The sequence below is a fragment of the Gemmatimonadota bacterium genome (assembly GCA_041390105.1).
Classification (GTDB): domain Bacteria; phylum Gemmatimonadota; class Gemmatimonadetes; order Longimicrobiales; family Gaopeijiaceae; genus JAGQIF01.
The window spans coordinates 288,357-402,224 of record JAWKQO010000003.1; the positions used below are offsets into that span (position 1 = coordinate 288,357).

The following is a 113,868-nucleotide window of genomic DNA, read 5'->3' on the forward strand; positions in this document are numbered from 1 at the left end:
CCACACCGAGTGCGTTTGACAGCAGTGCTGCTGCTCCCAGTGCCAAACCGGCGGCGGCAGCCATCGGAACCGGCGCGCCAACCGCTGAGAAGAATCCTGAGTTGAGGGCGGCGGCCACGCCGATGAGAGCAATCGCAGCCAGCATGAGTGCTTCCGCGGCGGCCAACTGAGCTGCCAGAGACCCGATAGAACACATCTCGACCTCCCGGTTGCGGAGCTCACCTGCGCGATCGCGAGCGACGCAAACTGATAGGCGGAGTCCAGCGCCCAAACCGGACAGCACTCGGCCTGTCGTGGGGGTGCCCACCGAGGTGTGGACCATTCGTGTGCGCGAGGTCCCCCCTTCTGATTGGCCCGGGAGGGGCGGACATGCGCGGCTCAGCGTGCCAGCCGGATCCGAACGGAGGGCGCTTACCCTGCGGACGTTCGGTCCCGCGGCCGGCGCCCTAGGCCTCGGGCGCCAGCGCCACCGCCGCAATCAGTTCGGCCAGCCGGCCCAGGTCCACCAGATCCAGCACCTCTCCGGGCGCATGGCTGTAGCGGCCCGGCCAGGAGAGTCCCGCGTTGGGCGCTCCCCAGAACGTGAAGGTCGTTCCGTCCGTGCCCCCCTGGGTCAGTCCCACCTGCACGGGGAGCCCCGCCGCTTCCGCGATGCGCAGGACCCGCGCGCGCTCGGCCGGGGGCGAGACGCTCGAGTTCTCGATGCTGCGCAGAACGGGTCCGGCACCCAGCGGCGCGTACGCGAAATGGGAGGACTCCAGCGGCGTGTCCGACGAGACGAACGTGTCGATGCTGAAGATCCGGCGAGCCGAGGCACCGTAGCGGCGCGCCATGACGCCAGCACCGCGCAGCCCGCCTTCCTCCGCCACCGACCACGTAAACAACACCTTGTGGGTCAGCCGCTCCGGGTCGATGGAACGCAAGGCCAGCAGCAACGCCGTGCTTCCCGCGCGGTCGTCCAACGCGCGCGCCGTGAAACGAGTCGGTCCCAGCCGCAGGCCTTCCTTGTGGCTGGTCACACCGGCACCCACGCGTACCCCACGCGTGGCGAGCCCCTCGGCATCGAGGCCGAACCACGCCTGCATCTCGCTCGGCCGTTTACGGGTGGCCACATCGCGCGTCAGGAACACCCCTCTCAGCGGCGGCGCTGCTTCCGTCTGCAGGGCCGCGAGCGCTCGCTCGCGGGTCGGCGGTCCGCCTTCGCCGCTGGCCACGCTGGGCATGCCCGGCGGGTCGATGTGGACCAACGCCGTCTGCCCTTCCCACGCGGAGGAGACCGCACCTCCGCGAGTGCCCAACGTGACGACGCCGTTGGGGGCGATCGACTCGATCTCGTAGCCGACCTCGTCCATGTGCGCCATGAAGACGGTGGTGTCGCGATCGGGTCCCGCTTCGACGATGACGTTGCCCACGTCGTCGACCAGAGCGCGCTCGCGCGCCCATTGTGGCATCGCCTCCAGGACGGCCCGGCGCACCGCCCACTCGTGTCCGGGCACGGCATGCAGCTCCACCAGGGTGCGGAGCAGGTCGGCCGCCGGCACCAGGCGGGCGGGGGTGGGAGGCACGTGCAAAGCCGCCCGGGCGGGCGGAGCCAGCCAGGGCGCGTTCGCCGAGAGCGACACCCCGGCCGCGTCGGCAACGGCGGTGCGCAGCGCGGCCGCATCCTCGGCTTGGACGCGCTCGGAGAGGGCACCTGGAGCCTCCACGCGAGGAGCGATCCAGGTCACCTGCGATAACCCGAGCGCACCCAGGACGCCTCCCAGATTGCCCATCCGCTCGGCGGACCGTGTCCCGCGCGTGAACGCCGCTTCACCCGGCCCCACGAGAATCACGTCGGCCACCGGAGCGGAGCGCGCCAGAAGTGCGCTCAGGCCGACCCAGCCGAACACCTCCTGCGCGCTCAGTACGAACCAGGACTCGCCAGCCGGAGCGCCCCCGGCACGGGCGCGCTCACCCACGGTGGCCACAGCCGCGCAGCCTACCCGCCGACCCGCGTCCGGAGCCGCCACGCCTCCCGCGTAGCTCCAGGCCGGCCAATGGCGGGTGACCGGGTCCAGCAACTCGATGCCGAGCGCGCGCACCTCGCTCGCATCCCGTGCTCCGACATCCACCCACAGTTGATCGGCGCTCACCACCGCCGAGTCGGCAGCATGCTGCTGCGCGAAGTGCCCGTTCGGACTCGCCACGACGCCCGCGACGGGTCCGGCGGCAGTGAGGATGCGCACCTGCTGCGCCTCGTGCGCCTGGTCCCACAGCGGGTGGCGCGATCCCCGACCGATGCGATGCACCCGTAGGTATCCATCCGCGCGGATCTCGCTGACGGCCAGCGCCGGACGATCCAGCGCGCAGGCCACTACGCGTCGAGGGGTCCCCGAGCCTGTACGCAGGACCACGTTGCCCCAGGCGTCCGCGCTCCAACCGGGGCCGAGCGCACGGGCCAGCGCCTCCGCGCTGCGGGTCTCGTACCCCGTGGCCACGTCCAGCACCGTCCACTGCGCCAGCGCATCGAGCCCGGCCTGCGGCGACTGCGCCGCTCCGGTTCCTGGGGAGGCCAGGACGCCGATCGTGCAGAGGCCGGCCACCGCTGTATAGCGCTTCAGCAAGGGATACCCGTCCATCAATCCTCCTCGTTCAGGATCCCGCCCTACCGCCGTGAGCACGGATCTCGATCTGGGCCCGCCCTCCGGTTCGCTCGCGCAGGTCGTCCACCAAACCACGCACGTCGGACTCCGGGATTGCGAACACGAGCTCGATCTCCGCTCCGTACCTGGACGCGCTCGGTTCCAGCCCGTGTGCAGACAGGAAACCGCTGACTGCGCCGGACTCCGGATAGTCGAATCGCACGACGACGTCCCGCCGATCGATCAGCGGCTCCAACTCGGCCTCGGCGAGCACCGCCGCTGCGGCCGCGCCGTAGGCACGGATCAGCCCGCCCACGCCCAGCTTGGTTCCGCCGAAATAGCGCGTGACCACCAGCACCGCATCCGTGACCGCCCCACCCTCCAGGTGCTGCAGGATGGGGCGCCCGGCCGTACCCGACGGCTCCCCGTCGTCACTGTACCGGAAGGTGTCGCCGCCACGTCCCACTCGCCAAGCGAAGCAGTGATGGCGGGCATCAGGGAACTCCTCGCGCACGCGGGCCACGAACCTGTCCGCGTCGGCCGCCGAGCCGGCCTGCGACAGATCTGCGATGAATCGGGAGCCCTTGATCTTGGGGATCTCCACGCGGACCGGGCGCGTCACGGTTACCGGGCCCGGCTCCACGCCGCTATCCCCAGAGCCGCTCTTCTCGCAGGAACGCTGCGAACCCCTCCGGATCGGAGAAAGCGCGCTCCATGCGTGCGACGCCTTCCTGGATGTCCTCCATGCTGTTGGCGATGGAGAGGCGCAGGAAGTGTTCGCCCTCGGAGCCGATCTTCCCGAAGGATGCGCGGTCCATGGTGGCGATGCCGTAGCGGTACAGAAGATACATCTGCAGCATCCCGGCGGGCGTGGTGCGGGAGCGCGCGGAGTCGGGCAGCGCAGCGTGCGCTTCGAACACGCCAAGACGCGTACAGACGCCTTCGACGTTGGGAAAGACGTAGAAGGCACCTTTGGGCATCTGGCAGGTTACGCCGTCGATCGCGTTGAGGGCCGGGACCACCCAGTTCCGCCTCTCCTCGAACTGCCGCACCATGTCGGACACCGTATCGGCGGAGCGCGGGTCCTCGTAGGCCGCCCGTCCGCCTTCCTGGAGGAAGGGGGGCACACAGGAGATGGTGTTGATGTTGAGCTGCTTGAAGACGGCGGCCTCTTCCTTGGTGGGCAGCACGGCCCACCCCAGCCGCCAGCCCATGAGCGCGTAGCCCTTCGAAAGCCCGCTCGCCAGGACCGTACGCTCCGCCATGCCCGGCTGGGAAAGGATGCTGTGGTGGCGCTCGCCGTCGAAGAGGATGTGCTCGTAGATCTCGTCGGCGAACACGCGCACGTCGGGGTGGCAGCGCGTGCGAATCACGTCGGCCACCTCGGACAGCGCAGCCTCCGACAAGACACCGCCGGTCGGATTGGAAGGGGAACAGAGGATGACCAGCTTCGTGCGCTCGCTCACACGAGCAGCCAGGTCGTCTGCCGTGAAGGCGAAGCCCCGCTCCTCGGCCAACCGCAGTGGCCGGGGCGTCGCACCCACGAACGTGACCCACGACTCGTAGATCGGGAACCCGGGGCTGGGATAGACCACCTCGTCCCCCGCGTTCACGTAGGTCTGGAACGTGTAGCCGATGGGCGGCTTGCCCCCGGCGGTGACCACCACACGCTCCGGCCCCACCTCCACACCACGGGTTCGCGTGACGTGCGCGGCGATCGCCTTCCGGAAGGAGGGCAGCCCCTGGGGATCGCAATAGGTCGCGTTGCCGGCCTGCAGCTCGGCGATGGCCACGTCGTTGAGGTAGGGGGCGCTGCGGAAGTCGGGCGCACCCAGGTTGAAGCGGATCACGTCCATGCCCCGCTCGACGCACCGCTGGATGTCCTCGCCCAGCTTGAACGCGTTTTCCGTGCCCAGGGCCTTCAATCGCTCCGCCAACACCGCCATCGATCGCTGCTCCGCTCGTGCGTGGACGCGCGGCCCCCGGGAGGGCCCAGCGGGCCGGGAACTTCGACCTGCAACCGTCTCGGTGGCAAGCGTGCCCCCACCCGCTCCCCTTCCCCCCCCGTGGCCTGGGCCGGTCGCCTACCAACGCCTTGCCATCGCGGATGGACCAGCCCAACCTCCGATCCCGGCACTCTGCCGCCCCCCCTCCTGAGGAGTGCAGCGTATGATCACCGCCATCCGCAGTGCAGAGATTCACGACGGGCAGGTCGACAAGGCGTTCGAGTGGGGCGTGAAGGTGGCACGCTACATCGACGCGAACATCGAAGGCGTCTCCGTCGAGGTCCTGCGTTCCATCGGCGGAAGCGTCTTTCAGATCCACTGGATGAGTCGTTACCAATCGCTTGCGGCTTTCGAACAGGTCTGGAGCCGCCTGGAGACCGATTCCGGGTATCGCACGCTGATCGCCGAGGCACGCGACCAGGGGCTGCTCATCGGTGCCAGCATCGAGGACAACCTCTTCCAGAGCGTCGGCTGAGCCGGACCGGGCGCAGTCGCACGGAAGGTGCACCCTCGTGACCGTCCTGGAGACAGAACGCCTGCGCGTCGCCCGCCTCACCGAGGATGATGCACCGTTCATTCTGGCGTTGCTGAACGAGCCCTCCTTCCTGGAGAACATCGGCGACAAGGGCGTCCGCTCCCTGGACGATGCCCGCGAGTACCTGCGGGGTGGTCCGCTGAGCAGCTACGAAGCAAACGGATTCGGTCTGTACCGGGTGGAGTTGCGAGACGAGGGAATCCCCATTGGGATCTGCGGCCTGCTGAGACGCCCCGAGCTCGAAGACGTCGATGTGGGGTTCGCCTTGTTTCCCGCTTTCTGGTCGAGGGGATACGCCTACGAGGCCGCTCGGGCCGTGCTCGACCATGGCCGCTGCGACCACGGCCTGGATCGAATCGTGGCCATCACGTCCTTGGGCAACGAGGCCTCGGCGCGCCTTCTGTCGAGGTTGGGGTTCCAGGACGAGGGCCGGATCCCCTTCGGAGGGCACGAGGTGCGCCTGTTCGCATCGAACGGAGCGGGCCCCGCGGCAGACGCCCCCCTCTGACACCAGACGGCCCGGCCACGGGAGTCGACACAGCCGATCCACGGCGCATCTGGCCCGGGCGCCCTTCGTGTGGGAGGATTCCCGACGGCAGGGCGACCCCTGCGGGTGGTATTCTGCCTGAAAAGAGGACCTCTAGGGGAGGAAATGGCGATGTCCGGATGGGCCTCAGACCGGGTCGGCAGTGCCGCGGCGTTGGCGCTGGCGGTGAGCAGCGTCCTGGCGGTGGCGTGTGCCACAGCCCCGGGGGGCGGACCGGCCGCCACACCCGCAGAGCCGCCCGTGCAGGCCGTCTCGACTCAGGCCCCCCGCGCGCGGCGTGTCCCACCGCCCGTGCAGATCACTGAAGGGGACCCGGACAGTCCCATCGATCCCATTGCGCGGCTGCAGAAGCGTCTGGACGCCGGCGAGCTGACGCTCGAATACGACTCGATCCGGGGATACCTGCCCTCGGTCCTGGCGGCGCTCGACGTGCCCCTCGAGTCCCAGGGGCTGGTCTTCTCGCGGACCAGCCTGCAAACCGACCGCATCGCACCCTGGACACCACGGGCGCTCTACTTCAACGACGACGTCTACATCGGGTGGGTGCAGGAGAGCCCGATCCTCGAGATCGCCTCCGTCGATCCAGACGAGGGCGGCTACTTCTACACGCTCCCACAGAATCCCGAAGGGGCTCCGCGCTTCAAGCGCGAGACCACTGCTTGCCTGATGTGCCACGAGTCGAAAACCGTGACCGGGGGCGTGCCCGGGTTCATCCTCCTCTCGGTGCTCACCGACCGCCACGGCTACGTGATCACGAACGTGCACGAAGGGCCGACCACCGAGCGCACGCCCATCGCGGAGCGCTGGGGAGGGTGGTACGTAACGGGGAGCGCCGCGGCTACGGACCATTCGGGCAACACCATGGCGCCCGTGCTCAGCCATGAGGTTTCGGATCGGGCTCGCTATCTGGCCGAGTTCGATATGACGGCCGACGCCCACGCCACCGACCTGGAGGGGCGCTTCGACACCTCGCCCTACCTCACCCCGCACAGCGACATCGTCGCCTTGCTGGTGCTGGCCCACCAGGCGCGTGTGCACAACCTCATCACCCTGGCCGCCCAGGAAGCGGGCGCCGCCCTCCGGGAGCAGGAGTTCGTGTTGCGCAGCTCTGGGCAGGAGCCGCCCGCCGATGGCTTCTTGCCGATCACCCGCGTGCGGATCGACGGGGTGGTGGAGCGTCTGGTGCGCGGCATGCTCTTCGTGGGCGAGGTGGACGTGGGCGGCCCCGTCACCGGCACCTCGGGCTTCGCCGAGCAGTTCCAGACGCGGGGTCCCCGCGACGCGCGCGGCCGCTCGCTGCGCGACTTCGACCTGGAGCACCGCGTCTTCCGATATCCTCTCAGCTTCCTGATCTACTCTGACGCGTTCAAGGCACTGCCCGAGCTGGTGCGACGCACGGTGTACGACCGCCTCGACGCCATCCTCTCGGGTCGGGACACCGACCCCGACTTCGCACACCTGAGCGCCGAGGACCGCGCGGCCATCCAGGAGATCCTCACCGAGACACAGCCTGAGTTCCTGACGCTGAGGACGCAGTGACCCGACGCCTGGGCACGGCGCTGGCGCTTGGTCCGCTCCTCGCTCTCGCAGCGCCTTTGCGAGCGCAGGAGCGCGCCGAGGTCGGCGTGCAGGCCGGGATCGCCCAGTCCAGGCAACTCTGGGACGCGCCCTATCAGACAGATCGGATCTCCGGCCTGGTCATGGGCGCCTTCGCGGACGTGCGCCTGCCCGCTCCCTCGCTGTCGCTCCTCGGCGGGATGGCCCTGGTGCGGCGGGGCACGGAGGTCTGGAACGCGCAGACCGACCCCGACCGCACGGGAAGCGGTACGCTGGAAGTGGACTACCTGAGTGTGTCTCTCCACTTCAAGGCGCGGGTCCAGGTCGGCCCGGCGAGCGCCTTCCTCCTGGCAGGTCCCACGCTCGAGCAGTTCCTGCGGGCCAACCGCACCGCGACGCTCAACACGCTCCTGGAACGGGAGACGGGAACCGTGCTCGCCGCGACCGCCGGCACCGGCCTGGCCTTCGAGGTGGGCCGCTCCACTCGCGTCGGGCTGGAGGCCCGCGTCACCGAGGGACTCAACAGCGCGTTCGACGGGGTGGCTGGCTCGGTGACCAACCGGTCCTGGGAGGTCCTTCTGCGCGTGGGCCGCATCGTCCGCTGACGTAGGGCTCCCTGCCCGTGGCCGTCCTTCCATTGCCTTCTTACTATAAGCCGCTTATAGTAAGCGGAACACTCCACTGCCCCACCAGCCCGGGCCCCGAGCGATGACCGGTATCGAAGCGTCGACCCTCTACGGAACGCTGAACCTCCTGCTGCTCAAAACGCTCGAGGATGAGGCGCTGCATGGCCTCGAGATCCAGCGCCGCATCGACCGACTGACCGGGTCCTCGCTCCAGATCGACGAAGGGGCGCTCTATCCCGCCCTGCGTCGCCTGGAGCGGGACGGACTCCTCGAGTCCGAGTGGGGCATCTCCGAGGCGCGCCGCCGTGCCCGTTTCTACCGGCTGACCGCGAGGGGCCAGAAACGGCTGGCACGAGAGCAGGCGGGCTGGCTGGACTACGTGAAGGCCGTGGCGCGCGTGCTGAAAGTGAGTCCGGAGCAGCAAGGATGAAGAAGCCCCGCCGGCTGGACCGCCCCCCACGAGACGCAGCGGGCCGCACCCCCGATCCGGCGCTGCGCGAAATCGACGAAGAACTGCGCTTCCACCTGGAAGGCCGCGTCCGCGACTTGATGCGGCAAGGGCACGCGGAGGACGACGCGCGCCGTATGGCCCAAGCCGCCTTCGGGGACCTGAACCAGGTGCGACGGGAGATGCACGACGCGGAGCGCCAACGACGCCAGCGACAGAGCCGCCGGGATCTGCTACGTGACTTGGGACGCGACCTACGTCAGGGCATGCGCCGGCTGCGGCGCAGCCCCAGCTACACCGCGGTCGCCATCTGCACCCTCGCTCTCGGCATCGGTGCCAGCGTGGCCATGTTCACGGTGCTCGACGCCGTGGTGCTGCGGCCGCTCCCCTACACGCAGTCGGAGCGGTTGGTGCAGCTGTTTCCACAGGCCAATCAGAACATCTGGCTGTCACGCACTCTGGGCGCGGGTACCCCTTCCGTCGAGTCATCCACCGGCCTTTCGCGGTGGGCCTTGACCCTCACCGGGCAGGGCGAAGCCACTGTGCTGACCGTGCTCGCGGTCGACGCGGGCTACTTCGATGTCTTCGACGTGCGGCCCGCCCTGGGCCGCGCCTTCCGACCGGAAGACACCGACCCGGCGCAGTCGGACGTAGTCCTGCTTTCGTACGGCCTGTGGCGCTCGCGCTTCGGGGGTGCTGAGGTGCTGGGCCGGCGCATTCGCCTGGACGGCTACCTGCACGAGACCCGTGAGATCGTCGGCGTGATGCCGGAGGGCTTCCAGCCGCTGGGGGCTCCGGTCGACGCGTGGATTCCGCTGCACATCCCACCGGGACGCGACTTCGCCGCCGACTCTTCGTGGTACGTGAACTCGGTCGTGGGTCGAATGACGCCGGGGGCTACGCTGGAGCAGGTCACCGCGGAACTGAAGGGTGTGGTATCGGACGTGGCCGCAGCGAATCCCGGACGCATGGACGCCGAGCAGGTGGCGTCGGCCAGCGCGGTGAGTCTGCTGGACGCGGTGGTGGGAGACGTGCGCCGCACGCTCTGGACCCTGTTGGGCGCGGTGGTGCTGGTGCTCCTGATCGCGTGCGCCAATGTGGCCAATCTGCTGCTTTCCAGGGCCGTGGGACAGCGTCAGGACCTGGCCGTGCGCTCGGCGCTCGGTGCCAATCGTTTCCGACTGGCGCGTGAGCAGCTCGCGGAGAGCTCGCTCCTCGCGGCCGCCGGCGGAGGGTTGGGAGCGTTGCTGGCGCACGCCAGCCTCATCGGACTGCGCGTGGCGGATGCGTCGGGGCTCCCCCGCGTCGCTGCGCTGCATGGGGGTGTCGACGGACGGGCCCTCGCCTTCGCACTCGCGGCGAGCGTTGGATCCGTCCTGCTCTTCGGTGTGTTTCCCGCGTGGCGCACCGCACGCGACGCACCCCATACCGGGCTGCACGATTCGTCCCGGGGCGGTTCGCGGGGGCGCCGTTCACACTCCATCAACCGCGGACTCGTGGTGCTGGAGATGGCGCTCGCCATGATTCTGGTCACGGGCGCCGGCCTGATGTTGGCAAGTTTCGCCGCGCTGCGCTCGGTCGACGCCGGTCTCGATGCCCGCGATGTCCTGAGCGTGCGTTTGGCCCCCTCCGAGGGGCGCTACGCCGGGGAGCGGGCGCGTCAGCTCTGGCAGGACCTGGAGTCCAGGGTGGCGGCCCTGCCCGGAGTAACCGGCGTGGGCAGCATACAGCTGGAGCCGTTCACCCTCGGGAACTGGTCCTTCCCGTATCTGGCCGAGGGGGTCCCGCCAGCAGCGGACGGACATCTGGAAACCGCCAACATCCGCATGGTCACGCCGGGCTATTTCTCCGCGGTGGACATGCCGGTGCTGAGCGGTCGCCCCCTCACCGCCGAGGACCGCCAGGGCGCGCCGCGCTCCCTGCTGATCAACCACGCCATGGCCGAGGAGCTCTGGCCCGGCGAGGATCCGCTGGGACGTGAGATCCGCATCTTCGGTAGCCTGAGCTACCGGATTGTCGGAGTGGTGGGCGACGTGCACCAACACGCCCTGGACCTGGAGCCGCTGCCGGAGATGTACGTCCCGCATGCGCAGTGGGGGCCGCCGCCGGTGAGCATGGTCCTGATGGTCGAGGGACCGGAGCTCTCCGCGCTCACCTCCGCCATCCGGGATATCGTGCGCTCGCTCGATCCCGACATCCCGATTCCCAGCGCCCAGCCGCTGTCGGAGCTCCTGGACGCGTCCATGGACCGCAGACGCTTCTTCGCCGGGTTGTTGGGCGCCTTCGGTGGGATCGCACTGCTGCTGGGCGGGCTTGGCGTCTATGGTGTGATGTCGCACCTCGTGGGCACGCGCCTCCCGGACTTTGGGGTGCGCCTGGCACTCGGAGCGGGCCCTCGAGACGTGCAGCGCGAAGCCCTGCTCAGCGGCCTGCGGCCCGCCGCGTTGGGACTCGCGCTGGGAAGCGTGGGGGCGATGGCCACGGCGCAGCTCCTCAGAGCCGCGCTCTACGGCGTCCCCCCCGTGCATGTCCCCACCTTCGTCGGGGTCGGGTTGGTCCTGGGGGCCGTCGCGGTGCTGGCAACCTGGATGCCGGCGCGGCGCGCAGCGCGGGTCGACCCGCTCAGCGTGATCCGCGTCGACTGAGACGCCGTGGGCGCCTGCGCCAGGGAGCGGCTACGCCGTACCCGGCAACAGGACGATGTCGAACCAGAAGGACAGGATCGCCGACAGCACGCGTTTCAGCTCGCTGAGGCCGATCGGCTTGACGACATAACAGTTGGCGTGCAGCGCGTAGCAGGTGTGTACGTCCTTCCCGGCGTCCGACGTGGTCATCACCACCACCGGGATCTCGCGTAGCGCCTCGGACGCCTTGATGCGGGCCAGTACCTGGCGGCCGTCTATGCCGGGAAGGTTCAGATCCAGCAGCACCAGGTCCGGCCGCGGCGCTTCTTCGTGTCCGCCGCGCCGTTCCAGGAACTCCAGGGCTTCGTCCCCATCCTCGACCGCGTGCAGGTTCACGGCGCGAGGGGCATCCCGCAGTGCCTCCCGCACCAGCCGCACGTCGGCGGGATTGTCCTCGACCAACAGCCAGTCGATGCTGCCGTCCAGCTTCATGATCGTCCCTCCGACGCTCGCGGGATGGTGAAGCGAAACACCGAGCCCCCGGACACGCCGGCCTCGACCCAGATGCGTCCGCCGTGGTCCTCCACGATGCGGCGGCAGATGGCGAGTCCGATGCCCGTGCCCGGGAATCGCTTGCGTGAGTGCAGGCGCTTGAATACCTCGAACACCTTCTCCCTGTGCTCGGCAGGGATGCCAACTCCGTTGTCCGCCACGGAGATCTCCCAACCGTCCTCCTGCTCGCGCGCCTGCACACGCACATGAGGCGGTCGCTTGCTGTGGAACTTGATGGCATTTCCGATCAGGTTCTGCATCACCAGTCCCAGCTGGGTCGCGTCACCCTCGATGACCGGTAGCGGTCCCACCTCGACGACCGCGCCCGCCTCCCGGATGGCGGTGTCGAGGTCGTTGAGGATGTTGGCCAGCATGCGGCCGCCGTCGACCGGCTGGCGCTTGGCTCCCTGCCGGCCCAAGCGGGCGTAGGAAAGCAGGTCCTGCACGAGCAGCCGCATGCGGTCCGCGGCATCCGTCAAGTAATGCAGGAACTCGTCCCCGTCTCCATCCAGTCGGCCTCGATAGCGTTCGTCGAGGAGGCGTGCATAGCTGCTCACCGTGCGCAGCGGCTCCTGCAGGTCGTGCGAGGCAGCGAAGGCGAACTGCTCCAGAGCGCTGTTGCTCCGCTCCAGGTGCTCGGCGTACTGCTGAAGGGCCGCCTGAGCTTCGCGTTGCTGCGTCACGTCGCGGGCCAGCGCGTGGATGCGTCCCGCCCCATCCGGTCGTGCGGACCAGGAGAGCCACACGTAGTGCCCGTCCTTGTGCAGGTGCCGGTTCTCGAAGCGCAGGGTCATCTCCCCGTTGGCCAAGCGACGCAGCTGCTCGACCGTGGGGTTGATGTCGGCGGGATGGATGAACTTGAGAAAAGGCCGCCGGAGCAACGTCTCCTCGGAGAAGCCCAAAGTTTCGGTGAAGGCAGGATTGACGCGCAGGTAGCGTCCCTCGAAGCCGCCGATGCAGAGCATGTCCAGGGACATCGTGAAGAAGCTGTTCAGCTCCTCCTGGGTGCGCCTGAGCGCCTCCGTCGCCTCCCGGATGGAGGTCACGTCGTGGAAGGTCGTCAGCACCGTCACGGCACCCGTGGCGGCGTCCTGGATGAGCTCCGCGTTGAGTGCGATCCACACCCGGGAACGGTCCGCGCGTGCGAGGCCCAGGAGTACCTCCCGCACCGGCCGACCGGTCTCGAGAACCCGCTCGACCGGACCCCCACCGTTCGTGAAGGGACGGCCGTCGTGCTGCACGGTCCGCCAATCGGGGTCCGAGAAGGCGCGCCCCACCAGACCTGCGGGGTCGACCCCCAGGATCCGCCCGGCCGCCGCATTGCAGGCCGCGATCCTGCCGCGGTCGTCGTGCACCGCCACGCCTTCGGCCATGACCCCCATGAGGGTCCCGTACAACGCGTCCGTCGCCTCGGCGTCGCCCAACGAGGTGGAGGGCGCGGAAGTGGCGGGGCCGGCGCGCACCGGCACCACGTCGGCGGCAGCGCGTGGCGTCACACCGACTCTCCAGCCGGCGCAGCCGGCGCGTCCGCGGGAAGCGTGAACCAGAAGCGAGTGCCGTGCTCCTCGGCGGGCGCGATCCCGATGCGTCCACCATGGCGCTCCACGATGCGTCGGCACAACGCCAGCCCGAGCCCCGTTCCAGCATACTGCTCCCGCCCATGCAAGCGCTGGAAGATCTGGAACACGCGCTCGTAGGCTTCGGGCGGAATGCCGATGCCGTTGTCCTCTACCTCGAAGCGCCAGTGCTCGTCCTCGCGCGTCGCGCAGGTGCGGATCCGAGGCGCAACCCCCTCCCTCCTGAACTTCACCGCATTGGCAACCAGGTTCTGGAAGAGGGTGAACAGCTGCGACTCCGTTCCCGGCACCGTCGGGAGCTCGCCGATCTCGAGCTCTGCGCCGGCCTCCTCCAAGGAGAGGCGCAGCGCAGCACGGGCCGCCTGCGCCACCGCCAGCGTATCGACTGCCTGCAGGACCCGCTCTCCCTGCCCCAGACGTGAGTAGTCGAGAAGCCCCTTCACCATCGCCTGCATGCGGTGGGCGCCTTCCACGGCGAAGGCCAGCAGCTCGAGGCCGGCCTCGTCCAATCGCTCTCCGTAGCGGTCCGCGATGATCTGCGTGTACGACGACACCATGCGCAGTGGCTCGGAAAGGTCGTGGGAAGCGATATGTGCGAACTGCTCCAGGTCGCGATTGGAGCGCTGCAGCGCTTCAACCTGCCGGCGCAGCGCGTCTTCACGGGTGCGCCGCTCCGTGATGTCGAGCGACACGCAGGTGAGGGTCGTCGGGTGCGCGAGCGGTTCATCCGGCGGACTCATGTGGTCCAGTACCCAGCGCCAGGTCCCGTCGGCGTGTTGGATCCGGTACTCCACCGAGCTCGTCTCGCCTTCGAGGGCGGACTGCGCGGCGCGCAGCGCTCTCCCACGATCCTGATCGTGGATCCTGGCTTCCCAGACACCCTGACGACCCACGACCTCCGCGGCGGGAAGCCCCAGCAGGGCGCCTACGCTGTCCGAGACGTGTCGAACCTCCCACTCGGCCCCCACGTCCTGGACGCGTACCACCAGCGCACCAGAGCGCACCGCCACGCCTGCGTCCATCGGTTCAGGCGGCCTGTCCGGTCAGCTGGGCGGCGACGCGCAGCAGCTCCTCGGGATTGAAGGGCTTGGTGAGATAGCGATCCACCTGCAGCTCCATCGCGCGCTGTGCATCGCTGATCCCCGTGCGCGCCGTGAGCATGATAATCGGGATCATCTGCGTGGTCGCGGTGGCCCGCAGGCGCTCTGCGACCACAAACCCATCCCCGCCCGGCATGCCGATGTCCAGCACGATCAGATCGGGTCGCTCGCGGCGCGCGATGGCAGTGGCCTGCACGCCGTCCGACGCGAAGCACACCTGGTATCCGTTGGCTTCGAAGCGCATCTTGAGCGCCCGCAGCACGTCATGCTCGTCGTCGACGATCAGGACCTTCATGGTTCGGTTCTCCGTTGGTTTCAGTGCGCGACGACCTGGGCGCCCTCCTCTTCAGCGCTCCAGGTGCGTCCCTCACAGATATTCCCGAGCGCGGAGAGCAACTCGGACCTGCTGTTGGGTTCCAGCCACAGCGACTCGCTTCCCTCCAGGGGCAGCTCGACCCGCTCCCTCGGAGCCAGGACGATCACGCGGCAATCGGGCTGGTGCCGACGGATGCGCCGGATGATCTGGTCCGGCGCACAGCCCGGCAGGGAGGCATCCACGACGACGGCGTCGGGCCGCACGCGACCGAGCGCGGCCATTCCGTCGAAGACGTCGGTCGCGGTCGTCACCGCCAGTGCCAGCTCCGACGTGGCCAGCACTTCCGATGTGCCGTGCCCCGCGCCCTGGACGTTCTCCAGGACCAGCACACGGGTCGGCAGATGCCGAGCGGGCGCGAACTCCAGGCGCTCGAGCGCGAAGGAGATCTCGTCATCCGGCCCGACCTCTCCGGAGGCGAACTCCACGGGCAGGGTGCGGCCCAGATGCTCGAGCACCGTGGCCTCGATGCGTTGCAGCAGGCCCTGCGAGCCGGGGCGCTCGGTCTCGCCCACGGCGAGCACCAGCGCTTCGTCGCGGGACAGGGCCACCGAATCGTCGCGCCTGCGCAAGGTGCCCGCTACGGCCGTATGCAACTCGTCCAGCAAGGTGGGCGACTTCTCCATCGCCTCGCGCCGCAGGCGGACCGCCACGTATCCGACGCGCTTGCCGTCCTGTGCCGCGGCTTGCACGTGATCGTGCAGCAGCGCCGTCAGCTCCTTGCGCGCAGAGTGGATCGGCAACGTCAGCGTGAACGTGGCCCCTTGGCCGAGCGCGCTGCTCACAGAGAGGGCACCCTCATGCAACTCGGCGATGCGGGCGGCGATCGCGAGGCCGAGGCCCGTGCCCTGGGCGCCGGGCGCATCCCGCCGGTCCACCTGGGCGAAAGGCTCGAAGATGTGGTTCTGGTCGTCCGGGCGGATGCCCACCCCCGTGTCCTCCACCGATACCGACACGGCGTCCAGGCCGCTCTCCGCTGTGACTCGGATCCGACCGCCTTCCGGGGTGAACTTGCCGGCGTTTCCGAGCAGGTTGACCATGATCTGGATGATCTGCTGCGGATCGGCCAGGACCATGGGCAGATCGGCGGGAAGATCGACGACCAGGGTCTGCCGCTTGCGCTCAGCCTGCAGGGCGAAGTCACGCGTACAGGAGTCCACGAGTGACCAGAGGTCGGTCCGCTCGCGTCGGATGGCCGTGGTGCCGCTGTCCAACCGCTGCAGGTCCAGCGTATCGTTGATCAGGGCCGCCAGACGATCGCAATTGCGGAGCGCACTCTCCAGACAGTCCTTCTGCGTGTCGTTGATGGGACCGGGTACCCCGTCCCGCACCAGGGCCACGTACTCCCGGATGATCGCGAGCGGTGTGCGTAGCTCGTGGGACGTGGTGGCGATCAGATTGGCCTTGAAGGTCTCGAGTTCGGCCAACTTGCGTTTGTAGGTGGTGCGCTCGAGGGCGTTGCTGATCGTGCGGTGCAGCACCTCCGCGGACAGGTCGCTCTTGCTCAGGTAGTCGGCGGCCCCCTGCTTGAGCGCCTGGACCGCCAGCTTCTCGCTTCCCCGACCGGTCACCAGGATCACGGGCGTGTCGCCCACCTGGGCCTGGATGGGCGTCAGGTTGTCGACTCCCATGCCGTCAGGAAGGGAGAGGTCCAGGAGAACCACGTGGAAGGGGTTCTCCTCGGCGGCTCGAACGCCCTCGCTCAGCGTGCGGGCATGGGTCAGGCGATATCGACACGACGAGTTGCTCAGGTCGTCCAGCATGAGCTCGACGAGCTTGGCATCCCCGGGATTGTCCTCGACCAGCAGGACATTGCACTGTCGCGACATCGGCGGCCCCCATGGCGGTCCCGCCAATCCAGCGGGTACGCCCTTGAGGATCGGGTCGACAGAGGGGTGAGTTGAGGCCGGATCTGCCCGAATCGGAGCCGTTCCGGGCGCCCGGCCCCGGGGTTCCGGGGCCCGGGGCCAGGGGCGCTCCGGAACCGTGCGCTCCGCCGCCGGGCACCCCGGGCGCACCGCCCCCGCTGCTTGCCGCTGCCGCCGCTGGCCGAGCATCTTGACCGCCATGCCCCGCACCCTACCGCTCGTCCTCGTCGCGCTGGCCGCCGCGCCGGCCGTCGGGGCCCAGGAGACCCCCATCGTCCACCGCCTGGACGCGACCCCGCGGACGGTCGCCTGGGGGTACTACTGGGCCGAGGCCGCCCCCGTCCTCCGGATCCAGTCAGGGGACATCGTCGACGTCTCCACCATGCTGACCTCCACTCCTGAGCGTCTGGAGGCGGCCGGAGTGCCACCCGAGGAGGTCCAGCTCAACCTTCGGGACATCACCGAGGTGGTCACCGACCGAGGGCCCGGCGGGCATATCCTCACGGGCCCCGTCTACGTGGAGGGTGCCGAGCCGGGGGATGTGCTGGAGGTGCGAATCCTTTCGGTGGATCTCCCCATCCCCTATGGCTACAACGGCTGCAGCGGCTTCATGCGGGACCTCTGCCCCGAGCAACGCACCCGCATCTTCCGTCTGGACCGGGAGCGCATGCTGGCCGAGTTCTCCCCCGGCATCCAGATCCCGCTTCGCCCCTTCTTCGGGAGCATGGGTGTGGCTCCGCCACCGGACGCCGGCCGCTGGAGCTCCGTGCCGCCCTGGGTCCATGCCGGCAACATCGACAACCGCGAGTTGGTGGCGGGCACGTCGCTCTTCATCCCCGTACACGTGCCGGGCGCTCTTTTCGAGATCGGCGACGGGCATGCGGCCCAGGGAGACGGCGAGGTGGACCAGACCGCCATCGAGACCTCCCTGCGCGGACTCATCCAGCTCATCGTGCACAAAGGCCGGAGCATCGAATGGCCCCGAGGCGAGACCCAGACGCACTGGATCGCCATGGGTGCGGACGAGGACCTCGCGGAGGCCACGCGCATCGCGATCCGCCAGGCGACGCTGCTGATGCACGACCTCTATGGGCTCGACACGGGCGAGGCGTACCGATTGGTGAGCCTGGCCTGCGATCTACGCATCACACAGCTCGTGGACCAGAAGGTCGGCGTCCACGTCATGATTCCGAAATCCATCTTCAGCGCAGGAACCTGAACATGATCTCTCGTCGCTCTTTCCTGGGCGTCTCTTCCGCGGCGCTGGCCGGAACCGCCTGCCAGGGCGCCGTCTCGCAGACCACCGAGCGCTCCTCCTCGTTGCCCCCGGCGATCGCCGCCCTCACGTCCGTCCGCGACCAGGCCCGGCCCATCACCCGCGAAGAGCGGGCGGGGCGCATCGAGCGAGCGCGCGGGCTCATGACCGACAACCGCATCGATGCCCTCATGCTCACGGGCGGGACGTCGTTGATGTACTTCTCCGGCATCCAGTGGGGGCTGTCCGAGCGGCTCCTGGCTCTGATCGTCCCGCGCACGGGTAGTCCCTTCGTCGTCTGTCCGTCGTTCGAAGAGGACCGCGCCCGCGAGCAGCTGGCCGACGGGCCTTTCGACGATGCCAGTGACGTCATGACCTGGCACGAGGACCAAAGTCCCTACGCCCTGATCGCCCAGGGCCTGCGCGCACGGGGGATCGCCGCGGGCCGGGTCGGCATCGAGGAGACTGTGCGCTTCGTGTTCTCGGACGGCGTGGCCCAAGCAGCGCCCGCGCTGGAGATCACCAGCGGCACCCCGGTGACTGCTGGCTGCCGGATCGTGAAGGACGCGCACGAGCTGGAGCTGATGACCCTGGCCAACCACGCGACGTTGCGCGCGTACGAGGCCGCCTACAAGTCGCTGGAGGAGGGGATGACCCAGGGCGACTTCGGCCGCCTGGTGTCGCAGGCGCACGAGCAGCAGGGCTTCAGCGGCGGGGCGAGCGTGCAGACCGGCGAGTTCTCTGCTCTGCCCCATGGGTCGCGCACCCCCCAGGTCATCCGCGAAGGCACGATCCTGCTGATCGACGGCGGTTGCGGGGTGGAGGGCTACCGCTCGGACATGAGTCGCACCTTCGTGCTGGGGGAGCCCACCCAGAAGATGAAGGATGTCTTCGAGATCGAGTTCGCCGCCCAGTCGGCGGCACTCGCAGCGGCCCAGGTCGGCGTCCCCTGCGAGCAGGTGGACGCGGCAGCCCGCAAGGTGATCTCGGATGCCGGCTACGGGCCGGACTACACCTACTTCACCCACCGCGTGGGCCATGGCATCGGCATGGACGGCCACGAGTGGCCCTACCTCGTGCGCGGCAACACGCTGCCACTCGCGCCCGGGATGACCTTCAGCGATGAGCCCGGCATCTACATCACCGGGGAGTTCGGCGTGCGGCTGGAGGACTGCATGTACATCACCGAGGAAGGCGCCAAGCTCTTCACGCCCCAGTCGCCGTCGTTGACCGATCCCTTCGGGAGCGTGGCATGAACCGCGGGCGGGGAGTCGCCGCGGTCTTGTGCCTTCTGAGCGCCTGCACCGCCGAACAGGGCACCCTCCAGGACCCGGACTTCCCGCCCAGCTTCGAGTCGGTGCAACCGGAGCTGTTCTCGGCCACGGGGGCGCAACCCAACGCGTTCATCGACTTCGACAACGATGGAGACCTCGACCTGTTCGTGGGATTCCGCAACCGGCCGGACCGTCTGTATCGCAACGACGGCGGAACCTTCACCGACGTGGCCGAGCAGGTCGGCCTGGCCAGCCCGGAAGACACCCGGGTGGCGGCCTGGGGTGACTACGACGCGGACGGCAACCTGGATGTCTACATCGGGTTCCCCGCGGGCAGCGTTCCCGACCGTATCTACCGCAACGACGGGGACGGAGCGCACTTCACGGACGTGACTGCGTCGCTGGGCATCCATGTGGAAGGCACCACGCGACAGACGTCCTGGATCGACGTCGACCGCGACGGGGACGTAGACCTGTTCGTGGCGCTGCGCGACGGACCGAATCGTCTCTACCGGAACGACGCCGGTACCTTCGTGGACATCACCGAGGCGAGCGGGATCGGAGATCCCCGCCGCACCGTTGGCGTGGCCTGGTTCGATTTCGACCAGGACGGTGATCTGGACGCGTTCGTGGCGAATCAGAACGGGGACGCGGACGGCTTCTACCGCAACGACGGAGGCCATTTCGCGGACGTGGCTGCCGCCATGGGCATGGACGGCGGCATGCGGACCGAGGAGATCGGCGGCGTGGGCCCCGACGTGACCGACTACGACAACGACGGGGACCTCGATCTGTTCGTGGCCAACTACGGCCCGGACGCGCTGTGGCGCAACAACGGGGACGGCAGCTTCACGGAAGTGGCCCAAGGCACCGAGATGGCCGCGGACCACCACTCCACCACCTCCGCCTGGGGCGACTACGACAACGACGGTTGGCCGGACCTGTTCGTGGCGGCCTTCTTGAGCGCCGAGCCGGAGGCTCCCGACCACCTGTTCCGCAACGTCGGAGGCAGCTTCAGCGACGTGACGCCGGCGCTCGTGCTGCGAAAGGGTGCCAGCCACGGCGTTCGCTGGGCGGACTACGACCAGGACGGCGATCTCGACCTGGCGTTGGCCAACAACGACCCGGAGGTAGGGACCCACCCGCTGCTCAAGAACACGCTTCCCACGGAGCGCGCCGGGCGTTCCATCCAGGTCCGGGTGCTGGATGCACGCGGGCACCACACGCGCGCAGGCTCGGAGGTGCGCGTCTACGAGTCCGGAACAGACCGGCTCCTCGGGGCGCGTCTGGTGGACACGGGCGGTGGGTATTGCTCCCAGGGGACGGCGCCCGTGCACCTCGGTCTGCCCGCCGGCATTGTCGCCGTGGATGTCGAGGTGATTCTGCTCACGCCCCAGGGCCGTGTGAGCGAATGGGCACGAGGGGTCGACTTCCGCACCCTGCCAGGGCGAGTGCTGACGGTTCAGCGGTAGCGACACCGCCCCGACGTCGATCCAGTTGACCACCTGGGCCGAATGTCCTATTATTATTCCAAAATCAACACTATTTGGAATGACTGCGCCGCCCATGGCCTCCCGTTCCCGCTCGCCCAAGAGCACCCCTCTTTCCACCCTCGCCTCGCCCGCTCGCATCGAGCTGGTCTCGGCATTGGGAGAGGGCCCGGCGTCCGCCCGTGAGCTGGCCGATCGTCTGGGCCGCTCGGTGCAGTCGCTCTACTACCACCTCGCCCAGCTCGAGAAGGCCGGATTGGTGCGCGTCGCCGAGGAGCGCGGGGAGGGTCGGGAGCGCGAACGCGTCTTCGCGGTCGTTCCCGAGCGACTCGCGGTGCCCGCCCGCGCTACGGCTCCGAGCGAGGTGGAGGCGGCCGGCCGCGCCATTCGGGCCATGCTGCGCCTCACCGGCCGGGAGACGTCGGAGGCGCTCGCCGCCGGAGACGCGTGCACGGCCGGGTGCGAGCGCGAGCTCGTGGCGCTGCGCGGAAAGGCCCGCCTGAGCGCCCGCCAACTCGAGCGCGCCAACGCCTTGATCGAGCAGCTGGTGTCGCTGTTCCGGACTGCGAAGGCGACGCCGAGCTCCGAGCGGCTCTACGCCATCACTCTCGTGCTGACCCCGGCTCGGGACGCCAGCCCCTCCCAGAGGAGCAGAGACCCATGAGGCCCGTCCTGCTGGACTACCTGATCACGGCCTTGCTGCTCGTGGTCGCCCCGCTGTATGCGCGTTGGAGCTATCGGCGTTTCCAGGAGCGCGTGCGCAGCGGAGGTCCCGCCGCACGGCGGAGACAGTACCTGGGTGGCATGCTGCGCCAGTGGCTCCTCACCGCGTTGGTGATGGTCTGGTGGTTCGCAGCCGGTCGGACCCGGGAGTTGCTCGGACTGACCCTGCCCCTGGATCTCCGGTCGGTCCTCGGCATCGGCGTGACACTGGCCGGAATACTCTTCCTCTTTGCGCAGTGGCGCGCAGTGTCGGGGCTCGATCGAGCCACCTTGGCGGGGCTGGCCGGCCATACAGACGGCGTGGCGGATCTACTCCCGCACACGCAGCCGGAGGCCTCCACGTTTCGGTGGCTCTCCTTGACGGCCGGCGTCTGCGAGGAGGTCCTGTATCGCGGCTACCTGATCGCGGTGTTGGCCGTCTTCACCGGCCTTTGGACTGCCGCGCTGCTCGCAGGCGTGGCGTTCGGGCTGGCGCATGCCTACCAGGGTCGCGCCGGCGTTCTGAAGACAGGCATCATCGGCCTGGGGGCCGCCCTTCTGTTCGTCGCCACGGGTTCGCTGCTCTGGCCGATGGCGTTGCACACGGCCATCGACCTGCACGGTGGCGCCGTGGGTCGGAAGATCCTCGAAGCCGTTGCGGCCGAGGGGGCAGCCGCCTCTGCTGCCTCCGCGGCCTCGGAGTCGCAGGTCGCCGGATAAGCGCCGCCGGACGCCGGCTCTTCGTCCGAGGGCACGCCACCACCCCTCGGACCCCTCAGAAACAAGCCGTCGCCGCCCTACCCAATCCGTCCCATCCAGCCATGGACATATCGGCCGCGGCGGGCTCAGGTTACCAGCACAAGTCGGCCAAATCACACATCCTCGCGCACCTGGTGCCGCGTGAGCTTGTCGGACGTCGCCCTTGGGCGCGGCGTCCCACTCACGGCCGCTCCACCTGGGGGCGGCGCCAGCACGAGGAGGCACGATGCTTCGACGGTCACTCCTTCTGGCACTTCTGGCTGCGATGACACTGACGTTCCACCGCCCACAACCGCTGCGCGCGGACCCGACCCGGTGCGCGGACTACATCTCGGGCGGTTCGAGCTGGGCCGCCTTCGGCACGCTGATCGGAGAGTCCCTCGTCAAGAAGACGATCACGGTCAGCGCCGGCGGCTCCCTCTCGAAGTTCGGGGGAAGCGTGAGCAGCACCACCGAGGTGCAGTACTACGAGGGGACGTATTCGATGCTCGGAGGAGGCTACACGAAGGTGAACTGCGGCACCTACCAGCTGATCTGACACGGACCGGAGCGCGCCCGGCCCACGCTGGGCGCGCTCCTCAACGATCGAGGAGCGCTCCATGAACGCAGCTCACCGGGTAGTCGCCCGCTTCGCGCTGATTCCCGCGCTCCTCACCGGCGCCTGTTCCCACGACCCGGAGGCTCCTCCCGAGGCCTTGGCACTGAGCGAGGACATCGAGGTCGTGGAAACGATCGCCCACCGGGTCGAGATCCTAGAGGATACCCTCGGCTTGACCTCGCCCGTCCATATCCGCTCCACGCCCGGAGGCTACCTGGTCACCGACCCCAGGGTCTCGGAACTCGTGGACATCACGCCCGATCTCCGCGTACGGGCACGGCTGACGCAGCGCGGGCAGGGGCCCGGGGAAGCGCAGAGCCCCTACCTGCTCTCGCGCTCCGGACCTTGGATCGGCGTCTACGACCTCGAGGCAGCCCGCATCCTCGTGTTCGGGGCCGAGAGCCGAGAGTACCACGGGGTCATCAACCTGCTCACTGGGGATGGCGGACTGCACGACGTGGCACTTCTCTCGGACCGCGCCGCCCTGCTTCTGATGCCGGACTCCGCTGCACTCCTGACGGAAGTCGAGGGGATGCGTGTCAGGCGCTTCGGACACCTACCGTCCGATCTGGACTCGCTGCGCTCGGCCGACGGCGCCGCACTGGAAATGCTCGACCTGCTCGGCGTGGCCGATTCCAGGGTGCTCGTGTTCGAACCCCGCAGTGGCACGGTGCTCACCTACTCGCTCGACAGCGGCGACCTCCTGGAACGGGCCTCCCTCCCCGAACGCCTGTGGCATCCCCTTGTGGAGGAGCTGGACCTGAGGACCGCGGACCTCCCCTGGGAGACGACCGCCAGCCGTAGTCTCGCCAAGGACGCCGAAGCACAAGATGAGGCCTCGGTGCTGCTGTTGACGCGGGGTCCCGACTTTTTCGGGCTCTGGGTCGACCTCGAGCAGCGGACCGTACGCAAGCTCGTCAGTCGTGATCCCACCACGGCAGCACTGCTCGCGAGCGCAAACAGCGCCACCCTCAAGGGGGACACGCTTACCGCCATCACCGACTTCGAGATCGTTCAGGTCCGCCTCGCCCTGAACTGAAATCGGCCACCTCCGGCCGCAGCTTCCCCAGGGACGCTCCGCACCAGTGGGGCAGGGCTGCCTAGACGTCCAGATTGCGCACGAACTTCGCGTTCTTCTCGATGAACTCGCGCCTGGGCTCGACGTCGTCTCCCATGAGGCGAGAGAAGATCATGTCCGCCTCGGCGGCACTCTCCATGGTGACCTGCAGGATGGTGCGGCTCTCCGGGTCCATCGTGGTCTTCCAGAGCTGCTCGGGGTTCATCTCCCCGAGACCCTTGTAGCGCTGGATGTTGACCCTCCCGTCCTTGGCGCCCTTGTCGAGCCGCTTGACCATGTCGTCCCGCTCCTGGTCGGAGTAGGCGTAGAGCTCGGACTTGCCCTTCTGCACCCGGTAGAGCGGGGGCTGCGCGATGTACACGTAGCCCTCCTCGATCAGCTCACGCATCTGACGGAAGAAGAAGGTCAGCAGAAGGGTACGAATGTGGGCACCGTCGACGTCGGCATCCGTCATGATGATCACTTTGTGGTACCGGGCGTTGCCGATGTCGAAGTCGTCCCGGATGCCGGCACCGATCGCGGTGATGATGGCGCGGATCTCGTCGTTGGACAGCACCTTGTCGATCCGGGCCCGCTCCACGTTCAGGATCTTTCCTTTCAGGGGCAGGATCGCCTGATACTGACGGTCACGACCCATCTTGGCGGAGCCACCGGCGGAATCACCCTCGACCAGGTAGATCTCGCAGAGCGAGGGATCCGTGAGTGAGCAGTCGGCCAGCTTACCCGGAAGCACACCGCCCTCCAGGGCACTCTTCTTCCGGGCCAGATCCCGCGCCTTGCGCGCGGCTTCGCGGGCGCGCGCAGCCTGCAGGGACTTGTCGATGATGGCACGGGCGGCCTTGGGATTCTCGTCCAGGAAGATCCCCAGATGCTCGTTGACGGCCGCCTCCACCGCGCCCCGTACCTCGGAGTTGCCCAGCTTGGTCTTCGTCTGCCCCTCGAATTGGGGCTCCATGACGCGGACGCTGAGCACGCAGGTCAGGCCCTCGCGCACATCGTCGCCCGAGAGGCTCTCGTCGTCCTTCTTGAAGAGCTTGTTGCGGCGGGCGTAGTCGTTGATGGTGCGGGTGAGCGCCGCCTTGAAGCCGGTCAGGTGGGATCCACCCTCGTGCGTATTGATGTTGTTGACGAAGGTGTGCGTGTTTTCGGAGTATCCGTCGTCATACTGAAGGGCCAGCTCGATCTCCGCTTCCGGCTTGGACCCCTCGAAATAGACGACCTTGTCGTGGAGCGGTGAGCGCGTCCCACGCAGGAACTCGACGAAGCTGGCCAGCCCGCCCTCGTACTGATACGTCTCCTCGAGCTTGGGCTTCTCTCGCTCGTCTTCGAGGACGATGCGCAGTCCCTTGTTCAGAAACGCGAGCTCGCGCAGACGATTGGAGAGGGTGTCGAAGTTGTAGCGCAGTTCGGTGAAGATCTGGGCGTCCGGCTTGAAGGTGACCGTGGTGCCGGTCTCCTTGGACTTGCCCACCTCCTTCAGATCGTGCTCTTTGACACCACGCCGATAGCGTTGCTTGTAGACCTTCCCGTCTCGGCGGATCTCCACCTCGAGCATCTCGGACAGGGCGTTGACCACGCTGACGCCCACGCCGTGTAGACCGCCGGAGACCTTGTAGGTGCTCTTGTCGAACTTGCCGCCCGCATGGAGCGTGGTCATGGCCAGCTCGACGCCGGGCACCTTCTCCGTCGGGTGGATGTCGACCGGAATGCCGCGCCCGTCATCCGCGACCGTCACCGAGTCGTCGGGGTGGATGGTCACCCGGACCTCGGTGCAGTATCCCGCCATGGCCTCGTCGATCGAGTTGTCGACGACTTCGTAGACCAGATGGTGCAGCCCGCGGGCGGATGTGGAGCCGATGTACATGCCGGGGCGTTTCCGCACTGCCTCCAGGCCTTTGAGCACCTGGATCTGCCCAGCGGTGTAGTCACTTCCCTTGCTCTTCTTGTCGGCCGCCATGCTCCCTTACCCGGCGTGAGGGGACGGGGACGTCGGGGTCGCGGCCTGAACGAAGACGATCTTCTCGATCGGGCCTTTTCCCTGCCCCTGGTTCAGTCGCGCGAGGATATCGCGCTTCATCATCTCGAGCTCCATCAACCAGGCGCTCGAGCGCACTTCCACGAATAGCGTTCCTTCGGAAAAGGAACGGACCGAAGAGACGGCGGCGATCTTCTCGCCGACGCGTTCGTCCCACTCGGCCACCACCTGGGCCCGAGCCATGCCGGCTTGCAACCGAGGGCTCTTCAGCACGTTGCCCAGCAGCTCCGACAGCGGGGCGGGCGTCTTGGCGCTCATGTCGAGATCACCCCGTCGTCGATGGTCCAACGAGCCAGAGCGTCGCCTTTGACCCGCACATCTCCCTCCTTGGGCGCCGTCAGCACCACCTGGCCGACCCAGTCGTCTTCGAACAAGCGCATCACGCGCTCGGAGCGCGACTCGTCCAGCTCGGCGAAGACATCGTCCAGGAGGACCATGGGGCGCTGGCCCCGACTCTCTCGGATGGTCTCCGCCTCGATCAGGCGAAGGGCCAAGGCCGCGGTGCGTCGCTGGCCACCCGACCCGTAGTCCCGCGCGGCGGCTTTACCGCCTTCGCGCTCCAGGTGGATGGACAGGTCGTCCCGGTGGGGGCCGGTCCCGGTGTTGCCCATCCGTCGATCCCGTTCCCACCCTGCTTCCAAGCTCGCCCGATAGGCGTCCGACCAGGTTTCGCCATCCTCACGCGAGAGCTGAGGATCGTAGTCGATCCAGGCGTCCTCACCGCCGGACACCGCCGTGTACAAGGCGCTGAACCGCTCCCGCCAGTGACCTACCCAGGCCGACCGGCCCTCCATCAACTCGCTCCCTGCGGCAACCAGGGGGTCGTCCCATACGCGTACCGCGCTCGCGGGGGCTCCGGTGCGGAGCGCCGCGTTGCGCTGAGCGAGCGCGTGACGGAAGCGCTGGGCGGCCGCGAGGTAGCCCGGGTTGTTGAGCGAGAGGACCACATCCATGTGCCGCCGCCGCTCCACCGGGCCACCGCTGACCAAGGCGGCGTCCGCGGGAGAAAAGATGACCGCCGCCAGGTGACCGAGGCCGTCCGCAAGCCGTTCGACCTCGGACCCGTCCACGGTGACCTTCTTGCGCTTCTGACTTCGCTCGAAGGCAGCCGCCAGTTGCACCGACCTGTCCGTGGCCTCCTCCTGTACGTCCGCCACGATGCGAAAGTGGTCCGCACCGAAGCGCACGAGTTGCGCGTCCTGCGCCCCCCGGAAGGAACGCAGGGTCTCCAGGTAGTAGATCGCTTCGAGCAGGTTCGACTTCCCCTGCGCGTTCCGCCCGATCACCGCCACCCCTTCCGGAGGAAACTCGAGCCGTTGGGCGGCCAGATTGCGGAAGTTTTGGAGCGACAGACGGGTCAGGCGCACGGACGCTCGCGCGCAGGCTCCGGGGACCGATGCGGCATGGGGAAATCTAACACAGGAGGGGCCGCTCTCCAACCTGGAGACGGCCTCGGAAGATCTAGTGAAACAACAACTTAGAGAAAGGGGCCCGGAAGACCTTTCCGCGGGCCCCCGCCGGCTGGGTCAGCGTCCCTTGAAGTCGGGTTTCCGCTTCTCGAGGAACGCGCCCATGCCTTCCTTCATGTCTTCTGTCGACGCCAGGAGGCCAAACAGCGAGGACTCGAACTCGAGGGCGTCCTCCGGGCTGGCATCGAGGGCATGGAACACCGACTCCAAGGCCATCCGCACCGCCACGGGCCCATTCTTGGTGATGGAACGGAGGAAGGAGCGGGCACCCTCGTGCAGCTCCTCGGGCGGGAAGACCTTGTTGACCAGCCCGATCTCCATGGCCCGGGCGGCGCCGACCATCTCTCCGGTGAGCGTCATCTCGAGTGCGCGGCCCAGCCCCACCAGGCGGGCCAGTCGCAAGGTGCCTCCGTAGCCGGGGATGATCCCCAGTCCCACTTCCGGAAGCCCGAAGCGGGCCTTTTCCGACGCCACGCGCAGGTGGCAGGCCAACGCCAGCTCACACCCGCCGCCGAGTGCGTACCCCGGGATCACTGCAACCACGGGCTTGGGAAACCGCTCGATCCGCCGGAACACCTGCTGGCCCTGCCGGCTCACCTCGACACCGGTCAACGGCCCCATGGTCGCGAGTACGCCGATGTCGGCTCCGGCCACGAATGCCTTGTCCCCGGCCCCGGTGAGGAGCACGCCGCGCACGTCCTCGTCGTCGTACAGGCTCGCGAACGCGGCACCGATCTCGTCGATGACCTGGGGGTTCAAGGCGTTCAGCTTCTCGGCCCGGTCGATGACGACCGTGGCGATTCCATCTTCGCGCTCGACGCGTACAAACTCGGCTTTGCTCATGGCGGCCAAGCTACCCCGACGCAGGCCACGATCGCCAGACGGCTGGACGCCCGTCGTGTCCGCACACCCGCCGACCCGTTCGCCCGTGCATGGCGATGACCCGATGGTGCTGGTAGTTTTCGCTCCCCTCGCCCGCCGCGAGTCCCGGCGGCGGCGCGTACGTCCACACCACGGGACCTCTCATCCGCACAACTGGAGCGCCTGGAGCGATGGCTCGGTCACTGAACAAGGCCCAATTGATCGGCAACGTCGGCAACGATCCCGAGATCCGGATGACACCCTCCGGCTCGAAGGTCGCCAAGCTGTCGGTGGCCACGAACCGCCAGTTCCAGGACCGCTCGGGTCAGCAGCAGGAGCGCACCGACTGGCACCGGGTCACCTTCTTCGGAAAGATGGCCGACATCGTCGAACAGTGGGTCCACAAGGGGGACCGCATCTACGTCGAGGGCCGGATCGAGTACTCCCAGACCCAGGACGACCAGGGCGGCACCCGCTATTGGACCGATATCGTGGCCAACGACATGGTCATGCTCGGTTCGGGCGGTGGGGCTGGTGGAGAAAGCGCCGGGGGCGGCGGCCGCTCGAGCTACGGCGGGGGAGGCTACGAAAGCCGCTCCGGCGGGAATGCTCCGCCGCTCAGCGAGCCGGACGACGATCTACCGTTCTAGAAGGGCGGTTTCGAAACGTCGACTCTGATTTATTCCGAGTGCCAGCCCCTAGCGCTCGGTCCCGTTGGCGGGCGCCTCGGGCTCCGACTGCCAGAGCCCGATGAGTTCGCCCTCGAAGCGAGTCGGGTCCTCCGCATACGCCTGCGCCCAGGCTTCGTAGGTCGGTAGTCCCACACGGCGCGCCAGCATCACCGTGGCACGTCGAACCATGGCGTCATAGGGCGACTCGAGCGGCCCTCCCGCTTCGACGCCCGACTCCTCGGCCAGGACGAAGATCTCGTCCGGCGATAGGGACAACAGAAGACCTGCCAGCCGGGCGGAGCAGAAATCGTAGTACTTCGCCCGGAGGACTGCCTGATCGTCCGTGAGCCTGGGGCGCTCAGCCGCTGGCTCGCTCACCCTGAGCCTCCTTGGATCCGTCGGGGGTGCTCAGAGACGACAAATGGCGGGGAAGATCGGATTCGCGCCAGCCCTGACCACGGCGAGGCGTGGTAACGACCTTCCGCAGTCGCGTCTCAGGACCGGCCAGATTCGGCCAGCCGACGGGAGATACGGCGCTGCGCCCGGGGACTGTCACGGGAGCCCACAGAGAAACGCACCGGACCCGCTCGGGCCCGGTGCGCTCCCAGTTCGATCGGTCCGGGGCGCCAGCGAAGGCCGGGCACCCCTTCCCGAACGTCGTGTCAGGTCAGATACGACGAGGCAGACGCGCTCTCAACGGCGGCGGGATGGCTCTGCTCACGCAGGTGTCTGTAGATCGATCGTCTCGTCAGGCCGTAGAGCACTACGCGGCTCAGGAAGTCGGGATCCGTAGCCTGGACCTCTTCCGCCTGCGCCGCGACTTCCTTCGGAAGCCGGACCTTGAGCTCGACCGAGCAGGTTTCCCACATGAGTCGACCTTTCCTCCTCCGTACAAAACCGCAGAACTCACTCACCGCGGACGGCGCTCGGGCACCCCAATGAGCCAGCGCTCCGACCCTGCCTGACCGCGCTCCGATGTTAGGGGATCAACGGGGGCTCCCGCAAGTCGACCGACCCTTCGCCCCAGCCTTCGGCACGGTAGCGTAAATATCAGTCCGACTTGAACTTACGCCAAATCTCACGCTGTTGAAAATCCACGTGTTCCCAGTGTGGAAGGACTGTGGATTCCGATGTGGAGGGAGCGCCGGAATCGGCGCCATGGCGGGAGATTCGGGTCTTCGTCCGACACCGGTCCGTTACCGGATCGTCAGGGAATTTTTGGCAAAAAACCGGATTTGCTCAGGGGAGCGCGGAGCGGAGGAAACCCGCCAGGGCGTCGTCCCGGAATTCCGCGAAAACCTCCTCCACGGTGGCGAGCTGAGGCTCACAGAAGACGCTGGTCGTCCGGTACGCGCGCGGGCGACCCGTGGGGGCTTCCTCCAGGAAATCGATATAGCCGCGCCAGGCCCCATCGTCGTGAAAGACGTTGAGGCCCACCCGCCACCGAGCCCCCCCATGCTCGATCCAGCGGACCGCGATGCGATTGGGGGCGCGGTCCTCTTCCGAGCGAGGGAGCCGGAAGGCGTCCTCTGCATGGGCACCGGGATTCGCGGCCAGGTCCGCCTGCCAAACCCGGAAGGAAGGCAGGGGGAGGTGGGCCCGGCAGAACGCCAGCAACCCGGCCATGGGGTCCTTGGACTCGTGCAGCCCCCGCTCGGCCGCCCAGGTGCGGGCGCGCGCGTAGAGCGGGCGGATCCCGTCGCGAGGAATGAGCTGCAGGAACGCCTGGCATTGCCGATCCAGGTAGCGATCGTAGGCCGCCCGCACCGGAGAATCCGACGGAGCCGGGGTCCGGGCCCAGGGACCCGCTGCGCCCCGAGCTCCGCCCACGTAGAAGACGGTCCGCTCACTCATTCGTCGGCTCCCAGGGAGGTGTGGGAATGGGGCATTCTCAATGGACCGTCAGGCTCGGTTCGACGGTGACCACGGGCTCGAGCATCACAGCCGACGCGGTCGTGGCGGGGTGGAATCGGAGCAGGGTGTCGCGGTGCCCGAAGATCTCCAGGCTGCGGGCCAACTCCTCGTAGCGGGCCGGCTCGAAGCGCGCCACCAGTCGGATCAGGCCCGCGCGCAGCGTCCGCATCAGCTCGCGCGTCTCGTTGACCGATCGTGGTAGCGGCACGCGGGCTTCGTAGAGCACGGTCGACGCTCGCTGCAGCATCCCGGCCCGTCGGACCGTGAGGCCCGGGAACGAGCGGTTCAGCGCCGTCTCCAGGAGCGACGCGTCTCGCGCCCGGTCCAGTCTGATGCGCAGGGTGAGATCGTCGACATCCAGCTCGAACGACGCGATCCCCTGCTCGCCCAGATCCACACGGATGCCCCTGCGCCCGTCTGGGTCGAAGTCTCGCCGCAGGTCACGGAAGCCGATCCGAAGGAACGCCGGTCGGGTGGCGGCCGAGAAGCCGAGGCCTGCCAGGACACGGAGCCCCAGTCCGAAACAGTAGGGTCCCACCCGCTGATCGGGACGGCTGATGAGGTCGGGGGCACCTTGCTGGGCGGCCAGAAGATCGAGGACGTGCGCGAGCGTTTCGCTGCGCACCCACCCCAGCACCGCCAGCTCGCGGGACAGGTCGAGCTCCCGTAGCCGCGTGCTCCCCAGGTCGAGCACTGACGTGGAGGCGGCGTAGCGGCCCTCCAGAACCAGTCCCACGCCGATGTCGTCCACGTGGGGCTGGGAGGCGCCGATCACTTGGCGATCCCAGTACAGGATCACCGACCGCGTGAGGGCGAGATCGGGCGTACCGGGCACGTCGCCCAGGGCGTCGGGTCGTCCGCGCGTCGCTTCGCTGGTGCTCAGCATTGCCGCATCCTCGGGTGCGTTCGGGCGGGCGCTCCCCGAAATGAAAACGCCCGCGCTGCTCGTCCCTCGGGGGACAGCACGCGCGGACGCACGCCGACCTTGACACCTGCCGGGCACACAGCCTAACGTTCGCCACGACAATCAGGCGACGTCGGCCGGCCCAGCCCGTGCCGATCCGAGGGAGTCCCCAGCGGCCACTGGGGACTTCTTCGTTTTCGGGGGTCGAACGCTCTCTTCCGACCCCGCCCTCCCCCGCAGTGCAACCACCGGCCCGGCCAGGCCGGTGTGCTCCCAGCGGCGAAGGGACGCACAGGATAACCAACTGTTTCCCTGGCGAGCAAGAAGCGCGGGTTCGGCCTGCTTGCTGCCTGACCAGCCCGGGCACACCTTGCCCGTTTCGCACGTTCCAGCCGGCTTTGAACCAAGCAGGGATCATGCCCAGCGACGGGTCCGACCCGCTCCGGCCCCGACGCGCCCGCTCCATTGGTTTCCTCGACCGAGACGGCGAGCGCTGGGCCTGTTTCCTCGTCACCTGGCGGGCGGGTGCCCACCGCTGGAAAGGGCATCTGCTCTTCCGCGACTCGGAAGGCGGACGAGACGTCGAGACCGCCGAGTTGTTCTTGGGAGACTCCGAGAACGAGATCGATCGAAGGGCCCGCAGCTTGGGTCGTCCGCTGCTCTCGGCTTTGCTCGATTCCGCGCTGGAGGTCGAGGCCCGTCAGGCCGCCGAGTCACCGCCCTCGCTGCGGTGGATGCGGAGCCTGCTCAGCCGGAACGCGTCGGAAGCCGACGACCGTGGCGTGGTGGGGCTCCCTTCCGAGGTGCAGCTCCGCTCGCGTTATGCGTCCTACCGTATAGATCAGGTCGGGCACCTCGTGGCGCTGCTGGCGCCGGAAGACTTCGATGCGGTGGTTCAGCGCATCCTGGGAGGACTTCCGATGCGCTTCGGCATGAAGGACCGGTTGCAGTTCGCCATGGCCGTGGTAGAGCATCTGGAGAGGCTGCTGCCGCTGCCCCCGTACGAGGTCTGGCGGGACGACTATCTGGCCGCGACGGCCGAGCACGAGCGGTACTCGGCGCAGCTCCGCGAGGGCGCCGAGCTGCCCTGAGCCAGAGCGGCTTTACGCTGGGAGAGGTTCCAGAGCCCGTCGAAACTTCGGCTGGACCCCAGCGCGTAGGGGCCCCCGGACCCAAAGGAGTGCTGACCAATGAAGTGGAGTGCGACGGGGATGGTGGCGTTGTGCGGCTGGCTTGCCCTCGGACAGCCCGCAGAGGCACAGACGCTGAGCACGTGCTCCGACGCACGGCTCGGGGAGGACGCCCGCTGCGGTACCATGGCCGTCCGCGAAGACCGCTCGCGCCCGGATGGTCGCATGATCGACCTCAACATGGTCTTGCTGCCCGCCTCGGGGGCGAGTCGCGCCGAGCCGCTGTTCCTGCTCGCCGGAGGTCCCGGCCAGGCCGCGACCGACCTCGCTGGCCTGGCGCTCGGTCCGTTCGCACCACTGCGCCAGACACGCGATATCGTCTTGGTGGATCAGCGAGGGACCGGAGGCTCCAATCCGCTCGATTGCCCCAGTGGCTCCGCCGAGGACCCGCGCAAGTCGTTCGGCGCCCTGTTCCGCCCGGCTGAGCTGGCCGCCTGCGCCAAGCGGCTGTCCGCTCACGCAGACCTGACGCTGTATCGGACCGACGAGGTCGTGGCCGATCTGGATGAGGTACGAGAGGCGCTGGGGTACGAGCGGGTGGTCCTTTGGGGCGGTTCGGGGGGAACGCGCACGGCACTCGTATGGGCCAGGTCCTTTCCGGACCGCGTGGCCGCCATGGTCCTGGACGGCGTGGCGCCAACGGATTTCACGGCGCCCAGCCCCTACGCGCCCGGCGTGCAGCGCTCCTGGGAGCGCGTGGTGGAGGACTGCGCAGCCCAACCGGCCTGCGCGGCCGCGTTCCCCGACCTTCCCGGAGACCTCGATCGGGTTCTTGCACGCTTCGATGCGGGACCTGTCTCGACGACCGTGGCAGTGGACGAAAACCGCGCTGTGCCCGTGACCATGACGCGGGGCGATTTCGGATACGCGCTGCGGGGCCTGCTCTATGGGGCTCGCACCGTGGCCTACGCCCCTGCGCTGGTGCACGGGGCCGCGCAGAGCGGAGACCTGTCCACGTTCGCGCGGCTGCTCTGGCAGCGGGATGTGGCGGTCAACCAGGGCGTCCAGGTCGGAGTCCACTTCGCCATCTTCTGCGCCGAAGATGTGCCCTTCCTCACGCCCGCCGCAGACGCGGCCGCCGCGGGGACCTTCGTGGGGACCTACCTGCTGGACCAATACCGTGCGGCCTGTGACGCTTGGCCCTCCGAGCCCGTTGCGGCCGCCTACCGGGAGCCCGTGCGGGTGGACACGCCCACCCTGCTGTTTTCCGGCTACTACGACCCGACCACCCCCGCCGAGCAGGCGGACCACGTGGCGCGCTCGCTGCCCAATTCCAGGCACATCGTGGTCAGGGACCAGGCCCACGGGGCCGAGTTCGGCTGCGGGCGCCCGGCAGTGCTGGCCTTCCTGACCCGCGGATCCCTGGAGGGCCTACCCGAGGTGTGTGGGGAGGTGGGGCCGGTGACGTTCGAGACAGAACCACCGGCGTCCTAGGGGAGTCCGGCCCCATAGGGCCCGCGAGGGTTCGGGGGCGGCCCCGCGCCGAGCCCACGGAACCGAACCCCCGTCGGCCCGTCCCTTGCAACCGGCCCGGACCCGGCCTAGCTTTAGCGTTCTCTGCCCCCGCGACGGGGCGGAGCCGGAATCAACTCACCCCCGGTGGGAGCAGGGACCTTGGAAGTCGTCGTTCAAGACAACGAGAGCCTCGAGCGGGCGCTCCGGCGCTTCAAGCGCAAGGTGCAGCGCTCCGGGCTCTATTCGGAGCTCAGGAAGCGCCGCTTCTACGAGAAGCCGAGCGCCCAACGCAAGCGGAAGCGGGAAGCAGCCATTCGCCGGGAGCGTCGGCGCCAGCGCCGCTCCACCGCACCCCGCGCCTGACCTCCCGCCACTCCGGCGGCTGAACGACGGCCCGACCTCTTCGAGGTCGGGCCTTTTTTTGTTGTTCAGACCTCCAACGCCACCGGCTTCTCACCCGTCCAGTCGTAGAAGCCCTTGCCGGTCTTCCGACCGAAGCGGCCCATGGCCACGATGCGCTTGAGCAGCGGCGGTGGCGCGTAGCGCTCCTCCCGGTACTCGTCGAACATGATCTCCGAGATCCGGTAGAGGGTGTCGATGCCCACGAAGTCGCACAGCGTGAACGGGCCCATCGGGTAGCCGCAGCCCAACATCATGCCGGTGTCGATGTCTTCGATGCTGGCCACGCCCCGCTCCAATTGGCGGATGGCGTCCAGCATGTACGGCACCAGCAGCAGGTTGACCACGAACCCGCTGTTGTCCTTCGCGGTAATGGGTGTCTTACCCACCTTTTTCGCGAATGCGAACGCCGCGTCGAACGCCTCCTTGCTGGTGACGATGGTCTTCACCACCTCCACCAGCTTCATGACGGGCACCGGATTGAAGAAGTGCAGGCCCACCACGCGGTCGGGACGGCTGGTCGCAGCGGCCATGTCGGTGACCGTGAGCGAGCTGGTGTTGGACGCGAAGATGGTCTTGGGTCCACAGAGCGTGTCCAACTCCCCGAACAACTCGTTCTTGGCCGCCATGTCCTCGACGATGGCTTCGATGATCAGATCGCAATCGGCCATGTCGGACAGCTGGGTGGTGAACGCGGTGCGGCCGAGTGCGGCGTCGCGATCCTCGGCCGTCATCTTCTCCTTCTCCACCGCCTTGCCCAGCGACTTCTCGATGCGCTTGCGGCCGGCGGCCAACGCCTGGTCGTCGACCTCACGCACCACCACGTTCAACCCAGCCTTGGCGCTGATCTCCGCGATCCCGCTTCCCATCAGCCCGCAGCCGACCACACCTACCTTCTTGATCTCCAAGGCCCTGCTCCTTTCGTCGTAGTGCTGATCGGTTCGTTCGAATGGCGCCCGGTCGAGATGCTCGACCGCCGCGCTCAAAGGTCTTCGTCGAAACCCAGCTCCTTGGCCACGCCGCCGAAGTGCCGGGATACCCATTTGCGCCAGGACGGCGGGGGCGGCGCCAGATCCTCGCCCCGCTCCAACGCGTCCAATACGCCCTCCACCTCCAGCCGCACCCGCTCCAACTGGCTCAGGTAGTTCCGCCCCACCAGGTAGGAGATGCCGCTGGCGAGGCCGGCGCCTACCGCCACCCCCGCGGCGATCCCCAGCGCCAAGGGAGCGATGGCCGCAACGGCGAAGCCGGTCGCCACCGCGCCGGCTCCCCCACCCACCACGCTGGAGACGATGGCGCCGCCCAGGTTCTCTCCGTGGATGCCGGGATCGACGGCCAACTCGACGGCGACGGCATCCTCGCGCACCGGACTCAACGAGACTTCCACACGCTTGGCGGACGCGATGTAGTAGCGCTTGCCGGTGGAGCTGGCCGCCCGCGCGATCTGTGAGGCCCAGTCCTTGGCCGGCCAGTAGACCATCTGGTCGGCGCCCTTGCGCACGGGTTGCAACAGCCGGCCGCCCACCAGGAACTGATCGAGCTTGTCGGCGATCGCCTCACGAGAACCGGGCACCACGCGGGATACGCGCACCCTGGGGTTCGCGACCAGCGCACCCCAGGCGCTCTCCGGCAACACGCCTGATCGCACCTCCGCCAGTGCCTTGCGGACGTGCTCGTCCGGCAGGCCCACCTCGTTGGCGATGCGGAACAGCTCCGCCTCGGACAGGCCAGAGCCGGCCTCCGGCTCCCGCGCCGCCAACTCGGAGGCGCGGCGGATGACCTCTTCGAACTCACGACGGCTGAGGCCTTTGCCTCGACTGTCGTAGGGGACCAGGTCCCGCTTGTCCGCCATGGGCGCCGTCCGTCGCGACGTACTAGAGCGCTTCGACCACCACGGCGCCGCCCTGGCCGCCTCCGATACAGGCGGCACCGAGACCGTAGCGCCCGCCCCTCCGCTTCAGCTCGTGCAGCAGATGGATGGTGATGCGTGCACCGGACGCCGCCAGGGGATGGGTGATGGCGATGGCACCGCCGTTCACGTTGGTCTTTTCAGGGTCGAGGCCCAGATCCTTCTCCACCGCGCAATACTGCGGAGCGAAGGCCTCGTTGATCTCCACCAGATCCATGTCGTCCAACGTCAGGCCCGCACGCTCCAGCGCCTGACGCGAGGCGGGCGCCGGACCGATGCCCATGATGCGGGGATCCACGCCGACGAACGCCCACGACACCAGGCGCCCGATGGGCTGCAGCCCCTGCTGCTCGGCCCAACGCGCGTCGGCGATCACCGTGCTGGCCGAGCCGTCTCCGATCCCGGACGCATTGCCGGCGGTGACGAACCCGCCTTCACGGAAGTAGGGCTTCAGCGCGGAAAGCGCCTCCAGCGTCGTGTCGGGACGCATGTGCTCATCGTGCGCGAAGTCGACGGTGCCCTTGCGCGACCGGATGGAGACCGGCGTGATCTCCGCCGCGAAGTGCCCTCCGTCCCAGCCGGCCTTGGCGCGCTGTTGACTGCGTAGCGCCACCTGATCGGACCACTCGCGAGTGACGCCGTACTTGTCACCCAGCTCCTCGGCGGTCTGCGCCATGGTGAGCCCGCAGTTGGAGTCGAGCAGCGCAGCCCAAAGGGCGTCTTCGAAGTACTTGCCGGGATCGCCCAGACGCAGTTGTCCCCAGCGTGCGCCCCGCACGACGTGCGGCGCCTGGCTCATGGACTCGGTACCGCCCGCCAACGCCACGTCCGCCTCGCCCAGCAGGATCTCCTGCGCTGCGCTCACGATGGCCTGGAAGCCGGACCCGCACAGGCGATTCACGGTGAGGGCCGGCACCTCGTTGGGCAGGCCGCAGCCCAGCCCCACGTGCCGGGCCAGGTAGATGGCATCCGCCGACGTCTGGAGCGCGTTGCCGTACACCACGTGCCCGACCTGCCCCGGCTCGACGCCAGCAGCCGCCAGCGCCGCCTTTCCCGAGACCACGCCCAGCTGGGTGGCGCTGAAGTCCTTGAGACTCCCGCCGAAGGTGCCGAACGCAGTGCGTTTGCCGGAGAGAAAGACGATGTCCTTATCCTGACCCTGGGTCCCCATCCAACCTCCCTATCGTGAATCGACGCGCCGCCTCGGGGGGTGGGTCCGCACGAGAGGGAGGCACCGTGCCGAGGTCGACGGAAAAGGCAGCACGGGGCTTACCCCCCGCCGGGCGGTGCGTTCACTGCGGACAGCGGTGGTGGAGACGGGGTTACGCGGGCATGGATCGGGGCTCGCTGGAGGCGGCCCCGCTCAGCTTCCGGACCGCTGATAGCTCATGGGGGGCAAGCCCATCTGGCGGCGAATGAAGGCCATCTGACCTACGTGGTAGGACTCGTGCTGGGCCAGGAAGGCGATCGTGTCCACCAGGGTTCCCCCGTCGATGGGGAAGCGCTGCGTGGTCTGGCGCTGCAGGTCGGAGGCCTTGAGTCCGTCCAGCGCGTTGGCCAGGCGGGCGCTGGCGCCGCGGAACGCGGACAGGATGGCGCCGAAGGAAGGCATGTTCTTCACGTCGTCGATGGAGCGGGCCGCACCCAACGATTCGGTGAGGGGGTTGGGGGCCGAAGCACCCAAAGCCTCCAGCAGGTGATAGCGCGCATCAGCCAGGTGAGCGACCAGGAAGGCGATGCTGTTTCCGCCCCCGGGCAAGCGCCGATTGGCTTGCCCTGAGTCCAGATCGGCCACGCAGTTGGCGACGAGGTCGGTGTTCAGCGCGAAGATGTCGGCAAGCGGACGTACCCTGGCGTCCATGCGTCCTCCGTCAGACCCCGGCGGTCTGATCCAGAGTCCAGTCCAGTAGCCCGTCGGGTCCCGTCTCCGCTCTCAGCTCCCAGACGACACCGGAGCGCATGGCGTAGTCACGCTGCGCGGCATCGCGGGGACGGAAGAACAGCACCGGAGCGACGCTGGCGACGGTCGACCACCACTCCTCGGCGTTTCCATCCAGGGCCACGCTGGCCGCTTCGAAACGGAACTCCCTCAGGCCACGAAGCGCCTTGTCACGGCCGGCGGCGGTGGAAGGGAGCACCTGAACGAACAGGTCGTCGCTCTCGTGGATGGGTGTGTCACTGACGGCCACCGCACGAACGGGCGGCTCCAACGTCAGGTCGGGCAGCCGGTGGTGCAGACGATCGCCAACCACCGGGTCATTCGTGGTGAACAGGAACTGCCCGACACCCGACGAGACGAGCATGCGCAACTCGCTCACCAACGCCCGCTCCGGAGCGCTGATGCGCGGCGCCTCCTGGTCCACACGGAACACGAACTCCTCGCCGCTGGCCGCCACCAGACGCTGGACCTCCACGTCGATCAGCTCGTCGCCCGCGGAGAGGCGGCCCTTCCACTGGTGGTTGCCCGGCGCCGCGTCTCCGCCGGGCGAGGGAGACAGCAACCGGTCGAGTGCCGCGCGTGAGTCTGCCGTCATGGGCATACGATCGATGCGGCCTTTGTGGGTCTCGTACCATCCGGTCACGGCGCCCCGGCGCACCGACATCCCGAGGCAGGTGGCGCGGGTGGACAGCGCCACCGCTACGAGGTCCTCGACCGTGGCCGGCTCCATCGCGGTGACGGGCACCTCCTCCACAACCTCGTCGAAGGCGTGCTGGATCAGCTCACGGATCTTGGTGGCGGAGGCGAGTCCCAACTCGACCTTCAGACCGCTGCGGGTCTCGAGCTCCTCGAGCGCGTCGGACCACGCCGGAGAATCGACCACCACGTGGAGCGTGTCCGACGTACGCAGGACCGGCAGGGTCAGATGGCGGATGGCCCACTCGGGGGAGACCATCCGGGCGGTCTCCAGGTCGATGGACGCGGGGTCGGGGAAGACGTAGGGGATGTCGAACTGGGAGGCGAGCCCCCAGTCCAGCTCCTCACGCGTCACCAGGCCGAGGGCCAGCAGGGCTTCACCGAAAAAGCCGCCTTCCTGTCTCTGGAAGTCCAGGGCCGCCTCGACGTCCCGCTCGGTGATCCTCCCGAAGCTCTGGAGGATCTGGCCGATCATGCTGTGTCCGACGCTCGTCTGCGCCACGCGTGCTCCTTCGGGTCATGCCCGCTGTACCCGCTCTGTGATCCAGCCGCCCACCTCCTCCGTGGAGGCGGTACCGCCCAGGTCGGGCGTCCGGATCCCCTCCAGGATGGAGGCCCGGGCCGCCGCTTCGATGGCGTCCGCCATCTCCAGGCTGCCCAAGTGCTCCGCGAGGAGAGCGGCCGAGCGGATGGCCCCGAGCGGGTTGGCGATGCCCTTCCCCGCGATGTCCGGTGCCGACCCGTGCACGGGCTCGAAGAGCCCGATGCGGCCGGGATGGATGTTGGCGGAAGGGGCCAGCCCCAGACCGCCCGTGAGTTCCGCCGCCAGGTCGCTGAGGATGTCGCCGAACAGGTTGGAGGTCACGATGACCTCGTAGCGGTCCGGGCGACGCACCAGATCCATGGCCACGGCGTCCACGTACATCATGTCCCGGTCGATGCCGGTAAAGCCTTCTCCCACCTCACGGAACACGCGCCGCCACAGGGCCCCGGCCGAAGGCATGGCGTTGGCCTTGTCGACCAGCGTCACCCGACCGCGCCCCCGCGCGCGCGCGTGCTCGAATGCTGCACGCACGATCCGTTCCACCCCGTACCGGGTGTGGATGGACTCCTGGATGGCCACCTCGTTGGGCGTATCCGCTCGGAACCGGCCCCCCAGGTCCACATACAGGTCTTCGGTATTCTCGCGGAAGATTTCCAGTCGGATCGCCCGCTCCTCGAAGCCCTTGAGAGGGGTGAGCGAGGGGTGGAGCAGGAGGCTGGGTCGGAAGTTCACGTAGAGGTCCAACTTGAAGCGGAGCCCCAGCAGGATGTCCCGGGCATGGACGTTGGAGGGCACCCGTGGGTCACCCAGGGCCCCTAGCAGGATGCCATCGGAGGTCTCGGCCAACTCCCGGAACTCCTCATCCCGGATGGTTACGCCCTCCCGGAGGTAGCGCTCGGCGCCCAGGTCCCACTCCCGGAACGAGACCTCCAGGCCGAACCGCGCCGCCGCCGCCTTCAGGACCTGGACGGCCTCGGCCGTGACATCCACACCGATCCCGTCGCCCGGGATGATCGCCACTCTCTTCATGTCACTCCACGACGATGACGCCCCGCACGGGTGCCCCGTTTCCCTGGGCGTAGAAGGGGTAGAACCCTCGGGGCGCATCCCGGAACCAGACCTCGAAGGTGGCCCCGCGCTCGAGCAGCGGGGGGCTTTGGGCCTGGCCGGATTCCATCAGAAACGTCCGCGGACCCTCGGACAGCTCATCCACAAGGAAGCGGATGGTGTGGACGCGGCGATCCACGGTGGTGAACCGGACGCGCTGTCCGCTCGAGATCACCAGGCGCTCCGGCAAGACGTGCTCTTCGGCCCCCCGGCCGCCCAGCAACACCACGGGATCGCCCTCCTCGGCCCCGCCGCCCCCGGAGGGCTGGCAGGCGCCGGGCAGAAGCGCCAGCGCCAGGGCCAGGGCGGCCCGCACCCATGCCGGGCGCATGGGGCGCCGAGCCCTCGTGCGCGGCGGGACGGATGCGGAAGACACCGACGGATCGCGTGTCGGATCGGGCGCGCGGAGCGCGCGCCCGCAGGCCTCAGCCGCCAGCGAGGCCCGTCCGGGACTCCGCGCCGCAGGTCACGCAGTAGCGCCAGGCGAGCTCCATCTCCTCGCCACAGCCCCCACACGGCTTGACCTTGGTGCTCTGGCCGCAATGCGGACAGTAGTTCACCACGGTCCGCTGCGGCAGGGCCTCCGAGCACCACAGGCATTCGCCCGTGGCTGGCGAGGTGGCCGAACCACCCTCGCCGCCGGGCCGCGACTTCGATCCTGAGGGCGCCGACGATACCGTCCCCACGGCGGCGGCCTCCAGGACTGGTGCATCCTCCATCCGAGGTCCCTCTTCCATCACCGGCGCGATCTCCGCTTCCAGGAATTCCGAGGCCAGGCCGTTGCCGGCGCTGGGTCGGGGCGCAGGCTCCACAGGCGGCACCGCCTCCGGCATCGGCGTCGGCGCCGCTTCCTGGGCCACCGGTGCCGGCTCCGCCGGCGGGGCCTCCGCCTGGATCGGCGGAGCGGCCGGAGGCGCGTGCTGGGCCACCGACGGCGCCTCGGGCGCGGCCACGCTCTCCGGCAGGAGTTCGGCGTTCAGCCGCACCTCGGTCTGCGCGAACTCCCGGAACAGGCCCGTGTTGGGATTCCGGGACTCGAGCTCCCGGCGAATCTCGCCGAGGGCCGGCTGGGACTCCAGGATCAGCAGGTCCCCCGCCCCGGCCAGCAGCCGCAACAGGGCGTCCTCGTAGTCCCCGTTCATCTGCACCCCGATCGCGTCGCGATGGCTCCGATAGGGCACGAGCGACTGGTAGATCTCAGCCACCGTGAAGGGACGGCTGAGATAGTCCGGCCGCTTGCGGGCGATCTCCTCGATCAGGACGCGGTGGAAGCGCTCCACCGGCGGAGTGATGCTGGGTACGGTCATGGTCGTGTGAGGGTGCGGGGGATGGGACGCACAACTTGGGCAGACGCCGGCGGAAGCGCCACGCCCCCGGTCGACGGCCGCCTAGGTGACCTGCTAGGGCTCCTCGAGCCGGACGATGCCAGCTTCGATGGCAGCGCGCAGGAAATTCCCCGGGTCGTTGAAGGGGATGTCCACACCGAGCTGCTCGTGCCAGCGCTCGGCCAGTCGGCGCATGTATTGGGTGACGGTCTCATGGCTGAACCCGGCATGATCGCGCATCTGAGTCACGATTTCCCGCCAGGTCCCACGCAAGATCTGTCCCCCCGGGGATCGCACCTGGTGAACCACACCGTCCCGGCCCTGCCGCTCGGAAGCGAAGAGCTCCAGCTGTCGGGGGTCGGGAGGGGTCTCCGTGCGGCTGGCCTCGGATTCGATCTCGGCCAACAGCTGGTCGATGGGATCGCTGTAGGACTCGAGCTCCTCGAGCCTCCGCTCCCAGGCGGCCAAGCGGACATCTCCGGGCTCCAGGTGCCAGAGAGCCCGTTTCAGCTCGACCAACCGCCACACCGCGAGCGAGTCCCAGTGTTCCGGGGGTGGTACGCGTTCGAACTCACGGAGGGCTCCCTCCCAGTCTCCCCGGTCGTACAGGAGATGACCGAGATAGATGCGCGCCTCGTGGGCATCCGGATCGAGGCGGAGCGCGCGGCGGATCTGACGGCCCGCACCGACCTCGTCTCCAAGGCGGTGGAGCGCGTACCCGAGGGAAGCGGCGGCCTCAGCGTTCTGAGGACGGGCCGCGCAGGCCCGTGCGAAGAAGTCGCGGGACTCGGGATAGAGGCCCTCGCGGTAGAGCGCCCGGCCCATCGTCAGGAGCAGGTCGATGTCCTGCCCCATGCCGACCGAGTCGACGGAGCGGAAGTAGCGCAGCGCCGTCTCACGCTGGCCAAAGCGAAGCAGGGTCTCCCCCATTCCCACCAGCGCATCCTCGTGCGTGGGGTCCAGGACCAGGGCACGCTCGAAGGCACGCCTGGCCCAGGCGAACTCTTCACGGGCGAGGCGGGCGTAGCCGAGCCCCACGTAGAGGTCGACCGCACCCGGATAGATCGAGAGCCCTTCTTTGAGGAGCTCGAGCGCGCCCTCGTAGTCGCCCTCGTTGTAGAGGCGGTGGGCTCGCTCGTCGTAGTCTTCGGAACTCAAGAACTCGTCGGACATCTACGCGCGACTTCCGGACACCGGTCCGGGGCTGACGCCAGCTCGCGGCCCACGACGGGACCGGGGTGGGCGCAATTTAATGACCGCCTACCGCGGCGACCAGCGCGAAACGCGCCGCCCGATTGCCCACGCACCTCCGCCTCGGGACACTATCGCGAATCGGCGAACCCGACCCCACAGCGGCACACCCAGCGCGGCCCCGAGAGGAGCAGCGGGCGAGTCGGTCCGCAGCGCGGGCAGAAGGGATCCTCTCCGACATCCATCTGGCGTGACACCTCGCTCGCCTCGGGGTCGGTCGCCGCAGGCACGATCAGCTCGAAGCGCAGCGACGAGGTGGTGCATTCGAGGATGACCGCGGCCGATCCGTCATCCAGGCCCCGCGAACCGATCATGTCCAGGTTCCCCCCCATCGGAGAGCGCAGCCGCAGTCCGCGGTAGTACTCGTCGAGGATGGTGGGGTTGGACTCGAGCGGAATCGCCCCGGTCTGCGACGCCTGTCCCGCTGCCGTACGCACGTGCTTGGGTACGGGCGGCGCCTTGGCCGGTTTGGGCGCGAGGCGAGGCTTCTTGCGCTTGCGGACGGGCGCCGCTTCCTCGGTGCCGTCGAGGAGGGAGGCCGCACGCTTGCGCGCCGCGGCAGCCGCGCTCCGCGAACGTTTCTTGGATCGGGGCGCTGCCGCAGTCGGCTCGGCTTCGGCCGGAGCGGCAGGCGCTGCGGCAGCCTCAGCGGCCGCTCGCTCCTCTGCGGCCTTCTGCTCGGCGGCAGCCTTCTTCTCGGCCGCTTTCTGTTCGGCAGCAGCCTTGCGCTCCGCAGCCTTCTGCTCGGCAGCAGCCTTCTTTTCCGCTGCTTTCTGCTCGGCAGCGGCCTTCTTCTCGGCGTCTTTCTTCTCCGCGGCAGCCTTCTTCTCGGCAGCGCGTTGCTCGGCAGCCGCTTTCCTTTCGGCGGCCTTCTTGGCGGCGGCGGCTTTCTTCTCCGCCGCGCGCTGCGCGGCCTCCGCCTTCTTGGCCTTTTCGCGTGCAGCCTTCTCGGCGGCCGCCTTCTTGGCCGCCGCTTTCTTGGCCGCTGCCTGTTGGGCCGCTGCCTTCTTGGCCGCCGCCTGCTTGGCGGCCGCCTTCTGCGCTGCGGCTTTCTTGGCTGCGGCTTGCTTCGCAGCCGCCTTCTTGGCCGCGGTTTGCTTCGCAGCGGCCTTCTTGGCTGCGGCTTTCTGGGCGGCTGTGGTCGCGGCCTTCTTGGGCGCGGCCTTCTTCACCGCCTTGGCGATCTTCTTCTTGGCCGCAGCGGCTTTGGCTCGCGCGGGTCGCTTGGCCGGCGCCTTGGCGACGGCCTTGCGGGTTGTCTTGGTGGCGGTCTTCTTCCGCACCTTCTGTTTGGGTGCCGCCCGGCGGGACGGCTTCTTGGAGGCCGGAGCCTTCTTCACGGTGACCTTCTTCTTGACAACGGTTTTCTTGCGGGTCGACTTCTTCTTGGCGCTGGCCTTCTTCCGCGCGCCCGCTTTGCGGGTCACCGTGCTCTTCGTGCTGGTCCGCGACCCGGTCGCAGTGCTCGTCCTTCCGGATCGGGTCTTCTTCGCGGAGGCGCGCTTCTTGGCGCTTGCCCCCTTCTTGGTGGTCGCCCGCTTGGCAGCGGCTCGCTTCTTGGGAGTCCCGCGCTTCGAGGCGGTTCCACGGCCACTGGTCGACCGACGCGACCCAGCCTTGGAGGCCCCACGCGACTTTTCCCCCTTACTGGCCCCGCCCTTCGTCCCCGGGCTCCGGGTCGTCTTCCGCTTCGTTGCCAAGCCGCCCCCCCTTTTTCAGAGCCGCGTCCACAGAGGCCCGAGGCTCCTCGGGCCGGGGGTCGCGCCTCCCCAATCGGTGCCGGACCTCGACCCTCCCAGGCAGGAAAAAAGGCCCTGGGGACCCCGACGGCCCGACCGGCGGGGCCGAACTTATGCGCCGCCCTGGACCTTGGCCAGCCACCGACCCCGGGGTCCCGCCCGCGGGGCGGGGGCTCCCTCCGACCCACCCCACCCTCGGCCTCAGGTCGGAGTGAGTCCCCAAAAACCGAGGGGCCGCACCCCGATCGGGTACGGCCCCACCGTAGCTCCTGGCGCGGGTGCGCCCCGGATCAGTTGCTCGATCCGACCGAGCTCGGCTCCGGCGCGGACTCGCTCTTCACGGGGGCTCCGTTCACCAGGACCGGCTTGCAGAATCGCAGGCCCACCGTGTAGAGATCCCGGAGATCGGTATCCGAAAGGTCCGGATAGCGCTCACCGAGGTAGTCGACGGTTTCGTTCATCCACTGACGCTGATCTTCTTCAGCAGCGCTCAGGACGCCACAGCGGTTGATATGACTGAACAGCTCGTTGCGAGCTCTTTCAATGGTAGTTTCTGCCACACGCTCCTCCAGCAGGGACCCCGACGCCCGATCGGGTCAAATTAAGCAGTACAGTCTGAAAACCTAGCTAAAAGACGCCCCTCCATGCAAACCACCGACTCTCCAGGTTCCCCCAGCCCCGAGCCCGGGGCCTCCACAGGCGCCACCCCCGGGGGGCCCATCGACCCGGTGACGCTGGAGATCTTCCGCCATCTGTTCGCGGCGCTGGCCGAGGAGATGGGCGCGGCCCTGCGCCGGGCCTCGTTCTCCCCGAACATCAAGGAGCGCAGGGACTACTCCTGCGCTCTCTTCGATGCGGCCGGCCGGCCCGTGGCCCTGGGAGACCATATGCCGGTTCACCTGGGGGCCATGCCCATGAGCGTCGAGGCGGCCCTCGCCGAACTGGGCGCCCTGGCCCCGGGGGACGTGGCCATGGTCAACGACCCCTTCCGTGGGGGCACGCACCTCCCGGACATCACGCTGATCCAAGGGGTATTCCAGCCCGCGACCGCCCTGGGCCCGCCGGAAGCCGAGCCAGCCGCCTGTCCCGTCCCCGCTGGCTCGCTGCTGGGCTACGTCGCCTCCCGCGCCCACCACTCGGACGTCGGGGGCATGTCCCCCGGCTCGATGCCGCTGGCCCGGGAGATCGTCCAGGAAGGGCTCCGCATCCCCCCGGTCCGCCTCTACGTGCGCGGGGCGCGCAACGAGGACCTGTGGCGCACGGTGTTGGCCAATGTCCGCACGCCCGAGGAGCGCGGCGGCGACCTCGACGCCCAACTGGCGGCCCTCCATGCCGGGAGCACCCGTCTGCTGGAGATCGCCGCCGGGCGGGGGAAAGCGGCCACCGTGGCGGCGATGGACGCACTCATCGCCTACGCCGACCGCCTGGTGCGGACGGGGCTGGCCCGGATCCCGTCCGGCACCTACGAGGCCGAGGACGCCATCGAGGACGACGGCTTCGGCAACGGCCCGCTACCCATCCAGGTTCGGCTCTCGGTTCACGGAGAGCACGCTGTGGTCGACTTCTCGGGCTCGGCGCCGCAGGCCCCGGGAGGCGTCAACGCGGTGGCCGCCATCACCTCGTCGGCCACGCGCTACGTGGTGCGTTGCGTGGTGGAGGCTCTGCTGGGCGAGACCCTCCCGGCGGGCGGCGGCTCCATGCGAGATGTGCGGCTCGTGTTGCCGGAGCGCTCCATCGTCAACGCCGGTCCTCCAGCTTCGGTGGCCGCCGGCAACGTGGAGACCAGCCAGCGCATCACGGATGTGCTGCTGCGCGCCTTCACGCGGGCCCTTCCCGAGCTCATGCCCGCACTTTCGCAAGGCACCATGAACAACCTCACGGTGGGTGGTGTCGATCCGCGCACGGCGCGGGCCTTCGCCTATTACGAAACCGTCGGCGGGGGAATGGGCGCTGGACCCACGGGCCCCGGACTCTCGGGCGTGCACGTGCACATGTCCAACTCACTGAACACTCCGATCGAGGCGCTGGAACATGCCTACCCCTTCCGCGTGCGCGAGTATGCGCTGAGGCAGGGTAGTGGCGGCGCCGGCCGCCACGTGGGTGGGGACGGGCTGGTGCGCGAGCTGGAACTGCTCACCGAAGCGCAGGTGACGCTCCTGTGCGAACGACGTGTGACCGGCCCGGCCGGAGCGCACGGCGGCACATCCGGTGCTCCCGGCAAGAACGTCCTTCGCACAGCCGACGGGGATCGGGAGCTTCCGGGCAAGGTTACGTTGTGGGTCGATCCGGGCGACCGCATCCGCATCGAGTCGCCGGGCGGCGGCGGCTGGGGTGCCTCGCCCACGAACGACTGATCCCCGCTTCCTGGCGGGGATCGCAGGGCGCCCCGATGCGCGTAGAGTGCGCGCCTCCAGACAGGAAGAGCGGACCCGACCATGCAACTGCAACTCGCGCTCGTGTGCGATGACGCGCGCACGGACGAGCAGGGACGTCTGGACGTGCAGGGTGTCTTCAACGACCTGTACGCTCCCGGCTTTCCAGCGCAACACACCATGACCCTGGTCGTGGCCATCGAGTGGGAGCGGAGCGACCAGGGTCGCTTCACGTTCCGCGTGGACATGGAGGACCCGGACGGCCAGCCCGCCCTGACCGTCGAAGGTCACACAGACGTGGACGCCCGTACGGCGGACGGCCCACCGGCCCGCACCCGTCTGGTCATGCCGCTGGAGAACGTGGTGTTCCCCAAGCCGGGCGCCTACCGCTTCCGCATCCGCGTGAAGGGGCGGACCTATGACGGGCCCTCCCTGCACCTCATGGAGTCCGCACCGGTCGCTCCGTGAGCGAGCGTCCACCCGCGCGCCACCAGGCGCCCGCACTCCGGACGCACCCGCCGCGGTCCGTGCTGCTGGTGCGCCTGAGCGCCCGCGGCGACGTGGTCTTCGCCACTCCCTTGATTCGCGCCTTCAAGCGCACCTTCCCGGAGGTTCGCCTCACCTGGGTGGCCGAGCCCCACACGGCGGACCTGGTGCAGCACCATCCGCTGCTCGACGAGGTCCTCATCTGGCCGCGGCGTGAGATCAAGTCACTGGTCCGGCGGGGCCGCCTGCTGGAGGCCTGGAGGCGCATCCGCGCGTTCCGACGGGAGCTGCGCGCGAGGAACTTCGATCTGGCCATCGATCTGCAGGGCCTGCTCAAGAGCGCGTCGTTGGTATGGATGTCCGGTGCCCCGGTGCGAGTCGGCGTGGGCGCTCGCGAGTTCGCCCATCTGTTCGTGCACTACGACTTCTTCGACCCGGACCTCTCCCGCGTTTCCTCGCAGTATCTGGAGCTCGCGCGCCAGCTGGGGTTGGAGACGGACGGCTTCGCCATGGAAGTGGGCGTCTCCGACGCCGACGGTGCGTTCCAGTCGGAATGGGTGGACCGGGAGGGGCTCGCGGGGGGATACGCCGTGCTGATTCCCTTCACCACCTGGCCTCAGAAGCACTGGGTGGACGAGCGTTGGGTGGAGGTGGCACGCGGTCTGGAAGGCGCGCTGGGCCTGCCCTCCGTGCTGCTGGGCGGCCCCTCCGATCGCGAGGCCCTCCCTCCCCTGCTGGATGGGGCTCCGGCCTCGCTGCGCGATCTGGTGGGCCGCACCACGTTGGGACAGGCCTCCGCCTTGGTGCGTGGCGCTCGGCTGGCGATCGGAGTCGACACAGGCCTCACGCACATCGCTCTCGCGTTCGACGTGCCCACGGTCTGCATCTTCGGACCGTCCCTCCCCTACGAGTCCACGCCCACCGACCGGGGCGTCATCCTACGGGAGCCGCTCTTCTGCGCGCCGTGCTGGAGAAAGCCCACCTGCGGCGGGCGCTACACGTGCATGGCCATGATCACCGCACGCGAAGTGGTGGAGGCGGCGCGCGGTCGGCTGGGTTAGAAGCAAGGGATCGCCTATTCCAGCTGTTCCTCGATGCTTCTGGTCTTCTCCGTGCGCTCGCTCCCGGTGTGGAGCGTTCCCACCGGCTCCACCAGCATGAGCCAACACTCGTCCCGCGCCACCGGGCGATGGCGCACGCCCCTGGGTACCACGTGCAGATCGCCTTGGCGCAGCGTCACCGTTCCATCCTCGAACTCGATCGTGAGCTCTCCCTTGAGGATGTAGAACAGTTCGTCCTCCTCCGCATGGTCGTGCCAGACGAATTCCCCCTGGACCTTGGCGATCTTCACGTATTGATCGTTGACGCGAGCGAGCACCTTGGGCGACCAGTGCTCGTCCAGCGCGTCCAGGCGTTCGGACAGATGAACCACGGGGCCGGGCATGATGGGCTCCTCTGACAGGTCGCTGAAAGGTAGGGCGCGCGGCGCTGGGAGCGCCCCGGCCTGCAACGAGTGGGGACGCGGGCACCGAGCCTGTCAGTCGGTAGCAGGCTCTTTGGGACGCCCGCTCCGGCCAGACGCGTCGCCGCGGCGGGCGCGCAGAACGGTCACGCGTGTATCGTCGATGTCGACGAAGCGGCCACGTTCGGGCAACTCCTGCGTCACCGCATGTTCCACGGAGAGGATGTGCGCGAAGGGCACAGCGCGCCAGGCCTCGATGATGCGATCCAGCTTGCCCGACATGTATGGCGGATCGGCCAACGCGATATCGTAGGCACCGGCCTCCAGCGCTTCCACGAACGGAATCGCGTCCTTCTTGAAGATGCGCGTCGTGTCCCGCACGCCCAACGCTGCCACGTTGGCCTTGAGGGCATGCAGCGCGGCCGGCCCGTTCTCGACGAAATCCACCGAGCGCGCGCCCCGTGAGAGGGCTTCCAGCCCGAGCGCGCCCGTGCCGGCGAACAGGTCCAGCACCCGGGCGCCCTTCAGGTGGGGCTCCAACAGGGTCAGCCAGCGATCCCGAACGGACTCGGAGGTGGGACGTACGCGACCGCCCGGCGAGGTGAGTCTGCGGTTGGCGAGACGTCCGCGCACGATCCTCACGGCTGCTCCACCGCCAGCAACGCCCGCAGGAGGTCGGCGCTGCGCCGAGCCGAGCCCTTCCGCGCCTCGATGACGGCACGGCCACGTTCGACGCGCTCCGCTCGAGCGTCCGGGTCCGCCAACAGATCGGCAACGGTCTCCCGGATCCGCTCGGTCACCAGGAGCGCCCCCGCGGCAGCCAGGCCGTCCACCACGTCGGCGAAGTTGGCGTGGTACGGCCCGATGATCGAGGCGCATCCCAGCGCGACCGGCGTGATGGGATCGGAGCCACCCAGGTCCACGAAGCTCCTGCCGACGATGGCCACGTCCGCCAGCGCGTAGGCCAGCGAAAGATCGCCCATCGAGTCCAGCAGGAAGCGCGTCTCGCCCGCGGCCCGCTCGCTTCCGTCAGGGCTCGTGCTCCTGCGCACGAAGCGGGGCTCCAGGGCTGCGACCTCCTCGAAGCGCTCAGGCTTGCGGGGCGCGATGAGCACCTGCAGATCGGCCGGAAGCTCGCTCAGGAGTCGAGCTTCCTCGCCCGGCCCGGTCGAGCCTGCCACCACCAGGGGCCGGCTCCGGTCGATGCCCAGCGCGCGCGCGAGGCGTGCGGCCGCGGCTTCGTCCACCTGCGCGGGCGCCGCGTCCCACTTGGTGCTGTCCGTGACCCGCACCCGCTCGGCGGGCACGCCCAGCGCCACGAAGCGCTCGGCATACTCGGGCGTCTGCGCCCCCACGGCGGCCAGCTTCGCGAAAGTGGGGGCAACCCAGCGCCGCACCTTCCTATAGCGCTCGAAGCTGGAAGCGCTCAGTCGGCCCGAGATCACGGCCACCGGGACGCCGCGGGCCTCGCACGCCTCCATGAAGTTCGGCCAGACCTCCAGCTCGGTGAGCCCCACCGCAGCCGGCGCCACGCGGTCCAGGAACTGCGCCACCGCGCGCGTCACGTCGAACGGATAGCGTACCACCGGCAGCCGTTGGCCGTAGAGCGTCCGAGCTCGGGCCAAGCCCGTGTCGGTGGTGGCGCTGACGACCGGGCGCGTCCCGGCGCCCTCCAGCTGGGCCACGACGGGGGCCAGGGAACTCACCTCACCCACGCTCACGCCGTGCAGCAGGATGGTGGGCCGCTCGCTCGCGGGGAGGGGGGCCCCGTCGCCGAAGCGGGCGCGCCAGTCCGTGCGCCACTTGTCGGTACGCAGCATACGCGCCATCCAGACCGGGCTGGCGAGCACGGCACCGGTCAGGTACACGAGATCGTAGCCAAAACCCATGCGGGGCGCGTCCGTGAGGGGTTGCCGTGTACCAGCCCCGGGTACCTCACGTGCGCAAGGTACCTCAAGGCCACCAGACCATCTTGGCCGCCAGGAACAGCAGGCCCCCGAGCAGCCCCAGCAGAGCCTCGTACTCACGATTCTTCCACCAGCGCGCCGCAGCGAAGCGTGCGGTGGCGGCCCCAGGCACGCGCGCCGGCAACAGTTGCGGAAGAAAGAGGGGGACCCGGGCTGCGTAGTCGCGGTACTGCTGTCCGAACTTCCTCTCCAGCACCTCCGCCTCGGCGCGGGCGCTCTTGCCATAGATCCAGACGTAGAACAGGACGAAGCCCGCCGCGAAGATCCACTGACCACCGGCGATGGTCACCCCCACACCCACGAGCAGCGACCCCACGTAGAGGGGATTGCGGACATGCGCGTAGGGCCCCCGTGTGGCCAGCTCCATGTCCTTGTGGATGTAGCCGGCCGCCCAGGCGCGCAGGGCCAGACCCAGCAGTGAGACCGCCGCTCCGACGGCCAGGAGGCGCGGGGTCGGCGCGGCGAACCACAGGAACGGGAGGACCAGCAGCCAGACGAGGCGGAGCCGGATCTTGCGTAGGGACAGCCCCACTTCCTCAGCGACCTTTCGTCAGGGGCCGCCGGGCTGCCCCCGGCGAAGGAGGCTCTGCTGCATACGCAGGAAATCCTGCGTGATGGGCCTGCCCTCCTCGATCGACTCCAGGTGGAGCGAAAGCGATCCGATGGACAGCTCCGACTTCATGTAGACCAGGATGCGGCGCTCGTCGTTGGTGAAGTAGAGCTCGGCCTTGCCGCCCTCCCCGAACAAGCCGGACGTGCGGATCAACGGCTGCACCACGATGGTCTCGAACTTCCCCGCCGGCACCTCCTTGGTCTCGATGCGCAGCGTCTTCACGATGACCGGATTCCCGCTGTCCTTGAAGTACAAGGGCAGAGTGTCCACGTCCCCGACTTGCAACGGCAAGGCACGGACGTAGTAGACGAAGGCGATGTCGTCCAACGGTGCGGTGGCCTCCATGGTCTCCGCATCGTCGTTGTCCGTGCGCTCCCAGCGCTTCTCCTCCGGGAAGATCTCGTACTCCCGGTGTCGCTTGTAGCGAAACTCGTGGATGTCCTGGATGAAGCGCCGGCTGGTGATGTTCTCCACGTCCACGTACGACGTATAGCGGTCGTGCACGTCCGCACCCAGGAGGCCGCCGTCCAGCGTCCACTTGATGCGGTACGACGCCTTACCCCGCACGTTCTCGACGCCTTCTACCTCCATGGTGCCGTGGCCGGCGTTGAACCACCCGAACTTGAGCTTGTAGCCGAGGCGCTCTCCCGGACCCCAGGGCATGGGAATGTGCGTCGACGGCCAGGTGACGGTGTCGTCGACCCCATCCACCTGAGCGCCTCCGTTCCCTGGCGCGGCGCCGTTCGCCTGCGCTTGCGCGGGCACGGCGCCGTAGCCGGTCGCAATCACCAGGCTCAACAGCGGGAGCCAACCGCGTAGCGCCTTCACGCCGCTTCGTCCTCGGGAGGACGCCACTCGGCCCGCCGAATCCGATTGAGCGAACGCAGGGCCGGAAAGACCCGCAGGCGTGAGGGACGCACCTTGCGGTCGTTGCGCACCACCACCGGGCTCTCGACGATGCGTCGTGCGAACGGCGACAACATCCGCAGCAGCTCCACATTCACCGCGGGCCCCGAGAGCCCCGCCAGCTCCTCGAAGCGCTCGACGCGCACCGCCTTCTTGAGGACGATGACCCGGAAGGCACGGAGTCCGCAGAAGGGATCGGGGACCGGCGCATGTCGCAGCGAAGTCTTGAGGAGGCGGAGCGCCGCCCAGCGGGTGAAGCGCTCGCCCCGGGTGACCCCAGTGGTTTCCTGGACCGTGCCGCAGACCAGGTCGGCGCCCCCCTCGATGGCCTTGATCATGGGGACCACGAACTCGGGACTCTCGCTGAAATCGGCCTGCAGCGTGACGACCACGTCTCGCTTCGGATAGGGCGAGAGCTCCGCGGCCCGGTCCAGCAGCGCTCTCAAGGACGCCCCGTATCCCCTGGCCGATGGGGAGCGCTGGACGTCCAACGGGACCACACGGGCGTAGCGCTCCAACAACTCCCGGGTACCGTCCTCGGAGCCGTCATCGTGCACCAGGATGCGGTAGTCCCGCCCGAAGTCCCGCATGACCTTGCGGATCTTCCACAACAGCACGCCCAGAGTGCGGGCTTCGTCGCGGGCGGGAATGCAGACGTAGATCATCCGGTGGCCTGGGCCGCTTGTCCTGGTGGGAAGGGCAGGAATGCCGTGGCTGCGTGGGGGCGTCCCTGCTAGTACCGGGGGGTTCGGGACCGGTTCCGGGTCACCGAGCCGTTACCCGGCGGCCAGCAGGTGGGGTCGCCAGCGCCGGTGGTGCCACAGATACTGCTCGGGATCGGCCTCGATCCGCCGCTCCAACGCCCGGTTGAGCGCGGCGGTCACCGCGGTCACGTCCGTCTCGAGGTCGCCGCTACGGGGGACCTCGACGCGCTCCAGAAAGACCTGATAGCGGTGGGGACGGCCCGGCCGGGCCACGGCACAGCCCGCCACGATGGGCACGCCCGTACGGAGGGCGAAGACCGCTGGGCCACGCGGTGTGGCGGCCGGATGGCCGAAGAAGGGCAGAACCACTCCCCCCGGAGTGTGTTGGTCCGCCACCAGCGCCACCGTGCGTCCGGAGCGGAGCGCCGCCGGGACCTTCACCGCCGAGGCACCCCGGTCCAGCACCCCGAAACCCAGGGCGTCGCGGTGCCGGCGCAGCTGCCGATCGACCAGTGGATTGCGCTGGCGCACCGCCACCGCGTCGAGCGGCAAGCCCCGCGCGGCCAACGCGGCCCCCGCCACCTCCCAGTTCCCCAGATGGCCGCTGACCAGCAGGGTTCCCCGTCCCGAGGCCGCGTCGGTTCGGATGCGCTCGAACAAGGCAGCCGTGGCCGCGTCTCCCCACTCCGTCCGGTCCAAGAGGCGCTGGCGGAGCACCTCTCCCCGAAGGGCACCCAGGCGCAGGAGCTGAGCGACCTCGCGGCCCAGATGCGCGTAGGCAGCGCGTGCCACGCGCTCCCGCCAGGCGGTGGGTCGGTCTGCAAAGGCCAGTGCAAGGCTTTCGTCCACCTGCTTGCGCCGCACACCCAGCCACCCCGCCAGCCGCGCCACGCCCGCGCCCAGGGCGAGCGACGGTCCCTCCGGCAGCAGGCGCACCAGTCCTTGCACGAGGCGAAGCCCCGCGTACTCCAGCCGGTGGGTGAGCGTGGGCCTGCGCTCCGGCATCGTCGAGGTCAAGCGCTGTAGTCCCCCACGGCCTGCAGCGCGTGGAGACGGCTGTAGAGGCCGCCCCCCTCCACCAGTTGCTGGTGAGGGCCGCTCTCGACCAAGCGGCCTTCCTCGAAGACCAGGATGCGGTCCGCTTTCTGGATGGTGGACAACCGGTGCGCGATCACGAACACGGTGCGTCCCGCCAGCAGGCGCTCGATGGCGGCTTGCACCAACCGCTCCGACTCCGTGTCCAACGCACTGGTGGCCTCATCGAAGATCAGGATGGGCGGATCGCGCAGGATCGCGCGCGCGATGGAGAGCCGCTGACGCTGTCCACCGGAGAGCTCCGTCCCGCGCTCGCCCACCAGCGTGTCATAGCCGTCGGGAAGCTGCTGGATGAACTCGTGGGCGTGGGCGGCCCGGGCGGCCTGTTCGAGGGCGGCCTCGTCCACGTTCTCCAGACCGTAGGCGATGTTGGCGCGTACGGTGTCGTGGAACAGAACCGTCTCCTGCGATACGATGCCCAGCTGCCGCCGGAGGCTGCGCACGGTGAAGTCACGAAGGTCGGTGCCATCGATGCGGATCCGACCCTCGCCCACCTCGTAGAAGCGGCCCAGCAGGTCGATGACCGTGCTCTTCCCCGCACCGCTGGGTCCCACCAGGGCCACCACGCTGCCCTTGGGCACCGTGAAGGAAACGTCTTGCAGGACGGGCTCACCCGGTCGGTAGGCGAAGGACACGTGATCATAGACGATCGAGTCCTCAAACCCGGTGAGCGCGCGCGCTCCGGGGCGGTCGCGGATCTCGATGGGGGCGTCCATGAACTCGAAGACGCGCTCGGCGCCGACCAGGCCGGGTTGGATGAGGGCGGGCAGCTTCGAGAGGTATTTCACCGGCGAGTAGAGCTTCATGCTGAGCACGAGGAACCCCACGAACTCGGCCCCGGACAGGGCGCCGTCCACCAGCACCAGCCGCGCCCCGTACCACAGCAGCACGGCCGTGCCCAGCGCGGCGAACAGCTCGGTGATGGGCCCAGCCAGCGCCCGCCACTTCTGGGTGCGAAGGAACGTGCGGAAATAGTCGCCGGTCAGGGTGCGGAAGCGGGCCCGCTCGTGCACCTCGGCCGAGGACGTCTTCACCAGACGGATGCCGGAGAGCGTCTCCTGCACGTGGGCGCTCACCTGCCCGGCGAGATCCAGTACGCGCCGATCACCGCGCCGTAGCTTCTTCACCAAGGGGCCCCAGATGCCCATGGCACCGGGAACCACCACGAAGGCGGCCAGCGTGAGCTTTACGGACAGGCCCAGCATCAGCACCATCGCCGCCGTGAACTCGAAGACCGAGGAGAGGCTCTTGGCCAACTCCCGCGTGACCAGCGTGCGCAGCTGTTCCACATCGTTGGTCAGGCGGGAGATGATCTGCCCGGTCCGCGTGCGTCCGAAGAATGCCAGGTCCAGGTCCAGCAGGTGATCGTAGACGTCGTTCCTGAGGTCGCGCGTCACGCCCTGCTCGACGCGGGCCACCAGGACGTTCTGGATGAAGTCGAAGACGTTCTTGAGCGTGACGACCACCAGAATGAACAGAATGATGCCACGGATCGCGTCCTGAGGAGCCCCCTGCAGATCCACCACCCGCCCGACGGTCGCGTCCAGCAACGCCTGCAAGCGCCCGCCCGCCGCAGCCCCTCCGACCTCGCCTCCACCGAAGAGCGTCTGCAAGAACGGGATCAGCAGCGCCAACGAGAACGCGTCCAGCGCGGCGAACATGAACATCGCCACGGCCGCTACCAGAAACACCCCGAGATGCGGGCGCAGGTACCGGAGGATGCGGAGATAGAGGCTCATCGCGGGCGAGCGCGGTCCTGGGTGGGCGCGCGGATCAGCGGCCGCGTGGGGTCAGACGTGCCACGGGCACGATCATCTCTTCGGGCGACACACCCCCGTGCAGGAAGGAGCCACGGTAGCGGGCCTGGTATTCCCTCAGCTTGGTGGGATACACGAAGAAGTGGTCGTCCAGGGCGATGAGACAGTTCATACCCGGGCGGCCGGGAGGTAGTCGCAGCTCCGTCAGGTTCTTGCAGGTGAGCACGGCCTTGGGATCCTCGGCCCGGATGTCACTCCCGAACTTGTAGCGAAGGTTGGCGGTGGCGTCCTTGCGGGCAAACACCGTGGCCGGCCGCATGCAGTGGAGGGAGCCGTGATCCGTCGTGAAGATCACTCGCATGCCCTCCTCGGCAGCCTCCTTCAACACCTGCAGAAGGGCGGAACGCTCGAACCATGAGCGGGTGAGGCCGCGCAGCGCAGCCGCATCGCGGGCCACCTCCATGAGGATGGGCGACTCCGAACGGCCGTGGGTCATGAGGTCCACGAAGTTGAAGACCAGCGCGATGACCCCTCCGTTGCCCAGGGCCGAGCGGATACGGGCCCGCACCTGATCGCTGCCCCGGTCGCCGAACACCTTTTCGTAGTGGACGGGCACCCTGCGTCCGGTGAGCCGCTCCAGCTGCTCTCCCAGCAGTCGGTCTTCGAAGGCATTGAGACTGCCTTCATCGTCGGACATGTCCCACCAACCGGGATTGGCCCGTGCGATGGCATCCGGAAACAACCCACTGAAGATGGCGTTGCGTGCGTAGGGGGTCGCCGTAGGCAGGATGGAGAACTGGAACTGCTCCTCCAGGTCGAAGAACTGCGACAGCACGGGCGCGATGACCTTCCACTGGTCCAGGCGCATGCAGTCCAGCACCACGAAGTAGACCGGGTCGTCGCCCAGCGCCGGCACCAGGAACTCCTTGACCACATCGACGGAGAGGCGCGGCCGATGCTCGCGGGCCGCCCGCATCCAGCGCGGGTACTCCCGCACCACCCAGGTCCCGAAGTCGCGCCTCAGCTCCTCGGCCAACCCCTGAACGCTCTCCAGCAGACCCAGCTCGCCCGCATCCTCCAAGCGGATGTGCCAGTCGACCAGCTCGGCGTAGACCTCCCGGAAGGTTTCGGCGTCGTCGGCCTCCGCCTTTTTGCGGGAGAGCCGTTGGAAGCGAGCCGCGAAATCCTGGGCCACCCGCTGCTGTTGGATGGAGGAGCCTTCCAGGATCCGAGTGACCACCGAAAGCACCTGGCGGGGGCTGGTGGGCTTGACCAGGTAGTCGTCCACGCGCCGGCCGATGGCCTCCGTCATGGTCCGATCCTCTTCGGACTTGGAGATCATGACCACGCGGGCGTGAGGATCGCGGCGCCGCAGCATCTCCAGGACCTCGAGTCCGCGTCGGCCCGGCATCTGCTCGTCCAGGAGCACCAGGTCGTAGGGGTACTCCTCGAGCAGGGCCAGGGCGTCGTCGCCGTTGGCGATGGCATCGACGTGGTAGCCCCGCTGCTGCAGGAACAGCAGATGGGGCTTCAGGAAGTCGATCTCGTCGTCGACCCAGAGGATGCGCTTGGCGCCGGTCGCGGGCATGGTCGGAAGCTAGCAGGTGGCTGAAGTTGGGGGGTACCCCGCAGGCTCAGCCCTTGTCGCGGCAACGTTCGCCCGCGATCTGCGCCCAGGCCGAAACGCCCAGCGGCTCCATGGAGTAGCAGAAGTCGCGGGACCGATCCCACTGAGGAGCCGACATGGCGCGACCCGCGGGCCCCCGGGCTCGAACCCCTCGCCACGAACCCTGGGACCTTGCCGGGCGCAGATGCACGCCGGGCGGCCCGGCCCGTGCCACTGCGTGGGCCCTGGCGCTGGCGGTCCTGGCGCCCGGCGGGCTGGCCGGCCAGTACCTCCAGGGGGTGACGCTCTACACCACCTGGGACAGTCCCATTTCCTTCGCCACCATCGAGCTGATGGACGTCAACCAGGTCGTGGTCGCACTGGCCACCACCGGCGTCGACGGCCGCTTCGCCGTTCCGGTCCCCGAGGAGGGGATCTTCTATGTGCGCGTCAGCCACCTGTCCGCCGAGACCTACGTGGACGGTCCCGTCGAACTCAGTCCGACACGCAACACGCTCATCACCTTCCACCTCGACCCCAAGCCCGTGCTGCTGGATTCCCTGGCGGTCGCGGTGGAACGCACGTCGATCGCGTTGACTCGCGTGGGCTTCTACGAGCGCCAGAAGCTGTGGCCCGGCACCTTCCTTGACGAACGCACCATCGCCGAGCGGTCGCCCATCAGCGCCTCCGACCTGCTGCGGGTGATTCCCGGCGTGCAGGTCATGGAGAGCGGCACCGGGCTCCCCTTCCGCGCTGTGATCACGCGCTACGCCCTGCGCAACACCCTACAGAACCGCCCGCCCTGCTTTCCGCGCATCTATGTCGACGACGTGCTCATCGAACAGGGTGGTTCGGAGCCCCCGTCGCAGGACTTCGATCGCATCGTGCCTGTTTCTCAGCTCAGCGGCCTGGAGGTCTACGACAGCCCGGCGGACGTCCCGCCCCAGTACGGCCAGGGCCGTTGTGGCGTCATCCTGATGTGGACCAAGCGCTGAAGAGCAGCACGGGGCTGCGCGCAGCGTACAGGTCACCGCCTCAGTTGCCGCCTTCCACGGGCGCGGTTTCGTGCACCACCCGCACGCCGGCGGGCAACCCCGCCGCGAGGAAGCGCACGCTGACGTAGCCGACCGCGCCCGGCGTGCGCGCCACGTACAGAGCCACGGCCTCTTCCGATTCCAACACCTGGGGCGGCCGCGTTCCGTGGAAGTACAGATCCTTGAAATACGCCGAGAGCGCTTGCGTGGAGCTCCGCAGATACACTCGCGAGAAGCGCTCGCGCACCGCCGATGTGGCAGGGAGGTTGACCGGCGTGACCGGCACACGGTCCGCCCAGAAGCGCTGCCGGAGCAGGAACAGGCGCCTCACTTCGGAAGCGTCCACGGAGGCGACCGGCACGTCCTCATGCACGATCACGGCGACGCCCGGCGCCGCCTGGAGCGGAGCCTGCCCCTCCGTCGCGGCCGGTGGCCCGACGATCAGAACAAGGAGGAGATGGAGAAGAACCATCCCGCGGGAACCTTGCTGGAGGCCGTATCCGTGAACTGTCGGTCGAGCTTGATGGTCCACCGTGCACTGGGCCGCCACGTCACGCCCAGCACCCCGCTCCACAGCGCCACCTCATCGACGGGATCGTAGACCTCGGCCCGTGCGACGCCGTACACGCTCCGGAACAGCGGGTGGGCGAGCTGGACGAACGCGCCCCGTTCGCGGGGCGCCACGTCGGAGCCGGACAACAGCACGCCCTCGGCGCTCAGCTCCGTGCGACCCAGGAAACCGCTGAGATCGAGCCCCGCCAGCGCGCGACGCTCACTGTCGCGCTCACGCGCCTCGTGCTCGGCCGACTCGGGCACGGCTCCCAGATCGTCTTCGTCCGGTTCTTCCGGACGGGAGCCCTTGAATGCCACCGCACTGGCTCCCAGGTGGAAGCCAGGAGCCAACTCCACCACGACCCGCCCTCCCGCCGCGCTCAGAAACGCGTTCTCCTCGGCGAGCTCATGCGAGAGTGCGTGTGGGGCCAGGAAGACGGCGTAGCCGACATCGTGCCCGGAAAGCGCCGACTCTCCCGCGACCATCAGGCCGGTGCTACTCTTCGCGAACGGTCGATAGCTCGCGAGCGGCCGCAGCGTGGTCCAGGTAAGGGGTTCGGCGTGGTTCTCGTTCCAGTGCCCCACCGGTGTCAGGAAGCGACCGGCGCGAAGGCGCAGTGCATCGTTGAACGAGTACTCGAGGTAGAGCCGCTCCAACTCGAGCGTGCGATCATCCTGACGACCCGTCCAGTTTTCGCTGCCCCGCGCGGCCAGATCCACTTCCGTGAACCAGGTCAGCGGGGCGGCCAGCGTGCCCGAGAGCAGCAACGCCGCGACCGCTTCGGTGAGTTCCGCGTCGTAGTCGCTTCCCTCCACGGCGTTGAAACCCACGACGCCACCGGCGTACCCGCCGACATGCAGCGTTCCGGGCGCGCTCACGGGCGGAGCCGGCAGCTGCGCCTGGAGGGGCAGGGTCGCGGCAATCAGCAACCCCAAGGCGGTGGCCAGCCGTCCGGAGACGGCACTACCGCTCACGGACGGCCTCCCCGATTGGGTGGGGTGGTATGACACCGGTCGCCCACGCTCGCTCCAGACCCTGGTTCATTCCCGATTCCCTGCCCGGTCGGCTGGGCACGTTGCTGGTGGCACTCACGGTGCTGGCCGCCGGCGCCGCCACCTGGATCGAAGTGGCGCGCGACCGCAATCTCGCCATCGACCGGGCCCGCGCGGAACTGCAGGCGCAGGTGGATCTGGTGGCGGAGCGCCTCAAGGGCGCCGTCGAAGCCCGCGCGCGCGCGGTGTCGCTGTGGCCCGGTCTGCAGGTGGCGCAGGACCTGGCCATCGACGACCTCGACCTGCGCCTGTCCCAGTCGCTGACCCAGCTGGTAGAAGCCTTCGATGGCGTCGATGTGGCCCTGGGCGTCGACGCCGCCGGAGTGGCGCTGTCGTCGTCCGAGTTCGAGTGGGTGGGTCGCGCGCTGACCGGCACGCCCCTGTGGGACGGACGCCAAGCGCTCCAGGCCGAGACGTCCCCGCTGGCTGCGGCCCGGCTCCTGGCGGCGCCCCAGGGCACTCCCGCCTTCCCGGACAGCGTCTTGTTGGTGGTCTCGGCCCCCGTGCGGGCCGCCGCGGACGGGAGCCTGCTGGGCTGGATCGTCCTGGTGAGCTCGTGGAGCCAGGTGGTGCGCGGAGCGGCAGGGCCCCTGCTGCCCCGCTTCAGCATGCATGGTCCCGACCTGCGCGCCTGGGGCGAGGCACCCGAGGGGGTCGATGCACTGGTCGCGGAGCGCGAGCTGTTCATCGATCCCTTGGGAGGACTGACTGCGACGCTCACCCGCCCGCTGTCGACCGTGCTGGCGCCCCTGCGAAGTACGGTGCTGCGGCTCCTCGCGTTGGCAGGCGTCATCGTGCTCGCCCTGGTGCCACCCATGCTGCTGCTCACGCGCGCCACCACGCGGGAGCTGAGGGGCCTCAGCCTGGAAGCAGCCGATCTGGATGCGGTGGGCCGGTCGCACACGCTGAAGGTGTCGGAGGGCGCGCCCGCCGAGGTACGGGTGCTGGCTGAGGCGCTGCGCGACATGGTCGATCGGCTGAACGCTTCGCGTCAGGCGTTGGCTCGCCAGGAGAGCCTCGCCGCTGTCGGTATGCTGGCAGCCGGACTGGCGCACGAGATCCGCACGCCGCTGGCCGTATTGCAGGGCTCGGCTGATCTCCTCGATCGCAAGATCGCCGCCGACGCACCCGAGCGGGAACTGGTGGTGTTCATCCAGGAGGAGGTGGGGCGGTTGGCCCGTCTGGTGGAGGATCTGCTGGTGTTCGCCCGACCGCGCACACCCGAGTGTGCGGCGGTTCGCCTCGATCGCATCGCGGAGCGGGCGGCCAGCGCCATGGACGCCACCGCGCGCGACGCCGGAATCGATCTCCGCACGAGCCTGGCTCCCGCGGTGGCCTGGGCAGACGAGGGACAGGCGTACCAGGTGTTGCTCAACGTGTTGGCGAACGCGATTCATGCGACCCCTGCAGGGCGTGCGATCCAGGTGCGCACCCACGAGGACGCGGAGCGGGCCTGGATCGAGATCGAGGATCAAGGGACGGGCATCCGCCCCGAGGACCTGGAACGGATCTGGGAGCCCCTGTTCACAACCCGGCGCGCCGGAACGGGACTCGGACTGGCGATCGTCAAACGGATCGTCGACGACCATGGAGGCGCGGTCACGGTGGAGAGCAGGTTGGGTGAGGGGTCGTGCTTCAGGATCGCCCTGCCGCGACCCGAGGAATCGCTACGGGAGCTCGAGGCATGAGCCAGACCATCCTGGTCGTCGACGACGAGGCTCGAATCCGACGTCTGCTGCAGATGTCGCTGGAGGCCGAGGGCTACCACGTGGTGTTGGCGGCCAACGCAGCCGAGGCCGATCGAGTCCTCCGCAGCGAGGCCGTCGACCTCATGCTCACCGATCTGGCGCTGCCGGACGGCTCCGGTCTGGACCTGCTCGCCGCCCTGCGGCAGCGCTCCAGTGACATCCCCGTGATCCTGATCACGGCCTTCGGCACCGTGGAATCGGCCGTCGAGGCCATGAAGCTCGGCGCCTTCGACTACGTCATCAAACCGTTCCGGGCCGAGGAGATCGAAGCGCTCGTCGATCGAGCGCTGTCCCTGCGTCGGGCCGAGCAGGAGAATCGCTACCTGCGCGAGGTGACCGCCACGGCGTTCGAAGGCATCACGGCCAAGAGCGCGTCCATGCTGGAGGTCATCCGCGCCATCGAGCGCGTGGCCGCTGCACCGACCACCGTGCTCATCACCGGCGAGACCGGTGTGGGCAAGGAGCTGGTGGCGCGTGCGCTCCACGCCCGCTCCCCGCGGCACGACCGGTTGTTCGTCGCGCTCAACTGCGCGGCCATCCCCCGCGAGCTGCTCGAAGCCGAGTTCTTCGGGGTCACCAAGGGTGCGTTCACGGGGGCGACCAAGGACCGACCCGGCAAGTTCGAGCTGGCCAGCGGCGGTACGCTCTTCCTGGACGAGATCGGGGATATGTCTCTCGACCTGCAGGCCAAGCTGCTGCGTGTGTTGCAGGAGGGCACGGTAGAGCGCGTGGGCTCCAACCAATCTCGACGCGTCGACGTGCGCGTCCTCTCGGCCACCCACCGCGACCTGGAGGAGATGGTGCGGGAGGGGAGCTTTCGTTCCGACCTCTACTACCGCATCAACGTCTTCCCCATCCATGTGCCCCCGCTGCGGGAGCGGCGCGAGGATATCGCTCCCATCGCCGAAGCCGTGGTGGCAGCACAGGCTCGACGGATGGGTCGGGAGCTCAGGCTGGCGCCGGACGTCGTGACCCGCCTCGCCGCCTACCACTGGCCCGGCAACGTGCGCGAGCTCGCCAACGTGCTGGAGCGTGCGGCGTTGCTCGCCGACGGGAAGACCATCACGCACGTGGAGCTGCCCCGCTCCGGAGCCGTGCAGGCCCAGGAGGGGCATCGCGACGCTGGAGCCGTGGAGCCGCTGCGCGAGGCCGTGCAGCGGGCCGAAGCCGAGGCGATCGCCAAGGCGCTGGAAGCGACGGGAGACAACAAGACACAGGCGGCCAAGTTGCTCGGCATCAGCGTGCGTACGCTCTGGTACAAGCTCCGCGAGCTGGGTCTGGACGGCCACGCCGGCGAGGAAGGCGGCGAGGCCTGAGTTCCCGGGACGCGCTGTTCTAGCCGACCGGCGCCACAGCGGCAGTCCACCCCGGCCCGTCCTCGTCCTGCTGGATCTTGCGCGAGGTGTCCACCCAGAGCTGGCCGTCGCGCACCTGCACCGGGTAGCGATCCATGCCGCGCGTCGCGCGCCCCTCGACGAACTCACCGTTGGGCTGATACTTGGATCCGTGCTTCGTGCACTGGAAGCGCCCGTCCTTCTCGCGCCACTTGAGCATGGACCGCTGGTGCGGACAGGAGAGGGCGAACGCGAAGAGCTGTCCGCTCTCGCGCACCAGGATCAGCTCGTTCTTGCGATCGACCGTCACACCATCCGCCGCGGGGATGGGAAAGGCCATCTGGTCGCCGTCCTGCCACAGTGCGTCCGTCCAGGAGAACTCGACGGGCTCGGCCGCCGCCCGCCGCGCCAGTGTAAGCCCGAACCCGACGGTCAGCGCTCCTGCGAGGCAGTTGTGCAGGAAGCGCCTACGATCCAAGGCGTCGGGTTCGGGCGCAATCGAGGGGAGTGCACGTTTCATGGATCTATGCCTCCAGGGGCAGCAACGCCCCCAATAGGAGTACCAGGCCCCACAGGCCCACGCTCCGCAGAGCCGCACGCCGCAACGGCGCCCAGGAGGACGTAGGGTCGATCTGCAGTCGTACCTCGGCGCGCTGCAGGAAGAGCCCATTCAACAGGAGCAGCGCGAAGACGCTCAGCTTGAGCCAGAGCGCCCAGGACAGGAGGAGCGCTTCAGCGTCCGCCAGGATGAGCGCCAGACCGGACACGATCACCACGCCCAGCGCCGTGAGCACGGGCGTATGGATCTGTCCCAGTTCCTGCAGATGCTCGATCTGGTAGGCGTCCGAGCGGCGCGCCGCCCGCAGGGTGGCGCGGTCGGCTCCCAGCGCCAGCCCACCGGCCACCAGGATCCCGCCGAAATGCAGGAAGGTGACCACCAGTTGCGCGAGTGTGGAGTCCGCATAGAAGTCCGCCCAGGGCTGCGCCCAACCCGCGATCGTCTCGATCATCTCAGTCCCGGCGGAAGGGCCAGACCATGGTCATGTAGCCGGCCAGAGCCACCCCGAGCGATGTCAACGCAACCGTGCGGTGCGTGCTCGGATCCGATCCGGCGCGGAAACTTCCACCCTCGTCCTCTCCATGCGCTTCGCTGCCCAACGCGGCTGCAGCCACGAATCCGGCGTCGGCCGCCAGTAGGAGCGACGAGTGCAACAGTCGACGACCCCGGCCCTCCGGATCGCCCCAGGACTCCTTCAGGTTCCAGACACCGGTGATGGTGTTGATGCCGAAGAGCGCACCCAGTCCAACGGCGATGGGGCCGTGGGTATTGCGCGCCCAGTCGGCCGCTTGGGGGCCCTTGGTGATGAGCTCGTTCCCGGTGATGTAGGAGGCCACGAACAAGGGCAGCGTGGCGTAGGAAGCGATCTTGTGGATGCGCAACCGGGTGAGGTACGCGTCCGAGTACTCGAAGATCTGGTCTTCGGACGGCGCGGCCCCTGGATCGCCCACCCTACGGACCGGGGTCCCGGGCAGCGGCTCCACCCATTGGACCGGCGTCTCGAAGCGCGGCCAGAAGGCCTCGGCGTGCACCGGGGCAGGTGCGACCACCGGGGTCGCCAAGGTGTCGGGTGGAGTGGCCAGGGCGGCCAGCAGCAGAAGCATCGCGTGTCCTGATGTCGGAGTGAGCCGGGCGCGCCGGAGGCGGCAGTCTCCATTGGGCAAGGGAGACGCCAATCGGAGGCGAAGGGCCGAACTCCGCTCAACCAAGCCAAATCTCCGGTGCTCTTCCGGCCCGGCTCCGCTCAAGAGTCGTGCAGATTCTTGCACGGGCATGCAAGCGACTGCGGGCTCCGGCGGGCTGGAGCGCCGGTCAGGCCGCGCGAAACCGCGGGCGGGCATCGCGGCCCTTCGAGGCCGGTTCTTCCGCCACTTCCGGAAGAGGGCGTGCACCGGGAGCAGGGCCGCCGGCCGAAGGGCACGAACGCGCCCCCGGCGCGGCGCACCGTCCCGGCGACGCCCACATCTCCGTGGTAGCTTGGAGATCGGAGCACGCGACACCTGACCGGAGGAGCATCATGCCGATCGAGAACGCGGTGGTGGACCGCATTCGTGGCCTGGAGCCCCCGATGGAGGGCTCCGGCGCTGAAATGCTCAGGAAGAACCCCGAAGGCGTGGAGGTCGTCTTTGCCGATGGGCGCCGCGCGCGCGTGCGCGCTCGCGAGCGTCCGACGCTGGCCGCTGGTTGGCTGGAGATCCTCGACGCCCTACGCGGGCTGGACGCCCCGGCCTTCGTGGAGTTCGATCCGGAAACCCGGGACGTCACGCGGCTACTGATTCCGCTGGTCGCCACCATCACAGAACTGGTGGAGCGCGGCGACCAGATCGACGTCGATCTGGAGATCTCGCAGGCTCGACACCGGATCCGCCGGTCGAACCCGGACTTCGGCGCGCTGCTGGAAACCCTGCAGACGGCGCTCGCCCGAGGCACCCGACTGTTCGTCTCCGAGACGGACGATCACGAGATCATCGATGTGCGCCCCGACCCGCGCGGCGGCGGTACGCCTCCTGGGACTCGCCGCGCAGGAGAGCGCTACGCCTTCGAGCCCGAACGCTGGATACGGGAGCTCTTCGAGTGGGTGCTGCTCCCTGTCCGCTGCCTCTTCTGCTGGTTCAGGTGTGTGTCACCGCGTCGCGCCCAGCAGCTGTTCGACCTGGCGGCAGTTCGTACATGCGATCCGCTGTCGGTACCGGTGCCCTGCATCCCGTTCCTGTATCCGGACGACGGGTGTTGGGGGCGCGCCCACGAGATGTGCCGGCTGTTCATCGCCGACGGAGCGCATCCACGGAAGATCTGGATCTACGGCAGCCTGCACGTGGACACCGCCAACAACCCGAGCTGCTACGTGAACTGGGGTTGGCACGTCGCACCGATCGTGTGCGTGCGGAAGTTCTTCTTCTGGTGCCGCAACATGGTCATCGACCCCGCCCTCTTCGACACACCGGTCAGCGAATCGACCTGGAAGAGCGTGCAGGGCGATCCGGGGGCCGTGCTGGAACGCGCGGCGGCCTCGATCTTCTACCGCAGCATCGGCGCAGCCTACACGGAGACGGATCCCACCTACACCAAGACCAACACCGTGCTGGCCACCTACCGGCTCCAGCTGCAGAACCGCGCCCTCGCCTTCGGGCCGCCACCCTACGCCGGCTGCCCCTGAGGCGGCTCCGCGTAGAGCCGGCCTCGCCGGGCGTCGGGCTCGACCCGGCGGCCGGGGGGGGCGTCAACTGGCACGAAACCCGCGGGCCCCCGGGGGCGTAGAGCGAGGGAGACCGACGCCACCTGCCCCGGATTCCTCGGGGTCCGGCGCCAGGAGGGATGGACGTGATGAGAGCATTCGCGGGACTCGGGATCTCCGGGCTGATCGCCCTGGTTCTCGCCGAGATCGTCAAGTTGATCGTTCCCCCGCTGGCCGGGTGGCTGGGCGCGGTTCTCCTGGTGGTGCTCAAAGGCCTGCTGTTCTTTGCCGCGCTCTCCTTCGGGCTGGTTTTGCTGGTGGCCACGTTCTTCGTGGGGCGGTGGGTGATGCGGAAGCGGGAGGAACCGGTCTGGTAGCGGGGCGAACCCGGGGCTACCCCGAATACAGGTCGCAGAACGGGGCGATGCCGGTCGGCGTCGCCCCGTTTCTCGTTCGGGACCCCAGCCGGCGCCCGTGGTGGAAGCGCTGGGCGAGGCCCGCTCCGACGGCAATCCCTACATGCTGATCGTGTAGGGGAACCAGGCCGCCACCGGCTGGCCGCCTTTGGTGGCGGGTCGGAACACCCACTGCGCGGCCTCGGAGATCAAACGTTCGTTGAAGGAACGGCTGGGAGTGGGGGGATTCAGGCGGGTCGAGTCTGCCACTACCCGGCCGTCCACGCCCACGAAGACCCAGACCTCCACCTGCCGCCCCTTCAAGTCCCTGCTGGAGGGCGGTAGGATCATGCCCCGGGGCGAAGGGGGCACCAGACGGAACAGGCCCTCCTCGTCGGTGCCACCGTCCCCCTTCCCCTGTCCATTCTCGAGGCCGGGGCCCTGGAGCTCCCCGGGTGCGTTCCCCAACGCGGCGCCCGCGTCGAGTCGGGTCTCGAGGTCGATTTCGACGGGCTCGACGTCTTCGAGCGTGGGAAGGGGCACGGGAGGGGGCGTGATGGGCACCGTAGGCGGAGCCTGGACGTTCAAGGCCTGCATGCCGCCGGCAGCGGCCCGGTTGTCCCCTGCCCGGGGCCCCGCCGCTGAGAAGGGGGACGTGGGAATCGGGGTGTGGCGCCAGAACAGGAAGATCAGCGCGTGAACGGCGAACGAGACATAGAACGCACGGCGCCAGACCCGGTCCTGTTGGGTGCGGCGATCCTTGACGCTGATCTCGTTCGGGGACCTCATACCCCCCTAGTACTGGCCCCTGCCGAAACAGGTTTCGTCCGTTGACCGTTGCCCCAGCGCCCACCCGGCCCGAGCGGTCGCCGCGTCCCCGCGCCCCCGGGGGACGGGCGCACGCGTACTATGAGCTGACCAAGCCCACCATCGCCGTCTACGTGGTGATCGTGGCGGTGGCGGCCTTCTACGTGGGCGGAGGGGCCCGGATGGAGTGGGGCGCATCGGCGATCCTGGCGCTGGGCCTGCTGGTGGCCACGGGAGGGGTCCTGGCCCTGAACCAGTTCCTGGAGCGAGCCCCGGACGCGCTCATGAGCCGCACCCGGAGCCGGCCGCTTCCTTCCGGGCGCGTGTCGCCGTCTGCCGCGCTGGTGTTCGCGGGGCTGCTCATCGCGGCGGGCACCGGCCTCCTGTGGTGGGGCATCGGGCCATGGCCCGCCCTGCTCACCCTGGGAGCCGGCGTCGCCTACGACTTCGTCTACACACCGCTCAAGCCCCGCAGCTACATCTCCACATTGGTGGGGGCGGTGCCGGGCGCCGTTCCCGCCCTGGTGGGCTGGAGCGCCGCGACCGGCGGGCTGAGCACGGGTGCTTGGGTGTTGTTCGGGATCGCCTACTTCTGGCAGATGCCCCACGTGCTGGGACTGGCCTGGGTGCTCCGTGAGGACTACAAAGCGGCCGGTTTCCTTCTCACGCCCCCGGCCGACCCCGGCGGGCGGGTGATCGGTATGCACATGGTGGCGCACGCCGCCATTCTGTTGCCGGTGAGCCTGCTCCCCACCTGGATCGGCCTGACCGGTACGCTGTACACCGTGGGCGCGGCCGGGCTGGGTATCTGGCTGATCGGGCTGTGCGTGCGGGCCTGGCGCGCCATGACCAACGCGCATGCGCGCAGCGTCTTCCTGGGATCTCTGCTCTACCAGCCGCTTCTGCTTCTTCTCATGCTCATCGACGTCACAGGACTGCACGGATGATGATCCGCTCGCTGCCATGTGGCCGGCCAGCGCGCTCGCTTCGTCCTTCTGCGTCCGTCGCCGGGCTCGCCATCCTCGCGCTGCTCCTGCCCTCCATGCTCATGGCACAGAACGCCGATCGTCCTCGTGCGCGCGACCTGGGAATCGAGGTCGGCATCTTCCAGCCGGGCACACACAACGCCATCACCGATGTGGCGGGCGTTCTGGTGGGACAGGTCACCGTCCACGAAGGCGAGCGCGTGAACACGGGCGTGACGGCCATCCGCCCCCACGCTGGAAACCTATACTTCGAGCGCGTGCCCGCCGCGATGGTCGTGGGCAACGGCTACGGCAAGCTCATTGGCGTCACTCAGGTCAAGGAGTTGGGCGAGTTGGAGACGCCCATCCTGCTCACCTGCACGCTGTGCGTCTGGAAGGCGGCGGACGCCATGGTGGCCTGGGCGTTGGCGCTCCCCGGCATGGAAAACGTGCGCTCGCTGAACGCGGTGGTGGGCGAGACCAACGACGGCGGCTTGAACGACATTCGCGCCCGGCCCATCGAGCCCGAACACGTGGTGCGCGCGCTGGAGACAGCGAGCGGCGGCCCCGTGCAGGAGGGGTCCGTGGGCGCCGGGCGGGGCACACGCGCCTTCGGCTGGAAGGGAGGGATCGGCACCAGCAGCCGCGTGCTCCCCACCTCACTGGGTGGATGGACCGTTGGCGTGCTGGTGCAATCCAACTTCGGAGGCATCCTCACCATGGCCGGTGCACCCGTCGGCCAGGAGCTGGGCCGTTATTCCTTCCAGAACGCCGTCGAAGGGCGCGGCCGTTCTCCCGACGATGCGGGAGACGGCTCCATCATGATGGTGCTGGCCACCGATGCGCCGCTCTCGGCGCGCAACCTGGAGCGTCTGGCCCGGCGTGCCCTGATGGGGCTTGCGCGCACCGGCTCATTCGCCGGGAATGGCTCCGGTGACTACGTGATCGCATTCTCCACGGCCGAGTCGGTGCGGCGTGATCCGCAGCAGACATCGCAAACGGTCGAGGAACTGGCCAACGAGCCCATGTCGGCGCTGTTCCAGGGCGTCGTGGAAGCTACCGAGGAAGCGATCTACAACTCACTGCTCAAGGCCACCACCGTGGAAGGGCAGGGCACCATCTCCGATGCCCTGCCCATCGCTGCGACCCTGGAGGTGCTCAAGCGCTACGGGGTGATCCGGTAGCGGTGCCACACCAGTAGGGCGAAGAACCCAGCTCCCCTGTCCCTGACGCTCGAGGTTCCGTTGCTGCCGAGCCTTCCTCGTGGTCCCGTACTGGCGCTGCTGTGTTCGCTCGCCCCGACCCTGATCGCGGGTCGGTCCGCCGCCCAGGAGCCCTCGATATCAGGGGACATCGTCACGACCCAGCACGAGGTGCAGGTCAACGGCAGTGTCCTGAGGTATACGGCCCGTGCGGGCCTGCTCCCGATCCGGGACAACGAAACCGGCGCGGTGCATGGAACGATGTTCTTCGTCTCCTACTCGCTCGACCCGGATCCGGGGGCGCCGGACCGTCCCCTGACGTTCCTGTGGAATGGAGGACCCGGCTCCAACGCCGGCTTGGTGCACTTGCTCGGCTTCGGACCCAAACGCATCGCTCAGGCCGTGGGCTCGCAGCCGCGTCTCTCGCCGACCGGCACCACACTGATCGCTAACGACGGCACCTGGCTGGCGCAGAGCGATCTCGTCTTCGTGGACCCCGTGGGCACCGGATACAGCCGACCTGCCGCTCCCGAGTTCGCCGCCGAGTTCTACCAATCCCCGGGAGATGCGGAGTCGGTGGCGGAGTTCATTCGCGTCTACCGCACGCGCTTCGACCGCTTCGATGCTCCGCTGTTCATCGCGGGGGAGAGCTACGGCGTGACCCGCTGCGCCTTGGTGGCCGCGGCACTGGAGCGACGAGGGACAAGGCTCTCCGGCGTGATCCTGCTCGGACTGGCGCTGCCGCTCGGCGATCTACCCGCACCCATGCGCGCAGCGCTCATGCTCCCGACCTACACCGCGGCAGCGCAGGTCAACGGCGCGCTGGGTGGCGGCGTCTCGAGCGACCCAGGTGCCGCGCTTGCAGCCGCCGAGCAGTGGTCGTCGACGCGGTATGCCCAAGCGCTGAACCAGCCCGACGATCTCCCTCCAGCGGAGCGCGACTCGGTCGTCGCGACGCTGGCGCGATTCAGTGGAATGCCCGAGGACTCGATCGACCGAGCGTCACTCCGCATTCCGATGGAGCAGTTCACTACGACGCTGCTCGCGGACCGGGGCTTGGTCGTCGGTCGCTACGACAGCCGCAAGGTCGGACCTCCGGATACCAGTGGAGGCCCCTACGACCCGACCAAGGATCCCAGCCTGAAGGACATCCTGGACGGCGTGTCGGTCATCCGCTATTTGCGCAACGAGATCGGGTATCGCAGCGACCTGTTCTACCAGGGACCCTTCGGAGGTGGGTATCCAGCCCCCACCCGGTTCCGCGGAGACTGGATGTCGGTGCTCTGGAACTGGGACTTGCCGGCCGATCCCGAGGCTCTGCGGCAAGCCATGACGATGAATTCCGAGCTTTACGTGTTCGTTGCCTGCGGCCGCTTCGATCTCGTGTGCCCCTACTTCGCCAACGAGTACGCAGCCAGGGGCTTACCGCCGGAATTGGCGGAGCGGGTTGTTGCGAGAAGCTACGATGGCGGCCACGCAATCTACACGGACGATAGCGCTCGGCTGTCGCTGAAGGACGACGTCGGGGCCTTCATCACCAATCGCGCTGCGAGCGCGCGATGAAGCGTGGCCTTCAGACAGCTCTCGCCGTCGTCGCGGCGGCCCAGCTCGGCCCCGTGGCTGGCGTGAACGGACAGGAGCACGAGCTGCGCACGACGCAGCATCAGATCGACGTCGCCGGCAGAACGCTACGCTACACGGCGCACGCTGGATTCATCCCGATTCGAGACAACGGCACCGGTGAGATCCATGGACAGATCTTCTTCGTGTCCTACTCACTGGACGACGGAGAGCCATCCTCCCAGCGGCCGCTCACGTTTGCATGGAACGGCGGCCCGGGCTCCAACTCCGTACTCGTGCATCTGGTCGGCTTCGGACCGCGTCGACTTTCTGAGGTCGGTCCGAGGCCGAGCCTCGTGGACAACCCCGACACATGGCTGCCGTCCACGGACCTCGTGTTCGTCGATCCCATCGGCACGGGGTTCAGTCGACCGGCACGGGCGGAATACGCCGACGAGTTCTACAACGTGCTGGGGGACATCGACGCGGTCGCGGAGTTCATTCGCGTGTACCGCACGCGCTTCGATGCCTTGCACCGCCCGCTCTTCCTGGCCGGAGAGTCCTACGGCGTGTGGCGCGCCGCCGGTGTCGCCGAGAAGCTGACGGCCGCCGGACAGCCCGTGACCGGAGTGATGCTCATCTCCGGAGGCATCCCGCTCGGCCCGGTCGCGACTGCCGAACAGCGCACGGCCATGTTCGTGCCGAACCGCACCGCCGCTGCCTTCCATCACGGAAAGCTGCCGGCGGAACTGCAGCGCGACCTGCCCGACGCAGTCCGTCAGGCGGAGCGTTGGGCGCGCAACGTGTACGCCCCCGCGCTGGCCCGGCGGGATGCTCTGGGGACAGCGGAGCGCGACGAGGTCATCGCAGACCTCGCTCGCTTCACCGGCATCGACCCGGCCTCCATCGATCCCACCACCCTGTCCATGTCCTCGCCGGAGTTCCGTGCGGCCTTGCTGCGCGATGAGGGGCGGACTGCAGGTCGCTACGACATGCGCGTCACCGAGGCCGCCGAACCGACGGTGCGACCCGTGCTCGTCCGCCGCTATCTGCAGAACGAGCTGGAGTTCGCCACTGACCTGGCGTACCAGGGTCTCGAAGCTGGGTACTCGGCAGGCGAGGCGCCCCCATCGGTCGGCGCCCGTTGGGGTTGGAATCAGGCGCCGCCGGGTGCCCCGCCGAGCAACGCCGGCTCGGGCGACGGCCCCCCCGGGGGGGCACAGCCCTGGCTGCGGCGCGCGATGGACCTCGATCCCGCGCTGGTCGCCTTCGTGGCCGCGGGGCTCTACGACTCCCTGAACAGCTGCGCCGACAACGCCTGGATCGTCGAGCACATCGAGCCCCGTCTCCGCGCGAACATCACCACAGGCTGCTATCCCGGCGGCCACGTGATGTACGACGGGAGTGAAGCGCGGAGGGCGCTGGCGGCGGATGTGGCCACCTTCATCGCCGCTGCCGCCGCCCGTCGCTCCGGGGGCCAGGAGGAGCGGCGCATCCGCTGAGGGGCGGGAATCGGCTCGCCCATCGCCAGCCGCATCGCTACCGTGAGGGACCACTGGCCGGCCCAGCCGCGGAGGTCCCCATGTCGCTTGCCACCCGTTCTCGTCTCGTCGCCTCGTCGCTGTTGCTGGTTCCCGCTCTAGGCGCCGCGGGCCCCATCCACGCCCAGGGCTTCTCCATCGACGACATCCTGAGCCCCGGCTATCCGGTGGAGATCGTCTCGGCCAGAGCAGCCGAGCGGATCGCCTGGATCGAGTTCGAGCGCGGCATGCGGAACGTCTACACGGCCGCGGCGCCGGATTTCGTGCCGCAGCGGCTGACAGACTACATGGCGGACGACGGACACGACCTCACCACCCTGCGCATCTCCGACGACGGGTCGGTGGTCACCTTTCTCCGCGGACACACGCCCAATCGCGAAGGTTGGATCGCCAATCCCGCCAGTGATCCCTTGGGCGCCGAGCGCGCGATCTGGGCCGCGAGCACAAGCGGGGGCCGCTCCTGGCGTGTGGTGGAGGCGTGGAACGCGGCACTCTCGCCGGATGGGCGCTGGGTGGCCTTCGACCGGGAAGGCGCCGTCTACCGTGCACCGGTCAATCCCGGACTCAGCGACCCCGACGCGCTCGATGCCACCCCTCCGCTTTTCAGCGTGTTCGGGGACAACGGCCAGCCGGTCTGGTCTCCGGACTCCAGGAAGATCGCCTTCGTCAGCCAGCGTGGAGACCACAGCTACATCGGCGTCTACGACACGGACCAGCCCGAGGTCAGCTACCTGGCACCCGGGGTTGATCGGGATTCCAGCCCGGTGTGGTCCCCGGACGGCACACGCATCGCCTTCATCCGGAGGCCCGGCCTGCCCTATGGGGCCGGTGCCGCCGGTCGCAACGCGGACGCGAGCGCGCTGCCGCCTGGCATCATGGACTCGAAGTTCGCCGGCGGCTACACCTGGTCCATCTGGGTGGCCGACGTGGCCACCGGCCAGGGTCGGGAGATCTTCCACAATCAACCGGGCGACGAGCTGCACGACGAGGTTCGGGAGATCCTCTGGGCCGGGAACCAGATCCTCTTCCAGGCCGAGCCCGACGGGTGGCGGCACTACTACTCCGTGCCGGCAGACCGCCCCTCCAACGAAGCGCGTCTGATCACGCCCGGGGACGGCATCGCCGAGCACATCTCCATCTCGAGTGACGGCGCGACGTTGTTCTACGCGACCAACGTGGGGGACATCCACCGCCGTCATCTGTGGAAGGTGCCCACTGCGGGCGGGACGCCCACGCAACTTACCCGTGGTGCCAGTGTGGAGACCTATCCGGCCGCCCTGGCCTCCGGTCGTCAGGTGGCAGTGCTCGGGGGCGGGCCCGCTCGCCCGCTCTCGGTGGCGCTGGTGCCGGCCAACGGTGGCGAGCCGCGCTTCGTCACGTCCTTACCCGAGCAGTTCCCACTCTCCCGGCATGTCATGCCCGAGAACGTGACGCTCGCCGCCGAGGACGGCTTCGAGTTCTACAACCAGCTCTTCCTGCCGCCCGACCTGAAACCGGGCGAGAAACGACCGGCCCTGCTGTTCATCCACGGCGGATCCCGACGCCAGATGCTGCTGGGCTATCACTACATGCACTTCTATCACATGGCCTACGCGATGAATCAGTACTTCGCGAACAAGGGCTACATCGTGATGTCGGTCAACTACCGGAGCGGCATCGGCTACGGCCGCGAGTTCCGCAATGCGCCCGGACGTCGGAACGAGGGCAACACCGAGTATCGGGACATCGAAGCGGTGGGCCGCTACCTGCAGGGCCGCCCGGACGTGGACGTCGAGCGGATCGGCGTCTGGGGGCTTTCCTACGGCGGCATCCTGACGGCGCAGGCGCTTGCTCGGAACTCCGACATCTTCAAGGCCGGCGTGGACATGGCGGGCGTGCACTACTACGGCTCGCTCGACCCCGAGAGCGTGGCCTGGCAGGCATCGTCGATCTCCCAGATCGACACCTGGACCTCACCGGTGCTCCTCATGCACGGCGACGACGACCGCAACGTGGACTTCTCGCAAACCGTGGGGCTGGTGCAGATGCTGCGTGCCCACCAGATCCCCTACGAGTTGATCGTCTTCCCCGACGACGTGCACGATTCGCTTCTCTACCGCCGCTGGCTCCAGGCCTTCGGGGCAACGGACGACTTCTTCGACCGAGCACTGATCCGGAAGGAACTGGCGTCGCGACCGTGAGTGGCGCCGCGCCTCACGGCGCACGGGACGCCTTCTTGCGGGCGGCCTGTGTACCGCTGGACGCCGCCCACGGGAGCGGCACGCTGGACGAGGCCGGCGCCATCCTGTCGGTCCATCCCGACCTCGCCACGCTCGACGACGTGCCGGTGGCCTGCGTGCTGGGGGACGCGCAGCGTGTCGCGCGGCTCATCGCCGCGGATGGGGCCGCGGTGCAACGCAAGGATGGGCCCCATGGGTGGGACGCCCTGACCCATCTGTGTTTCTCCCGCTACTTGCGGCTCGATCCAGCCCGGTCCGACGGATTCGTCGAGGCGGCCCGCGTGCTGCTGGACGCCGGTGCCGACGCCAACACGGGGTTCTACTCGGAGGAGCACCAACCCCACCCTGCGCGCGAGAGCGTGCTCTACGGAGCGGCGGGCGTGGCCCACCACCCAGCCCTGACCCGGTTGCTGTTGGAGCGGGGCGCCGACCCCAACGACGGGGAGACGCCCTACCACGCGCCGGAAGGCTACGACAGTCGCGCCATGCAGCTCGTCGTGGAGAGCGGCCGGCTGCACGCCGACGGGCTCACCACCATGCTGCACCGCAAGTTGGACTGGCACGACCTGGAGGGGGTGCGCTGGCTGCTCGACCATGGCGCCGATCCCAACCGGATGAGCGCCTGGGGTCGCCGGGCGCTACATCAGGCTGTGCTCCGGGAGTGCCCGCTCGACCTGATCGAAGCACTGCTTGAACGGGGGGCCGACCCTGCGCTTCCAGACGGTGAGGGGAGGTCTGCGCTGGAGGAGGCGGAGCGGCTGGGACGGGCGGAGGTGGTGCGGCTGCTGAACGGCTAGGAAGCTCGGCCCAGGTGGGGCTCTACGAAACGCCTAGTCCAGCGCCACCGTGCGGGCGTCGGTGATCTCCGGCACCTCGAGTAGGCGGGCCAGCACGCCGCGGCTCACCTCGCCGTCTACGGACACCGCCGCCAGCGCCTCCCCACCCTGGGCCAAACGCGCCTGGTGGTACTCCGCGATGTTGATGCCGAGCGAGCCCAGCAACGTGCCCACTTTGCCGATCACGCCTGGGACATCGCGGTTGCGTAGGATCAGCAGCGTGCCGGAGGGGCGCACGTCGACGTGGTAGGGACCGATGCGCACGATGCGCGAGTGGCCCCCGCCCAGCACGGCGCCGCCGATGCGCAGCTCCTCGTGCTCGGTCTCGAGCACGACTTCCAGGAACTCGGAGTAGTCCGGCCGGGAGGCCGTGCGCGAGCGCGCCACCTCGATGCCCCTGCTGGTGGCCAGGTGGCCGGCGTTGACGAAGTTGACCTGGTCGCGGCCGAGCACGTTCTGCAGGATCCCCGTCAGCACGGACTGGGAGAGCGGCCGCAGGGCGTCCTCGGAGCCCCCCGCATAGCGTACGTCCACGCGGCGCATGGCGCCGTTGGCAAGCGCGCAGGAGACCCGCCCCAACTTCTGGCCCAACTCCAACAGGGGACGCAAGCGCTTCAGCGTCTCGCCACCCACCGCGGGTGCATTGACCGCGCGCGTCAGGTCACCATCCAGCAGGGCCGCGCGCACGGCCTCGGCAATCTCGAGCGCCACGCGCTCCTGCGCCTCCGAGGTCGAAGCACCCAGGTGCGGAGTGAGCACCAGGTTGGGCGTGTCGCGCAGCGGGCTGTCGGGCGGCAAGGGTTCCGTCTCATAGACGTCGAGGGCGGCACCAGCCAACCGGTTGGCGCGCAGCGCGTCCGCCAGCGCGGCCTCGTTCACCACGCCGCCCCTCGCCACGTTGACGAGGATGGCGCTGGGCTTCATGCGCGCCAACTCGGGCGCGCCGATCAGGCCTCGGGTGGCGTCGGTGAGCGGCACGTGCAGGGACAGCACGTCCGCTTCGCGGAGGACGGTCTCCAGATCGCCCAGGCGTACACCCAGCTCCTCCGCACGGCGCTCACTCAAGTAGGGATCGTGCACGCGCACGCGCATCCCGAAGGCGATGGCGCGCTTGGCCACCTCACCACCGATGCGGCCTGCGCCCACCAGGCCCAGCACCCGGCCCCGCAGCTCGATGCCTTGGGTCTTGGCCCAGGTACCGGCACGCAATGCTTGATCGGCGGCCGGCACGCCGCGCGCCACCGCGAGCATCAGGGCCATGGTCAACTCGGCGGCGGAGATCGTGTTGCCCGCCGGTGCGTTGAGCACGGGAATACCCCGTTCGGTCGCAGCACCCAGATCGATGTTGTCGACACCCACACCGGCGCGCCCGATCACGCGCAGGCCCTTGGCCGCCTGGAGCAGCTCCGCGTCCACGTGGGTCTTGGACCGGACCAGCAGACCGTGGGCGCCCTCCAGCGCCGCGATCACAGCCTCCCGCGGGCCCTTGGCGTGCACGATCTCGAAATGGCCGTCCTCGGTCAGCGGCATCAGGCCCGACGCCGCGATGCCGTCAGCCACCACGATCCGGTAGGTGCGCCCCACGTTCTGCTCCCCGTCCCCCATTACGCCATCCCCCGCAGCACGGTGCTCAGATCCTCCAACAGTCGGTCGAGGGCCTCCGGTGTGTGATCACCCATGTGGCCGATGCGGATGGTCGTGGCCTTCAGCTTCCCGTATCCGCCGCCGATCACCCATCCCTTCTGCTTCATTCCGGTCACTACGGCCGGGCCCTCCATCCCGTTGGGCAGCGCCACGCAGGTGACGGTGGGTGAGCGGTACCCTTCCGGTGCGAGCACCGAGACACCGATGCCCTCCGCCGCCAGGCGCGCCACCCACGCGACCGTCTGGTCGCGCATGGTCTGGTGCCGCTGCCAACGTGCCTCCAGGGTCTCGGCCGCAATGCGCTCGAGCTGCCGATCGAGCGCATAGAACAGCGAGACCGCCGGCGTATTGGGTGTCTCCAGCGTCTCCAGTCGCTTGGTGAACTCCAACAGGTCGAAGTACACGCCTTTGCGAGTCGCGGTGGCCGAACGCTCCATCATGCGCTCGGAGGCCACTCCGAAGGCGAGACCTGGGGGCACGGCCAGAGCCTTCTGCGAGCCGGTCAGCACGAAATCGAGCTCCCAGTCGTCCGCGCGCACTTCCGCTCCACCGACGCTGGTGACCCCGTCGACCAGCACCAGAGCCTCGGGCGAGGCCGCACGGATCGCGGCGGCGATCGCCTGCACGGGGTTCAGCACACCGGTGGAGGTCTCGGAGTGTACCACGGTGACGGCTTCGTAGGCCCCGCCGTCGACGCGCGCACGCACCGCCTCCGGATCGTGCGCGGCGCCCCACGGAACCTCGAAGCGGTCCACGGCCAGACCACACGCTTCCGCGATCTCGGCAAACCGGGCCGAGAACGCACCGTTGACGAGCGACAGCACGCGCTGCTGGGCGCCGTTCCGCACGGCGGCCTCCATCAGTCCGGTAGCGGACGAGCTGCTGACGATGACGGGGCGCTCCGTGCGGAACACGTCCTTGAGTCCCGTCTGCAGACGCTCCATGAGCGTGCGGATGGCCCCGCCTCGGTGACCGATCATGGGCTGCGCCTGGGCGGCCAGCACATCGACGTGCACCTCGGTGGGACCGGGAAGGAAGAAGCGGCCCTCGCTCAGCAGGGACATCACCACTCGTACCCTTTCCATCGGACATAGTGGACGGTCTTGACCCCCGCTCGTTCGAGGATGTCGAGTCCGTCCCGCTTCCGATAGGCTTCCCTGTAGAAGACGTACGTGACGTTGGACTGCACCATCAACTTGGCGCACATGGAGCAGGGACTCGCCGTCACGAATGCCACCTTGTCTTTCAAGTCCCCCGGTGCCTTCACCAATGCGTTCATCTCCGAGTGGATGCAGCCGCACGCACCGGGGACGTCCGTATCACATTCGTTGGGGAAGCCACGCACATTTCCGTTGTAGCCGATGGCCACCACGTGCTCGAGAGAGGCGTCCGTCAGAACCGTGCCCACCTGCAGGCGGGCACAGGTGCTGCGTTTGGCCAACTCTTCGGCCATGCGCATGTAGACTTCGTAGAGAGGAGGGCGGTCCACCGTCCAGGCGGCCCGGGCCTCCGCGTCGAGTCCGCTCAGCAGATTGAGCGGGTGGTCGTTCTCCTCGACCAGATCGCGGCGGAGGGGGCGTTCCGTCATGGCAAGTCGGCAGGCTCCTCGGTGTGGAGGGCGCCGGTCGCGCTGTGCCGAGCGACCGGTCAGGTCAACGCGAGCTTCTTCTGGGTCTTCTTACGCTGATTGGCGTCCAGGACCCGCTTGCGGAGGCGCAGCCCATCGGGCGTGACCTCGATGAGCTCGTCCTCTTCGATGAACTCGAGCGCCAACTCCAACGTGAGCTTGCGTGGCGGCTCCAAGCGGATGTTCTCGTCGGCGGAGGCGGCTCGGATGTTGGTGAGCTTCTTGCCTTTGCAGACGTTGACGTCCAGGTCGCCCGGCCGCACGTGCTCACCGACGATCATGCCCGTGTACACAGGGTCACCAGGCGAGACGAACATGGTGGCACGCTCTTGCAGGTTGTAGAGCGCGTAGCCCACAGCCTCGCCCTCGCGGTCGGCCACCAACACACCTCGCTTGCGCCCGGGGATGATCCCGCCCCAGGGGCCGTACTCGAGGAAGTTGTGGTGCAGGATGCCCTCGCCCCGGGTATCGGTCATGAACTCGGACCGGTAGCCGAACAGCCCACGCGACGCCAACCGGAAGCGAAGCCGCGTGGCGCCGGAGTCCATGGTGCGCATGTCGGTCATCTCGGCCCGGCGCGAGCCCAGCTTCTCGATGACCACGCCGACGCTGTCGGACGGGACCTCGACCACCACTTCCTCGTAGGGCTCCATCCGCTCCCCGTTGGGCCCAGCCTTCACGACCACACGCGGACGGGACACCTGGAACTCGTAGCCCTCGCGCCGCATGGTCTCCATCAGGATGGTCAGGTGCAGCTCCCCCCGGCCCGACACCGTGAAGGTGTCGGTCTGATCCGTCTCCTCCACCCGCAGCGCCACGTTCTTCTCCAACTCGCGCATGAGGCGCTCCCGCACCTGGCGCGTGGTGACGAACTTGCCCGAACGCCCCGAGAACGGGGAGTCGTTGACCGTGAAGTCCACGGAGAGCGTGGGCTCCTCTACCTGGATGCCGCGCAGCCGTTCGGGGTGATCGGGATCGCAAAGCGTGCGGCCGATCTCGATGTCCTCCAGGCCGGCCAGCGCCACGATGTCCCCGGCACCCGCCTCCTCGATCTCCACCCGACGCAGTCCGTCGAATCCGTACAGGCGCATCACTTTGGCACGTTGGACCGACTCATCTTCCACCGGGCCGGGTTCACCATACTCGAGGAGCACGATGGGGTCGCCCACATGCACACGCCCACGCTCGATGCGCCCAATGGCCACCTGCCCCACGTAGGACGAGTAGTCCAACGTGGAAATCAACATCTGGAACGGTCCCTCTTCGTCCACTACGGGCGCCGGCACGGCGCGGATGATGGTCTCGAACAGCGGAGTGAGGTCCTTTCCCACCTCACCCGGCGCCAACGCCACCCAGCCCTCGCGGCCCGAGGCATACAGGAAGGGTGCATCCAGCTGCGCGTCGTTCGCCTCCAGATCGAAGAACAGCTCCAGGACCTCGTCGTGCACCGCGGCCGGGCGACCGTCGGCGCGATCCACTTTGTTGATGAGCACCACAGGCTGGAGACCGAGCTCCAGTGCCTTGCGGGTGACGAAGCGCGTCTGGGGCATGGGCCCCTCGGCCGCATCGACCAGCAAGAGGACGCCGTCGACCATACGCAGGATGCGCTCGACCTCGCCGCCGAAATCGGCATGGCCGGGCGTGTCGACGATGTTGATCTTCACGTCCTTCCACCGGACGGACGTGTTCTTGGACAGGATCGTGATGCCGCGCTCACGCTCCAGCGGGTTGGAGTCCATGACCCGCTCTTCGACCTGCTGATTGTCCCGGAAGACGCCTGCCTGGCGGAGCATCTGGTCGACCAGGGTGGTCTTCCCGTGGTCGACGTGGGCGATGATGGCGATGTTGCGAATGTCCATATGCGGCGAGCGACCAGGCTCGGGACTGCCCGGGAGCGGATCGCCGCGCCGTGGCACCCGAGCGACGAGGCCGCGTCGAGTCGGAGGAAGGGGAGAAGATAACCGAAACCCGGGGATTCGTGGGACCCGGGGCCGTTGCCCCCCCGGGACCTCCGCGGCAAGTTGGGAGCGGGGAGCCAGTTGGCCCGTCGCAGCCAGTTGGACGCCGCACCCCCGGCCCCTCTCACCGGTCTACGACCTATGGCGGACCAGCCAGTGCCCGAGTCGCAGAACTCCGGCCACGCCATCACCCGCGCTTTGCATGATCTGTCGGCTGGGGACACGGGCGCCCAGGACCGGCTCTGGGACCTCACCTACGAGGAGCTGTTCCGGTTGGCCGCCCGCCTGATGAGCCACGAGCGGACCGGCCATACCCTCTCCCCGGCAGACCTGATCGGAGAGCTTTGGCTCAAGCTCAAGGACCAGGACCGGATCACCTGGCGGGATCGGGCCCATTTCTACGGGGTAGCCGCCCGCGCCTGCCGGCGGATCCTGATCGATCATGCCCGCCGCCACCGAGCCCAGAAGCGGGGATCGGGGGCCGCCCGCGTCACCATCGACCGAATCCAGATCCAGACCGACGACGGGGCGGAAGAGTTGGTGGCGTTGGACCAGGCCCTGGAGCGGCTGCGTGAGCTGGATCCCCGCCTCTATCAGGTGGTGGAGCTCCGGTACTTCGGAGACCTGTCCGAGGAGGAGACGGCTCAGATGCTCGAGATCTCGACCCGGACCGTGCGCCGGGACTGGGTGAAGGCGAAAGGCTGGCTGCACCAGCAACTCTCCCCCCAAGCAACGCTGGACGGACCCGCCGCCCTCTCCGAATGAGCGGGCTCACGCCGGAGCGCTGGGAGCAGGTCTCGGCCATCCTGGACGAGGCCCTCGAGGTCTCCCCGGAAGAGGTCGCCCCCCTGCTGGACGCGCGCTGCGGCGACGACGCCGACTTGCGCCGCGAGGTCGAGCAGATGCTCGAAGCCTGCGCCAAGGCCGAGCACCTGATGGACCGCCCACCCGCCCTTTCCGTCAGGGGGATGATCTCCGGGGCAGAAAGCCGCGGGCAGATCGAGGTCGGCGATATCGTTGGCGCCTATCGCATCCTGGATCTATTGGGGCGTGGCGGAATGGGCGCCGTGTATCTGGCCGAGCGCGCGGATGGCGAGTTCGAGCGCCAAGTAGCGCTGAAGGTCGTCAAGCGCGGGATGGACTCCGAGGAGATCCTCGAACGTTTCCGGAGCGAGCGTCAGATCCTGGCGGGGCTGGAGCACCCCAACATCGCCGGGCTCCTCGATGGCGGCATCACCGCGGATGGGCGGCCGTTCTTCGCCATGGAGCTCGCGGTGGGCGAGCCCATCGACCAGTACTGTGACCGCCTGCGCCTACCGCTGGAACAACGCATCGAGCTCTTCGTGACCGTGTGCGAGGCCGTGCAGCACGCCCACCGCAACCTGATCGTCCATCGCGACCTGAAGCCCGGCAACATCATCGTCACCGAGCAAGGCGAGGTGAAGCTGCTGGACTTCGGCATCGCCAAGGTGCTCGATCCCAGCCAGGGCGCCGACCGCACACGCGCGTTGGGGGTGCGTTTGACCCCCGAGTACGCAGCGCCCGAACAGGTGGTGATGGGGCCCACCACCACCGCCACCGACGTGTATGCGCTGGGCGTGATCCTCTACGAGCTGCTGAGCGGCCAACGGCCGTACGTCTTCACGTCAGGCAGCATGCAAGAGATCGAGGACCTCGTCTGCAATACCGATCCACGCAGACCCAGTACACGCATCACGTTCCGCGACCCGGAGGCGAAGGAGGAGACCGGCGGGTTGCCACAGGCGAGCTGGCTGCGCTCCACCAATCCGGGTGCGCTGCGGCAACACCTCGCGGGTGATCTGGACTCGATCATCCTGAAGGCGATGGAGAAGGAGCCCGCCCGCCGCTACGGCAGCGCCGCGGAGCTCCGCCAGGATCTGCTCAACTTCCTGCACGGATTGCCCGTCGAGGCGCACGCCCAAACCGGACTGTACAAGCTGGGGAAGTTCATCCAGCGCAACCGCCTTGTGGTCGCGCTCGGCAGCGCCGCCTCATTGGCGTTGGTGGTTGGCGCAGGGTTGGCCACCGCGTTCGGGGTGGAGGCGCAGAAGCAGAGACGGATCGCCGAGGACCAAGCCGAACGCGCCCAGAAGACACAGGATTTCATGGTGTCCGTGTTGGAGAAGTTCGACCCCAACGAGACCGATGGGCGCGCGCTCAGCTCGAAGAACCTGGTCACGCGCGCTCTCGCGGAGCTGGACACCTTGAGCGGGCAACCGCTGCTCAAGGCCGGCAGCCTGAACGTTCTAGGGCAGGTGGCCTTCAACCTGGGGGAACGCCATCTGGCGGACTCCGTGTTCCGGATGAGCCAGTACATCCTCACCACGGACACCACCGACACGTCTCTCCTGGCGACGGCGCTCAGTTGGCGCGGGCGTCTGCTCAACGAGCGTGAGGAGCCGGAGGCGCTCGACTACCTGCGGCAAGCGATCGCGCTGCGGGAATCGGAGCCGGATCACGACGATCGACTGTTGGCAGCGGACTACATGGAGCTGGCTTTTGCGCTGACGGTATCGGCGAGTGCCGACGGGCGAACGGAAGACCAGAAAGCGGCGGAGCTTGCCGAGTCAGCGCTCTACCTGCAACAGGCGGCGAGCCTGCCGTTGAATGACCGACTGCGTGCTCGACGGCTCGAGTATCTCGGCGACCTCGCCTTCACGGACCGTGATGCCGCCGGAGCGCTTGAGCGCTACCGTGAGAGTCGTGACTTGCGAACGGCGGTGCTTCCTCCGAATCACCCTGAGCTGGGCCGTGCTTGGCTGGGGCTTGGTCACGCCTACCGGGCTCGCAATGATCCCGACAGTTCCCTGATCGCATTTCGTCGGAGCGCCGACATCTTTGAAAACGCCTACGGCGAGCGCCATCCGCTGTTGGGGAGCGCCGTGTACCAAACGGGGGCCACGTTGCGGGACGAGGGTCGCCAGACGGAGGCGGAGACGTTGTTCCGACGTGCGATCGAGGTTTCCGACCCCGCCGAACGCACCGAGGTTCGCACTCTCTGCGTCGCATACGAGGCGCTCGGCCGTCTTCTCTTCGATCAAGGACGCTGGCAGGCGGCAGAGGCGCCTCTTCGAGAGGCGATTCGCCTCCTACCCCAGTTTTCCCGATTGCGCCCGATCACCAACCGACCGCGCATTCTGTTGGCACGCATCCTCTCCGAGCGCGGCGACATAGACGAGGCCAGCGAGCTCCTGGGCGCGGTCCTGGCGGATACAGAGCCAGGAGACACGCGGCGTCGAGAGGCCCTCGAGCAGCTCGTTTCGCTGGAGTCACGCCGGGGCCGCTCGGAAGAGGTAGACCGCTATAGGGCGCTCCTGAACCGGGAGCCGGTGGCCGCGACCAACTAGTCGGCCAGGCGCCTGCGGCGGATCATCCGCCCGGCCGCAAGGTCAGTCCCAGCGAAAAGCTCCCCCAGGTCAGGTTGTCGCCAACACCCGTGCTGGTGCCGCCACCCGGCTGCAGGAAGACGGGGTCGTCGCGCTGCATCCAGTGCATCCGCGCCATGCCCCGCACGCCGACCGAAGAGGTCAGACGATACTCCGTGGTCACGGCGCCAGTCACATAGAGATTGGTTTGACCTTCGATTCCCCACGCGGGGATGCCATTCACGTTGGAGGACGGCTCACCATCCGTCTGTCGATGGATGCCGATGCCGCCGACGACATTCCAGGCCAGCCGCTCGCCTTGCAGCCCCGGCCAACGCCAGGTCGGGCGCACCAACAGTTGGAGATGGAAGGCCGTCCCGTGTGTCAGTCCCAGGCTTGCCTGTTGGGTCGCTCCTCCGCCGGCAGGGCCACCGTTGCCTCCGGTCGGTCCATCCCACGGCCATCCACCGGCCCGCGAGTACCCTGCCGAAAACCCGATGCCTCCACCCATCAGATCGACGTCCAACATGTCGACGCCGCCGGTGTTCAGGCAGGCCAGCGAGCTCTGGAAAGCCGAGAGTCCCCCGCCGAGCCCGATGTCGTACGCCGGGCTCTCCTCGTAGAACGTCAGGCCGGCCTGCAGCGTTACCTCGGGACGGCTGAAGTCGATGAAGCGCCGCCCGTCCTGCCGCTGCGCCTGCACTGCGTGCGGGAGAGCCAGAAGCCCCAACAGGACGGGCAATGCGTGTATGACCTTCGATCGTGCCGACATGGGGAACCGCCTCGGTCGATGGAGGGAGGGCTGCTGGACGACCCGGCAGCCATCGGATCTTTATTCGTGGACGAGTGCAGCCGCAATACGACGGTGGTCCGGCCGCCCCATCGAGTCCGCCCGGTGACGTGGTGAGGAAGCCCTCGCCTGGGGGGCTCGAGCGGGATTGCCGAGGCTGACGACTCCCACCCACCGGCTCCGAGATCGGTCACCGGGTCTTGCCAGGCGAGGGCCTTGGGGGGCGTGACGAACCGTCGGGTGTCCGCCACGCACTTCCGGACGCAGGAGCAGCGTCCCGGGAGGAATATCTCTGAGCGTGGCAGCGGTCCGTCCGCCCCCAACGCCGTGTGGCCTCCCTAGACCCTTCTGGTCACAGAAGCGCAAAACCCGGATGGGATGGGACACGCCGGGCCCAAAACGGCTCGGTTGGGCGGAAAAGACCGGCTATCCCTCGCCCGACGACGGGCCGGGGGTCTCGTCCCCTACCAGGGACTGGGCCACCGCAGCTCCGGCGATGTGGCCCGTGACATTGACCCAGGTACGAAACGCGTCCGGGATCCGGTCCACACCGAGCAAGACGCCCAAGCCAGCCAGCGGTGCACCCACAGCATCCAGCGCGGGCGCCAGCGTCATGACGCTGGCGCTGGGCACCGGAGCCACGGTGGCCGCCACGAAGAACGTGGCCAGCAGAGCACCGCCCAGGGCGGCCCAAGGCACGGGGACGTCGTAGAGGTAGGCGACGAACACCACGGCAGCGCCTTGGAAAAGCGCGCTGCCCGAGCGATTCAGGGAGGCCCCCAGCGGCAACACCAGTCGGGTGACGGCAGGTGAAAGGCTGAGGTTCTCCTCCGCGTCCTGGATCATGACCGGCAGGGCCGCCACGGAGCTCCCGGTCGCGAAGCCGACGACCTGCGTGCCCGTGGTGCCTCGCAGGAAGCGCAGCGGACCGATGCGACCCACGAAGGCGACGAGGGGCAGATAGACGAGCACCACGAAGATGGCGAGCCCCGCCAACACGGTCAGGATGAAGATCGCGAGCCCCCGCAGCAGTCCCCACCCGGTGGTGGCCGCCACCGGGGCAGCCAGCCCGAACACACCCACGATCCCGGTCATCAGGATCCAGTGAACGAGTTGGATGAGCGCCTGCGCCGCCGCGTCCGCCACGTCCACCAGCTTCTGCCGGCGAACCGGCTCCAGCGTGCCCGCTGCGGCTGCAAACAGAACCGTGAAGACGATGAGGGGAAGCAGCGTGCCGCTGGATGCCGCCTCGAAGGGGTTCCTGGGGATGAGTCGGAGCAGGAAGTCGACGATTCCGGGAAGCTCCGGCGCGGTGGCCTCGGCCGCTGTGGGGGCCGGGATCTGCGGACCCGTGAGCAGCACCAGCTTCATGAGGACCATGCCGGTGAGAATGGCGATCACCGTGGTGCCCCAGTAGAACGCCATCGCGATTCCACCGGCCCGCCCGACCTTGCGGAGGTTACCGAGCCGGGCCACTCCCACGAACACCACCGTCATCACCAGGGGAATGACCACCATCTGGATGGCGTTGACGAAGGCGGTGCCGAAAGGGCGCGAGCCCTCGGCGATAGCGATCAACAGGGGGCTCTGCGTCATTCCGGCCACCAGGCCGAAGGCCAGCCCCACCGCCAACCCGATCAGCATTCCGTAGCGCAGCAACATGGCGGCCCAAGGTAGGGCGATCGGGCGCCGGAGGCACGGAGCGCCCCGGAGGGCTCAGGAGAGCGGGATGCGCCTACGAACCCGTGGAGCCCGTGCCTGGCGGCCGCCTACGAATCCAGACAGGTCGGGGGATCGTGGGTGGGCTCGCTGAAGATCAAGAGGTAGCCGTCCGGATCGCGTACGGCGAACTCGCGCCGGCCATAGTGATAGACCTCGGGGCCCCACTCGGGAAGCGCCAGCGGCTCCACGCGCTCCAACAGCGCCAGGACGCCCTCGACGTCGAAGCGCAGGTCACCGGTGAACACGGGTCCGCTCATCAATCCATCCTGCTGCTCGGTATACAGCATCACCTGCACACCCCCGTGATCCACGAACCCCAGCGTCGGGGCCTTCTCGGGCCAGAGGAGAGCGAGCTCGAAGCCCAGGACCTCGGTGTAGAACTCGATCGAGCGATCGAGATCGCGGACCCTGAGCGATGGAGTGATGCCGGTGAAGCGGAACACGACGCCTCGACGGAAGCTCTGCACACGTGGGCGCCCCGCGTTCTCAGCGTCGCGGGGCTCGCGGTTCGCTTGAGCTAGGTGTCGGAGCGCGCGCCGGCAAGGACCCGGTGGCGAGGGCGTGTCGGGGCGCCGGGCACGTTCCCCGTGGAAACGACCGCACCCTCGTGGAGAATCCTGCGCAGGGTGTCGGGGTCCCATTCCGGCCACGGCGTAGGCACCCGCACCACGGGGGCATAGACAGCCTCCCAGAAGAGTGCGTCGTCCGCCTCGTCGGCGCCGCCGGCCGCCACGACCAGATCGACAGGGCGTGTCGGCCGAGGATCGTGGATGGCCAACGCCAGCGCCTCGTCGAACGTGCAGGGCACACCGGCGAGCTCCAGGATGCGGCGCGCCCGCTCGAACGCGCCCCGGGCGCTGTAGTCGATGCCGAGGCGTAGACGCGCGCGCCGGCACCCCGACGTCCGTTGCTCCACCCGCTGCAGGGCGGCCTTCAGCGACGGCGTCAGGCGGTCGCGCCGACCGATGACGCTGACGTTCACGGCGGCCCGCCGCAGCGCGTCCGCCTCGGCGCGCAGGTAGGCCGCGTAGTCGCCCAGGACCGAGGTGACCGTCTGCCCGTCATGTTCCCAGAGGCTCGGGGCGAGCGCGTACACAGTGACGGTGTGGACTCCGAGTTCCAGCGCCGTCCAGACTGCACGGCGTAGATTGAACAGAGCCCGCTGCTGCAGGCTCCCTTCCGAGTCTCCGCCCCTGCGCGGCCAGCCGGCGCTGTCTCCGAGCACGAGCGCCAGGTGGGCACCGCGGCGCGTGGGAGACAAAGCACTTGAAAGCATGAAGCTAGCGGGGGAGCGAGGGCAAAGGCTGGATGGTCATGGGTGTTCAGCGGGGATCGCGGCTAGCGGCGATCAACGCTTCCATGTGATGCAGGTAGCGCTCGAACGCAGCCCGGCCCGCGGCGGACAACCGGTACTCCGTGAGCGGCGTGCGGTCCTGGAAGGACTTGCGGCACTCCACATACCCAGCCTCTTCCAGCTTACGCGCATGCACGCTGAGGTTTCCGTCGGTCGTGCGGGTAAGCCGCTTGAGGTCGTTGAAGCTGAGTTCGTCCCCAGCCGCCAGGGCGCTGACGATGGCGAGCCGCGTGCGCTGATGGATCATGGGATCCAGCGCCGTCGTGGCTCGCCCAGGCTCCGCCTTGACGCGCTCCACCTCCCGGTCGCTCGTCGATTGCGATCGCTTGGATGCCGCGCTTCCCTTAGCCACCGTACCTCCGGGCGATGATCCAGCCGAAGACGAGATTGAGTCCCCCGAATCCTGCGGCCATGAACCAATCGCCGGCACTCACGGGCGCGAAGGCCGCGGCCGCGCCCAGGGCAAGGAAGCACGCACCCATCACGGGGACGATGCGGATGGAGAACACGCCCGCCGCCAACACCGCGGTTCCGTACAGGAGAAGCCATACGGCGGGCAGCAGATGTGCCTGACCCGCGAGGAACAGCGGACCGGTCAGGACCCCTCCCACCGCCAGCGAAGGCGCCAGGCTCAGCAGGAACTTGCGGCCCGGACCCGAGAGCAGCGGTAGATCGGCCGCCCGCGCCTTCTGGATGGTGCCCACCAGCGCGATGACGAAGGCCAGCACCGCCGCGACGATCCACACGCCCAGCCAGATGGCCGGATCGGACGCCTGGTGGGCCACGACAGCCGCCGCCAAACCCAGCACGCCCACGACCAGACCCCCGCGACCGGGGACGGCGGTGAAGCGGGTGGAACTCTCCATGGCCTGCCGAATGAAGGCCAGGTCGTCGAGCGCGCGCTCGTGTAGCCGGATCGACTCGGGTGCCGCCGGCTCCGGCACGTCGGGGCGGAAGCGAGCCGCCGCGTCGATGGTTCGACGCATGGATGGAGGATGGAGTTGGGAATGGAGCATGTCAAGTACTTTGTATTGTAGAGTAATCGCCACATCCCTCCCCCTCCACCATCTTCGCCTCCCGTCCGCGCCATCTCAGCCCAGTCGCCCCGCCATCCATGCAGCCACTCCGCGGCCTTCGCGTCGTCGACCTCTCGCAGAACCTGGCCGGCCCCTCCTGTGGACAGATCCTTGCCGACCTGGGCGCGGACGTCATCAAGGTCGAGCCGCTCGAGGGCGACGCGGCCCGGGCCTGGGGTCCGCCCTTTTGGGGTCCGGACAGCGCACTCTTCCACGTGGCGAATCGCGGCAAGCGTTCGCTGGCGTTGGATCTCAAGGATGCGGAGGGCATGGCCGCCCTCCGACGCCTGGTCACGAGCGCAGACGTGTTCCTGCAGGCGTTTCGGGCTGGGGTGGTCGAGCGGTTGGGGCTGGATTACGGCACGCTCCGCGAGCTCAAGCCCGACCTGATCTATGTGACGGTCTCCGCATTCGGACCGGAGGGTCCCCGCAGCCGCGACCCCGGGTACGACCCCCTCATGCAGGCCTACTCGGGACTCATGTCCATGACCGGGCAGCCGGGCTCGCCGCCGTCGCGCGTGGGAGCTTCGGTCATCGATGCGGGCACGGGCATGTGGGGTGCCATCGGCGTGCTGGCGGCGCTACGGGAACGCGACCACACGGGCGAGGGCACGCACGTCACCGTCTCACTCCTCGACACGGCGCTGGGACTGGTGTCCTACAAGCTCACGGGCTACCTGGCCGACGGACGCGTACCGGGCCCCATGGGGTCGGCGTTCGGATCGATCGCGCCCTATGAGTCGTTCCCCACCAGCGACGGCAGCGTGATGATCGCTGCGGCCAACGACGGCATCTTCCAACGCCTCTGCATCGCTTTGCAGCTGCCGGACCTGGCCCAGGATGCGCGCTACCAGACCAACCCCTCCCGTGTGGCCCATCGCGAGGAGTTGGTGCAGGCCATTGCGACGCACACGCGCGGGCTGAGCTCGATCGCGCTGATGGCGCGGCTCAAGGCGCACTCCGTGCCGTTCTCCCCCATCCACGACATGGCGCAGGTGGCCACTGACGAACAGGTGGCCGCCACCGGCATGCTGCGCACACCGGGGCATCCCCGCGTCGAGGGCTACCGCGACATCGCCTTCCCGGTGCGCTTCGATGGGGAGCGGCCCGCAGCCGAGGGGGCCCCACCGCTCATCGGCGAGGGGGGACGCGCGCTCCTCGAAGAGCTGGGCTACACATCCGCAGAGATCGATGCGCTCCTCGAGCGCCGCGTGCTGCACGTGCCGAACGGCACCGATTGAGGTGCGCGCCGGTTCGGCACGCCACCCGTAGGCTCCCCGCCGGGGAAGCTCTGCACCCGTAGGGCACCCCTAGGGCGTCTTGACCGGCGGCTGGGCCGCGTCCGGGTGAGCCTCCATCCAGCGATCCACCTCGGCATGGCGCGGGATGGGCGCAGTCGCGAGGCGGCTCAGATCGATCTGCCCCGCCATCGGATGCACTCGGGCCAGCGCGGGACGATCCTGGGTGACGATGGTGAGCAGCTTGTCCACCACGTCGTCAGGAAGCGTCTCCAACGCCACGATCCAATTCATCTGCGCCACGGTGAGCAGATCCGCTGCCTGCCCCGGATAGGCACCTGCGGGAATCACATCCCATGAGTAGTAGGGATGTTCCGCGATCAGCGCCGCAGCCGCCAGCGAATCCACCGCGATCAAACGCGCGTCGCCCGTGGTGGTGGCATCCAGCACGGCCGAGGCCGGATAGCCCACCGAGATGATGGCCGCATCGAGGGCCCGGTCCTTGAGGGCCGCCGCAGCTTCCGCAAACGACAGGTAGCGCACGTCGATGTCTTCGTAGGAGACCCCGTGCGCTTCCAACACCTGCTTGGCGATCTGTTCTGTGCCCGAGCCCGGCGGTCCCACCGCCACCCGTAGGCCCTTGAACTCGGTGATCGAGGATACGCTGCTCCCCGGTCCCACCAGGATGTGGGTCAGGTTGGCGTAGAGCGGCGAGAGCACGCGAAGCGCCTGCACTGGCTGGGGAAACGCCTCGGTGCCCCCGTGATAGGCTTCGTAGATCGTGACCGGCAACGCGAATGCCAGGTCCATCTGGCCATTCACCATGCGGTTCACGTTCTCGACAGAGCCCCCCGTGACCTCCGCCGTGTACTGCCGTGCCGAATCCGCCACCGAGAGTCGGCTGGCCAGCGCGCCACCGATCGGATAGTAGATCCCGCCCGTGCCGGCGGTCCCGATCGACATGAACTGGCGGCGTCCGCCCCCTTCCCCGCAGCCCTGCAGGGAGAAAAGGGCCAGCAGGAGGAGGGACAGGCGAACGCGTCCGGTCATTGGAAATCCCTGGGTGGTGAGCGGCTGGTGGGGCCAACGGAAACGGGCCGGGGCCCGGGCCTGCGCGTTGGGGAGGCCAGAATACCCGGCCAGCGCGCCCCCGACAACGGCGAACTCCAGCGAACCGCTGCCGGATGGCACAGAGTCAGGGACAGCGGCGGGGTGCAGCGACGTATCTGCTTGCAGCCGATGCCGTTCAACCAGGGTGTCGCAGACGCCCACCGACAGGAGCGCCCGCATGTTCCGCCGAATCGCCGTCGCCCTCGTCGTCACCGCCGGGTTTTCCGTGGCGTGTAGCGATCCCCACTCGCCGCCACTGGTCGGGGAGCTCGAAGTTCTGAGCGGGGACGGGCAGACCGGACGGGCCGGCGAGCCCCTCTCCCAGCAGATCGAGGTGAGGGCGCTCTGGGAGGACGGCAGCGAGGCGGTCTACTCGATCTGGGTGCAACTCGCTCAAGGGTCGGGCTTCGTGGATCTGGGGGGCGCGCAGGCGGGCGGCGAAGGGGTCACCGTAGCTGCGCCGGTGGGTCGAGCCCGCGTGCGTTGGACGCTGGGGCCCGAGTCGGGCGCCCAGCAGCTCCGCTTCTTCGCCGTGCGCGCCGACGGCGACACGGTCGCCGCCGTCGTCATGGCGACGGCCACGCCGTAGGGGCGCGTCGCAGTCCGCACCGAGCCGCCGGAACGCACGGTCCGGGCCCGAATGCGCGCACCTGAAATCGCGTTCCCGCTCGGTGCCGCGCTCCTGCTACCCCGGTCCCTCCAGGCCGTTTGGTAGATCCCGGCCACTCGTGCGTTCTTGTCCTGGAGCGCCGCCGAAGCCCCGGAGGCCGCTGTGATCCACGCTGCGAGAAGCATTTGATGCTGGACCGCATCCGACAGGGAGATGACTCCGCGCTGGAGGAGCTCGTCGAGCAGAGCTGGAGCGGGCTGCTCGGGCACCTGCGCCGTCTGCTGGGCTCAGCGGACCAGGCCGAGGACGCGGCCCAGGAGGCGCTCGTGCGACTGTGGGAACAGCGGGATCGTTGGAAAGCCGGCTCGGCGCGTGCCCTCCTGTTCCGCATCGCCCGCAATGTGGCCCTGGATCAGGAGCGGCGCCGGGCGGTGCGCACGCGCGCGCTCGCGCTGACTCGGGCCGCTCCCGCGGCCACTGCGGCTCCCCCAGACGATGTGCTGGCAAGCAACGAGGTGGAGCGGCGCGTGCACCAAGCGCTGAGCCGCCTCCCCGACCGCCGCCGCGCCGTGTTCGAGTTGGTGCGCTTCGGTGGCATGAGCTACCGCGAGGTCGCGGAAACGCTCGAGCTCTCACCTCAGACAGTAGCCAACCACATGAGCTTGGCGCTGTCCGACCTGCGCACGGAGCTGGTAGACCTGTTCGAGCGTCCGGGAGACGGCGGACGGGAAGCGAGGTCGAATGATGGATGAGCGGATCGTGCGTGTGCTGAGCGGCACCGCGACGGAGATCGAACAGCGACAAGTGGAGCGTTGGCGTGCCGAATCGGAAGCCAACGAGCGCACCTTCCAGGACGCGGCGAGCCTGTGGTCGCTGACCGGGCGCGTCGCCCCCCAGTCGGAGGTGGCGCTCCCCGATCTGGCGGCACTACGGGATGTGGCCGAGGAACGGCGCCGCAAGGCCGGCACGCGCGCGCTACGGCGACGGACGCTCACTTCCCCCTGGATCGGCTACGGCATCGCTGCCGCTGCAGTCCTGGCCTTCGTCGTGCTGCGTGCCGAGCGGCCCAGCCGCATCCCGCAGACGTCGCCGCTCTCCACGGTCGGATCGTCTGCCGGGACCGGCGACGTCACCACGCTCAATCTCTCGGACGGGAGCACCGTGCGCTTGGCCCGCTCCAGTCGGGTGGAGTTCCCGGCGCAACAGGGGCGGCGGGAGGTGGTGCTGGAGGGCCGCGCCTTCTTCGCGGTCGCCTCGGGCGAGACGCCGTTCGTGGTACGCACGGCGCTCGGTGAGGTCAGCGTGCACGGCACACGCTTCGAGGTCCGTGCCGCAGACGGAGAGCTGCGCGTCATCGTGATCGAAGGTGTGGTGAGGATCGAAGGCGGCGGCGCGTCCGTCGACGTCCGGCCCGGGCAGGTCGCGCACCTGATTCGCGGCGCGGTGCCGCGGGTGGTGGATGCAGACGTGTGGTCGCTGCTCGATTGGCCGAGCGGTCTTCTCGTCTTCCAGGCCACGCCCCTGCGCGATGTCGCTTCCGAAGTGGAACGGCAGTTTGGGCGGAAGGTCTCCGTGACACCCGCTGTCGAGGATCGGAGCGTCACTGCCTGGTTCGACGACGAGTCGCTGGACGAGGTGGTCAACGCGGTGTGTCTGGTGGCGGGCGTGCAGTGCTCGGTCGCCGATACGGCGGTAGTGATCGGACGCTGAGGGCGCGAGCGATGGCGCTCGGCCCCAAGTGGCCGCGGAAGGGTCCACGGAGTTGCGAGACAGCTCCCAGAGCGAAGACACGGGTGGAGGTGTGGCGGAGGATGGGCAGCAGGAGAGCAATGCGTCGCTTCGGTCTGGGAGTGTGTCTCGCAGCGCTGATCTGTGGTGAGACCCCCCGGGACGGCGCCGCACAGACCACGGGAGGCCCTCCCGTGCTGGATCGTGTAGCGGGGCTCGACATCGAGTCCCGTCCCCTCGGCGAGGCGTTGGAGGCCTTGCGGCGCAGCTCTGGCGTGGCGCTGGCCTACAGCCCCGACGTGGTGCCGCTCGATCGCGTCGTCTCGTGCACGTGTCGGGACGTCACGGTACGGGAGGCCTTGACGCGCATCCTCGATGGACTGGGCCTGCAGGTCCGCGCTGTACGCAACCAGGTGCTCATCGGTCGGGGAAGCGGTGGGGACGCGGCTACTGCCACGCTCGTCGGGCGGGTGCTCGAAGCCGGAACCGGCCGCCCGGTCTCGGCGGCTGAGGTCCGGATCCCACCGTCTCGCTCAGGGGTGCTCACCGGCGCCGACGGGCGGTTCCTTCTGAACGGCATCGCTGCCGGCACCCACGACCTGGAAGTCCGTGCGCTCGGGTACGAGTTGCACTCCCAACGCGTCGTGGTCGAGGTCGGCGACGCCGTGCCCCTGACGGTGGAGCTGGCCTACGCGCCCATCCCGCTGCGGGAGATGGTCATCGCGCCGGGTAGCTTCGGCGTCCTGGAAGCCAGCCCGGCCGTCACCGGTATCGCCGTCTCGCGAGAGGAGATCGAAGCCACGCCGCAGATCGGAGACGACGTGTTCCGTACGCTCAAGCGCATGCCCGGCGTGTCCACGGACGACGTCTCCACCCGCCTCAACGTGCGCGGGAGCACCGATCGCGATCTGCTCGTGCGGTTGGACGGGTTGGAGCTCTATGAGCCGTATCACCTGCGCGACCTGGACGGTGCGCTGGGCATCGTGGACGTGCAGACGCTGGGCTCCATCGACCTGATCACGGGCGGCTTTCCGGTGGAGTTCGGCGACAAGTCGGCAGGCGTCTTCGACATGCGCACCCGCAGCGCGCCCACCGAGGGCACCCGTACCACCGCGGGCCTCAGCCTGAGCTCCATCTCGCTCAGCAGCCAGGGCAACTTCGCGGACGGGCGAGGCCAATGGCTCACGTCCCTGCGTCGAGGCTTTCTACAGTACATCCTGGCCGCCGCCGATGTGGAGGACGACCTCGATCCGCGCTACTGGGACGTGTTGGGACGCGCCCAATACCTCGTCGGCGACGGCCATCTGGTTTCTGCCCAGGTCCTGCTGGCCGGTGATCAGATGGCGTGGTTCGACGACGAGACCGGCTCGCGCGTCGATAGCGATTGGTCCAACGCCTACGCCTGGCTGACGTGGAAGGCGGACGTGGGCCGGCGGGCGCAGGTGGAAACCCTCCTCTCCGCGGGAGGACTCAGTCGCGACCGCACCGGCTTGGTGGAGAATCCCAACCGGGGCGAGTTCACACCGCTCTCGGCGGACGTCTCCGACGTAGCGGACTTCCGCTTCGGCGGCCTCAAGCAGGACTGGCAGGTGGACCTGTCCGGAGACGTGCTCCTCAAGGCCGGGGCCGATCTGCGCTGGAGCGATGGTGACTACGACTACAGGAACCGCACGGCCCGCCTGGCGGTGAGCGCGGACAGCCGCTTGTTCGTCGCCACGGACTCGGCGGTCTACAACGCGGCACCGGACGGCACCGAGGTGGGCGCCTACCTCGCTCTGCGGGTGCGCCTGGGCGCGCGACTCAGTGCGGAAGCCGGGCTACGCTACGATCGCTGGAGCCATCTGGGCGCCGACGGGCTGGGACCACGGCTGTTGGCGCGCTGGGACCTGGGACGCGACACCAATCTCCGAGCCAGCATGGGTCGCTACTACCAGTCGCAGGGCATCCAGGACCTGGCCATCCAGGATGGCGAGAGCACGTTCAGCGCTCCGGAGCAGGTCGATCAGGTGGCCGCGGGAGTCGAGCATCGCCTCGGAGGGGGATACACGGTCCGACTCGAAGGCTACTGGAAGTCGGTGCATGACCCCCGACCGATCTGGGTCAACCTCTCGCGCGAGATCAATCCGATCGCGGAGGTGGAGGCGGATCGCTCGCGGCTGCTCCCCGAGGCGGGCCGCGCGCGTGGTGTGGAGGCAATCGTCACGCGTGACGGCACCGGTAGCCTGTCCTGGTCGCTCAGCTACGCGCTGTCGCGTGCCGAGGACCGCCTGGACGGGCGATGGACACCCCGCGTGCTCGACCAGACGCACGCATTCAACGCGCGCTTCGCCTACGACATCCGGCCCGGCTGGCAGTTCAGCGGATCGTGGCAGTATCACACCGGCTGGCCGTTCACCGAACAGATCCTCGACGTGGTGGTGGCCGAGTCCGAGGACGGCAGTGAGCTGGTCGAGGTGATCGAGCGAGGGTTCGGGCCCATCAACGCGGGCCGGCTCCCCGCCTACCACCGGTTGGATCTGCGCATGACACGGGCGTTCCAGTTCGAACGCAGCAGGCTCGAGGTGTTCCTGGACGTCTTCAACGTCTACAACCGCGAGAACCTGCGCGGCTACGAGTGGTTTCTGCGGCCCAGCGCCGGCGTGTTGCGAGCCACGCGCGATCCGGGAGAAGGGCAGCTACCTCGCCTGCCGACGCTGGGGCTGCGCTGGGTGTTCTAGCGAAGGGGCACAGCGCGCTGTCCGGTCGACCCCCGGGTTTGCGCCTCAGGAGATGACCGCTCACGCGGCCGACGACCTTACCCGCCGGGCTCGGCCGGAGCTTGCGCCAACGACCCCCCTTTTGGCGCGGTTCGCCCCACCGTTCCCGACGCCAACCACACCCCAACGCAAGGTGGACGGTCGTCTCCCCCTCGCGTTCCTGCCTGTATCCAGAGGGGGCATCCATGGCAAAGAAGACCGGCCCGACCGCCGACGTAGCCCGCATCCACGAGCCCGGAGCCATCAACTCCATCGAGCTCGTCCCGCGCGAGCGCCTGAACCTCCGGGCGCTGCTGGTGGGGAACCCGAACTACTTCGGCACACTGAAGGACAGCCCGTTCGCGCCCAAGGCGAGCGTGGCGGGGAACACGACCTACGAAGAGATCAAATGCGTAGGGTTCCATCCGCAGGCGCACAAGCTGCAAGCCGTGGTGTTCACCAAGCAGCCCTTCGGGTTCCTTGGTGGCGTCTGCACGGCCGGCTCACAGGAGTACGTCCGCTTCTACCTGTCCTTCGACAACGGCGCCAGCTGGGTCGATCAGGGCCTCACGCAGTTCTCCGCCTACGACGTGCCCGGTGGCACGACGGGCGGCAAGCGCATCGAGCACGCAGTGAGCATCGATTGCACGCCGCCCGCCAAGTGGTGCACGGTTCCCAACGTCATCCTGGCACGCGCCATTCTCGAGTGGAACAAGGAGCCGCCTGCCAATACCCCCGGCCACATTCCGGTATGGGGCAACGTCCATGATACCCACATCCAGGTCGACCCGCGCTGGCTGATCAAGTGGGTGGAGCTCTTCGAGCTGGCCAAGGTCAAGTTCAACGCACCTCTGGCCCAGTCCATCGATTTGGAGCAGACCGTGGAAGCGGCTCCCGCCAAGGCCTTGTCGGTGCTGGAGCTTCAAGAGCTGTACCTGGACAAGGGTGTGGAGCCGCACCGCTTCGCCTTGGCGGAGATCACGAAGCTGATCGACACTCCAGAGCTGACGGCCGCCGTAACGCACCCCTTCCATCTGGGTCCCAAGGGGCCGTTCAAGTTCGACGTCTCCGACGTGGTGGAGACGCTTCTGCAGCAGGCGGACGGCAGCACGGTCTACGAGGAGCTGGACTGCGTGGGGCTCCGCTCGTCGGGGCTATCGGACGAACTGGTCGCAGTGTTGCGCCTGAAGCGGCCCTATGGATTCTCGGGGGGTCCCTGCACCGCGGGCAGCCGCGAGTACGTCACGTTCTGGGCCGACTTCGACAACAACGGCACCTTCGAGACGTGCCTCGGCACGGCGTCCGTCGGGGTGTACGACCTGGACGTACCGCCGGAAGGTCTCGAGTACTCGGTTTCTCTGCCGGTGGACCTGAATCCCTACCGAAGGCCGTGCCAGGAGGGCCCGCGCGTCGTGCCGATCCGCGCGATCCTCTCGTGGAACCAGATCCCAGCCTGTGGTAATCCCAACTGGGTCCCGACCTGGGGCAATCGTGAAGAGACCCTCATCCTGATTCCGCCGGGCACCCCCGTTCAACCAGGCCAGTACAACCCGTTTCTGTACGACATTTCTGGAAGGGCGGTGTGCTCCATCGACCAGGGCAGTGGCATGGCTGCTGTAGGACATCCTTTCGGGGGTGTCCTCTGCATCACCGGTGAGATTCCGGCTGCCCTGGCGCTGGCTGCGCCGGACCTCCTCGAGTACCGCGTGTGGGCGACCCAGGGGTCGTCGACGCTCCCGATCGTCAGTCCCTTCAACGTGACCGTCGAAGAGGGAACGGGTCCGGGCACGGCGGTCAGCTACTCCGTTCACCAGACCGCTCCGACCGGTTGGTTCACCTACCGCGAACACGGCTCGCCCGCGTTGGGCGCATGGCGACGGGTGTCGAGCCCCAATCGACTGTTGGCACGCTGGAATACGAGCGGACTGACGGGCCTGTGGACGATCCATGTGGAGGCACGCATGGCCGGCACGACCGCGCCCGTGTTCTCGGCCGGGCTCACCACGTGCTTGGCGGACGGCACGACCCGCTCGAGCGTCAAGGTGGCGCTCGATCAAGAGCCGCCGGTCGCCGCCGTCGATCTGACCGGGTACTCGGACGCGACCGGGTTCCACGCTGCGCTGCCGTGTGGCGATATCAGTCAAGGCGTCGCGGTGCACGGGACGTTCGACATCACGGACAACGTCGGGGTGGGGAGCTACGGCCTCGTGCTCGAACCGCTCCCCGTCGGCACCGTCTCGACGGACTACCTGACGTTCACGCAGAGCGGCGCCTCGACCCCCACCCACGTGTCTGGCGACTGGACGCTGCAGACCGCACCGGCGGGCAAGCCACCGCTACCGACGTGCGGCTATGTCATCCATTTGACAGCCTGGGACGGCACGATCGTGGGGTGCGGCACCCATTGGCGGGATGATGCCACGGTGGGCTTCTGCCTGCGCTCGCCTCAGGAGGGCTGACGGCACCCGTACCGGAAGCCGAAGGTCGGAGTCGGACCGCCCGTTCGGGTGGTCCGGCTCCGGCCGGGCCCGGGGCGCGCCGGGTCCATTGTGCCACGCCTCGGTGGCGGCCGGGGCCAACGCAGGAGGGCGGCATGTCGTGCTGTGGAGGTCGACGCTACTCAACGCCTGGGGCACCGGCCGCCGCGCCGGGCGGGCCCGTTCAGTTCGAGTTCCGCGGGACAGGATCGCTTACGCTCTACGGACGGGTCACCGGTCGGCGCTATCACTTCCCGGGGCCCGGCTCGCGCGTTCTGGCCGATCCACGCGACGCTCGTTCGCTGCAGGTCATCGCAGAGATCGAAGCGATCCGCCACGCCTGAGGGAAGCGCAGGAGTGGCCGGACCGGGCTGCAATGCCCGACCCGGCCACTCGGTTGCATGGTCAAGACGCCGCCCGCACGGCCTGGAGATCGATCACGATCTTGACCTCGTTGCCGACGAGGATGCCGCCGGCCTCCAGGGCCTGATTCCAGGTGAGGCCGAAGTCGCGGCGGTCGAGCACCGTGGTGGCCGTGTAGCCGATGCGCTCCTGGCCCCACGGGTCGACTCCGCGCCCCGACTCTTCCACCGTCAGTTCCACCTGCCGGGCGACGTCGCGGATCTTCAACTCTCCTGCGAGCACGAAGGACCCGTCGGCAGTGGCCGTGCCCTCTCCCGCGAACGTCAGCTCCGGAAAGCGCTCCACGTCGAAGAAGTCGGCGGAGCGGAGGTGATCGTCGCGCTGTGCCTGCCCGGTGTCGATGCTGGCAGCCCGGATCACGACCTGGGCGCTGGAAGGCCCGCCCTCAGCGAGGTGAACGGTCCCCTCCACATCGGTGAACTGGCCGCGGACCTTGGCGAACATCATGTGCTTGACCTCGAAGCCCACGCGGGTGTGTGCGGCATCCAGAGTCCAGGTGGTCACAGCGTCCTGTGTCGTCGAGTTCGTCGTCATCGGATTCTCCTTTAGGTGGCAAAACAAAGAGTGTGCAAACACATAGAGTCCGCAAAAAGCCGCTCCCCTTCAGGCGGTCGCCTCCCGGGCCCGCTCCAGCAACTCGCTGAGGTGCTGAAGCTCGGCCACGGACAGGTGCCCCAGGTGCCGCTCATGCAGCCTGGAGATGGGGAGCTCCAACCGGTCCAGAAGGTCCAGGCCGCGCCCTGTGATGCGCGCAGTCACGAAGCGACGGTCGTCGGTCTCCCGACGGCGCTCCACCAGTCCGGCCTGCTCGAGGCGATCCAGCAGGCGGGTGGCGTCGGGAACGGGCGTGATCATGCGCTCCTTGACCTCGTTGCGGCACAACCCCGCCGGGCCGGCCCCCCGCAGGATCCGCAGCACGTTGTACTGGGTCCCGGTGACGCCGTGCTCCTTCAAGCCTTCTTCGAGGGCATGCTCCAGGGCTGCCGCGGTCCGCAGGAGGTTCAGGAACGCCTCTTCCGCCGGGCTGGCGAACGGCCTGCTCTGCTTGATCTCGGACCTCAGCCGCGTGCTCATGCCTCATGATATGTGTTGTCACACATACCGTCAAGGGGGGGGGGCCTGGTCGGCTGCTCCGGCCGAAGAGGGTCGGGCGGGCTGGTTCGGCGTTGCGGGCGTGATGGCTCGGCAACGCTACTGCGGCCTCACCGGCTGGCGCACCACGGTTCTCCACCGCGCGGGTGCCGTCCGTTTGGGATCATTCAGGTAGATCTCGTGGTGGGGTCCGTTGGGGACCAGCCCGTGCGCGGGTAGAAACTCATGATGGAGGCGGCGCGCCAGGGCGGAAGCCTCCTTGTCGTACGGTCCAATATGCATGATCTGCACGCTGCGCCCCTCCGGGTGGTCCGCGAGCCTGAGCGTGGCCGGCGCACCGCCCCGGCGCTTCTCGGTTTCGGCCACGGCATCGGCGAACAACGCGTCATCCGCCCATTCAGGCGCGACGATCATCAGGCGCCACTTCAGCTTGTCCTTGCGCGCGGCGACAAGGTCTTTGGGGTCGTCTGCCCACCAAAGGGCTTCGAGCGGTGCTTCCACATAGGCACTGCCCATCCGATCCTTGGCCATCCGTTTGATCGGATGGACGGCGGCGAAGAGCCACTGCAGGGCCCGCGTGAAGGCCTCGTCATCCGGGCTCCCTTCCCCGTCGACGACGAAGTATTGCATCTCCGGAACCTCCACGAAGACGAACTCGTCGACGGGAGGAAGGTAGAGCTCCTTCAGTCGCTCCCTCGAAAGGGCTTCCTTCATGGCGACTCCTCGAGCCACGGCTTGGCAGTCATATAGTCCAGCGTGCGCGTGATCCAGCGCGCTTCGGCCTCGAGCTGCCCGATCGAGTAGTCGAAGAGCGCCTCCACGAAGTCGGGAAGCGGCTGCTGGTCCAACTGGATGATATCGAGGCGGGCGCGCTCCTTCTCCACCGCCTCGGCCCGGGCCCGCAACGCGTCGAGCGCCTCGGCCTTGCCCAGCACCGGCCAATGGATCATGCCGAGGAGCACCGACGAGTAGGTCGGGCGATAGCTCGCGAGCGCGGATAGGGTGTTGGCCACCAAGGCTCGCCGCCCCCGGGGCGTGAGCGTGAAGGTCTTTCTGGCTTTCGGCGCCTCCGGCGCTCGGGCCCGCACCAAGCCCAACTTGTCGAGCCTGCCCAGCACGAAGTAGACGGAGGAGAACCCGATCTGCGTCCATTCCCGCATGCCCCGCTGCTCGATCTCACGCTCCAGCTCGTAGCCGTGGCGCGGCATCTCAGCAACCAACCCGAGCACGAGAAGCTCGGCATCGGTCAGCTCGGTGGCAGACGCGGCGCGGGGAGCCATATTCTAGTACTAGAATATTGCACGTGGGGAGTCAAGAGCGCTCGCCTGGCGGAGGGGCGTCTGCCTCTCATCGCCGGCCTACCCTAGCTTGAGAGGCCCGAGCGCGGGCGCGTTCGAAGACGCGCGCCACGCCACCCAAGCCACCGGCCCGTGGTGCACAGGCGGAGACCTCCCATGCGCAACGAACGAGTGGGGCACAGCCGTCCACCCGCCCATCGAGCTTCGGTGCTCGTGGCTCTGGGGCTGCACACGCTGCTCCTTGCGGCGTGCGGTTCGGGGCCGGACGGAGGCGAGCAGGCGCCCGGCGCTCCTGACGGATTTGCCGCCGAAGCCGAGGTACTCGAGTTCCTGCAAACGGAGGCGTCCCATCATCTGCTCCCGGAAGCCGTCTTCGACCGTCTGGGCTGGGATCTGCCCGACGGAGGAAAGCAGGTGCGAGCGATCGCGGACGCGGCGCCCGGCGGCGCGTTCGATCCACACGCGCTGGAGGCGCTCCCCGCCACGACGCTGGGCTACGCGCCTCGTTGGTACGAGGTGCGTTTCCAGAAGTACGGCCTCGAGTGGGACGTCCCCGCGCTGCATCTCGTGCCCCTGATGGCAGACCCGGATCTGCCGACGATGGTGTTCATCAACGGCGGATCGGCAAACTGGTATGAGTTCTTCGTCGGTCCCCGCAACGAGCCCGGTCTCGGTCAGTATCTGGCGCAACGGGTCCCGGTGCTGCTCCTCACCATTCCGGGCAACTACCGGCCGGGCGGGTGGGACGAGACCGACCCCGCGGCGCGCACACCCGCGTACGTGCTGGATCGCGACATCTCCACCGACGAGGCACGGGTACGAAACTCGATCTACACGTTCGCGCTCGTGCGCGATGGCGTGCAGACTGCCATCGAGACCCTGATCCCCGGGCCCGTGGTCATCCTGGGACACTCCACCTCGGGCGAGGTGCAGTTCATGCTCAAGGATGCGCTGGCCACCCGCCTGCTCGGCCGCTCGCTGGGGTGGGGAACCGGGGGCCCCGCCTCGATGGTCACCATGCAGCGAATCCGAGGAGCTCCTTCGATCGACGACTATCCGCCGTTGAGTCGTTTGAGGGCCCGGGGTCCGGAGGAGTACGCCGCGCGCTACGTGGGTCCCCTCAATCCCCTCTGGAGGGAGGGCGCCTCCGCGCTGGACGTCGCGACCGAGTGGCTGGCACGCGAATCACGGCGACGCCCGCAGTTCAAGCAGCCGCTTCAGGACATGGAGCATCAGGGCGCCGTCCATCTGCGTTCAGGGGTGGAACGCCAGATCCGTGGGACGCTCGATGGAAACGCCTACGGCGTCGTAGCGGACAGTGTGGCCGCCGATCTGTTCAGCACTGTCCGCATTCCGATCACAGGCTATCGCCGCATGATCGCGACCACCGCGCTGAACGACACCAATAACTGGAACGCCGACACCGCACGGGCACGGGAGCTGTTGATCGCGAGGGAACTCCGGGAGGCCAATCCCGATGCCACGATCCGACTGCTCGTGTTCGATGTTCCGATGAGCCACTACGGACACATCGAGCGGCCACGACAGTTGGCGGGTGGACTGGTGGCGGCGCTGCGGTGGCTGGTCGAGGAGCCACGGCCTCTCAGCGCGGAGCCGGCTCCCGGACCTGGATGACGTTCCCCTCGGGGTCGTGGCCGTCGCAGGCGCGGAATCCACTGCCCTCCCATTCGCGATCGGGTGGGCCCAGCGCGCCTCCCGATTCCGCCGCCCGCGCCCGCGCCGCCGCGATCGAGTCCACCGGAAGGCAAAGCTTCACATAGGAGTCTTCACGGACGAGGGGGTCGCCCGAGGGACCCTTCTGAACCGGAGGCTCTCCACGAAGCGCGTGCACGACGACTTCGAAGCCATCGAGCGAGAGTACGGCGTGGTCGGGACCCTCGTGCACGACGCGCATCATGGCGACATCCCGGTAGAACCGACTCAAGCGCGGCACATCGGTGACGAAGACCACCACACTGGGGACCGGGGGTGTCAATGACTTCACCTACGGTTCTGCTCCGGCTTCCAGTAGCCGCCGCTCGTCCGCACCTCGCGCGATCCACAGCGTACCCGCCGCAGATCCGGCACTGAGCACGGTCAACGTGCCGAGTACGACCGCAGCACCCACAGCGCTCAGGGCTACGCCCGCCGCGATGACCGGAACGAGTCCCAGCAGGAGGCCGCCCACCGCCCCGAGCGCCGTAAAGCCAGGAAGCGACAACTCCTCGAACCGCCGACGGCGTCCAGCGACTCCGAGCACGAAGGAAAACGCGGTCCCGGCGAAGAACCCGGGGATCGCCAGGGCCGGAAGGGGCGCATCGAAGACATCGACGAACCACTCCATGGGCACGCCCAGCGTCCACACCACTCCGATGAGCACGCCCGCGAGCCCCCAGCCGACCGCCCAACTCAGCCCCATCCCGAGCGCACCGCGCAGGCGTCTCATCAGCTTCTTCATGGCAGCCTCCTCACTGCTCTACCCCGCTCCCAATTGATCAGGCTCGTCGCCCGCGTTCAGCGACGGACCGGCGCGGCGCGCCAGCGCGAGAGTGGCGGCGGCGGATCCTCCACCCAGAAGCGAGAAGATGACCGCATTGCCCACCGCCTCCGCAGCGGTCCACGTGTCCCAGGCGTTCAAGGCCAGGAGGCCGAAGGGCACGAGGCCGGCGGCTGCTCCAAGGGCGGCGAAGCGTGGAAGGGAGAGTTTCTCGAAGCGACGGCCACCCGAGGTGAGCGCCAGAATTCCAGAGAAGGCGGCTCCGATCGGAAACGCCCAGATGGAGCTCGCCAGGATCAGGCGGAGCGTCTCGCGACCTCCCTCGCCACCACCGATCAGCCAGGCCAACCCGCCGACGGCCGACGCGACCACAGCCACTCCGGCTGAGAAGGTCAGACCCATGCGGGTCGCCCCTCGGATGATCTTCGCCACGCGCCCCATGTGCACCACCTCCAGATCAGAACCGCCGCCAGATCGGCACCGCCGCCCGAGCCCACTAGAGGGCCCCTCTTCCGATACATAGCAGTTCCATGTATAATGCTGCCAGGTATCGAACAGAGCAAGCGCCCCGACCGGGCGGACCCCTGGAACCGGACTGCCGCCCCTGCGATCGCGCGGGAACCGCCCATGGAGATCAACAAAGACCTGATCGCCGCGTCCTCGACGCCGATCGTGCTGGCGATCCTGGCCGAGGGGGACAGCTACGGATATGCGATCCTCAAGCGGGTCAAGGAGTTATCGGGCGGCCACATGGAGTGGACCGACGGGATGCTCTATCCCGTCCTCCACCGGCTGGAGCGACTGGGGTTGGTCGAGGCCCGCTGGGAGGTCGCCGAAACCGGCCGTCGCCGGAAATACTACGGCATCACACCCAAGGGCCGGGCCCAACTGGTCGAGGAACGCAAGCAGTGGCAGGCGGTGGACGCCACGCTGCGCGGGATCTGGCACGCACTCTTCCTTCCCATCCCGACCGTCCACCCGGTCGTGATCGGACCACTGCTTCAGGGAGCCTGAGCGATGACGGCACCGGATCATGCGGGTTCGCTCGAGGAGCAGATCGCTCAATGGCGGAGCTATCTCGCTCATCGACAGGCGATCCATTCCGTCGACGTGGCCGAGCTGGAGGACCATCTGCGCGAGCAGATCGCGATGCTGACCGACGCGGGGCTCGCTTCCGATGAAGCGTTCCTGGTCGCGGTCAAGCGCATGGGCGACCTGGACTCCCTCTCGCGCGAGTTCGCGCGCGAGCACTCGGAACGGCTTTGGAAGCAACTCGTCGTATCCCCTGCAGAGGTAGGCGGAGCACCCACAACCGCCGCTCGCAAGGATGCCGTCATCGCGTTCTCTCTGGCTGTCGCCGCAGGCGTGCTCATCAAGCTGCCCGCGCTATTCGGCCTGCAGCTGCAGACGCACGGCAACTTCTACGGCCGCAATCTGAGCTTCTTCGTGCTTCCGCTGTTGGTCGGCTACTTCGTGTGGAAGCGGGGACTCGCGGGCGGCACCGTGCGCTGGCTGGCCGGGGCGTTCGTATTCGCCGCCGTCGTCGCCAACGTCTATCCGGTGCGGCCGGGTGGAGACACCGAGGTCCTGATGGCGCTACACCTCCCCATCGCGCTCTGGTTGGCCGTGGGAATCGCCTACGCCGGCGGGCGCTGGGGTCAGGTGGCCGGGCGCATGGACTTCGTTCGATTCAGTGGCGAGTTGTTCATCTACTTCGTCCTGCTCGCTTTGGGTGGTGGGCTCCTGACCGCGTTCATGGCGGTCACCTTCCAGGCCATCGGCATCGACATCGAACCGATCTTCGAGTCGTGGTTGCTGCCCTGTGGCGCCGCTGGAGGCGTCCTGGTCGCGTCCTGGTTGGTCGAGGCCAAGCAGAGCGTGATCGAGAACATGGCGCCCGTGCTCACGCGTCTGTTCACTCCGTTCTTCGCCCTGGCTCTGCTCGCGTTTCTCGGCACCCTGCTCTTCACCGGGCGCGCGATCGATATCGAGCGCGAAGTACTGATCGCCTTCGACCTCCTGCTGGTGGTGGTGCTCGCGTTGCTGCTCTACTCCGTCTCCGCTCGCGATCCGCACGCCCGGCCCGGAGCCTTCGACGTGGTGCAGGTGGTACTGGTGGTGTGCGCCCTGGTGGCGGACGGGGTCGCGCTCTGGGCCATCGGCGCGCGCATCACGGAGCTCGGCTTCACCCCGAACCGCACGGCGGCCCTGGGCGAGAACGTGATCCTGGCCGTCAACCTCGCGTGGTCCGCCGTGCTTTACGTCCGCTTTCTCAGGGGTCGTGGCGCTTTCTCGGACCTGGAGCGGTGGCAGACCACCTACCTGCCGGTCTACGCGCTGTGGGCGGCGCTGGTCGTGATCGTCTTTCCGGTGGTGTTCCGGTTCATCTAGCTGGAGTATGGCGGCGCCCCGTTCGGCGGCGCCCACCGGCGGGGCCACCGCATCAATCGATGGGCTCAGGCACCTCCGCCGAGTCCTCCGTCGCGCTCCGGTTACGCTCCTCCACGGGGCCGTGCAGCGCTGCCACCTCTCGCCACCAGGGCCGTACGCCGGTGTCGCGCGCCGGCTCCAGTGGCTCGCCCAGTCGCGGTGTCAGTAGATCCGCACCGGCCGCGCCCGCACCCGCAACGAGCTCCTCGATGGGGTCGTCCCAACGGTGCATGGCCAGCGCGAACGTGCCCCAGTGGATGGGCAGCAGCGGACCACCGCCCAACGCTTTCCACGCCGTCAACGCGTTCACCGGCCCCAGATGGATGTCGCCCCAGGCGGGGTGGTATGCGCCGATCTCCAGGCAGACGAGGTCGAAGGGGCCGAACCGCTCCCCGATCGTCTTGAACGCGGGCATCAGACCGGAGTCCGCTCCGTGATAGACGCAGTGCTTCGGCGACTCGATCACGTAGGAAGCCCAAAGGGTGTGATTCCGCGAGCCCGGTGTGCGACCTGAGAAGTGTTGCGCCGGCGTCGCGATGATGTCGACAGCGCTACCGGGGACGGTGAACCGCTCCCACCAATCCACTTCGGTGATCCGATCCGTTCGGACGCCCCAGTGCTCGAGGTGAGCGCCCACGCCCAGGGGCGCCAGAAACGGCACCTGGGTCGAGGCGAGCGTCCGGATGGTCGGGTAGTCCAGATGGTCGTAGTGATCGTGTGAAAGCAGGACCAGGTCGACCGAAGGGAGCGCAGCCAGCGGCACCGGCGGGGGCTGGAACCGCCGCGGCCCCACCCTGCGCGACGGCGATGCGCGCGAGCCCCACACCGGGTCGATCAAGACACGGACGCCATCGATCTCAAGGAAGAGCGTGGAATGGCCGAGCCACGTCACCCGCAAGCCCGTCTCGGGCGGAGTCCTCCAGCGCTCCCTCGGATCGAGGGTGGGAAGAGGGGCGCGCGGCTTCCGCTCCTCGTGCGGACAGAAGAAGTCCATGAGGGAGAACGAGGTGCGCGGCTCCGTGGGCGGCTGGTAGTCGACGTTGGCGAAGGAATTGCCGCGCCACTGCGTAGACGCCTGCATGCGCGCCAGGCGCTCGCCAGCCGCCTTCCTACCGAGTGCCTTCACGGTGTCCCGCCTCCAGGATCGTCGGAGCCCCATGATTGGAGCGGCGGCCCCCGCGCGCCAGGGCGGGACGGAGTCGCTTACTCCATCCGCAGCGCCTGCACAGGATCGATCCGTGTCCCGCGTCGCGCCGGTAGCCAGCTCGCAGCCAGAGCGGCAACGAGCAACACAGCGGGCACCACCGCGAAGGTCAGGGGATCGGTCGGTGGAACCTCGTAGAGGAAGCTGCGGAGCACGCGTGAGAGCGAGAGGCCGGCGGCCAGGCCCAGCACCAACCCCACCGCGACCGGGCGCAGGGCCCCACCCAGCACCATGGCCCGAACCGACGAGGGCGCAGCGCCCAGCGCCAAGCGGATTCCCACTTCGCGCGTGCGGCGCGCGACGGCATAGGATACCACACCGTAGATGCCGATTCCCGCCAATAGTGTGGCGATCGCTGCGAACGTCGCCAACACCATCAAGACGAAGCGACGAGCGGCCACGGAGTCGGACAAGAGATCGCGCATGTAGCGGGGTCGCACGGCGACATCGGAATCCACCGACTGGATCACCGGGCGGAGCGCCTGGAAGGCCGCGGCAGGATCTCCGTTCTCCGACTCGACGACGATGGTCCCTCCAAACCGCAGGCGGAACGGGCGCTGCCGGTAGTTCCAGTAGACAGTCGGGCCGCCTGCCCGCGTGAGGCCCTGATACCGTACGTCGTCGACCACGCCGACCACCGTGCCGAACACGGGTGGCTCCGCGTCCCAGTAGTTGTCCATCCCCCCGCCGCTGACGAGGTGTCCAATGGGGTCCTGCCCGGGCCATACCTGCTCCGCGAATGAGCGGCTCACTACTACTGCGTGCGGAGCACCGGCGCCGTCGCTCTCCTGGAACAGCCTCCCCTGCCGCAACGGAATGTCGAGCGCCTCGAAGGCGCCCGAGCTCGCGACCACGTACAGCGCATCGAACGTCCGGGTGGGGTCGCCGTCCAACTCCACCCGTCCGTCGGGAGCGCCCTCGATGGGCACATTGCTCAGCACGCCGGCGGCGCTGACTCCGGGGGAAGCCTCCATCCGCTCGAGCAGCTCGTCCCACAGGCGGGCATGGTCATCGAGCTCCGGGTACTTGACCCCGCTCAACGCAACGGCGGTCAGGGCCACGTCGGTAGGATCGAAGCCGACATCTTCCGACATCACCGCGATGAAGCTACGGATCAGCAGACCCGATCCGACCAGCAACAGGAGCGCGAGCGCGACCTCCGTGGCGACCAACGCCCCCCAGGTGCGCGCCTGTCCACCCACACCACCGCGGACGTTCCGCAATGTGGTGGCCTGATTCCCTGCAGTGGTGCGCAGCGCCGGAAGCAGCCCGAATCCCGCTGCGGTGAGCAGCGCGATGAGCAAGGTAAAGGTGAGCACTCCCGGACTGATGCCGATCTCCTCGATGCGGGGCACCGACTCCCGACCGACGAGGCGCAGGGCACGCAGCAGGACCGCGGTGAGGGCCAGGCCGACAACGGAACCGCTCAACGAGAGGACCAGGCTCTCGGCAAGGAGGTGACGGACCAACCGGCCACGACCGGCGCCCAGAGCAGAGCGGACCGCCAACTCTTGTGTGCGGGCCGTCCCACGCGCCAGGAGCGTGGAGGCCAGGTTGGTGCAGGCCACCAACAACACGAAGCCGGCCGCGCCCAGCAGGAGATACAAGGGGCGTCGCGTGTTGCCCACCAAGCGATCCCGTAGGGACGTGACACTCGCGCCTGCAGCCAGGTATTCGTCCGGTTCGTCACCCCGGACCGACTCCGCCAGGCGCACCATCAGCGCGTCCACCTCATCGGCTGCGGCCTCGAGGCTCGTACCCGCACGCAACCGCCCCACCACGAACCAGTTGTGCGCGGTACGACTGTCGCCCTGGGGCGGAAGGGGCACCCAGACCTGCGCGCCTACCGGGAAGTCGAAGTCGGCAGGTAACACGCCCACGACCTCGGCGCGCACGCCGTAGATCTCCACGGTGCGACCCAGCGGCTGGTCGGCGCCCAGGATGTCGCGGGCGAACGTGGTGCTCACGAGGGCAACGGGCGGCGCGCCATCGACGTGATCGTCGGAGACCGTAAGACGCCCAGCGACCGGATTCACGGGAAGGACACGCCAGAGATCCTCGCTGATGGCCGCGACCGGGACCCAGGCCGGCTGCGTCCCTCCCAGCACCGTGGTGGTGTTGGCCCGATAGGCTGCCATGGCGTCGAAGCCGGTCGCGCTCTCGCGCCAATCACGGAAGTTGGCGTAGGCCACGGACATTGGTCTCCCGGTCCGGGTCACCTCCGCGACCGACACCAATCGGTCCGGCTCCGGATAGGGGAGTGGGCGCAGGAGAACACCGTCGAGCACGGAGAAGACCGCGGTGTTGGCCCCGATCCCCAGCGCCAACGTGAGCAGCGCCGTCACGGTGAAGCCAGGCGCCTTCAGCAAGGTCCGAACGGCGTACCGGATATCGTGCCACCCGTCTTCGATCATCGTCCCCCTCCGCTCCGCTCGTTTTCGTCGTCGTTCCAGACGCACGCAGGCATCTCCGATCGACCGTTGGTCACCGAAGAGCCGTTCAGCCTCCGCGCGCGCTGCCTGCGGCTCCCAGCCCTGGGCTTCGAGCTCATCCGTCCGCATCTCGATATGGCTGAGGAGCTCGCGATCCACGTCCTCGCGGGCCGCGAAGCGCGGGAAGATGCGCCGCGGCCGACGGCCTCGCGCGCTCATCCGCCCCCAGGCGAGAGCAGGACGCGCGACATCGCTTCGGCGTACCGGCTCCAACTGCGCACGCCCGCCTCCAGCTCCTTCCGGCCCTGCCGGGTGAGGCTGTAGAACTTGGCCTCCCGACCCGTCTCGGTGATGCCCCATTCGGACTCCACCAGTCCGCGCCGTTCCAGACGTCGCAGCGCCGGGTAGAGGGCCCCCTCCTCGACAGTGAAGGCGTCGTCGGTGGTATCGCGGAGCCAACGTGAGATCCCGTAGCCGTGGAGTGGCTTCCGGCTGAGCGTCTTCAGGATAAGCACGTCCAACGTCCCCTTCAGCAGCTCCAGTGATGTCTCCGCCACGACGACCCTCCGGTTGGTGATCGGTCGCGAACCCTAGCGGTTATATCCCTAAGACTGCAAGGGGTAGTGAAAGGTTGGAACGGGGTCTTCTTGGTCGCAGCGCTGCTGTGGTTGGGGCTGCGCGGCTGGCACCGGCGCATGGTGCTGATGGCGTAGCCTTCCGGAGCGCCCCCGGGTGAATCTGGCCCGCAGGAGGAGCGCCATGAGGGTCGCCGCCGCACCGCGGCGCCCTAGTGTGTGGACGGCCGGGCACGGGCGTCCGACCCATCGGGTCTGACGCACTCACACCGAGGGAGCCTCCACATGTGCAACACCTCCTCGCCGGCGCTCACCGTAGCGACCGTACTCTCACTCACGATCGCCGTGTCCACGTTGGGCGCCTGCGACTCGACGACCGAGCCCGAAGAGGCTCAGCCGGAGATCGTCCGTCTGGCGGTTGAGACGATGGGCGCCATCGATGCGAATGAATACTGGGCCGATTGTCCTTCGGGGCCGAATTCACTGGAGGCCGGTCCCACGTGTCCGGTCATCCGCTGGAATGGACGGAATTACTGGCCCCTGACGCGCACCGACAACAAGAGCACCATCGCGTTTCACGCCTTCGATGCGCAGGGCAGGCTGCTCGGCGTTCAGGAGTTCGACGGGGCACGCTATCCGTACACCATCGAAGTGGACCTGGTCGCCGAGACGTTCGTCATCCGGGGACAAGCGGACCGTTTCGTAGTGGTGACCTTCGCGCAGGTGCTGGCGATCGGATAGGCCGGGCGCATCCCATCAATGCGCCAACGGATCCGGCCGCACCTGAAAGTGCACTACGATGGGCTTCGATCCCTTGCCGCCCTCCTTCAGCCATGGAGTGCGGTCCCCTTCTGGAACCCAGAGGCCCCGGCCCTTCCATCCAGCGTCCGGATCATCGATGCGCCCCTCGAATCCTTTGGAGTAGAAGCCCATCGGGTAGGGAATGCGGAGCGTGACGAACGACCCGTCCACCAACGCGTGCACACCGTCGAACAGGTTGCCGGTGGCGATGGGTACGTCCTCGCCCAATCCGAGCGCGTTGTGCTGATCCACCCACGTGTAGTAGCTGGACTCGACGCTGAACTGCGGAAGATCCCCGAACCCGGGACCGGGCAGATCGTGTAGTGTCCAGCCTTCGGGGCAGTGGTCGCCGGTGGCGTCGGGGCCGTTCAAAGGGGCCTGGCACTTCCGCCGATCGAACTCGCCGAGGTGGCCGCTCCCCAGCGAGACCCAGACGACTCCGTTCTTGTCGATGTCCGCGCCGCGCACGCCGAAGCCGGGCAGCGGTGGCCGGTACATTTCCGCCAACGCCGTTTGCGGAGGGTCGGTACCCGGTGAGAGCCGCGTGATCGAGCCCGGGAACTGGAACGCATTCGATCCCCACACCGCCTCGCCGCGAGGCTCCGGCATCACCGCGTAATAGCCGTTGACAACGCGCATGTCGCGGGCGGGATCCGGCGCCTCCCCGGGCTCGGTCCACGCGTCTTGCTGTCCATTGCCGTTCGTGTCGAGGATCAGCGGCGCCCATCCCTGGGAGGCGGCGGCGTCCCCTGTCTCCAGGAACCGGTTGGTGTCGAGCCAACCGACTACGTCACCCCCGCCACTCGTCCACAACGTGTTGCGGTCGTCGTAGGCGAACTGCAGGTGATGCGTGCTGAAGCACGTATCCACGAACCGGTACTCGCCCGTCGCCGGATCATAGACGGCCAGATGGCGTCCCGTCCGCTCTTTCGGGTACAGCATCGCCGACGGGTGGGTCGAGCCGCTCTTGCAGAAGTCCGGATTGTCAGGCCCACGAATCCGAGCAGTGAACCACACGCGCCCGTCCTGATCCAGCATGGGGTTGTGGATGTTGGCCCTGCTGTCCCAGATCCGCTCGTCCCCCCAATACGCGGACGGGGCCACGACCGGCGCCTCGTGCGTGGAGGGCGTATCTTCGTCCCGAACGGGCACCTTGTACACGCTCGACAGGTTGGCGACAGGATCGAGGATCGGCACCTCGTCCGTGCTGAGCTCG

The 113,868-nt window shown here is 68.4% G+C and carries 109 protein-coding genes (2 of these 109 running past the window's edge); 44 read left to right on the forward strand and 65 right to left on the reverse strand.

What is annotated here, in order from left to right; genetic code table 11:
* From R3E10_14320 to R3E10_14335, 4 genes are all read right to left on the reverse strand, one after another.
* On the reverse strand, positions 1-145 hold the beginning of the coding sequence (locus R3E10_14320; protein ID MEZ4416922.1) for a hypothetical protein. 389 nt of this gene lie to the left of the window's left edge; only the first 145 of its 534 coding nucleotides appear in the window; it begins with the start codon at positions 143-145; the stop codon falls past the left edge of the window.
* Between the two features lie 301 nt (positions 146-446).
* The gene (locus R3E10_14325; protein ID MEZ4416923.1) at positions 447-2,618 is read right to left on the reverse strand and encodes a M20/M25/M40 family metallo-hydrolase; all 2,172 of its coding nucleotides are present in this window, start codon (positions 2,616-2,618) and stop codon (positions 447-449) included.
* A gap of 13 nt (positions 2,619-2,631) precedes the next feature.
* Positions 2,632-3,243, reverse strand: a complete 612-nt coding sequence (locus R3E10_14330) for a YigZ family protein (GenBank protein MEZ4416924.1) — start codon at positions 3,241-3,243, stop codon at positions 2,632-2,634.
* Positions 3,244-3,268: 25 nt separating this feature from the next.
* Complete coding sequence (locus R3E10_14335; protein ID MEZ4416925.1) at positions 3,269-4,567, reverse strand: aminotransferase class I/II-fold pyridoxal phosphate-dependent enzyme; 1,299 nt, start codon at positions 4,565-4,567, stop codon at positions 3,269-3,271.
* Positions 4,568-4,790: 223 nt separating this feature from the next.
* Between R3E10_14335 and R3E10_14340 the strand changes: the two genes are divergently transcribed.
* From R3E10_14340 to R3E10_14365, 6 genes are all read left to right on the forward strand, one after another.
* Positions 4,791-5,102: a hypothetical protein gene (locus tag R3E10_14340; protein MEZ4416926.1), complete on the forward strand. Its 312-nt coding sequence runs from the start codon at positions 4,791-4,793 to the stop codon at positions 5,100-5,102.
* Positions 5,103-5,139: 37 nt separating this feature from the next.
* Positions 5,140-5,670: a GNAT family N-acetyltransferase gene (locus tag R3E10_14345; GenBank protein ID MEZ4416927.1), complete on the forward strand. Its 531-nt coding sequence runs from the start codon at positions 5,140-5,142 to the stop codon at positions 5,668-5,670.
* A 150-nt stretch (positions 5,671-5,820) separates the two neighbouring features.
* Positions 5,821-7,248, forward strand: a complete 1,428-nt coding sequence (locus R3E10_14350) for a hypothetical protein (protein ID MEZ4416928.1) — start codon at positions 5,821-5,823, stop codon at positions 7,246-7,248.
* A complete protein-coding gene (locus R3E10_14355; GenBank protein MEZ4416929.1) occupies positions 7,245-7,871 on the forward strand; it encodes a hypothetical protein in 627 nt (208 codons plus the stop codon). Before R3E10_14350 ends, R3E10_14355 begins: the two co-directional genes overlap by 4 nt.
* Positions 7,872-7,974: 103 nt before the next feature.
* Positions 7,975-8,322, forward strand: a complete 348-nt coding sequence (locus R3E10_14360; protein MEZ4416930.1) for a PadR family transcriptional regulator — start codon at positions 7,975-7,977, stop codon at positions 8,320-8,322.
* Positions 8,319-10,985, forward strand: coding sequence for an ABC transporter permease (locus R3E10_14365; protein MEZ4416931.1), 2,667 nt, complete (start codon positions 8,319-8,321; stop codon positions 10,983-10,985). The genes R3E10_14360 and R3E10_14365 overlap by 4 nt, the downstream gene beginning before the upstream one ends.
* 30 nt (positions 10,986-11,015) lie before the next feature.
* On the opposite strand, the gene R3E10_14370 is transcribed toward R3E10_14365, so the two are convergent.
* The 5 genes from R3E10_14370 to R3E10_14390 are packed head-to-tail and all read right to left on the reverse strand — an operon-like array spanning position 11,016 to position 16,395.
* Complete coding sequence (locus R3E10_14370; GenBank protein MEZ4416932.1) at positions 11,016-11,456, reverse strand: response regulator; 441 nt, start codon at positions 11,454-11,456, stop codon at positions 11,016-11,018.
* Positions 11,453-13,012 carry a PAS domain S-box protein gene (locus R3E10_14375; GenBank protein MEZ4416933.1) on the reverse strand — a complete coding sequence of 520 codons (1,560 nt, stop codon included), beginning with the start codon at positions 13,010-13,012 and terminating at the stop codon, positions 11,453-11,455. Before R3E10_14375 ends, R3E10_14370 begins: the two co-directional genes overlap by 4 nt.
* Positions 13,009-14,115 (reverse strand): ATP-binding protein, encoded by a 1,107-nt coding sequence (locus tag R3E10_14380; GenBank protein MEZ4416934.1) that lies wholly within the window; start codon positions 14,113-14,115, stop codon positions 13,009-13,011. Before R3E10_14380 ends, R3E10_14375 begins: the two co-directional genes overlap by 4 nt.
* 4 nt (positions 14,116-14,119) lie before the next feature.
* Positions 14,120-14,488 carry a response regulator gene (locus tag R3E10_14385; protein ID MEZ4416935.1) on the reverse strand — a complete coding sequence of 123 codons (369 nt, stop codon included), beginning with the start codon at positions 14,486-14,488 and terminating at the stop codon, positions 14,120-14,122.
* 20 nt (positions 14,489-14,508) lie between these two features.
* Positions 14,509-16,395, reverse strand: coding sequence for an ATP-binding protein (locus R3E10_14390; GenBank protein ID MEZ4416936.1), 1,887 nt, complete (start codon positions 16,393-16,395; stop codon positions 14,509-14,511).
* 238 nt (positions 16,396-16,633) lie between these two features.
* On the opposite strand from R3E10_14390, the gene R3E10_14395 reads away from it, so the two are divergent.
* From R3E10_14395 to R3E10_14425, 7 genes are all read left to right on the forward strand, one after another.
* Positions 16,634-17,653: an acetamidase/formamidase family protein gene (locus R3E10_14395; protein MEZ4416937.1), complete on the forward strand. Its 1,020-nt coding sequence runs from the start codon at positions 16,634-16,636 to the stop codon at positions 17,651-17,653.
* A gap of 2 nt (positions 17,654-17,655) precedes the next feature.
* Positions 17,656-18,945: a Xaa-Pro peptidase family protein gene (locus R3E10_14400; protein MEZ4416938.1), complete on the forward strand. Its 1,290-nt coding sequence runs from the start codon at positions 17,656-17,658 to the stop codon at positions 18,943-18,945.
* A complete protein-coding gene (locus R3E10_14405; GenBank protein ID MEZ4416939.1) occupies positions 18,942-20,435 on the forward strand; it encodes a CRTAC1 family protein in 1,494 nt (497 codons plus the stop codon). The genes R3E10_14400 and R3E10_14405 overlap by 4 nt, the downstream gene beginning before the upstream one ends.
* A 94-nt stretch (positions 20,436-20,529) precedes the next feature.
* Complete coding sequence (locus R3E10_14410) at positions 20,530-21,117, forward strand: winged helix-turn-helix domain-containing protein (protein MEZ4416940.1); 588 nt, start codon at positions 20,530-20,532, stop codon at positions 21,115-21,117.
* Positions 21,114-21,875 (forward strand): CPBP family intramembrane glutamic endopeptidase, encoded by a 762-nt coding sequence (locus R3E10_14415; protein MEZ4416941.1) that lies wholly within the window; start codon positions 21,114-21,116, stop codon positions 21,873-21,875. Before R3E10_14410 ends, R3E10_14415 begins: the two co-directional genes overlap by 4 nt.
* Positions 21,876-22,140: 265 nt before the next feature.
* Positions 22,141-22,452: a hypothetical protein gene (locus tag R3E10_14420; GenBank protein MEZ4416942.1), complete on the forward strand. Its 312-nt coding sequence runs from the start codon at positions 22,141-22,143 to the stop codon at positions 22,450-22,452.
* A 61-nt stretch (positions 22,453-22,513) separates the two neighbouring features.
* The gene (locus tag R3E10_14425) at positions 22,514-23,551 is read left to right on the forward strand and encodes a hypothetical protein (protein MEZ4416943.1); all 1,038 of its coding nucleotides are present in this window, start codon (positions 22,514-22,516) and stop codon (positions 23,549-23,551) included.
* 61 nt (positions 23,552-23,612) lie between these two features.
* Here the strand turns inward: R3E10_14425 and gyrB are convergent, their stop codons facing one another.
* The 4 genes from gyrB to R3E10_14445 form a co-directional block, all read right to left on the reverse strand.
* On the reverse strand, positions 23,613-25,547 hold the full coding sequence (gyrB, locus tag R3E10_14430; GenBank protein ID MEZ4416944.1) for a DNA topoisomerase (ATP-hydrolyzing) subunit B: 1,935 nt from the start codon (positions 25,545-25,547) through the stop codon (positions 23,613-23,615).
* A 6-nt stretch (positions 25,548-25,553) separates the two neighbouring features.
* The gene (locus R3E10_14435) at positions 25,554-25,883 is read right to left on the reverse strand and encodes a DUF721 domain-containing protein (protein MEZ4416945.1); all 330 of its coding nucleotides are present in this window, start codon (positions 25,881-25,883) and stop codon (positions 25,554-25,556) included.
* A complete protein-coding gene (locus tag R3E10_14440) occupies positions 25,880-26,992 on the reverse strand; it encodes a DNA replication/repair protein RecF (GenBank protein MEZ4416946.1) in 1,113 nt (370 codons plus the stop codon). The genes R3E10_14435 and R3E10_14440 overlap by 4 nt, the downstream gene beginning before the upstream one ends.
* A gap of 159 nt (positions 26,993-27,151) precedes the next feature.
* On the reverse strand, positions 27,152-27,937 hold the full coding sequence (locus R3E10_14445) for an enoyl-CoA hydratase-related protein (protein MEZ4416947.1): 786 nt from the start codon (positions 27,935-27,937) through the stop codon (positions 27,152-27,154).
* A 209-nt stretch (positions 27,938-28,146) separates the two neighbouring features.
* Between R3E10_14445 and R3E10_14450 the strand changes: the two genes are divergently transcribed.
* A complete protein-coding gene (locus tag R3E10_14450; GenBank protein MEZ4416948.1) occupies positions 28,147-28,605 on the forward strand; it encodes a single-stranded DNA-binding protein in 459 nt (152 codons plus the stop codon).
* Between the two features lie 48 nt (positions 28,606-28,653).
* On the opposite strand, the gene R3E10_14455 is transcribed toward R3E10_14450, so the two are convergent.
* From R3E10_14455 to R3E10_14470, 4 genes are all read right to left on the reverse strand, one after another.
* Positions 28,654-29,004, reverse strand: a complete 351-nt coding sequence (locus tag R3E10_14455; protein MEZ4416949.1) for a hypothetical protein — start codon at positions 29,002-29,004, stop codon at positions 28,654-28,656.
* A 284-nt stretch (positions 29,005-29,288) separates the two neighbouring features.
* A complete protein-coding gene (locus R3E10_14460) occupies positions 29,289-29,495 on the reverse strand; it encodes a hypothetical protein (GenBank protein MEZ4416950.1) in 207 nt (68 codons plus the stop codon).
* A gap of 370 nt (positions 29,496-29,865) precedes the next feature.
* Positions 29,866-30,480, reverse strand: coding sequence for a hypothetical protein (locus R3E10_14465; GenBank protein ID MEZ4416951.1), 615 nt, complete (start codon positions 30,478-30,480; stop codon positions 29,866-29,868).
* Between the two features lie 37 nt (positions 30,481-30,517).
* On the reverse strand, positions 30,518-31,426 hold the full coding sequence (locus R3E10_14470; protein ID MEZ4416952.1) for a hypothetical protein: 909 nt from the start codon (positions 31,424-31,426) through the stop codon (positions 30,518-30,520).
* A gap of 434 nt (positions 31,427-31,860) precedes the next feature.
* Between R3E10_14470 and R3E10_14475 the strand changes: the two genes are divergently transcribed.
* The 3 genes from R3E10_14475 to rpsU all read left to right on the forward strand — a co-directional run bounded on the left by R3E10_14475 (position 31,861) and on the right by rpsU (position 34,452).
* A complete protein-coding gene (locus R3E10_14475) occupies positions 31,861-32,535 on the forward strand; it encodes a hypothetical protein (GenBank protein ID MEZ4416953.1) in 675 nt (224 codons plus the stop codon).
* Positions 32,536-32,634: 99 nt separating this feature from the next.
* The gene (locus tag R3E10_14480) at positions 32,635-34,068 is read left to right on the forward strand and encodes an alpha/beta hydrolase (GenBank protein ID MEZ4416954.1); all 1,434 of its coding nucleotides are present in this window, start codon (positions 32,635-32,637) and stop codon (positions 34,066-34,068) included.
* Between the two features lie 180 nt (positions 34,069-34,248).
* Positions 34,249-34,452, forward strand: a complete 204-nt coding sequence (rpsU, locus tag R3E10_14485) for a 30S ribosomal protein S21 (GenBank protein ID MEZ4416955.1) — start codon at positions 34,249-34,251, stop codon at positions 34,450-34,452.
* A gap of 65 nt (positions 34,453-34,517) precedes the next feature.
* On the opposite strand, the gene R3E10_14490 is transcribed toward rpsU, so the two are convergent.
* From R3E10_14490 to R3E10_14540, 11 genes are all read right to left on the reverse strand, one after another.
* Complete coding sequence (locus tag R3E10_14490; protein MEZ4416956.1) at positions 34,518-35,396, reverse strand: 3-hydroxybutyryl-CoA dehydrogenase; 879 nt, start codon at positions 35,394-35,396, stop codon at positions 34,518-34,520.
* Positions 35,397-35,470: 74 nt separating this feature from the next.
* The gene (locus tag R3E10_14495) at positions 35,471-36,340 is read right to left on the reverse strand and encodes a hypothetical protein (GenBank protein ID MEZ4416957.1); all 870 of its coding nucleotides are present in this window, start codon (positions 36,338-36,340) and stop codon (positions 35,471-35,473) included.
* 22 nt (positions 36,341-36,362) lie between these two features.
* Positions 36,363-37,568, reverse strand: coding sequence for an acetyl-CoA C-acetyltransferase (locus tag R3E10_14500; protein MEZ4416958.1), 1,206 nt, complete (start codon positions 37,566-37,568; stop codon positions 36,363-36,365).
* 192 nt (positions 37,569-37,760) lie between these two features.
* Positions 37,761-38,258 (reverse strand): DinB family protein, encoded by a 498-nt coding sequence (locus R3E10_14505; GenBank protein ID MEZ4416959.1) that lies wholly within the window; start codon positions 38,256-38,258, stop codon positions 37,761-37,763.
* A gap of 10 nt (positions 38,259-38,268) precedes the next feature.
* Complete coding sequence (locus tag R3E10_14510; protein MEZ4416960.1) at positions 38,269-39,534, reverse strand: hypothetical protein; 1,266 nt, start codon at positions 39,532-39,534, stop codon at positions 38,269-38,271.
* A 15-nt stretch (positions 39,535-39,549) separates the two neighbouring features.
* Complete coding sequence (locus R3E10_14515; protein MEZ4416961.1) at positions 39,550-40,605, reverse strand: isocitrate/isopropylmalate dehydrogenase family protein; 1,056 nt, start codon at positions 40,603-40,605, stop codon at positions 39,550-39,552.
* A gap of 1 nt (position 40,606) precedes the next feature.
* Positions 40,607-41,014 (reverse strand): hypothetical protein, encoded by a 408-nt coding sequence (locus R3E10_14520; GenBank protein MEZ4416962.1) that lies wholly within the window; start codon positions 41,012-41,014, stop codon positions 40,607-40,609.
* Between the two features lie 94 nt (positions 41,015-41,108).
* Complete coding sequence (locus tag R3E10_14525; protein MEZ4416963.1) at positions 41,109-41,990, reverse strand: zinc ribbon domain-containing protein; 882 nt, start codon at positions 41,988-41,990, stop codon at positions 41,109-41,111.
* A 93-nt stretch (positions 41,991-42,083) separates the two neighbouring features.
* Positions 42,084-43,181: a tetratricopeptide repeat protein gene (locus R3E10_14530; protein ID MEZ4416964.1), complete on the reverse strand. Its 1,098-nt coding sequence runs from the start codon at positions 43,179-43,181 to the stop codon at positions 42,084-42,086.
* Between the two features lie 149 nt (positions 43,182-43,330).
* Positions 43,331-44,686, reverse strand: a complete 1,356-nt coding sequence (locus R3E10_14535) for a hypothetical protein (protein MEZ4416965.1) — start codon at positions 44,684-44,686, stop codon at positions 43,331-43,333.
* 602 nt (positions 44,687-45,288) lie between these two features.
* Positions 45,289-45,558: a hypothetical protein gene (locus R3E10_14540; GenBank protein ID MEZ4416966.1), complete on the reverse strand. Its 270-nt coding sequence runs from the start codon at positions 45,556-45,558 to the stop codon at positions 45,289-45,291.
* An 84-nt stretch (positions 45,559-45,642) separates the two neighbouring features.
* On the opposite strand from R3E10_14540, the gene R3E10_14545 reads away from it, so the two are divergent.
* The 3 genes from R3E10_14545 to R3E10_14555 all read left to right on the forward strand — a co-directional run bounded on the left by R3E10_14545 (position 45,643) and on the right by R3E10_14555 (position 48,917).
* Positions 45,643-47,352, forward strand: coding sequence for a hydantoinase B/oxoprolinase family protein (locus R3E10_14545; protein MEZ4416967.1), 1,710 nt, complete (start codon positions 45,643-45,645; stop codon positions 47,350-47,352).
* A gap of 81 nt (positions 47,353-47,433) precedes the next feature.
* Complete coding sequence (locus R3E10_14550; protein MEZ4416968.1) at positions 47,434-47,838, forward strand: hypothetical protein; 405 nt, start codon at positions 47,434-47,436, stop codon at positions 47,836-47,838.
* On the forward strand, positions 47,835-48,917 hold the full coding sequence (locus R3E10_14555) for a glycosyltransferase family 9 protein (protein MEZ4416969.1): 1,083 nt from the start codon (positions 47,835-47,837) through the stop codon (positions 48,915-48,917). The genes R3E10_14550 and R3E10_14555 overlap by 4 nt, the downstream gene beginning before the upstream one ends.
* Positions 48,918-48,931: 14 nt before the next feature.
* Here R3E10_14555 and R3E10_14560 read toward each other — a convergent pair whose 3' ends face one another.
* The 9 genes from R3E10_14560 to R3E10_14600 form a co-directional block, all read right to left on the reverse strand.
* Complete coding sequence (locus R3E10_14560; protein MEZ4416970.1) at positions 48,932-49,300, reverse strand: cupin domain-containing protein; 369 nt, start codon at positions 49,298-49,300, stop codon at positions 48,932-48,934.
* A gap of 93 nt (positions 49,301-49,393) precedes the next feature.
* The gene (locus R3E10_14565) at positions 49,394-49,960 is read right to left on the reverse strand and encodes an RsmD family RNA methyltransferase (protein ID MEZ4416971.1); all 567 of its coding nucleotides are present in this window, start codon (positions 49,958-49,960) and stop codon (positions 49,394-49,396) included.
* Positions 49,957-51,207, reverse strand: coding sequence for a glycosyltransferase N-terminal domain-containing protein (locus R3E10_14570; protein ID MEZ4416972.1), 1,251 nt, complete (start codon positions 51,205-51,207; stop codon positions 49,957-49,959). Before R3E10_14570 ends, R3E10_14565 begins: the two co-directional genes overlap by 4 nt.
* A 64-nt stretch (positions 51,208-51,271) precedes the next feature.
* Positions 51,272-51,817: an isoprenylcysteine carboxylmethyltransferase family protein gene (locus R3E10_14575; GenBank protein MEZ4416973.1), complete on the reverse strand. Its 546-nt coding sequence runs from the start codon at positions 51,815-51,817 to the stop codon at positions 51,272-51,274.
* An 18-nt stretch (positions 51,818-51,835) separates the two neighbouring features.
* Entirely contained in the window at positions 51,836-52,726 is an 891-nt protein-coding gene (locus R3E10_14580) for a DUF3108 domain-containing protein (protein MEZ4416974.1), read from the reverse strand.
* Positions 52,723-53,469 carry a glycosyltransferase family 2 protein gene (locus tag R3E10_14585; protein MEZ4416975.1) on the reverse strand — a complete coding sequence of 249 codons (747 nt, stop codon included), beginning with the start codon at positions 53,467-53,469 and terminating at the stop codon, positions 52,723-52,725. Before R3E10_14585 ends, R3E10_14580 begins: the two co-directional genes overlap by 4 nt.
* A 111-nt stretch (positions 53,470-53,580) precedes the next feature.
* Positions 53,581-54,525: a hypothetical protein gene (locus tag R3E10_14590; GenBank protein MEZ4416976.1), complete on the reverse strand. Its 945-nt coding sequence runs from the start codon at positions 54,523-54,525 to the stop codon at positions 53,581-53,583.
* Positions 54,522-56,342, reverse strand: a complete 1,821-nt coding sequence (locus tag R3E10_14595; protein MEZ4416977.1) for an ABC transporter ATP-binding protein — start codon at positions 56,340-56,342, stop codon at positions 54,522-54,524. Before R3E10_14595 ends, R3E10_14590 begins: the two co-directional genes overlap by 4 nt.
* A gap of 34 nt (positions 56,343-56,376) precedes the next feature.
* Positions 56,377-57,948: a response regulator gene (locus R3E10_14600; protein ID MEZ4416978.1), complete on the reverse strand. Its 1,572-nt coding sequence runs from the start codon at positions 57,946-57,948 to the stop codon at positions 56,377-56,379.
* A gap of 155 nt (positions 57,949-58,103) precedes the next feature.
* Between R3E10_14600 and R3E10_14605 the strand changes: the two genes are divergently transcribed.
* A complete protein-coding gene (locus R3E10_14605; protein MEZ4416979.1) occupies positions 58,104-58,961 on the forward strand; it encodes a TonB-dependent receptor in 858 nt (285 codons plus the stop codon).
* A gap of 40 nt (positions 58,962-59,001) precedes the next feature.
* Here R3E10_14605 and R3E10_14610 read toward each other — a convergent pair whose 3' ends face one another.
* A complete protein-coding gene (locus tag R3E10_14610) occupies positions 59,002-59,472 on the reverse strand; it encodes a hypothetical protein (protein MEZ4416980.1) in 471 nt (156 codons plus the stop codon).
* A complete protein-coding gene (locus R3E10_14615) occupies positions 59,442-60,527 on the reverse strand; it encodes a hypothetical protein (protein ID MEZ4416981.1) in 1,086 nt (361 codons plus the stop codon). The genes R3E10_14610 and R3E10_14615 overlap by 31 nt, the downstream gene beginning before the upstream one ends.
* 29 nt (positions 60,528-60,556) lie before the next feature.
* Here R3E10_14615 and R3E10_14620 point away from each other — a divergent pair, with 29 nt between their 5' ends.
* On the forward strand, positions 60,557-62,293 hold the full coding sequence (locus R3E10_14620) for an ATP-binding protein (protein MEZ4416982.1): 1,737 nt from the start codon (positions 60,557-60,559) through the stop codon (positions 62,291-62,293).
* Positions 62,290-63,669, forward strand: a complete 1,380-nt coding sequence (locus R3E10_14625; GenBank protein MEZ4416983.1) for a sigma-54 dependent transcriptional regulator — start codon at positions 62,290-62,292, stop codon at positions 63,667-63,669. Before R3E10_14620 ends, R3E10_14625 begins: the two co-directional genes overlap by 4 nt.
* A gap of 19 nt (positions 63,670-63,688) precedes the next feature.
* Here R3E10_14625 and R3E10_14630 read toward each other — a convergent pair whose 3' ends face one another.
* From R3E10_14630 to R3E10_14640, 3 genes are read right to left on the reverse strand one after another with little or no spacing between them, the layout of a single operon-like run.
* A complete protein-coding gene (locus tag R3E10_14630) occupies positions 63,689-64,207 on the reverse strand; it encodes a Rieske (2Fe-2S) protein (protein MEZ4416984.1) in 519 nt (172 codons plus the stop codon).
* A gap of 4 nt (positions 64,208-64,211) precedes the next feature.
* Positions 64,212-64,697, reverse strand: a complete 486-nt coding sequence (locus R3E10_14635) for a hypothetical protein (protein ID MEZ4416985.1) — start codon at positions 64,695-64,697, stop codon at positions 64,212-64,214.
* A gap of 1 nt (position 64,698) precedes the next feature.
* On the reverse strand, positions 64,699-65,349 hold the full coding sequence (locus R3E10_14640) for a hypothetical protein (protein MEZ4416986.1): 651 nt from the start codon (positions 65,347-65,349) through the stop codon (positions 64,699-64,701).
* Between the two features lie 413 nt (positions 65,350-65,762).
* Here R3E10_14640 and R3E10_14645 point away from each other — a divergent pair, with 413 nt between their 5' ends.
* Complete coding sequence (locus tag R3E10_14645) at positions 65,763-66,902, forward strand: protein-glutamine glutaminase family protein (protein MEZ4416987.1); 1,140 nt, start codon at positions 65,763-65,765, stop codon at positions 66,900-66,902.
* 164 nt (positions 66,903-67,066) lie between these two features.
* On the forward strand, positions 67,067-67,297 hold the full coding sequence (locus R3E10_14650) for a hypothetical protein (GenBank protein MEZ4416988.1): 231 nt from the start codon (positions 67,067-67,069) through the stop codon (positions 67,295-67,297).
* Positions 67,298-67,435: 138 nt separating this feature from the next.
* Here the strand turns inward: R3E10_14650 and R3E10_14655 are convergent, their stop codons facing one another.
* Positions 67,436-68,104: a hypothetical protein gene (locus R3E10_14655; GenBank protein MEZ4416989.1), complete on the reverse strand. Its 669-nt coding sequence runs from the start codon at positions 68,102-68,104 to the stop codon at positions 67,436-67,438.
* A 41-nt stretch (positions 68,105-68,145) separates the two neighbouring features.
* On the opposite strand from R3E10_14655, the gene cyoE reads away from it, so the two are divergent.
* The 6 genes from cyoE to R3E10_14685 all read left to right on the forward strand — a co-directional run bounded on the left by cyoE (position 68,146) and on the right by R3E10_14685 (position 76,406).
* Entirely contained in the window at positions 68,146-69,069 is a 924-nt protein-coding gene (gene cyoE / locus R3E10_14660; GenBank protein MEZ4416990.1) for a heme o synthase, read from the forward strand.
* Positions 69,070-69,164: 95 nt separating this feature from the next.
* Positions 69,165-70,271: a P1 family peptidase gene (locus R3E10_14665; GenBank protein ID MEZ4416991.1), complete on the forward strand. Its 1,107-nt coding sequence runs from the start codon at positions 69,165-69,167 to the stop codon at positions 70,269-70,271.
* Positions 70,272-70,331: 60 nt separating this feature from the next.
* On the forward strand, positions 70,332-71,852 hold the full coding sequence (locus tag R3E10_14670) for a hypothetical protein (protein ID MEZ4416992.1): 1,521 nt from the start codon (positions 70,332-70,334) through the stop codon (positions 71,850-71,852).
* A complete protein-coding gene (locus tag R3E10_14675; protein MEZ4416993.1) occupies positions 71,849-73,351 on the forward strand; it encodes a peptidase S10 in 1,503 nt (500 codons plus the stop codon). The genes R3E10_14670 and R3E10_14675 overlap by 4 nt, the downstream gene beginning before the upstream one ends.
* A gap of 80 nt (positions 73,352-73,431) precedes the next feature.
* Entirely contained in the window at positions 73,432-75,570 is a 2,139-nt protein-coding gene (locus R3E10_14680; protein ID MEZ4416994.1) for a prolyl oligopeptidase family serine peptidase, read from the forward strand.
* Positions 75,567-76,406, forward strand: a complete 840-nt coding sequence (locus R3E10_14685; GenBank protein MEZ4416995.1) for an ankyrin repeat domain-containing protein — start codon at positions 75,567-75,569, stop codon at positions 76,404-76,406. The genes R3E10_14680 and R3E10_14685 overlap by 4 nt, the downstream gene beginning before the upstream one ends.
* 33 nt (positions 76,407-76,439) lie before the next feature.
* Here the strand turns inward: R3E10_14685 and serA are convergent, their stop codons facing one another.
* The 4 genes from serA to typA are packed head-to-tail and all read right to left on the reverse strand — an operon-like array spanning position 76,440 to position 81,575.
* Positions 76,440-78,050 (reverse strand): phosphoglycerate dehydrogenase, encoded by a 1,611-nt coding sequence (gene serA / locus R3E10_14690; GenBank protein MEZ4416996.1) that lies wholly within the window; start codon positions 78,048-78,050, stop codon positions 76,440-76,442.
* Positions 78,050-79,153, reverse strand: a complete 1,104-nt coding sequence (locus R3E10_14695; protein ID MEZ4416997.1) for an alanine--glyoxylate aminotransferase family protein — start codon at positions 79,151-79,153, stop codon at positions 78,050-78,052. Before R3E10_14695 ends, serA begins: the two co-directional genes overlap by 1 nt.
* A complete protein-coding gene (locus R3E10_14700) occupies positions 79,153-79,677 on the reverse strand; it encodes a deaminase (protein MEZ4416998.1) in 525 nt (174 codons plus the stop codon). Before R3E10_14700 ends, R3E10_14695 begins: the two co-directional genes overlap by 1 nt.
* Before the next feature lie 59 nt (positions 79,678-79,736).
* Positions 79,737-81,575 carry a translational GTPase TypA gene (gene typA / locus R3E10_14705; GenBank protein MEZ4416999.1) on the reverse strand — a complete coding sequence of 613 codons (1,839 nt, stop codon included), beginning with the start codon at positions 81,573-81,575 and terminating at the stop codon, positions 79,737-79,739.
* Positions 81,576-81,830: 255 nt separating this feature from the next.
* Between typA and R3E10_14710 the strand changes: the two genes are divergently transcribed.
* Both R3E10_14710 and R3E10_14715 read left to right on the forward strand, forming a co-directional pair.
* The gene (locus R3E10_14710) at positions 81,831-82,439 is read left to right on the forward strand and encodes an ECF-type sigma factor (GenBank protein MEZ4417000.1); all 609 of its coding nucleotides are present in this window, start codon (positions 81,831-81,833) and stop codon (positions 82,437-82,439) included.
* Entirely contained in the window at positions 82,436-85,042 is a 2,607-nt protein-coding gene (locus tag R3E10_14715; GenBank protein MEZ4417001.1) for a protein kinase, read from the forward strand. Before R3E10_14710 ends, R3E10_14715 begins: the two co-directional genes overlap by 4 nt.
* Positions 85,043-85,064: 22 nt before the next feature.
* Here the strand turns inward: R3E10_14715 and R3E10_14720 are convergent, their stop codons facing one another.
* From R3E10_14720 to R3E10_14745, 6 genes are all read right to left on the reverse strand, one after another.
* Positions 85,065-85,832, reverse strand: coding sequence for a hypothetical protein (locus R3E10_14720; GenBank protein MEZ4417002.1), 768 nt, complete (start codon positions 85,830-85,832; stop codon positions 85,065-85,067).
* A gap of 444 nt (positions 85,833-86,276) precedes the next feature.
* Entirely contained in the window at positions 86,277-87,512 is a 1,236-nt protein-coding gene (locus R3E10_14725) for a dicarboxylate/amino acid:cation symporter (protein ID MEZ4417003.1), read from the reverse strand.
* A gap of 107 nt (positions 87,513-87,619) precedes the next feature.
* Positions 87,620-88,015 (reverse strand): VOC family protein, encoded by a 396-nt coding sequence (locus R3E10_14730; protein ID MEZ4417004.1) that lies wholly within the window; start codon positions 88,013-88,015, stop codon positions 87,620-87,622.
* Between the two features lie 74 nt (positions 88,016-88,089).
* Positions 88,090-88,833, reverse strand: coding sequence for an undecaprenyl diphosphate synthase family protein (locus tag R3E10_14735; protein ID MEZ4417005.1), 744 nt, complete (start codon positions 88,831-88,833; stop codon positions 88,090-88,092).
* 61 nt (positions 88,834-88,894) lie between these two features.
* Positions 88,895-89,278, reverse strand: a complete 384-nt coding sequence (locus R3E10_14740) for a transcriptional regulator (GenBank protein ID MEZ4417006.1) — start codon at positions 89,276-89,278, stop codon at positions 88,895-88,897.
* On the reverse strand, positions 89,271-89,912 hold the full coding sequence (locus tag R3E10_14745; protein ID MEZ4417007.1) for a hypothetical protein: 642 nt from the start codon (positions 89,910-89,912) through the stop codon (positions 89,271-89,273). Before R3E10_14745 ends, R3E10_14740 begins: the two co-directional genes overlap by 8 nt.
* A 128-nt stretch (positions 89,913-90,040) precedes the next feature.
* Here R3E10_14745 and R3E10_14750 point away from each other — a divergent pair, with 128 nt between their 5' ends.
* Entirely contained in the window at positions 90,041-91,243 is a 1,203-nt protein-coding gene (locus tag R3E10_14750; protein MEZ4417008.1) for a CoA transferase, read from the forward strand.
* 69 nt (positions 91,244-91,312) lie between these two features.
* Here the strand turns inward: R3E10_14750 and R3E10_14755 are convergent, their stop codons facing one another.
* Positions 91,313-92,290: a TAXI family TRAP transporter solute-binding subunit gene (locus tag R3E10_14755; protein ID MEZ4417009.1), complete on the reverse strand. Its 978-nt coding sequence runs from the start codon at positions 92,288-92,290 to the stop codon at positions 91,313-91,315.
* 238 nt (positions 92,291-92,528) lie between these two features.
* Between R3E10_14755 and R3E10_14760 the strand changes: the two genes are divergently transcribed.
* The 6 genes from R3E10_14760 to R3E10_14785 all read left to right on the forward strand — a co-directional run bounded on the left by R3E10_14760 (position 92,529) and on the right by R3E10_14785 (position 100,244).
* Positions 92,529-92,939, forward strand: coding sequence for a hypothetical protein (locus tag R3E10_14760; GenBank protein MEZ4417010.1), 411 nt, complete (start codon positions 92,529-92,531; stop codon positions 92,937-92,939).
* A 209-nt stretch (positions 92,940-93,148) separates the two neighbouring features.
* Complete coding sequence (locus R3E10_14765) at positions 93,149-93,712, forward strand: sigma-70 family RNA polymerase sigma factor (protein ID MEZ4417011.1); 564 nt, start codon at positions 93,149-93,151, stop codon at positions 93,710-93,712.
* Entirely contained in the window at positions 93,702-94,670 is a 969-nt protein-coding gene (locus tag R3E10_14770; protein MEZ4417012.1) for a FecR domain-containing protein, read from the forward strand. The genes R3E10_14765 and R3E10_14770 overlap by 11 nt, the downstream gene beginning before the upstream one ends.
* Positions 94,671-94,789: 119 nt before the next feature.
* Positions 94,790-97,405, forward strand: coding sequence for a TonB-dependent receptor (locus R3E10_14775; GenBank protein ID MEZ4417013.1), 2,616 nt, complete (start codon positions 94,790-94,792; stop codon positions 97,403-97,405).
* A gap of 224 nt (positions 97,406-97,629) precedes the next feature.
* Complete coding sequence (locus R3E10_14780; protein ID MEZ4417014.1) at positions 97,630-99,882, forward strand: hypothetical protein; 2,253 nt, start codon at positions 97,630-97,632, stop codon at positions 99,880-99,882.
* 134 nt (positions 99,883-100,016) lie between these two features.
* Positions 100,017-100,244, forward strand: a complete 228-nt coding sequence (locus tag R3E10_14785; GenBank protein ID MEZ4417015.1) for a hypothetical protein — start codon at positions 100,017-100,019, stop codon at positions 100,242-100,244.
* A gap of 61 nt (positions 100,245-100,305) precedes the next feature.
* Here the strand turns inward: R3E10_14785 and R3E10_14790 are convergent, their stop codons facing one another.
* The 4 genes from R3E10_14790 to R3E10_14805 form a co-directional block, all read right to left on the reverse strand.
* Positions 100,306-100,857: a YceI family protein gene (locus R3E10_14790; GenBank protein MEZ4417016.1), complete on the reverse strand. Its 552-nt coding sequence runs from the start codon at positions 100,855-100,857 to the stop codon at positions 100,306-100,308.
* 69 nt (positions 100,858-100,926) lie between these two features.
* Positions 100,927-101,397 (reverse strand): MarR family transcriptional regulator, encoded by a 471-nt coding sequence (locus tag R3E10_14795; protein ID MEZ4417017.1) that lies wholly within the window; start codon positions 101,395-101,397, stop codon positions 100,927-100,929.
* A 117-nt stretch (positions 101,398-101,514) separates the two neighbouring features.
* On the reverse strand, positions 101,515-102,129 hold the full coding sequence (locus R3E10_14800) for a GyrI-like domain-containing protein (GenBank protein MEZ4417018.1): 615 nt from the start codon (positions 102,127-102,129) through the stop codon (positions 101,515-101,517).
* The gene (locus R3E10_14805; protein MEZ4417019.1) at positions 102,126-102,695 is read right to left on the reverse strand and encodes a PadR family transcriptional regulator; all 570 of its coding nucleotides are present in this window, start codon (positions 102,693-102,695) and stop codon (positions 102,126-102,128) included. The genes R3E10_14800 and R3E10_14805 overlap by 4 nt, the downstream gene beginning before the upstream one ends.
* A gap of 174 nt (positions 102,696-102,869) precedes the next feature.
* On the opposite strand from R3E10_14805, the gene R3E10_14810 reads away from it, so the two are divergent.
* A complete protein-coding gene (locus tag R3E10_14810) occupies positions 102,870-104,348 on the forward strand; it encodes a hypothetical protein (protein ID MEZ4417020.1) in 1,479 nt (492 codons plus the stop codon).
* Here R3E10_14810 and R3E10_14815 read toward each other — a convergent pair.
* The 3 genes from R3E10_14815 to R3E10_14825 are packed head-to-tail and all read right to left on the reverse strand — an operon-like array spanning position 104,317 to position 105,651.
* Complete coding sequence (locus tag R3E10_14815; protein MEZ4417021.1) at positions 104,317-104,718, reverse strand: VOC family protein; 402 nt, start codon at positions 104,716-104,718, stop codon at positions 104,317-104,319. The genes R3E10_14810 and R3E10_14815 overlap by 32 nt on opposite strands.
* Complete coding sequence (locus R3E10_14820) at positions 104,719-105,171, reverse strand: hypothetical protein (GenBank protein MEZ4417022.1); 453 nt, start codon at positions 105,169-105,171, stop codon at positions 104,719-104,721.
* Between the two features lie 18 nt (positions 105,172-105,189).
* Entirely contained in the window at positions 105,190-105,651 is a 462-nt protein-coding gene (locus R3E10_14825) for a hypothetical protein (protein MEZ4417023.1), read from the reverse strand.
* Between the two features lie 186 nt (positions 105,652-105,837).
* Between R3E10_14825 and R3E10_14830 the strand changes: the two genes are divergently transcribed.
* Together R3E10_14830 and R3E10_14835 are read left to right on the forward strand one after the other, a co-directional pair.
* Positions 105,838-106,224, forward strand: a complete 387-nt coding sequence (locus R3E10_14830) for a helix-turn-helix transcriptional regulator (protein MEZ4417024.1) — start codon at positions 105,838-105,840, stop codon at positions 106,222-106,224.
* A 3-nt stretch (positions 106,225-106,227) separates the two neighbouring features.
* Complete coding sequence (locus R3E10_14835; protein ID MEZ4417025.1) at positions 106,228-107,601, forward strand: permease prefix domain 1-containing protein; 1,374 nt, start codon at positions 106,228-106,230, stop codon at positions 107,599-107,601.
* Positions 107,602-107,653: 52 nt separating this feature from the next.
* On the opposite strand, the gene R3E10_14840 is transcribed toward R3E10_14835, so the two are convergent.
* From R3E10_14840 to R3E10_14850, 3 genes are all read right to left on the reverse strand, one after another.
* Entirely contained in the window at positions 107,654-108,766 is a 1,113-nt protein-coding gene (locus R3E10_14840) for an MBL fold metallo-hydrolase (protein ID MEZ4417026.1), read from the reverse strand.
* Positions 108,767-108,843: 77 nt separating this feature from the next.
* Entirely contained in the window at positions 108,844-111,495 is a 2,652-nt protein-coding gene (locus R3E10_14845; GenBank protein MEZ4417027.1) for an ABC transporter permease, read from the reverse strand.
* The gene (locus R3E10_14850) at positions 111,492-111,833 is read right to left on the reverse strand and encodes a PadR family transcriptional regulator (GenBank protein MEZ4417028.1); all 342 of its coding nucleotides are present in this window, start codon (positions 111,831-111,833) and stop codon (positions 111,492-111,494) included. The genes R3E10_14845 and R3E10_14850 overlap by 4 nt, the downstream gene beginning before the upstream one ends.
* Positions 111,834-112,136: 303 nt before the next feature.
* Here R3E10_14850 and R3E10_14855 point away from each other — a divergent pair, with 303 nt between their 5' ends.
* Positions 112,137-112,592, forward strand: a complete 456-nt coding sequence (locus tag R3E10_14855) for a hypothetical protein (protein ID MEZ4417029.1) — start codon at positions 112,137-112,139, stop codon at positions 112,590-112,592.
* A 15-nt stretch (positions 112,593-112,607) separates the two neighbouring features.
* Here the strand turns inward: R3E10_14855 and R3E10_14860 are convergent, their stop codons facing one another.
* A protein-coding gene (locus R3E10_14860) for a carboxypeptidase-like regulatory domain-containing protein (protein MEZ4417030.1) crosses the window boundary here: on the reverse strand, positions 112,608-113,868 show its 3' portion. The gene runs 842 nt beyond the window's last position; the window shows 1,261 of its 2,103 coding nt (coding positions 843-2,103); its start codon lies beyond the right edge, outside the window; its stop codon occupies positions 112,608-112,610.

What these genes read in the sequence shown, in the direction of transcription:
- R3E10_14325 (MEZ4416923.1), bottom strand. Translation starts at nt 2,618, where the DNA reads ATGGACGGGTATCCCTTGCTGAAGCGCTATACAGCGGTGGCCGGCCTC.
- R3E10_14335 (MEZ4416925.1), bottom strand. Translation starts at nt 4,567, where the DNA reads ATGGCGGTGTTGGCGGAGCGATTGAAGGCCCTGGGCACGGAAAACGCG.
- R3E10_14340 (MEZ4416926.1), top strand. Translation starts at nt 4,791, where the DNA reads ATGATCACCGCCATCCGCAGTGCAGAGATTCACGACGGGCAGGTCGAC.
- R3E10_14350 (MEZ4416928.1), top strand. Translation starts at nt 5,821, where the DNA reads ATGTCCGGATGGGCCTCAGACCGGGTCGGCAGTGCCGCGGCGTTGGCG.
- R3E10_14360 (MEZ4416930.1), top strand. Translation starts at nt 7,975, where the DNA reads ATGACCGGTATCGAAGCGTCGACCCTCTACGGAACGCTGAACCTCCTG.
- R3E10_14365 (MEZ4416931.1), top strand. Translation starts at nt 8,319, where the DNA reads ATGAAGAAGCCCCGCCGGCTGGACCGCCCCCCACGAGACGCAGCGGGC.
- R3E10_14370 (MEZ4416932.1), bottom strand. Translation starts at nt 11,456, where the DNA reads ATGAAGCTGGACGGCAGCATCGACTGGCTGTTGGTCGAGGACAATCCC.
- R3E10_14380 (MEZ4416934.1), bottom strand. Translation starts at nt 14,115, where the DNA reads ATGGACGCAGGCGTGGCGGTGCGCTCTGGTGCGCTGGTGGTACGCGTC.
- R3E10_14385 (MEZ4416935.1), bottom strand. Translation starts at nt 14,488, where the DNA reads ATGAAGGTCCTGATCGTCGACGACGAGCATGACGTGCTGCGGGCGCTC.
- R3E10_14390 (MEZ4416936.1), bottom strand. Translation starts at nt 16,395, where the DNA reads ATGTCGCGACAGTGCAATGTCCTGCTGGTCGAGGACAATCCCGGGGAT.
- R3E10_14395 (MEZ4416937.1), top strand. Translation starts at nt 16,634, where the DNA reads ATGCCCCGCACCCTACCGCTCGTCCTCGTCGCGCTGGCCGCCGCGCCG.
- R3E10_14400 (MEZ4416938.1), top strand. Translation starts at nt 17,656, where the DNA reads ATGATCTCTCGTCGCTCTTTCCTGGGCGTCTCTTCCGCGGCGCTGGCC.
- R3E10_14405 (MEZ4416939.1), top strand. Translation starts at nt 18,942, where the DNA reads ATGAACCGCGGGCGGGGAGTCGCCGCGGTCTTGTGCCTTCTGAGCGCC.
- R3E10_14410 (MEZ4416940.1), top strand. Translation starts at nt 20,530, where the DNA reads ATGGCCTCCCGTTCCCGCTCGCCCAAGAGCACCCCTCTTTCCACCCTC.
- R3E10_14415 (MEZ4416941.1), top strand. Translation starts at nt 21,114, where the DNA reads ATGAGGCCCGTCCTGCTGGACTACCTGATCACGGCCTTGCTGCTCGTG.
- R3E10_14420 (MEZ4416942.1), top strand. Translation starts at nt 22,141, where the DNA reads ATGCTTCGACGGTCACTCCTTCTGGCACTTCTGGCTGCGATGACACTG.
- R3E10_14425 (MEZ4416943.1), top strand. Translation starts at nt 22,514, where the DNA reads ATGAACGCAGCTCACCGGGTAGTCGCCCGCTTCGCGCTGATTCCCGCG.
- gyrB (MEZ4416944.1), bottom strand. Translation starts at nt 25,547, where the DNA reads ATGGCGGCCGACAAGAAGAGCAAGGGAAGTGACTACACCGCTGGGCAG.
- R3E10_14435 (MEZ4416945.1), bottom strand. Translation starts at nt 25,883, where the DNA reads ATGAGCGCCAAGACGCCCGCCCCGCTGTCGGAGCTGCTGGGCAACGTG.
- R3E10_14445 (MEZ4416947.1), bottom strand. Translation starts at nt 27,937, where the DNA reads ATGAGCAAAGCCGAGTTTGTACGCGTCGAGCGCGAAGATGGAATCGCC.
- R3E10_14450 (MEZ4416948.1), top strand. Translation starts at nt 28,147, where the DNA reads ATGGCTCGGTCACTGAACAAGGCCCAATTGATCGGCAACGTCGGCAAC.
- R3E10_14460 (MEZ4416950.1), bottom strand. Translation starts at nt 29,495, where the DNA reads ATGTGGGAAACCTGCTCGGTCGAGCTCAAGGTCCGGCTTCCGAAGGAA.
- R3E10_14465 (MEZ4416951.1), bottom strand. Translation starts at nt 30,480, where the DNA reads ATGAGTGAGCGGACCGTCTTCTACGTGGGCGGAGCTCGGGGCGCAGCG.
- R3E10_14470 (MEZ4416952.1), bottom strand. Translation starts at nt 31,426, where the DNA reads ATGCTGAGCACCAGCGAAGCGACGCGCGGACGACCCGACGCCCTGGGC.
- R3E10_14475 (MEZ4416953.1), top strand. Translation starts at nt 31,861, where the DNA reads ATGCCCAGCGACGGGTCCGACCCGCTCCGGCCCCGACGCGCCCGCTCC.
- R3E10_14480 (MEZ4416954.1), top strand. Translation starts at nt 32,635, where the DNA reads ATGAAGTGGAGTGCGACGGGGATGGTGGCGTTGTGCGGCTGGCTTGCC.
- R3E10_14495 (MEZ4416957.1), bottom strand. Translation starts at nt 36,340, where the DNA reads ATGGCGGACAAGCGGGACCTGGTCCCCTACGACAGTCGAGGCAAAGGC.
- R3E10_14500 (MEZ4416958.1), bottom strand. Translation starts at nt 37,568, where the DNA reads ATGGGGACCCAGGGTCAGGATAAGGACATCGTCTTTCTCTCCGGCAAA.
- R3E10_14505 (MEZ4416959.1), bottom strand. Translation starts at nt 38,258, where the DNA reads ATGGACGCCAGGGTACGTCCGCTTGCCGACATCTTCGCGCTGAACACC.
- R3E10_14515 (MEZ4416961.1), bottom strand. Translation starts at nt 40,605, where the DNA reads ATGAAGAGAGTGGCGATCATCCCGGGCGACGGGATCGGTGTGGATGTC.
- R3E10_14520 (MEZ4416962.1), bottom strand. Translation starts at nt 41,014, where the DNA reads ATGCGCCCGGCATGGGTGCGGGCCGCCCTGGCCCTGGCGCTGGCGCTT.
- R3E10_14525 (MEZ4416963.1), bottom strand. Translation starts at nt 41,990, where the DNA reads ATGACCGTACCCAGCATCACTCCGCCGGTGGAGCGCTTCCACCGCGTC.
- R3E10_14530 (MEZ4416964.1), bottom strand. Translation starts at nt 43,181, where the DNA reads ATGTCCGACGAGTTCTTGAGTTCCGAAGACTACGACGAGCGAGCCCAC.
- R3E10_14545 (MEZ4416967.1), top strand. Translation starts at nt 45,643, where the DNA reads ATGCAAACCACCGACTCTCCAGGTTCCCCCAGCCCCGAGCCCGGGGCC.
- R3E10_14550 (MEZ4416968.1), top strand. Translation starts at nt 47,434, where the DNA reads ATGCAACTGCAACTCGCGCTCGTGTGCGATGACGCGCGCACGGACGAG.
- R3E10_14560 (MEZ4416970.1), bottom strand. Translation starts at nt 49,300, where the DNA reads ATGCCCGGCCCCGTGGTTCATCTGTCCGAACGCCTGGACGCGCTGGAC.
- R3E10_14570 (MEZ4416972.1), bottom strand. Translation starts at nt 51,207, where the DNA reads ATGGGTTTTGGCTACGATCTCGTGTACCTGACCGGTGCCGTGCTCGCC.
- R3E10_14585 (MEZ4416975.1), bottom strand. Translation starts at nt 53,469, where the DNA reads ATGATCTACGTCTGCATTCCCGCCCGCGACGAAGCCCGCACTCTGGGC.
- R3E10_14595 (MEZ4416977.1), bottom strand. Translation starts at nt 56,342, where the DNA reads ATGAGCCTCTATCTCCGCATCCTCCGGTACCTGCGCCCGCATCTCGGG.
- R3E10_14600 (MEZ4416978.1), bottom strand. Translation starts at nt 57,948, where the DNA reads ATGCCCGCGACCGGCGCCAAGCGCATCCTCTGGGTCGACGACGAGATC.
- R3E10_14605 (MEZ4416979.1), top strand. Translation starts at nt 58,104, where the DNA reads ATGGCGCGACCCGCGGGCCCCCGGGCTCGAACCCCTCGCCACGAACCC.
- R3E10_14610 (MEZ4416980.1), bottom strand. Translation starts at nt 59,472, where the DNA reads ATGGTTCTTCTCCATCTCCTCCTTGTTCTGATCGTCGGGCCACCGGCC.
- R3E10_14620 (MEZ4416982.1), top strand. Translation starts at nt 60,557, where the DNA reads ATGACACCGGTCGCCCACGCTCGCTCCAGACCCTGGTTCATTCCCGAT.
- R3E10_14625 (MEZ4416983.1), top strand. Translation starts at nt 62,290, where the DNA reads ATGAGCCAGACCATCCTGGTCGTCGACGACGAGGCTCGAATCCGACGT.
- R3E10_14630 (MEZ4416984.1), bottom strand. Translation starts at nt 64,207, where the DNA reads ATGAAACGTGCACTCCCCTCGATTGCGCCCGAACCCGACGCCTTGGAT.
- R3E10_14635 (MEZ4416985.1), bottom strand. Translation starts at nt 64,697, where the DNA reads ATGATCGAGACGATCGCGGGTTGGGCGCAGCCCTGGGCGGACTTCTAT.
- R3E10_14640 (MEZ4416986.1), bottom strand. Translation starts at nt 65,349, where the DNA reads ATGCTTCTGCTGCTGGCCGCCCTGGCCACTCCACCCGACACCTTGGCG.
- R3E10_14645 (MEZ4416987.1), top strand. Translation starts at nt 65,763, where the DNA reads ATGCCGATCGAGAACGCGGTGGTGGACCGCATTCGTGGCCTGGAGCCC.
- R3E10_14655 (MEZ4416989.1), bottom strand. Translation starts at nt 68,104, where the DNA reads ATGAGGTCCCCGAACGAGATCAGCGTCAAGGATCGCCGCACCCAACAG.
- R3E10_14665 (MEZ4416991.1), top strand. Translation starts at nt 69,165, where the DNA reads ATGCTCATGGCACAGAACGCCGATCGTCCTCGTGCGCGCGACCTGGGA.
- R3E10_14675 (MEZ4416993.1), top strand. Translation starts at nt 71,849, where the DNA reads ATGAAGCGTGGCCTTCAGACAGCTCTCGCCGTCGTCGCGGCGGCCCAG.
- R3E10_14680 (MEZ4416994.1), top strand. Translation starts at nt 73,432, where the DNA reads ATGTCGCTTGCCACCCGTTCTCGTCTCGTCGCCTCGTCGCTGTTGCTG.
- serA (MEZ4416996.1), bottom strand. Translation starts at nt 78,050, where the DNA reads ATGGGGGACGGGGAGCAGAACGTGGGGCGCACCTACCGGATCGTGGTG.
- R3E10_14695 (MEZ4416997.1), bottom strand. Translation starts at nt 79,153, where the DNA reads ATGTCCCTGCTGAGCGAGGGCCGCTTCTTCCTTCCCGGTCCCACCGAG.
- R3E10_14700 (MEZ4416998.1), bottom strand. Translation starts at nt 79,677, where the DNA reads ATGACGGAACGCCCCCTCCGCCGCGATCTGGTCGAGGAGAACGACCAC.
- typA (MEZ4416999.1), bottom strand. Translation starts at nt 81,575, where the DNA reads ATGGACATTCGCAACATCGCCATCATCGCCCACGTCGACCACGGGAAG.
- R3E10_14715 (MEZ4417001.1), top strand. Translation starts at nt 82,436, where the DNA reads ATGAGCGGGCTCACGCCGGAGCGCTGGGAGCAGGTCTCGGCCATCCTG.
- R3E10_14720 (MEZ4417002.1), bottom strand. Translation starts at nt 85,832, where the DNA reads ATGTCGGCACGATCGAAGGTCATACACGCATTGCCCGTCCTGTTGGGG.
- R3E10_14725 (MEZ4417003.1), bottom strand. Translation starts at nt 87,512, where the DNA reads ATGTTGCTGCGCTACGGAATGCTGATCGGGTTGGCGGTGGGGCTGGCC.
- R3E10_14745 (MEZ4417007.1), bottom strand. Translation starts at nt 89,912, where the DNA reads ATGCGTCGAACCATCGACGCGGCGGCTCGCTTCCGCCCCGACGTGCCG.
- R3E10_14750 (MEZ4417008.1), top strand. Translation starts at nt 90,041, where the DNA reads ATGCAGCCACTCCGCGGCCTTCGCGTCGTCGACCTCTCGCAGAACCTG.
- R3E10_14755 (MEZ4417009.1), bottom strand. Translation starts at nt 92,290, where the DNA reads ATGACCGGACGCGTTCGCCTGTCCCTCCTCCTGCTGGCCCTTTTCTCC.
- R3E10_14760 (MEZ4417010.1), top strand. Translation starts at nt 92,529, where the DNA reads ATGTTCCGCCGAATCGCCGTCGCCCTCGTCGTCACCGCCGGGTTTTCC.
- R3E10_14765 (MEZ4417011.1), top strand. Translation starts at nt 93,149, where the DNA reads ATGCTGGACCGCATCCGACAGGGAGATGACTCCGCGCTGGAGGAGCTC.
- R3E10_14770 (MEZ4417012.1), top strand. Translation starts at nt 93,702, where the DNA reads ATGATGGATGAGCGGATCGTGCGTGTGCTGAGCGGCACCGCGACGGAG.
- R3E10_14775 (MEZ4417013.1), top strand. Translation starts at nt 94,790, where the DNA reads ATGCGTCGCTTCGGTCTGGGAGTGTGTCTCGCAGCGCTGATCTGTGGT.
- R3E10_14780 (MEZ4417014.1), top strand. Translation starts at nt 97,630, where the DNA reads ATGGCAAAGAAGACCGGCCCGACCGCCGACGTAGCCCGCATCCACGAG.
- R3E10_14785 (MEZ4417015.1), top strand. Translation starts at nt 100,017, where the DNA reads ATGTCGTGCTGTGGAGGTCGACGCTACTCAACGCCTGGGGCACCGGCC.
- R3E10_14790 (MEZ4417016.1), bottom strand. Translation starts at nt 100,857, where the DNA reads ATGACGACGAACTCGACGACACAGGACGCTGTGACCACCTGGACTCTG.
- R3E10_14795 (MEZ4417017.1), bottom strand. Translation starts at nt 101,397, where the DNA reads ATGAGCACGCGGCTGAGGTCCGAGATCAAGCAGAGCAGGCCGTTCGCC.
- R3E10_14800 (MEZ4417018.1), bottom strand. Translation starts at nt 102,129, where the DNA reads ATGAAGGAAGCCCTTTCGAGGGAGCGACTGAAGGAGCTCTACCTTCCT.
- R3E10_14805 (MEZ4417019.1), bottom strand. Translation starts at nt 102,695, where the DNA reads ATGGCTCCCCGCGCCGCGTCTGCCACCGAGCTGACCGATGCCGAGCTT.
- R3E10_14810 (MEZ4417020.1), top strand. Translation starts at nt 102,870, where the DNA reads ATGCGCAACGAACGAGTGGGGCACAGCCGTCCACCCGCCCATCGAGCT.
- R3E10_14820 (MEZ4417022.1), bottom strand. Translation starts at nt 105,171, where the DNA reads ATGAAGAAGCTGATGAGACGCCTGCGCGGTGCGCTCGGGATGGGGCTG.
- R3E10_14825 (MEZ4417023.1), bottom strand. Translation starts at nt 105,651, where the DNA reads ATGGGGCGCGTGGCGAAGATCATCCGAGGGGCGACCCGCATGGGTCTG.
- R3E10_14830 (MEZ4417024.1), top strand. Translation starts at nt 105,838, where the DNA reads ATGGAGATCAACAAAGACCTGATCGCCGCGTCCTCGACGCCGATCGTG.
- R3E10_14835 (MEZ4417025.1), top strand. Translation starts at nt 106,228, where the DNA reads ATGACGGCACCGGATCATGCGGGTTCGCTCGAGGAGCAGATCGCTCAA.
- R3E10_14845 (MEZ4417027.1), bottom strand. Translation starts at nt 111,495, where the DNA reads ATGAGCGCGCGAGGCCGTCGGCCGCGGCGCATCTTCCCGCGCTTCGCG.
- R3E10_14855 (MEZ4417029.1), top strand. Translation starts at nt 112,137, where the DNA reads ATGTGCAACACCTCCTCGCCGGCGCTCACCGTAGCGACCGTACTCTCA.